Raw genomic sequence first — 114,190 nt, 5'->3', positions numbered from 1 at the left:
CGGCGATCGGCGGCAGCCCGTCCGGCGAGGCGGCGGAGCTGGCCATGGCGTGCGACCTGCGGGTGCTGGCCGCCGACGGTGGTCTCGGGTGGGTGACGGACGGTCGGGTGACCGGCGATCAGGTGTTGGTGGCACGGCGGGTGACCGCCGACGAGGCGTTGCGCACCGGGTTGGTGGACCGGGTCGTGCCGCGGTGCTCGGTGCTGCGGGCGGCGGTGGAACTCGCAAACGAGTGCAAGTCAACGCAAGCGGAACGTAAGTCCTGCCGTATAGTTGCTCCATGACGCAACGGCGGTTGGCGGAAGTGGCCGCGAAGGTCGGCGTGAGCGAGGCGACGGTCAGCCGGGTGCTCAACGGCAAGCCGGGCGTGTCCGACGCGACGCGGTCGGCCGTGCTCACGGCGCTGGACGTGCTCGGGTACGAACGGCCGACGCAGCTGCGCGGGGAACGTGCCCGCCTGGTCGGCCTGGTGCTGCCGGAGCTGCAGAACCCGATCTTCCCCGCGTTCGCCGACGTGGTCGGCAACGCCTTGGCCCAGCGCGGCTTCACGCCGGTGCTGTGCACCCGGACGGCCGGCGGCGTGACGGAGGCGGACTACCTGGAGCTGCTGTTCGAGCAGCACGTGTCCGGGGTGGTGTTCGCCGGCGGGCAGTACGCGCAGGCGGACGCGTCGCACGAGCACTACCGGCAGATGACGCGGCGCAAGCTGCCCGCGGTGCTGGTGAACGCGGCGATAGACGACCTCGGGTTCCCGCGGGTGTCGTGCGACGACGCGGTGGCGGTCGAGCAGGCGTTCGGGCACCTGGTGGCGTTGGGGCACACGCGGATCGGGGCGGTGCTGGGCCCGTCGGACCACATGCCGTCGAGGCGGAAGCTCACCGCGTTGACCTCGTGCGCGGCGGGCGCGGGGGTGGAGCTGTTCGAGGAGCACGCGATGTTCTCGCTGGAGGGCGGGCAGGCGGCCACCACCCGCCTGCTGCACCGGGGCGTCACCGCGATCGTGTGCGCCTCGGACCCGCTGGCGTTGGGCGCCGTGCGCGCCGTGCGCCGGCACGGGCTCAAGGTGCCGCACGACGTGTCCGTCGTCGGCTACGACGACTCGCCGCTCATGACCTGCACCGAGCCGCCGTTGACCACGGTCCGCCAGCCGATCGAGGCCATGGGCCGCGCCGCCGTCGAACTGCTCGCGAATCAGATCGCCGGCACCCCGGTCCCCGACGAGGAGCTGCTCTTCGAGCCGGAGCTGGTGGTCCGCTCCTCCACCGCCCCGGCCGCCCGCTGACCGCGAGCCGAACCTCCGCGTCCCGCGCGTCCTGGAGGTCGACGCGCGGGGTCTGAGGTTCGACCACGTCCGTTGCCGTCTGCCCCGTCAGGGGTGGGCGGCATTTTTTGTGCGTGAGTGCGGGGCGAGGGTTGCTTACGAGTTGATGTCGTGAAGTTGCGAGTTTTCGTAGACATCTTGCGGCGAAGTGGTGGGGCGACTTACCGTGTCCGCCACACCACACCCGAGGAGGGTCCGCCCCCATGAACTCACTCAGCCTCCGCAGAGCGGCGGGGTTGCTGCTGGCAGGCAGCCTGAGCCTGACCGCCGTCGCGTGCTCGCAAGCCGACGAGACCGGCGCCGCCGGCGGCAAGGTCACGATCTCGGTCAACGGCCAGCCGCCGCAGACCCAGCCGTTCGAGCGCAAGATCTTCGACGAGGACGTGGCCGAGTTCGAGGCCGCCAACCCCGACGTCGACATCGAGCCGCACGAGGGGTTCATGGACCCCAAGACGTTCTCCGCGAAGCTCGCCGGCGGCCAGCTCGAGGACGTCTTCTACGCCTACTTCACCGACCCGGCGAACCTCATCGCCCGCAAGCAGGCCGCGGACATCACCGCCTACGTCAAGGACGTCCCGCACTACGACGCCATCCGGCCGGAGCTGCGCGACGTCTTCAGCAAGGACGGCAAGGTCTACGGCGTCCCCACCGCCAACTACTCGATGGGCCTGCTCTACAACCGCGCGCTGTTCACCCAGGCGGGCCTGGACCCCGACCAGCCGCCGAAGACGTGGGACGAGGTCCGCGAGGCCGCCAAGAAGATCACCGCGCTCGGTGACGGCAAGGTCGGCTTCGCCGAGTACAGCAAGAACAACCAGGGTGGCTGGCACTTCACCGCGTGGATGTACTCCGTCGGCGGCCAGGTCGCCCGCCAGGACGGCGACAAGTGGGTCGCGGACTTCAACAACGACAAGGGCCGCGCGGCCCTCCAACACCTCAAGGACATGCGCTGGACCGACAACACGATGGGCGAGAAGCAGCTGCTCGTCATCGAGGACGTCCAGCAGATGATGGGCGCCGGCCAGCTCGGCATGTACCTGGCCGCGCCGGACAACGTGCCCACCCTGGTCAACCAGTTCAAGGGCGACTACGCGAACTACGGCCTGACCGGCATCCCGGACGGCGAGGGCACGCTCATCGGCGGCGAGGGCTACATGATCAACCCGAAGGCGTCGCCGGAGAAGATCAAGGCGGGCCTGAGGTGGATCCAGTGGAAGTACCTCAACCCGGACCGGTTCGAGCGCAACCTCCAGCGGTACAAGGACCAGGGCCAGCCCATCGGCCTGCCCGTGCCGCCGGTCGCCGACGTCTGGACCGGTGACATCGCCGCCAAGCAGGCCGAGCTCAAGGAGCGCCTGGCCACGGTGCCGGTGGCGAACTTCCAGTCCTACGTGGACGCCACGCCGAAGGGGAAGATCGAGCCGCCGAACGCGCAGCAGGTGTACGCGATCCTCGACAACGTCATGCAGGCCGTGCTCACCGACCGCGACGCGGACGTCAGCAAGCTCCTGGCCGACGCGGAAGCCAAGGTGAACCCCGTCCTGGCCCAGGTCAAGTGATGCGCCGCCGCGTCGCGGAGAACCTGACCGCGTACGGGTTCCTGTCCGCCGCGCTGATCTGCTTCGCGGTGTTCTCCTGGTACCCCATCGCGCGTGGGGCGGTGCTCGGCTTCCAGCAGGTCGACTTCGTCACCGAGCCCACGTGGGTCGGCTGGGAGAACTTCGAACGACTCTTCGCCGACCCCCTGTTCGCCACGGCGTGGCGCAACACCCTGCTGTTCACCGCGCTGGCGCTGGTGTTCGGCTTCGTGGTGCCGTTCCTGCTCGCGGTCGTGCTCAACGAGCTGCGGCACTTCAAGGCGTACTTCCGGCTCATCGTGTACTTGCCCGTGATGCTGCCGCCGGTGGTGGCCGCGCTGATCTGGAAGTGGATGTACGACCCCGGCCCGGGCCTGCTCAACTCCGCGTTGCGCGGGCTCGGGCTGGAGGGGGCGGCGTGGCTGGACAGCGCCGACACCTCGATGCTGTCGCTGGTGATCGTGGCGACCTGGGCGAACCTGGGCACCGCCACGCTGATCTACCTGGCCGCGTTGCAGAGCATCCCCGGCGACCTGTACGAGGCGGCGGAGCTCGACGGCGCGAACGTGCTGCGCAGGCTGTGGCACGTCACGGTGCCGCAGACCCGGTTCGTGCTGCTGGTGCTGCTGCTGTTGCAGGTCGTGGCGACGATGCAGGTGTTCACCGAGCCGTACGTGATGACCGGCGGCGGACCGGAGGACTCCACGGTCACCGTGCTGCTCCTGCTGTACCGGTACGCCTTCTACTACAACGACTTCGGCACCGCGAGTGCCCTGAGCCTGTTGCTGCTGCTGGTGCTCGGCGCGTTCACCGCGCTGTACCTGCGCGTGACGCGGAAGGCGGACGCGTGAGGACGTTGATCGCGCCGGGACGCGCCGGCGTCGGCTACAAGGTCGCGCTCGCGATCACGACCGTCGTCCTCACCGCCATCTTCGTGGTGCCGCTGGTGTGGGTCGTGCTCTCGGCCATGAAACCGGCCGTGGAGCTGGCCCGCGTGCCGCCGACGGTCCTGCCCGAGACGTGGACGCCCGGCACCTACGCCGAGGCGTGGGACCTGATGGACCTGGGCCGGTACTTCCTCAACACGATCGTCGTCGCGGTCGGCGTGTGGGCGGTGCAGCTCGCGGTCGACGTGCCTGCGGCGTACGCGCTGTCGCGGCTCAAACCCGTGCTGGGCAAGGGGATCCTCGGCATGATGCTGCTGACCCTGATGATGCCCGCCGCGGTGCTGCTGGTGCCGACCTACCTGACGATCGCCGACCTCGGGCTGCTGAACAACCCGTTGGCGCTGTGGCTGCTGGGCGCGGCCAACGCGTTCACGGTGTTCCTGCTCAAGCGGTTCTTCGACCAGCTGCCCGCGGAGGTGCTGGAGGCGGCCCGGATCGACGGCGCCGGCCAGTTCACCATGCTGTGGCGGATCGTGCTGCCGCTGTCCAGGCCGATCCTGGCGGTCGTGTCCATCTTCGCGGTCGTGGCCGCGTGGAAGGACTTCATCTGGCCGCTGCTGGTGTTCTCCGACCCGGCGCGGCAGACGCTCAGCGTCGCGTTGCAGCGCTTCGCCCCCGACACCCCGGTCAACCTGCTGCTGGCCGGCCTCGTGCTGTCCAGCGTGCCGATGATCGGCCTGTTCCTGGTGTTCCAGCGGCACGTGCTGGCGGGTCTCACCGCCGGCAGCGTGAAGGGCTGAACACATCACCGAGGGAGGAATCCACATGAACTGGTGGCGCGGTGCGGCCATCTACCAGGTGTACCCGCGCAGCTTCGCCGACGGCAACGGCGACGGGATCGGGGATCTGGCGGGTCTGCGCCAGAAGCTCCCGTACCTCGCCGAGTTGGGTGTGGACGCGATCTGGCTCAGCCCCTGGTACCCGTCGCCGCTGGCCGACGGCGGCTACGACGTGGCGGACTACCGCGACATCGAGCCGGTGTTCGGCACGCTCGTCGAGGCGGAGAAGCTGATCGGCGAGGCGCACGCGGTCGGCCTGCGGGTGATCATCGACATCGTGCCCAACCACTGCTCCGACCAGCACCCGTGGTTCCAGGAGGCGTTGCGCGGCACCGGTCGTGACCGGTTCTGGTTCCACGACGGCGACGAGCCGCCGAACGACTGGCGGTCGCGGTTCGGCGGGCCGGCGTGGAGCCAGGCGCCGGACGGCTCGTGGTACCTGCACCTGTACAGCCCGGAGCAGCCGGACCTGAACTGGACCAACCCGGAGGTGCGGGCCGAGTTCGAGTCGATCCTGAGGTTCTGGCTCGACCGCGGCGTGGACGGGTTCCGCATCGACGTCGCCGACGGCCTGGTCAAGGACTTCTCCCGGCCGGACGCCGAGCTGCCGTACTCCGACCAGGACGGCGTGCACGACATCTACCGGTCGTGGCGCGAGGTGCTCGACGAGTACCCGGACGAGCGGGTGTTCGTCGGCGAGATGTGGTTGCCCGACCCGGAGCGGTTCGCCCGCTACCTGCGGGCCGACGAGCTGCACTCGGCGTTCAACTTCGACTTCCTGTGCTGCCCGTGGGAGCCCGACGAGCTGCGGCGGGTCATCGACGGCACGCTGGCCGCGCACGCGCCGGTGGGCGCGCCGCCGACCTGGGTGCTGTCCAACCACGACGTGACGCGGCACGTGTCGCGCATGGGTCGGGCGGACTCGTCGTTCGACTTCGGCCGGCGGCAGCACCTCACGCCGACGGACCTGGAGCTGGGCGCGAAGCGGGCGCGTGCGGCGATCATGCTGACCACCGCGCTGCCCGGCTGCGTCTACGTCTACCAGGGGGAGGAGCTGGGGCTGGAGGAGGTGGACGACCTGCCCGACGAGCTGCGCGAGGACCCGGTGTGGGTGCGTTCCGGGCACACCGACCGCGGTCGTGACGGGTGCCGGGTGCCGATCCCGTGGGGTGACGACGGCCCGTCGTGGCTGCCCCGGCCGGCGCACTGGCGGTCGCTGTCGGTGGCCGCGCAGACCGGCGACCCCGACTCGATGCTCGCGCACTACCGCACCGTGCTGGCGTTGCGGCGCTCGGAGCGGGCGTTGGGCGACGGGCCGATGGAATGGCTCGAGCTCGGGCCGGGCGTGGTCGCGTTCCGCCGCGGTGACGACTTCGCGTGCGTGCTCAACCTGTCCGCCGAACCGGTCGCGCTGCCCGCGCACGACGCCGTGCTGCTGACCAGCGGACCTCTCGTGGACGGCGCCGTGCCGCCGGACACCGCGGCCTGGCTCAGGACGGCTCGCTGAACCGACCGGTCCGCGTCGCCAGGTTGCACTCCAGCAGGCCGAGCACCCTCAGGGTCTCGGCCTGCTGGTCTTCGTCCAGGTCGCCGAGCGTGGCCTCCTCCAGCTCGCGCCACACGCGCTCGACCTCGTGCCGCAGCGCCTGGCTCGCGGCGGTCGGCTCGACCAGCGCGGCGCGGCCGTCGGTCGGGTCGGGGGAGCGGCGCACGAAGCCGGCGCGTTCCAGGCGCTGCACGGTCCGGGTCATGGTCGGCGAGTCCGTGCCCAGTTCCTCGCACAGGTCCGCCTGCCGCATCGGGCCGCAGTCCCACAGGCGCATCATCACCAGCTCCTGGCCGGGGTGCAGGCCTGCCTGCCTGAGCAGCTGACCGGCCAGGAGGCGGTGCAGGCGGGCCACGCGGAAGATCGCATGGCTGATCCGACCGCTCTCGGCGACCTCTGGAATGGGCATTGACGTGGGATTTTGTCCTGTCGCGGCCATGCTTCGATTCTAGCCGCGCGATGGAGTGATGGGGGTCACCACGGCTCACGGGAATCATCCGCGCTCGGATTACTGTTCGAGCAGGTAAAGGCAGCAACCTGGAGGAAGCCATGAGCACCGCGTTCGAGCCCCTGGATCTGGCCGGCACCGAGCTGGCCAACCGGATCGTGATGTCGCCGATGACCCGCAGCCGCGCGCACGACACCGTGCCGACGCCCGCCATGGCCGAGTACTACGCGCAGCGGGCCAGTGCCGGCTTGATCATCACCGAGGGGATCCAGCCGTCCGCGATCGGCCAGGGCTACCCGTTCACGCCCGGCCTGCACAGCGACGAGCAGGTCGAGGGCTGGCGCGGCGTCACGGACGCGGTGCACGCGGCGGGCGGGCGGATCTTCGCGCAGCTCATGCACACCGGCCGGATCAGCCACCCGAGCGTGCTGCCCGGCGACCTGCACCCGGTGGGCGCGTCCGCCGTGCGTCCGGCGGGCCAGCTGTTCACCGGTTCGGGGATGGCGGAGTTCGTCACGCCCAGGGAGCTGACCGGCGCGGAGGTGGAGGCCACCATCGCCGACTTCGCCACCGCCGCGCGCAACGCGGTCGAGGCGGGGTTCGACGGGATCGAGCTGCACGGCGCCAACGGGTACCTGCTGCACCAGTTCCTGGCCGACAACACCAACCGGCGCGCGGACGAGTGGGGCGGCCCGGTGGAGAACCGGATCCGGTTCGTGGTCGAGGTGGTCCGCGCGACGTCCGAGGCGATCGGCGCGCACCGCGTCGGCCTGCGGATCTCCCCGTCCAACCCGTACAACGACATCGCCGAGGAGTCGACCGAGGAGCTGTACCCGGCGCTGGTCGACGCGATCGACCCGTTCGGCCTGGCGTACCTGCACATCGGCGAGACCGGTGAGCGGGCGCTGACGCTGGAGCTGCGCAAGCGCTTCTCCGGCGCCCTGATCCTCAACCCGTTCACGCCGGACGGCGTCACCGGCCCGGACCACCTGCCCCTGCTGGACGACGGCACGGCGGACGCGTTGAGCTTCGGCGCGCTGTTCCTGGCCAACCCGGACCTGCCCGCGCGCCTGGCGAACGGCGGCCCGTTCAACACGCCGGACCCGGCCACGTTCTTCGGCGGCACCGAGAAGGGCTACCTCGACTACCCGGCCCTGACCACCGTCAACGCCTGATCGGCCCGTCCTGGGCGTTCGGCACGAGGCGAGGCCCCCGAGTTGCGCAAACTCGGGGGCCTCGTCGCGTCGGCTGCGGGTGTGAACGGGCAGGAAGTGGGGCCCGTTCGGGCAAGAATTCGCCCGGACGTGTGTGTTCGGTCAGGCGAAGCGGGCGGAACTCGGGCATCGTTCACCCAGGTGTGGTGCTGGCCACACCATTTCGACGGTGTTAAACCTTAGGCGCGGCCCGAACGGGCAGCGACGGTCCGAGCGGGCAAGGGAGGCGACGTGCGGGCGGACGAGCGCAAGCGCCGCATCCTGGCCCGTGCCCGGGCGGACGGCCGGGTCGACGTGGCCGAGATCGCGGCCGAGCTGGAGGTCGCGCAGGAGACCGTGCGGCGTGACCTGCGCCTGCTCGACGAGCACGGCCTGGTCCGCCGCACGCACGGCGGCGCGTTCCCGGTGGAGAGCGCCGGGTACGAGACCGGGCTGAAGTTCCGGTCCGCGTCGATGGTGCCGGAGAAGCGGCGCATCGCCCGGGCCGCCGCGGACCGGCTGGGTGACGCGGAGACGGTGTTCGTCGACGAGGGCTACACACCCCAGCTCGTCGCCGAGGCCCTGCCCACCGGCAGGCCGTTGACGGTGATCACCGCGTCCCTGCCCACCGCCGCCGTGCTGTCGGAGGTGCCGTCCACGACCGTGCTGCTGCTCGGGGGACGGGTGCGCGGCCGGACGCTGGCGACGGTCGACCACTGGGCCACCCGCATGCTCTCGGAGATGGTGATCGACCTCGCCTACATCGGGGCGAACGGCATCTCCCGCGAGCACGGCCTCACCACGCCGGACCCTGCGGTGGGCGCGGTCAAGGCGCAGGCCTTGGCCTCGGCCCGCAGGCGGATCTTCGTCGGCGTGCACACGAAGTTCGGCGTGTCGAGCTTCCACCGGTTCGGCGGCATCGCCGACCTGGAGGCGGTCGTCACCGACTCCGTGCTGCCCGCCGGCGAGGCGCACCGCTACGCCCTGCTCGGACCGAAGGTCGTCCGGGCCTAACCCCCGACCCCACACCCGAACGACCCCGGAGCGCCAGGGGTCTGGTTCCGCTCGCCCTAAGGAAGGCAAGACGATGAAGTCATTGCGGTATGGCGGCCTGCTGGCCGCGGTGCTCCTGGCCACGACCGCGTGCGCCGGCGCGGGCGGCGGGGGCGGCGGCGCCGAGAACTCGATCAACGTCCTGATGGTGAACAACCCGCAGCTGCAGGACCTGCAGAAGCTCACCGCGGACAACTTCACCAAGGACACCGGCATCACGGTCAACTTCACCGTGCTGCCCGAGAACGACGTCCGCGACAAGATCAGCCAGGACTTCTCCAGCCAGGCCGGCCAGTACGACGTGGCCACGATCAGCAACTACGAGACGCCGATCTACGCCAAGAACGGCTGGCTCACCCCGCTGGACGACTACGTCGCCAAGGACACCGGCTTCGACCAGGACGACGTCCTCGAACCGATCCGCCAGTCCCTCACCGCCGCCGACGGCAAGGTGTACGCGCAGCCGTTCTACGGCGAGTCGTCGTTCCTCATGTACCGCAAGGACGTGCTGGACGCCAAAGGCCTGACCATGCCGGAGGAGCCGACGTGGCAGCAGGTCGCCGAGATCGCCGCCCAGGTCGACGGCGCGCAGCCCGGCATGAAGGGCATCTGCCTGCGCGGCCAGCCGGGCTGGGGCCAGCTGATGGCGCCGCTGACGACGGTGGTCAACACGTTCGGCGGCACGTGGTTCACCAAGGACTGGCGGGCCGGGCTGGACTCGCCGGAGTTCAAGGAGGCCACCGAGTTCTACGTCGACCTGGTCCGCGCGCACGGCGAGGCGGGCGCGCCGCAGGCCGGGTTCGCCGAGTGCCTGAACAACATGACCCAGGGCAAGGTCGCCATGTGGTACGACGCCACGGTCGCCGCCGGGCTGCTGGAGGCCGACGACTCGCCGGTGAAGGGCAAGCTCGGCTTCGCCCAGGCCCCCGTGGTCAAGACGGAGAGCTCGGCGTGGCTGTACACGTGGGCGTTCGGCATCCAGAAGGCCAGCAAGAAGGCCGACAACGCGTGGAAGTTCGTGTCCTGGGCGTCCGGCAAGGGCTACGAGGAGCTGGTCGGCAAGACGCTGGGCTGGTCCAAGCTGCCCGACGGCAAGCGGAAGTCGACCTACCAGCGGCCCGAGTACCTGGCCGCGGGCGGCACGTTCGCCAAGCAGGCGGAGGCGGCCATCGCGGGCGCCAGGCCCACCGACCCCGGCGTGCAGGAACGGCCCGCGAGCGGCATCCAGTTCGTCGGCATCCCCGAGTTCACCGACCTGGGCACGCAGGTGTCGCAGAAGATCAGCGCCGCCATCGCGGGCTCGACCACCGTGGACGCCGCGCTGGCGGAGAGCCAGGCGCTGGCCGAGGTCGTCGCCGAGAAGTACCGGGGGAAGTGATGAGCAACCCCACCCCCATCGGGAGGACCCGGTGACCGCCGTCCGGGAAGCCCCCGCGCGCACCGGGCCCAAGCCTCCGGCGCGGACGGGGCAGTTGGCCGCGGCGGCGCGCTGGGCACGGCGCGCCCCGCTCCTGCCCGCCCTGATCTTCACGATCGTGGTCACGCAGCTGCCGTTCGTCGCCACGCTGGTGATCTCGCTGATGCGGTGGAACTCGCTCGACCCCACCAACCGCGGGTTCGCGGGCCTCGACAACTACACCGCCGTGTTCACCGACCCCGACCTGCGCAGCGCCATCGGCGTCACGGCCCTGCTCACCGCGACCGTGGTGCTGGTCAGCCTGGTCCTCGGGCTGGGGCTGGCCCTGCTGCTGGACCGGAGGTTCGCCGGGCGCGGCCTGGTGCGCACGATGCTCATCGCGCCGTTCCTGGTGGTGCCGGTCGCCGCCGCGCTGCTGTGGAAGCACGCGCTCTACAACCCCGAGTACGGCCTGCTCAACGGCGTGCTGACGTGGCTGTCCGGCGCCGATGCGCCGCAGCCGGAGTGGATCAGCGGCATGCCGCTGACCGCGGTCGAGGCGGCGCTGGTGTGGCAGTGGACGCCGTTCATGATGCTGATCCTGCTGGCGGGCCTGCAGAGCCGCCCGCAGGACGCGGTCGAGGCCGCGCGCATCGACGGCGCCTCGGCGTGGCAGGTGTTCCGCTACCTCACGCTGCCGCACCTGCGGCAGTACCTGGAGCTGGGCGCGCTGCTCGGCTCGATCTACATCGTGCAGAACTTCGACGCCGTCTTCACCATCACCTCCGGCGGCCTCGGCACGGCCAACCTGCCGTACACGATCTACCAGACCTTCTACCAGGCGCACGACTACGGCCAGGCGTCCGCCGCGGGCGTGGTCGTGGTCGTCGGCTCGATCGTCATCGCCACGTTCGCGTTGCGGGTGGTGTCGTCGTTGCTGCGCGAGGACGGCGGCCGAGTCGCGAACCGGACGGAGGCACGGGCATGAGCAGGTTGCTCGGCTTGGCCGCGTGGGCCGCGGGCCTGCTGTTCTTCGCGCCGGTGGCGTGGATGGTCCTCACCTCCCTGCACAGCGAGCAGGACGCGGCGACCAACCCGCCGTCGCTGACCGCGCCCCTCACGTTCGACGGCTACGCCGAGTTCTTCGACTCGGAACCGTGGCCGCCCCTGATCAACTCGCTGAGCGCGTCGGTCGGCTCGACCCTGCTCGTGCTGCTGCTGGCGGTCCCGGCGGCGTACGCGCTCTCGATCAAGAAGGTCGACAAGTGGTCGGACGTGCTGTTCTTCTTCCTGTCCACCAAGATGCTGCCGGTCGTGGCCGGGCTGCTGCCGATCTACCTGGTCGCCCAGTACACCGGGATGCTCGACAACATCTCGTTCCTGGTCGTGCTCTACACCTCGATGAACCTGCCGATCGCGGTGTGGCTGATGCGGTCGTTCCTGGCCGAGGTGCCGGGCGAGATCCTGGAGGCCGCCGCGCTGGACGGCGCGGGCCTGGTCACCACGCTGCGCCGGGTCGTCGCGCCGGTCGCCATGCCCGGCATCGCCGCGACCTCGTTGATCTGCTTCATCTTCAGCTGGAACGAGCTGCTGTTCGCCCGCGTGCTGACCGGTGTGGTCGCGGGCACCGCGCCGGTCTACCTCACCGGGTTCGTCACCAGCCAGGGCTTGTTCCTGGCCAAGGTGTGCGCCGCCGCCGTGGTGGTGTCGCTGCCGGTGCTCGTCGCCGGGTTCGCCGCCCAGGACAAGCTGGTCCAGGGCCTTTCTCTGGGAGCCATGAAGTGAAAGCAGCCGTGATCACCGGGGTCGGCGCGGTGGAGGTCGCCGAGGTGCCGGACCCGAGGCCCGGCCCGCGCCAGGTCGTCGTGGACGTCGCGGCGTGCGGGCTGTGCGGCACCGACCTGCACATCCTGCAGGGCGAGTTCGCGCCGACGCTGCCGGTCGTGCCGGGCCACGAGTTCGCGGGCGTGGTCGTCGAGGTCGGGTCGGAGGTGGCGGAGCTCGCGGTCGGCGACCGGGTCGCGGTGGACCCCTCGCTGTACTGCCACGAGTGCCGGATGTGCCGGTCCGGGCGGAGCAACCTGTGCGAGCGGTGGGCCGCGATCGGCGTCACGACCGGCGGCGGCGCGGCCGAGTACGCGCTGGCGCCCGTCGCGAACTGCGTGAAGCTGCCCGACCACGTGCGCACCGAGGACGCCGCGCTGATCGAGCCGCTGTCGTGCGCCGTGCGCGGTTACGACGTGCTGCGGTCGCAGCTGGCCAGCCGGGTGCTGATCTACGGCTCGGGCACGATGGGCCTGATGATGCTCCAGCTCGGCAAGCTCACCGGCGCGTCGTCCATCGAGGTGGTGGACCTCAACCCGGACCGCCTGGCCACGGCCGAGCTGCTCGGCGTCACGGCCACCGCGACGTCGCCCGACGAGCTGGACCGGCCACAGGGGTGGGACGTGGTCATCGACGCCACCGGCAACGAGAAGGCCATCCAGGACGGGCTCGGCCGGGTCGCGAAGGGCGGCACGTTCCTGCAGTTCGGCGTCTCCGACTACGCGGCGCGGGTGACCATCGACCCGTACCGCATCTACAACCAGGAGATCACGATCACCGGCTCGATGGCGGTGCTGCACTCGTTCGAACGGGCGGCGGACCTGTTCGCCACCGGGGTGCTCGACCCGGAGGTGTTCATCAGCGACCGCCTGCCGCTGGCGGACTACGCCCCGGCGCTGGCGCGGTTCCAGGCCGGGCGGGGTCGCAAGATCCAAGTGCTGCCGTGACGCGGCTCGGCCCCGGTCACGCGCACGTGACCGGGGCCGAGGCGGTGGGCGCTAGTTGTTCGCCGCGCGCTTGCGCAGCACGATCAGCAGGGCCGCGCCGCCGCCGAGCAGCACGACGCCGATCACCAGCGGGATCGCGATGCTCGCGCCGGTGTTGGCCAGGCCGTCACCCGTGTCGGCCACCGGCACGACCTCGGGGGTCGTGGTCGTGGTGGTGGGCGCCGAGGACGGGGACTCCGTCGTGGTCGGCGGCACGGTGGTGGTGCTCGGCTCGGTCGTCGTCGTCGGCGGGAGCGTCGTGGTGGTCGGCGACGTGGTGGTGGTCGTCGGGACGACGCACGCCTCGACGGTCTTCTTCTCCGTGAAGGAGTACTGGTTGCCGTCGTGCGCGGTCACCTCGACCACGAACACGCGCTTGACGTCGCCGCTGACGGAGTAGGAGCCCTCGAAGCTGCGGCCGAAGTCCTTGTTCTCCAGCTCTTCGTCACCAACGGTGACCTTGATGCGGTTGGACTTCTGCGAGGTGCTCTCGGCGTACGCCGTGAGCTTCACGCTGAGGGTCGTCGTGCCGTCCTGGCACTTCGCCTCGAGCTTGGGGGTGTGCGCGGAGGCGGGAACGGCGGCGAAGACGGTCGCGGCGAGGGCGGCGACTGCGGCGCCGACGAGGGCGCCGACTCTGGCGAACTGCATGTGAGGGCTCCTGAGGGAAGGGCTGAGGAGAACCGCGCCACCCTATCGGGGGGTTTATAACAACACGATCCGGGGTTCGGTAACTACTTTCCGTGAATCCGTGACCTAGCGCCGGAGCCGTCGCCGGAGGACGAAGAGGACCGCGGTCCCGCCGCTGAGCAGCAGCACGCCGAGTACAAGGGGGACGGTGACGTCCGCGCCGGTGTCCGGCAGGCCGCGGTCGTCGGCGGCGGGCACCACCAGCGCTTTCCGTTGCGTGGTGGGCCAATCGAACGTCAGCGGCGTGGTCGTGGTCGTCGTGGTGGTGGTCGTTTCGACGGGAGTCGTAGTCGTGACGGTCGTGGTCGTGGTGGTGGTGACGGGGACCATGGTCGTGGTGGTCGTCGTCGGCGTCACGCACGGGGGCACGGTCAATCGCTTCGTGAACGACCAGCCACGTTCCCCCCTCGGGTCATCCCACGCCCGCACGGTCACGGTGAAGACGTGCTCGACGGTTCCTGGCTCGCTGTAGGACCTCCGGAACGACTCGCGGAACCGGCCGTCCTCGAGGGACCGCCCGTTATCCTCGACGGTGACCGCATTGGACCGGCGGCCGTCGTACCGGGTGAGACCGACGGTGAGCACGGCGTTGCCGTCGACGCACCCGGACTTGAGCGACGGGGTGTGCGCGGAGGCGGGTGCGGTGGCCAGCAGGCCGGCGGACGCGACGGCCGCCGCGACGCAGAGTGGTGCCCGGACGGCCCGTGCGAACTGCATGGTGGCTCCTGTGGACGGCGGTGGCGCGGCGGGGAACGCACACCCCTATACGGACGCCACGGCCCGAGCGTTCACCCCGGAGCCTGATGGATCCGGGTGACGCCGCCGCACGGCTTCAGCGGTGCCGCTCGACCTCCCACGGGGCGGCGTCGGCCATCAGGCCGATCATCCCCGAGACGAGGCGGAGCTGGTCGACGCCGCGGATGTCGGCCTCGACCAACCTCGGCGAGCACACCACGACCGCCACGGCCTGCGCCCGCGACAGCGCGACGTTCAACCGGTTGCGGGACAACAGGAAGTCCAGCCCGCGCGGCAGGTCGACGGCGGCCGACGAGGTCATGGTGGTGATCACCACGGGCGCTTCCTGGCCCTGGAACCGGTCCACGGTGCCGACCCGCACGTGCTCGTAGCCGTGCTTCTCCAGCTCGCGCCGCACCAGTCGCACCTGGAGGTTGTACGGCGCCACCACCAGGACGTCGGAGTCGTCCAGCGCCCGCGCGTCCGGCCCGTCCGTCCACATGCGACCCATCAGCGACCGCACCACGCCGACCACCGCGTCCGCCTCCTCGGTGGACGACGTGGTGTTGTGGGAGTGGGGCACCGAGTGCACGTACACGCCCGACGGCACGCCGTCGATCCCGCGCGCGGCGGCACTGGGGTGCGCGTGCAGCAGCCCGGCGTAGGACAGGTTGGACACCGGCGCGCACACGGCCGGGTGCATGCGCCGCGTCTGGTCCAGGAAGTAGCCGAGCTCCGGCGGGATCACGTCGGCGTCGCCGATCAGGTGCCCCAGCGCCGACGCCTCCGCGCCCGCCGGGTGCGTGCCCTGCACGACCTGCGGCAGCTGCTGCGGATCGCCCAGCAGCACGAGGTTGCGCGCGCACGTCGACACGGCCAGCGCGTCGGCCAGCGCGAACTGCCCGGCCTCGTCCACGATCAGCACGTCGAACGGCTGCTCGCGCAGCGCCGCGTTGGCGAACGTCCACGCCGTGCCGCCGACCAGGTGTCCGCCGCCCTGGTCGGCGCGCCACCGCACCAACGCCGGGTTGTCGCGCGGCTGCTCCCACGAGCAGTCCTTCGCGGGCGCGCCCTTCGCGCGCTTGGCCGTGGGGATCGGCACGCCCAGCTCCCGGCCCGCCGCCAAGGCCGCGCTCAGCACGTTCTCCACGGCTTTGTGGCTGGTGGACGTCACGCCGACGCTGCGACCGCCGCGGATCAGGTGCGCGATCAGCCGTCCCGCCAGGTACGTCTTGCCCGCGCCGGGCGGGCCCTGCACGGCGAGCGTGGAGCCGTCCAACGCGTCGACGGCCGCGATCACGTCGGCGATCAGGTCGTCGCTGCGGGGCAGCGCGCCGGTCTTCAGGCGCGGCGGCGTGCGGCGGACCAGGTCGACGCCGGGGTGCGGCGGGAGCGCCGGCAGCCCGTCCACCACCGTGCGCGCCAGCTCGTAGACCGCCTCGTCCTTCGGCTTCGGCTGCACCGGGCTGCCGGGCAGGACCGCGAGGGGCTGCTCACCGTGCACGTCGTCGGGCGCGACGCTCTCCAGCACCACCATGTCCTCGGCGGACTCGGCGAGCACCACGGCGTCACGGGTCACGTTCGCGGGCTTGCCGGGGTAGAGCAGGCGGACCTGGTCGCCCTTCGCGAAGGGGTGCGGCCGGTCCGGGTCGCACCACACCCGCACCTCGCGCTTGGCCTTGCGGACCCGGCCGGACGGCATCGCCCAGTCCTGCGCCCGCACCGACACCGGCACCGCGCACGCGCTGTCGGACTCCAGCTCGGACAGCGGCGCAGCCATCTGGCGGAAGAAGTCCCACCAGGCCGGGTTCGTCTCGCGCCGGTGGTAGCCGACGGCGGCGGCGAGCAGCGCGCGCGCCCGTTCGTCGTCGGTCGCCTCGGCCGGGTTGTCCGGCAGGCCCTCCAGCAGCGGGTCGACGACGGCGGCGAGGCGTTCGGCGCGCTCGGCCCGGCGCTGGGCGGCGAGCTCGTCCTCGATCTCCTCGGTGAACGACGGCTCGGCCTCGTGCGGCTCGATGCCCGCCTCCGCGCGCACCTCCAGCAGGAACCGGTAGAGCCGCAGCGTGGAGACGCAGTCGTAGGTGTTGTAGTCGGCGATGCCGGTGAGCACGTCCTCGGCGCGGGCCGGGTCGACGTCGCGCAGGGCCAGGAACTCCTCGTAGGCCTCGATGCTGGAGACGGCCGTGGTGACGTCGCCCGCGCGTGCACCCGGCATGTAGAGCGGCTCGAGGTACTTGATCGAGTACGACCGCTGGGACACGCGCAGGGCCTTGCGCACGACGGCGTAGAGGTCGACCAGCGCGCCGGAGCGCAGCAGGTGGTCGACGGCCTCCTCACGCGTGCCGTGCAGGGCGGCGAGCTTCTTGAGCGCGTTCACCTCGTACGGCGCGTAGTGGTAGACGTGCGCGTCCGGGTGATCTTGCAGCGTCCGGGTGGCGTGGTCGACGAACCGCTCGAACGCCGCCTTCTCCTGCGGGCGGGTGTGCGCCCAGAACGGCGTGAAGCGCTCGTCCGCGTCGACCACGCCGAACAGATACTCCAGGCCCTCGCCGTCGAGGGCGAACGGGTCGCCCTCCATGTCGAAGAACAGGTCGCCGCGGCTGGGCACGGGCAGCGTGGCCAGGGCTTCCGGCCCGACGACCTCGTAGGCGACCTTGCCGATCGGGTCGTCGTCGGTGCGGGAGTCGTCCTGGATGACCTGGAGCGCGGCCTGGGCGCGCAGGCCGGTGAACGTGGCGGCGGACATCGTCGCGGGGCGGTCGGCGCGGGTGGCGTTGGCGAGGGCGTCGATCGTGCCGAGGCCGGCGGCGACGAGCTTGCGGCGCTGGTCGGTGCGGATGCCGGCGACCAGGGAGAGGTCGCGGTCGCGTTCCCGGCCGGTGGCGCAGTGCCTGCCGAAGCGGCAGGTGGCGCACGCCGGGCGTTCGTCGTCCCAGAGGCGTTCGGGCAGGGCAGGTGGTGCGGCGAGGCGTGCTTTCAGGCGGGTCTGGAGGTCGCGGACCAGCGGGAGGAAGTCGGCGACCTGGAACGTCTTGGTGGTGCCGTCGCCGAGCAGGAGGTGCATGGCGGGGCCGGCGTGGTCGCGCAGGGCGTTGGCGTAGGCGGTGAGCTGGACGACGGCGGCCGGGGTGGCGTGCCGGGCGAGCTTGGCGTCGTGCGGCTCGTAGCCCCGGTCGGTGGCGACGAGGAAGTCGGCGCGGCCGTGGAAGCCGTCGGCGTAGAAGACGGCCTGGTAGATCACCGGCGCGCGGTCCGCCATCGCCCGCGCGGTCGCCTCGGCCGCTTCGGTGAGGGCGGCGTGCGTGGGCGCGGGTTGGCCGATCTCGACCACGTCGTGCTCGGCGCGGAACCTCGCGAGCACGGCCTGCTCGTGCGCGTGGCCGTGCCGGGTGGCGAGGGTGTCGGGCTGGGCGTCCGGGACGGGCGCGCCGGGCAGGCCGGTGGCCAGGGCGAGCGAGAGCCGGGCGCGGTGGTCGCACTCCAACAGGTCCACCAGGTCCGCCGGGGAGTGCACCAGGTGGCCGTCGGCGGTGAGCATGGCGGGCAGTATCGCGGCCGGACCGGCGAACCCGGCGGACCGCGCACGGCGAGTCGCCGGACTGCGGCCTCCGCCACCTGGCCCACGTCCTGCGTCCTGCGCGTTCAGGTGCCGGGTGTCGAAGGCCGGTGGGTCCTGCGTTCGGGGGTCAGGTCCGGGGGAGGGGGCCGTTGGTGGCTCGCCAGCGGGCTTGGTGGGCGGCGGCTTCGGCGGCGGCCACGGCCTCGGCGGCCGGGGGGAGGGGTTCGGCGCACCAGGCGCGCAGGACGGTGGCCAGCTCGGTGACGAACCGGGTGCCGGTCGGGGTCAGCTCGTCGCCGGCCAGCAGGGTCTCGGCGGTGATCAGGGCCGCGGAACGCCAGCGCGCGTACTCGACCCGCGCGGCCATGCCGGGGCGGGAGCGCCAGAAGCCCGCCACGCCCAGGTGCGCGTACGTGCCGTGCAGCAGACCGGCCGCCGGCCGCGGGTCTTCCCGCCACGGCGCGTAGAACCGGGCCTCGCTGCCGGGCTTGACCAGCGCGAACAGGTCCATCAACGCCACCAGCTTGCTGTGCTGCGCCTCGTGCGCGAGCGTCACGGCCAACGTCTCCGCGTCCGGCGTCGGCGACAGGAACACGCACCCGAACGCGTCGGCCAGCGTCGCGCTGCTCGTGCCCGTCGGCGACGACGGCATCGGCGTCAGCACCGACACCACCTCGGCGAACTCCGCGGCGAGCGCCGGGTGGTCCCGGGTCAGCAGGTCCCACGCCGAGCCGAGCGCGTCCCGCCACCGCGGCAGGTCGACCGACGCGGCCACCGGCAGCTCGTCGGGCACGCCGCCACCGGCCCACAGGTCCACCTGGAGGGTGTGCGCGCCCAAGCGGATCTCCGGCAACGGCTCGTAGGCCAACCCCGGCCCCACCACCACGCCCAACGACGGCAGCGAGAACACCTCCACCGGCGGGAACTCCAGGTCCACCGCCACCCCCGCGCGCACCGCCGCCGCGGCCGCCGTGAACGCCAGCTCCGCCGGCCGGGCCTCGTCGCCCCGACGCACCGCCAACGCCGTCCGCGTCGCCCAGGCGCCGACCGACGGGTGGTCGAGCACCCGGTCCACCGCCTCCGGCGCCACCCGCGCCACCTCGCGCAGCAACGAGAACGCCTCCCGCGCCGCCGGGTCCGCCGCGATCGACCTGATCAGCAGCAACGTCCGGCTGCGCCGCGCCAGCCGCAACGTGCGCACCGCCGCACCACCACCGCCCCGCGCGAGGGCGGCGAAGTCCGAAGCGGAAACCCGGAAGGGCCCGACCGTCACGCCAGCGCCGCCAGGTCCGCCGCCACGCGCGACCGCACGTGCCCGATCAGCCGCACGAGGTCCGGGCAGTACACCGACGGCCGGTCGAACCCGGCGCCCTCCAGGAACCGGTGCGCCCGCAACCCGCCGCCGCACGCCGACACCACCGGGCACCGCCGGCACTGCTCCGACAACCCGGCCAACCCGGCACGACCGGCGCGCACGTCCGGCAGGTCCAGCGCCGCGTCGAACGGGTCGCGCGCCACGTGCAGCCCGGTCGCCGAGGCCGCCGGCGAGGACGACGCCAGGATGTCGGAGGCCTCGATCGTGCCGTCGGTCTCCACCACCACCTGGGCCGACGGGCTCAACCCGATCCCCTCCACCCCGGACCGCCCGCCGAGCAACACCGCCAGCAGTTCCTCGAACAGCCGCACGCGCGTGCGCGGCCTGCCGTACCAGACGTCGAACACGGCGATCAGCCACTCCGCGTACGGCGTGGAGTCGTCGTCCGCGACCCGTCCCGGCGGCGGCGCGGACCAGTTGCCGTGCGGCAGCAGGAAATCCACCGCGGGCGGCGAGAATTCCAGCAACGACTCGTAGACGCGCACCGGGTCTTCACCGACGTCCACCACGCACAGCAGACCGCCGTACACCTCCGGGAACGAGCGCAAAGCCGTCAACGCCGCCCGCACCGCCGCCCAACTGCCGCCGCCGTCCGGCCGAACGCGGTGCCGGTCGTGCGCTTCCGGCGTGCCGTCCACGCTCACCCCGACCCGAACACCGCGCGCGGAGAACAGCTCCAGGAATTCCCGGTCCAGCAATGTCGCGTTCGTCTGCACGGTGAACCGCACCGGCGCGGGCACGACCGAGCGGAACCGGGTGACGATCGACTCGATCGCGGCACGTCCGGCGAGCAGCGGCTCACCGCCGTGCAACACCACTTCGACTTCGGACAACCGGTGTCCGCGCACGTGTTCGGCCACCCGTTCGGCGGTGTGCGCGACGATCTCCGGCGACATCGCCCGCGGCCGGGAACGCCACCGCTGGTCGGCCAGTTCGTAGACGTAGCAGTAGTCGCACGCCAGGTTGCACCGGCCGTGCACCTTGAGCACGAACTGGCGGAACGGCAACCCATTCCCCGAGTTCACCGCCACCACCCCCGACATTCCCCGCGCCACAAGCAAACCGGAGACCCCACCAGCAATCAAACACAGCGCGCCGCCCGCTACCTCCGCCAATCGGAGGATTCCCGACGGTGACCGTTGTCGTTCACTACGATGGGAAGTGCGCCGTCGGCGTTCGCCGGCAATCAGGCGGCTGCGGTGAAACCCGCAGCATTGCGGTGAGGGGGTAGGTCGGACATGACTTCCGAACCCGTCCTGGAGTCCGAACTCCTGGACGTCACGGGCGTGGACCTGGCCCGGTTGGCGGATCTGCCGGACACCGCGCTGCGCGCCGCGCTGCACCGGATCCTCGCGGAGAACGCCGAGCTGCCCGACCGGTTCGCGGCCTTCGAGAGCTCCTTGTGACCGTGCCTGCTGCCGTTCGGGTGAAACGCGGCTGAGTCGCGGGCGCGCGGCCCGCGCAACCGGTATTCCCAAGTCCCCCCGCCGCTCTGGAGCAGCAGATGAGCACCCCGCGCACCACACCGGGCCCCACCGGGGTCACCGCCTTCCTGTCGGCGACCGGAGGGACCGGCCGCACGAGCGCGGTGGCGAACCTGGCGTGGGCGCTGGCCGCGGCCGGGCAACGGGTCCTGGTCGTGGACTGGGGTTCCGAGGTGCCGCGGGTGCGCGAGTACCTGGAGCCGTTCCTGGTGGCCCGCCTGGGGTTGCCGGACGCGTTGGGCCGCGGCCTGCTGGCCGCGTACCGGGCGGACCCGCTGCGCGAGGACGACCCGGCGCCCGTCGTGGAGCGGTTCGCGCCGCCGGCGGGCGACGTCACGGTCCCCGGCCACATCGACGTGGTGTCGCCGATGCCGGTCGACGCGGCGGGCCGGCCGCAAGCCGAGACCAGGCACGGTGACGCGGGCGCGATCGCCGAGCTGCGCGCGCGACTGGCGGAGTCCGACTACGACCAGGTGCTGATCGACGCGCCGACCGGGGCGGGCGACGAGTCGCTGACGCTGATCGCGACGCTGTGCGAGCTGGCGGTGGTGTGCTTCCGCCCGCGTCCCCGGGCCATCGCCGACGCGGCGGACCTGGCCGCGCGGCTGCGCAAGCGCGCGCCGATCCGGATCGACGTGGTGCCGGTGGCGACGTTGTTCGACGACGCCGACGAGTTGTCGCGGGCGCAGCGCATCCGGTCCGCGATCCGCGCCGCGTTCGCCGAACTGCTGGCCGGGCAGGCGAAACGGGTGCCCGACGGCGGCACGATCGAGATCCCCTACCGCCCGTTCGACGCGTTCGACCCGCTGCTGGCGATCCTGGTGGAGGAGCCCACCAGCGGCGGCGCGCTGGAGGCCCAGTACGGCAGGCTGGCCGCGGCGGTCACCGGCGGCGCGGTCACCGAGGTGGTCCCGGTGTCGCCGGTGCTGCGCGCCCGCTACCGGCGGGTGTTCGGGCTGACGTCGACCACCGCGCCGGACCGCGTGGTCCTGGTGTACGCGCCGCGCGACCGGCCCTGGGCGGACTGGGTGCGCGGCCAGCTGGAACGCGCGGGCGCGCAGGTGGCCCGGCTGTCCGAGGCGCGCGGGTGGTTCGAGGCCGACGTGCCGCCGGGCGTGCTGATCCTGTCGTCGCCGCACCTGGGCCCGGTGGAGCTGCCCGCGCTGCCGCTGACCGTGCTGCGTCTGCGGTTGTCCGACGACGGCCCCGCGGACGGCGGGCTGGCCGTGCACGACCACACCCCGGAGACGTTGAGCGCCCGGCTGCTGGGCCACTTCGGCCTGATCGACCGGCCGGGCACGGTGCACGAGCCGGGCATGCGGGTGCCGGGCAGCGACCCGGCCGTGTTCGAGCTGCCGCCGCGCCACCCCGGCTTCGTCGGCCGGGACGAGGACCTGGAGGCGTTGCGCGACCAGTTCGCGGCGGCCGGCGACGGTCGCGCCGTGGTGACGGTGAACGGCGTGCCCGGCGTCGGCAAGAGCGAGCTGGCGCTGGAGTACGCCTACCGGTTCTCGTCGGACTACGCGGCGGTGTGGTGGCTGTCCGCGCACGACCGGCAGTCGGTGCTCGGCGGCCTGGCCGAGCTGGCGGTCCGGCTGCGCCAGCCGGGCTCGACCGACTACGGCACGCTGTCCGCGCTGGAGCGGCTGTCGGACGACCCGGCGTACGCGCGGTTCCTGCTGGTCTACGACAACGCCGACGACCCGGACGTGCTCGCCGACCTGTTACCCGGCGGCGCCACCGGGCACGTGCTGATCACGTCCGGACCGGGCGCCGGCCAGGCCGTCGAGCTGGTGCCGATGCGCGCCGAGGACAGCGTGCGCCTGCTGCTGGACCGGGTGCCGGGGCTGACCGCGGAGGACGCCGGCCGGGTCGCGGAGGCCGTCGACCACCTGCCGCTGGCGCTGGACCTGGCGTCGTCCTGGCTCGGCGAGACGGCGCGGACCGAGGTCGGCGCGGGCTCCCGGGACTCCGACGCCGCCACCTGGGCCACGCGCACCCTGTTCGAACGCCTCGGCCGGTCCGAAGTGGACGGTGTGGCGCGGGTCGTCGACGTCGCGGTGGACGCGTTGCGGGGCAACGGCACCGGCCGGTTGGCGGTACTGGTCGCGGAGCTGTCGGCGTTCCTCTCGCCGGAGGGCGCGAACCTGGGCCTGGTGCGCTCGCCCGCGTTCCTCGGCCGGGTGATCGCGGCGGGCGGCGTGGACGCCGAGCCGCTGGAGCTGGACGCCGCCGAGATCGACCGGGTGCTCTGGTACGGCGCGCGGTACGGGCTGTTCCGCGTCGACTGGGGCGACCAGTACTCGCTGCGCCTGCACCGCGTGGTGCAGCGCGCGCTGCGCGACCGGATGACCAGGGCCGAGCGCGAGGAACGGCGGGCCGACGTGCTGCGGGCGCTGGCCGCGGTGGCGCCGACCGAGGTGGAGGACAACTCGCCGACCCGGCACGCCCGGTTCGCCGAGCTGCAGAAGCACGTCATCCCGTCCGGCGCGCTGGGCAGCGACGACCCGAAGGTGCGCCGCTGGCTGGTCAACCAGGTGCGGTTCCTGTTCACCGACGGCGGCGCGGGCGTGCGCCGGGCCGCGCTGGGACCGGGCCGCGCCCTGCTGGACGCGTGGACCCTGCGGTTCGGCCCGGCCGACCCGCTGCGCAACCGGCTGGCCACCGAGCTGGCCAACGTGCACCGCGTGCTCGGCGAGCCGACCGAGGCGCTGCGGCTGGACGACCTGGCCCTGGCCCAGCAGCGGCGCGCGCTCGACCTCACCCACCCGCGCCCGCTGATCACGGCCCGCGGCCGCGGCGGCGACCTGCGCGGGCTCGGCCTGTTCGCCGAGGCGCTGGCGGAGGACCAGGCCACCTGGGAGAGCCTGCGCTCGGTGCTCGGCGAGGACCACCCGGACACCCGCCGCGCGGCGAACAACCTGGCGTCCTCGATGTTCCTCTCCGGTGACGCGGCGGGCGCGCTGGCGCTGGAGGAGGACAACTACCGCAGGCGGCGGCGGCTGTTCGGCACGGGCGACTCGCGGACCTGGGCGACCCTCGCCCAGATCGGCCTGTACCAACGGGAACTGGGGCGTTACCCGGAGGCGCTGGACTCGCTGCTGTACGCGTCGCAGCAGTTGCAGGCGCTGCGGCACGAGCTGAACCAGGTGCAGATCGGCGTGCAGTGGAACCGCGCCATCGCGTTGCGCCTGGTCGGGCGGGCCAAGGAGGCCAAGGAACGCACCGGCAAGGCGTTGCGGGACTACCGCGAGGTCCTCGGCCCGCACCACCCCTACACGCTGGGCTGCGCGTTGAGCTTCGCCGCCGACCACCGCCGCGTCGGCGTCGACCCCGAGCTGGCCGTCGAACTCGCCCGCACCGCGCTGAACGGCTTCCAGCAGCACGTCGGGCTGCGCGACGATCACCCGTTCGTGGCGCTGTGCAAGCTCGGCCTCGGGCTGGCGCTGCGCGCGGCGGGCGACCCGGCCGGCGCGGTGAGCCAGGTGGAGGCCGCGACGCGGACGTTGCGCGCGCGGCTCGGCGACACGCACCCGTGGACGTTGGCGTCGGCGATCGACGAGGCACGGGTGCACGCCGCGGCCGGGAACGCGGACCGGGCCGCCGAACTGATCGCCGAGGCGCACACCGACTGCCTGGAGTTCCTGGGGCACGATCACCCGCACACCGCCGCGGCGGCGCACGACCTGCGACTCGCGGCACACCCGACCGACCAGGACTGGCGGGAGTGCGATGTCGACATCCCGCACACCTGAGCGCGCAGGAGGGAGCGGCGTGGAGCTGCACGAGGAGCAGGCCGAGCACGTCGGACCGGAGTTCGACCTGGCCAGGCAGGCGTGCCGGGCGGCGATCGCGGAGACACCCGCGCTGCACTACCTCGCGCACTACAGCAGCGGCGTGTTCGACTTCGGCGTCGACGCCCTCGGCGACCCGCCGCCCGCACCGGACGCGCTGCCCGGCGGCACCCGCCGCGAGGAGCTCAAGCGGCTGGGCAGGCACCTCACGTTCCAGGTCGCCACGCTGGACCGGGCGTTGCAGGAGGTGCGCACGGGCCGGCTGATCCGCACCGTGCTGCACACCGAGGAGGGCGCGCTGTTCTGCGACTCCGTGGTGCCGACCGAGCACGTCGTCGGCCTGGTGCTGGACCACGCGGGCGCCGGGCCGCTGTTCGGCCACCCCGCCGTCGACGAGGCGGACCGGGCGGTGGCCGGGCTCGCCACCCGGCTGCGCGCCCAGCTCAGCCTCGGCTCGCTCAACCCCGGTGGCTGGGAGAGCTCGGCGGACGTCGCGCCGTTGCCGGTGCGCGAAGTCGTGAGCCCGCACGTGACGGCGGGGGAGGGGCCGCTGACCGCGTGCCTGGCGGCGGTGCGGCCGGAGGACCTGCACCTGGTCGCGCACGTCGTCGGCGGCGAGGTGCGGGCGATGGTCGACTGCCTGGGCGACCCGTCGCTGGCGCCGTTCTTCAAGCAGGTCACGGTGGAGGCGCGGCGCCGGTTCTACCACGGGTTCGTGCAGGAGCTCGGCGCGTTGACGACCAAGCTGAACCGGGCGGTGAGCCCCGTCGTGGGCGGGCTCATGGCGCGGCTCGTGCTCGACGTCGAGATGGGCGCGATCTACCACTACCGGTTGCGCGCCGGGGAATACCTGGTCGGCGTGACGATCGACCAGTCACGGGTGCGGGCGGCGGATGATCGAATGTCCGCTTTGGCCGCCGAACTCACTCCAATCGGTCCTTGAACGCTCATCCACCCGTGCCTACCGTGGAATGGTGACGCCCGTGATCCGCTCGGCCGTGCTCCTCTCGGCCCTCGGCGCGGGCTGGCTCTGCGCCTGGCAGTTCGGACTCCGCGAAGTCGACCGCTCGCCGGTGTACGGGTATTTCATCACCGCGTTGCTCGGATTCGGTTTGTACGCGAGCACCAGCGGGATCGTGATCGCGGAATTCCGCAGGCAACTGCGCACCGTGGTGATCGCCGTCACGCTCGGTGTGCTGGCGAAAGTCGCGCTGATCTTCGGCGTGATGTTCTTCGCGTTCCGCGACCCGGCGTACCTGATCCTCGCGGTGGCGGTGGCGCAGATCGACCCGCTGTCGGTGGCCGCGATGCACGCGAAGTCGCGGATGTCGGACTCGGCGAAGGCGCTGCTGTCGGCGTGGGCGTCGTTCGACGACCCGATCACCGTGCTGCTCACGGTGTACATCACCGCGTTCGCGCTGAACGGCGGCGCGGTCGGCGGCGTGGGGACGTTCGCGGTCAACCTGGTGCTGAACCTGGCGCTGGCCGGGGTGGCGTTCGTGCTGTGGGCGCTGGTGCGCGGGCGGGTGCGGCGGGCCGAGGCCGGCGGGCGTGCGGTCCGGTACGCGGTGCGCGCGGTGATGGTGGTGGCGGTGCTGGCCGTCGGGTTCGTCGCGGTGCAGTACTCGCTGCTGCTGGCGTTGGCGCTGCTGGGCTTGTTCTTCCGGCCGAACCTGGGTCGGTGGGTGGACGGGTTGGCGCAGGCGGGCATGGTGCTGGCCCTCGCCGCGGTCGGGTTGGTGCTGGCCGCCGAGTTCAGCTGGGTGCTGGCCGGTGTCGGCGCGGTGCTCGGCGTGGCGGCGTTCGGCGCGCAGGCCGTGGTGGCGTTCGCGCTGACGGTGCCGAAGCGGTGGCGCGGCGACCGGGTGCGGCTGGCGCTGGGCCAGCAGAACGGCCTGACCGCGATCATCCTGGCGCTGCTGCTGGAACCGACGTTCCCGGGCGCCATCGCGGTGGTCGCGCCCGCCGTCGTCGTGGTGAACCTGCTGCACGCCGTCGCGAACGGCGCCTACGACCGCGTGACGGCCCGTCCGGCCCCGGCACCGGCGGCGCCCGCCCGACCGCCGAAGCGCGTGCCGCGCGTGCCGCTCAAGCCCGCGCCCGCACCGCAGGCGACCCCGGCCTACCGGGTGAAGCCGACCCCCTGAGCGTTCACCCCACCCGTTCCGGCGCCCCGAGTCGAACGCTCGGATCACGCCGGGGACGAGCGGAACACCGCGTGGAACGCTCGGGTCACGCCGGGGACGAGCGGAACACCGCGCGGCGCACGCGGGGGCTCAGGTTGCGCAACGCCTCGTGCACGCGGGCCCGGCGCGAGCCCTGGCCCACCTCGGCCACCAGGCCGCCCGCCCGCGCCGACCACGGCGGCAGCTTGAACAGCGGGTCCAGCAGGAACAGCGGCAGGAACTCCACGATCCCGTCGTAGATGCCGCACAGCTCCTCCAGCCGGTCCTGCGCGTCGGTGTCCTCGGCCGACTGGTACCACTGCGACACCGCGGCCCGGAACGCCTGCACGGCCTTGCGCATGAACTCCGCCTGCGCCGCCGCCTGGGTGAACTCCGGCGTCCGCAGCCGCCGGTGCACGGCCTCCTGGGTGGCCGTCGGCGCGTGGTCGAACGCCTCCTCGAACATCACGTCGACCTGCGTCAGGTCCTCCAACGCGTCCACCGCGTCCCGGAACAGCCGCTCCACCTCGCCGGGCAGCCTGCTCGTCGCCGCCTCCGCCGCACGGCCCGGCGTGCCGCCCGCCAGCGCGCCGAGCTGCCGCTGGATCGCGCCGAGCTGCCGGTCCGACGACGCCCGCACCCCGTCCATGTGCTCGGCCAGGTGCTCGATGAACCCGTAGATGCTCGACTGCTGCTTGGCCAGCTGGTCCATCCGCCACCGCAGCGCCGACAACGGGTCCGCGTCGCCGGCCGGCCGCCGTCCCGTCGCGCTGACCAGCGCCTTGAAGTCGTCGGCGAACGTCCGGTCGACGTACACCAGCGGCTCGCGGCCGAGCAGCTCCCGCAGCTGGATCGCCACGCCGTCCGCCACCACGCCGTTGACCAGCAGGATCAGCTCGGCGTCCGGCTCGGCCTCGCGCACCGCCGAGATCCGCCGCCGCACCACGCCGAGGTCCGCGTTCTCCAGCAGCGACCGGGTGATCAGCACGGCGCAGCCGGTCGTGTGCTCGGGGAAGGTGACCCAGAAGTCCGCCAGCGAGTCCTCGGCCGTGCCGAGCAGGTGCCGGTGCAGGTAGTCCAGGCCGTTCGCGTCGAGCAGCCGGCGCACCACGCCGTCGATGTCGTCCGAGCTCAACGACCCGAACAGGTCGCGGGCCGCCTGCCGCACCATGTCCTCGGTGACGGCGAACTCGTGGCCGGGCGTGCGCGACAGGTCGTCGGCCATCCGGAACACCCGGTGACACAACCGGATCACGTTGCGCGCGTTGCCCCGGGCGAGGTCGCGCAGGTACCGCGTGGTGTCCACGGTGAACGGCGCCAGCTGCCGCGTGCCGAACACCTGCTCCTGCGCCAGCTCGACGAACTCGCGCACCTCGCCCTGGCTGAGCCCCGACATCACCACCGTGTACGGGATCCGCTGCCGCACCGCAGGCGGCAGCACGGACTTGAAGTCCGGCAGCCCGCACAGCACCAGGCACGCGCCCGCCTTGGCGAAGACCTGCAACAACGTCTGGAACGCGGCCATGGTCCTGGCCTGCGGCCGGCTGTCGGCGGAGAAGATCTTGTCCAGCTCGTCGACCGCCAGCACGAACCGCCGCTGCCTGCCGCCGAACAGCAGGGCGAACACGCCCATCGCCTCCAGCGCGGCCACCTCGCTGTCGATCGGCGTGTCGATGCCGCGTTCCACGAGCACCTGGTCCGGCGCGCCGCCGAGCAGCCACGACCACACCGAGTGCTCGAACCCCGGCCGCAGCAGCAGGGTGAGCGCGGTGCCGAAGTCCTTGTTGTTCGTCACCTCGCGCAGCGTGTCCTGGACCTTGCGCAGCAGCGCGCTCTCCATCAGGCCCAGCCGTTCCACGACCTCCTGCGGCTCCAGCTGCCTGCTGCCGAGCCACTCCAGCATGTCGCTGGTCAGGCCGCTGCTCTGCAACGAGTCCGCGACGATGTCCGCGTAGTACTCGCTGACCTGCGCGCGCACGCCCTCGCGACCGAGCTTCTGCATGAACCGCCGGTACAGCTCGATGAAGCTCTCCGCGGTCGCGTCGAGGTACAGCGCGTGCGTCGGGTCGGCCAGCACCTGCCGGGCGTGCCGGACCAGCCGCACCGCGAGGTGCGTCTTGCCCGTGCCGTAGTCGCCCAGCACGGCCACCACGGTGCCGGTGCGGTCACGGCCGCCGCGCGCGGGCGGCGCGTCCAGGTAGGAGGTGAGGTGCGCGAGCGCCTGCCGCGTCGCGTCGGTGGTGATCGCCACGTCGACCGCGTCGGGGTCGGCGTCGAAGTCCGTGATCCGGGCGACCGCCATCGGCGAGAAGGGGTTCTTCCGCGAGGGCGGGAGATCGCTGCGGTCGCTCATGGCCCATTCACCGGTCCATTCCGGGACTTCGTGTTCAAGAACGCCCTGATGTCCTCGACGGTCACCAGATCGGCCTCGGTGTAGCCTAGTCCCGCTTCACGTTTGTGTTCGTACGTGCCATGTAAGAATCTCTGCAGCATGGCGACCGATTGGCAGTGCTTCGCCACCAATTCGATCGCGTCATCACTCATCCGTGGATAAGTTCCCGCTTCCGCGTGACGAGACAGCCGGTCTTCGGCGAATCGCTGCGCGTCACCGGTGTCGAGCGGACCGACGTGCAGGGTGATCGGCGGGACCCAGGTTTCCAGTTGCCGCACGACATCGGCCACCTCGTCCGTGCTCAGGTACGCGGATTCGGTCAGGAACAGCACTTTCGCGCTGTTGAGCGTCCGCGCGTAGCGGATCACCTCGTCCACCAGCTCGTTCGGGCTCGGCAGCAGCACGATCAGCGCGACGTCCTCGCGCAGCGCCTGCCCGAGGCGGGGGAACACGCGGCGCGGCACGTCCCGGACGGCGTCGAGCCGGTCCTCGCTCTCCTGGCGCAGCGCGCCGTCGTCAACGAGCAGGTCGAACATCCGGTCGCACACCTCGGCGGTGCGCTGGTCGATGGACAGCTCCTGGTCGGTCGGCAGGCAGCCGGTCAGGTCGAGCACGAGGCCGCGCATGTCCCGCCGCGCGAGCTCGCCGACGACCCAGTCCGCGCACCGGTTGACCAACGCGGTCTTGCCGCACCCGGACTCGCCGGTGACCAGCGCGAGGCGGCCGTACTCCAGCAGCACGCCGAGGTCGCCCATCTCCTGCCGGAACTGGTCGAACGCCTCTTCGGTGCCGTCGACGGGCACGTAGTAGTCGCGGTGCGCCGGCCGGTGCCACGGGCGCAGCGGGCGCATCGGCGTGCTCTCCCAGCCCGGCAGCGGGAACGGGTTGACGCGGGGCTCGGTCACCACGGCGCCACCGGCCCGGTCACGCGCGGCAGTGCGGCGGCTCGACCGGCCCGCCCGCCGTCCATGCCCACCCCCGTCGCCTCGCGGCGGCCTAGCGAAAGCTTCAGCCTACCGACGGAGAGTCGCACACGGACGCGGTTCCGTTAACCGCCGCACCCCGTTCGGCCCAGCCACGTTGGTGCCGGCGGGGAATGCGCGGGGCGGTCGCGGTCGACGCTGAGGTGAACGGTTGCGGCGAACGGCTCACCAGGGCGCGGGCGCGTAGTCCTTCAGGAAGCAGCCGTACAGGTCCTCGCCGAGCTCGCCGCGCACGATCGGGTCGTACACCCTGGCCGCGCCGTCGACCAGGTCCAGCGGCGCGTGGAAACCCTCGGCGGCCAGCCGCATCTTGGTCGGGTGCGGCCGTTCGTCGGTGATCCAGCCGGTGTCGACGGCGGTCATGAGGATGCCGTCCTCGGTCAGCATCTCCTCCGCGCTGGTGCGGGTCAGCATGTTCAGCGCGGCCTTGGCCATGTTCGTGTGCGGGTGGCCCGGTCCCTTGTAGGCGCGGCTGAACTGGCCTTCCATCGCCGAGACGTTCACCACGTACTTGCGGCGCGCGGGCGAGGCGGCCATCGCCGGGCGCAGCCGGGAGATCAGGATGAACGGCGCGGTGCTGTTGCACAGCTGCACTTCCAGCAGCTCCACCGGGTCGACCTCGTCCACCCGCTGCACCCAGCTGTTGACCGGCGCCTCGTCGGGCACCAGGCCGCCCGCGTCGATCTCCTTGGACCCGGCGGTCAGCGCCAGCGCGGTGACCGCGGGGATGGTGTCGGCCAACGTGCCCGCCAGCGCCACCGGGTGCGCGGACGTGGTGTGCCCGAACGTCACCAGCTCGGGCAAGGGTCCCGAGGGCAGCGCGGCGGACTCGGCCGCCACCAGGGGCGCGTAGGCGTTCGACGAGCGGCGCACGGTCTGCGCGGCGTTGTTGATCAGGATGTCGAGCGGCCCGGCGGCGGCCACCGAGTCGGCCAGCTGCACGACCTGGGCCGGGTCGCGCAGGTCGATGCCGACCACGCGCAGCCGGTGCAGCCAGTCGGCGCTGTCGGGCATGGACGCGAAGCGGCGCACCGCGTCGCGCGGGAACCGGGTGGTGATGGTGGTGTGCGCGCCGTCGCGCAGCAGCCGCAGCGCGATGTACATGCCGATCTTGGCCCGGCCGCCGGTGAGCAGGGCCCGCTTGCCGGTCAGGTCCGCGCCCTGGTCGCGCTTGGCCCGGTTCAGCGCCGCGCAGTCCGGGCACAGCTGGTGGTAGAAGGCGTCCACCTCGGTGTACCGCTTCTTGCACGTGTAGCAGGACCGGGCGCGCAGCAGCGTGCCCGCCTTCGCGCCGGGTTCCGGCTCGCGCAGCAGCAGGCCGCGGGTCTCGTCGTCGATGCGGGACGGCGAGCCGGTCGCGGTCGCCTCGATGACGGCGCGGTCGGCGGCCGTGACCGAGGCCCGGCGGTCGGCCTTGCGGCGCTTGCGCAGGCTCTTCCAGATGCCGGCGGTGGCCCGGCGGACGGCTACCGCGTCCGGGTGCTCGGTGTCCAGTTCGTCCACTTGGGCGAGCACCCGTAGGGCGATTTCCAGTTCGGCGGGGTCAATCGACACGTCCAGCACTCTACCTGCGGTGAAATCCGACCTCGGACGGGTGAAATTCACGTGAGCCACCGCTAGGGTGCCCGGCATGCCTACAGCGGGTACCGGCCCACGGGTGCGGCGACTGGCCCATCCCGACGCCGACATCCGGGCGCGTGCCCTCGGCCTGCCGCGCGGGCGCCCGGTCCTGGCGGTGTTCGGCTCGGCCGACGCCCTGAGCACCGAACTCGCCGCCGCCGTGCTCCCGGTGCTGCGCTCGGTGCTCGCGGCGGCGGCCGGAGCGGACGCGGTCGTGGTCACGGCGGGCGCCGACGTCGGCGTGACGCACCTGGTCGGCCTGGCCGCCGAGTCGTTGGACGGCCGGTGGCCGCGGCTGGTCGGCGTCGCGCCGTCCGGGCGGGTGGCCGCGGAGGACGCGGAGCCCGCGGACGGTGAGGTACGGCTCAACGTGAACCACGACACGGCGGTGCTCGTGCCGGGGTCGAAGTGGGGCGAGGAACTGCCCGCGCTGTTCCGCGCGGTGGACGCCGTCACCGGGTCGAAGCGCCCGGCGCTCGCGCTGCTGATCGGCGGCGGCGAGGGCGCGCGGGCCGCGCTGGTCGACCACCTGGGCCACGACCGGCCGCTGCTGGTGCTCGCGGGCACGGGAGGGTTGGCCGACGAGATCGCGGGCGGTGCGCCCCAGCCCGGCGTGGTGGTAGGGGGTGTACCCCAGCCCGGCGTGATCGCGGGCGGCGCGCCTCAGCCTGGCGTGATTGCCGGCGGTGAGCTCCAGACCGGCACGCCCGGCGCGGTCGCGGGCGGTGGGTCCCCGCCGGCCGATGCCGAAGTCGCGCGCGTCACGGGCGCGGCTGCCAAGGTCGCCGCCGCCGGAGCCGCGGGCGTGCAGGCCGCTGCCGCCGAGATCGCGGGTGTGAAGGGCACTGCCGCCGAGATCCCGGGCGTGAAGGGCACTGCCGCCGGGGCCGCGGGTGTGAAGGGCACTGCCGCCGAGGTCGCCGCCGTCGAGACCGGGACCGAGACCGGGACCGGGAGCGGGAGCGCGAAGGGCGCCGCCGGTCCCTTCCCCGCGACCACCTTCCCCGCTGCTTCTGTTCCCGCGGCCTCCGCCGCCACCGCGCCGACCCCGTCCGCGGCCGGGAGCGCGCAGGCCGACCCCGCCGAGCGCGACGACGACCTCGCGGTGCTGGTGCGCAGCGGCCAGGTCGCGCTCGTGCACCTGGACGAAGGCGCGGACAAGGTGGTGGCCGTGGTGCGGCGGGTGCTGGGCAACCGGCCCGGCGCGAAGCTGCACGCCGACGTGCCGCCGCCCGCCGTGTGGCCGCGGGTGCCGTTCCGGGCGCCCGAGCCGCACCCCGTGATCGACCCCGGCTACGTGCTCGACTACCCGCTGCTCGCCGACGCGATCCACGAGGCGAACCAGGTGGTGGCCCCCGTGCTGCACGAGTGCGAGGTCGCCGCCCTCCGGTCGCGCGAACGCGCCCGCCTGCTCGTGGTGCTCGCCATCGCCGCCGGCTTCGGCACCACGGTGTCCGCCGCGCTGCAGGTCTGGCTGCGGGACGAGCCGTGGCCCGGTGTGCTGCTGGCCGTGTCCGGCGCGGCGGCGGCGGTGCTCGCGGTCGTGGCGCGGTCCGGCGAGGACCCCGACGCCAAGGTCCGGGCCGAGCAGCTGCGCGCCTTGTACTTCGACCACCTGGCCGCACCACCGGCCGTCGACGACGCCGAGCGCGACGAGCGCGCCCGCGAGTTGGCGACGGCCGTGGCGCGGCTCCGGCACGAAGCGGTGAGCCGCACATGACCCGTCCCGGATCGTCCGCCCGGCCGACGGTGGTCCACGACCACCGCGAGCAGTTCCTCCGCGCCTACCTGCGCCACCGGGTCGGCGAACGGCTCGCCGGGTTCGAGCAGGCCCAGGCCCGCTACACCGCCGCACGCCGGTGGACCACGAGCCTGTCGGTGCTGCTGTTCACCGCGGCGGCGGCGTTGGGCGCGGTGGCCGTCGCCGATGACGGGCGGCGCGCGCTGTGGGCGTTCCTGGCGACGGCCGCGGCGGCGCTGGCCACGGCGGTCACCGTCTACGAGGCGGCGTTCTCGTTCCGCGCGCTGTCCCGCCGGTCCGCGAGCGGCGTGGCGTTGCTGCACCTGCTGCAAGCGCACGGCGCGCCCGAGGGCGAGGACGGCGTCAACGCGTTCCGCACGGAGGTGGAGAGCGTGCTGCGGCACGCGGACCGCTGATCGGTCGGCACTCCGGGCTTTCGCGTTCCCGAAGGGCGAGCGGGCCGCGCCGGTGGCGACCCGGCCGGCCGGGTCCGGCCTGCCCGCACCCTCCGACCTGCGGCACGACCGGGTCGGACGCGCGCCGGCGGAGGTGGACGGCGACCCGGTGACCGAACTCGTCGGGCACTCGTGGCGAACGTGCGCGCCCCAGCGTGTGGCCGTCGCGCACGGTGGTCGATAGGTTCTGGCGGTAGGCCGTTCGGTGGCAATGGGTTTCCGCCCCGGCGTGCCGTGGCGACAACCTCCGGCGGCCACGCCGAGAGTTCGCCGTCGACAACGTCGGATTCCGGTCGGCGCCTGGGAGAGCACCGTGGGACACGTGGAGCCTGCCGCCGTGGTGGGGCGGTAGCCGTGGAGATGCGCCGACTCGACCCGCGGGAACTGGTCCGGGACAGCGGGCTGGTGGCCCGCAGGCTCATGCCGTGGCCGCTGGTGAACGCGCCGTTCGACGGCTCGTGGTGCGTGGTGCAGCCGGGCGCGGCGTCGAGCACCCACTCCCACCGCGAGCACGAGGTCTGGGTGGCCGTGTCCGGTGAGGCCGAGATCGTCGTCGACGAGGGCAGGCTGCCGTTCGCGGCGGGCGACATCGTGCACTTCCGCCCGTACGAGGAGCACCAGCTGGTCAACGACGGCGAGGCGGACTTCCAGTTCTTCGCCGCCTGGTGGGACGTGGAGATGGCCGAGCGCTTCAGCGCGCGCGACGAGGACGCCCGCTGAGTCGTCCGTCCGGCGGAACCATCGCGCGAAACTGCTCGTCACAGTCGCAGATCTATTCGTTAAAGTTCAACGCGACTGGGGGTCGGAGTGGAACTGCGGATCCTGGGCCCGGTCGAGGTCCGGCGCGACGGCGCGGAGCCGAGGGCGTTGCGGCGCAAGCCGGGCCAGGTCCTGGCGGTGCTCGCGGCGCACTGCGGCAAGCGGGTGCCGGTGGACCGGCTGCTCGACCTGGTGTGGGGCGAGGACCTGCCGCCACGCGCCCGCAAGTCGCTCCAGGTGCACATCTCGGTCCTGCGCGGCGAGGGCGTGCCGGTGACGCACCAGGACGGCGGGTACGTGCTGCGGGCCGAACCGGACCAGGTGGACGCCCTGCGGTTCCGCCGCCTGACCGCGCGAGCCGCCGTCACCGCCGACCTGAGACACCGGCGCGACCTCTACACCACGGCGCTGGCCCTGTGGCGCGGCACGCCCCTGGCCGGCGCGGAGTCCGAACCGCTGCGCGCCTGGCTCTGCGCGCCGCTGGAGGCGCACCACCTGGCCACCCTCGAAGCGGCCATCGGGACCGACCTGGCGCTGGGCAGGCACGCCCAGGCGGTGGAGGCGCTGACGCAGCTGGTCGCCGAGCACCCGTTCTCGGAGACCCTGCGCCAGCAGCTCATGACGGCGCTGCTGTCCTGCGGCCGGCGCACCGAGGCGCTGCGCGTCTTCCAGGACGTCCGCCGCACGCTGGCCGACGAGCTCGGCGTGCCGCCGGGACCGCGGCTGCGCGAGCTGTACCGCGAAGCGCTGCGCGTTTAGGCGCCGCTTTACCGCAGACCGTTAACTTCACCCCGCCGGGACGACCGGTGAGACTCCGGGCCGTGGGCCAGTGCTGGGCGGCACCCAGGCCCACGGCCCGGGACCCCGACGCCGGGAGCGTCCGGTCCGGAACTCAGCTGGCCGCCACGCTCAGCCCGGTGGCGGCGAGCTTCGCCGTGCGCGGACCGTGCGCCCAGATCCGCTCCTGGTAGGCGCGCAACAGCGCCGCGTGCAGCTCGTCGACGTACTCGGCCGCCGGGCAGTCGCGCCGCCACACCACCGTCACCCGCCGGTGCACCGGGTTGCCCACGATCGGCTTCAGCAGCACGCCGGGCAAGTCGTGCCCGGTCGGGAAGAAGCACGCCACGGTGTGGCCCGAGCGCACCAGTTCCGCGGCCGACGCCGGGTCGACCCCGAAGTGCGCGCAGCGCGGCGTGAACCCGGCCGCCTCGCACGCCAGGTGCAGGTTCAACCGCCCGCCGCCGTAGCTCTCGTCGGGCACCGCCCACTCCTCGTCGGCCAGTTCGGACAGCCGAATCTCGTTTCGCGCCGACAACCGGTGCCCCACCGCGAGGCCGACCAGCATCGGTTCCGTCACGACGGTCCGGCAGTCGGCCTGTTCGGGGATCCGCAGTGGACTCTGGGGGAACTCCGTGACCAGCGCGAGGTCCAGCTTCCCGGTCCGCACCAGGTCGAGCACGGCGTCGCTGGTGCGCTCGAGGTGGGTGGTCTGCTGGTGCGTCGGCAGCAGCGAGCGCACCACGCCGACCAGCAACGGCGTCAGCGAACCCGCCACACCGCCGAGCCGGATGCCCGTCACGTCGCTCTCCGCGGCCAGCTTGCGCGCGGTGACGAGCAGGTCGTCGAACCGTTCCACCAGGTCGCGGGATCGCAGCACGACGTGGCGGCCGAGTTCGGTCAGCTCGACGCCGTCGGTGCGCCGCAGGAACAACGGACCACCGAAGCCCCGCTCGATGCGCCGCAACTGCGCGGTCAACCCGGCCTGCGCGATCTTCAGCAGTGAGGCGGCTCGGCTGATGCTGCCCGCTTCCGCCACGGTCAGCACGACGTGGAGATGCCTGAGCTCCATGTTCACTGCGGCAGCCTAGGGCAACGAGACGAACCGGACACCGACCGCGCTTGCGGTCCTCGGGAGGGCTCCGCGTCGGCAAGCACCCCCGCCCGTTGCTCCAACAGGTGCATAACTGGTGAGTTATCGCAACCTCACACCTCCCGCCGCGCTCACCGGTTCGACCACCCTGCTGGGAGGCCGGCACCGAACACCGGGGAGGTGTGAGCGACATGGCGAAAGCGTTGCGACTGCGACGCCTTTCCCGTCCGCGCGACGACAGGTACCTCTTCGTCCCGCTCGACCACAGCGTCTCGGACGGTCCGGTGGTGCCGCGCGACCGGTGGCACGAGCTCATCGACTCGGTCGTCGTCGGCGGCGCCGACGCCATCATCGTCCACAAAGGACGGGTGCGCACGATCGACCCGGACGTGCTCGCCGGCTGCGCGCTGGTCGTGCACCTCAGCGCGGGCACCGCGCACGCCGCCGACACCAACGCCAAGGTCATCGTCGGCGAGGTCGACGAGGCGCTGCGGCTGGGCGCCGACGCGGTGAGCGTGCACGTCAACATCGGCTCGGACACCGAGGAGCGGCAGCTCGCCGACCTCGGCGTGGTCGCCAAGGCGTGCGACGAGTGGAACGTGCCGCTGATCGCCATGGCCTACCCGCGCGGGCCGCGCATCGCCGACCCGAACGACCCCGCGCTGCTCGCGCACGTGGTCAACATCGCGGTCGACCTCGGCGCGGACATCGTCAAGACCAACCTCGCGCGGCCCGCCCAGCGGATGGCCGACGTGATCGCCAGCTGCCCGATCCCGGTGCTCGTCGCGGGCGGTCCCGCCACCGACGGCAGCGTGGTCGAGCACGCCCGCACCGCGATGGCGGTCGGCTGCGCCGGCCTGGCCGTCGGCCGCCGCGTGTTCACCGCGCCCGCGCCCATGTCGCTGGTCGCGGAACTGGCCTCGATCGTCCACGACGACACCGAAGCGGACCTCGTCCGCGCCATGACGGGCGTCGTGGCCACGTCATGAGCTTGTCGCCAACGGCCGCCGCCGGTCCTCCGACCGGCGGCGGCCCGTCCGCACGCCGATCGGGCTCTCACCCCTTGGAGAACCGTTGAAGTTCGCCTGGATCGACCTCCGACCCGTCCCCGAAGCCCACCGCGAAGCCGTCGTGGACGCCGCCGTGCACGCCCGCCTCGCCGGCGTCGTCTCCGACGACCCGGCGCTGCTGGACGCGCTGCCGCCCACGATCACCCGGGTGCTCGTCGCCGACTCGGCGGTCGACGGCCCGCACCTGGTCACCGTGGTCGTCGACGACCAGGACGCGCTGGAGCGGCTCACCACCGACGCCGCGTTCGTGCAGGTCCGCGACGACCGCACGCTCAAGCTCGCGTGCGCCGCGGCCGTGCGGCTCGGGCACACCGTGGTCGCGTTCGCCGATCCGACGAAGATCCCGCTGGAGATCGTCATCGCCGCCGCCGACGGCGCGCCCGGCAAGCTGATCACCGTCGTGGCCGACCTCGAAGAGGCCGCGATCGTGCTCGACGTGCTGGAGCACGGCTCCGACGGCGTGCTCATGGCCCCGCGCGACGCCAACGACGTGTTCAAGCTGGCCAGGCTCCTGGAAGCGACCACGCCGCCGCTGAACCTCACCACGCTCACCGTCGAGGGCATCACCCACAACGGCCTCGGCGACCGCGTCTGCGTCGACACCGCCTCGCACTTCCAGGAGGACGAGGGCATCCTCGTCGGCTCGTTCTCCTCCGGCTTCATCCTCTGCTGCAGCGAGACCCACCCGCTGCCCTACATGCCGACCCGGCCGTTCCGGGTCAACGCCGGCGCCCTGCACTCCTACGTGCTCGGCCCGGACAACCGCACCAACTACCTGTCCGAACTGCGTTCGGGCAGCACGGTGCTCGCCGTCAACTCCGAGGGTCGCACCCGCAAGCTCACCGTCGGCCGGGCCAAGCTCGAATCACGCCCGATCCTGACCATCACCGCGCACTCGCCCGAGGGCGTCGAGGTGAGCCTCACCGTGCAGGACGACTGGCACGTGCGGGTGCTCGGCCCCGGCGGGAAGGTCCGCAACGTCACCGAGCTGCGGCGCGGTGACGAGCTGCTCGGCTACATCGCGACCGAGCAGCGGCACGTGGGCATCCCCATCGGCGAGTTCTGCAAGGAGACCTGAGCCAAGATGCGCGAGTTCGTCACCGACCTGTTGCGCCGCCACGGCGACGACGTGCCGGTGTTCAGCCACGACCACACCGTGACCCACGGCGCCCTGCGCGCCTCGGTCGCCGCCGAGGCGGGCCGGTTCGCCGCCGCCGGGGTGGGTGAGGGCAGCACGGTCGTGGTGCAAGTGCCCCCGAGCTTCACCCAGCCGACCGTGGTGCTGGCGCTGTGGAGCCTCGGCGCCAGGGTGATCTCGATCGACCACCGGCTCACCCCGCCCGAGGTCGAGGTGGTGTTCGGGCTGACCGGGCCGCAGTTCGTCGTGCGCGCCGAGCCCCCGTTCACCGGCGCCTACCGCGAGCGGTACGAGCCGGTCGTCCGACGGCGGCCGGAAGGCGAGCCCGCCGCCACGCGGCACCGGCTGGTGCAGTTCACCTCCGGCTCCACCGGGCGGCCGAAGGTCGTCGGCCGCAGCACCGAGTCGATCATCCGCGAGGTGCTGCGGTTCGGCGCGGCCGAGGGCATGCCGCAACGCGGCGAGCGGCTGCTGATGCTCGGCCCCACAGCGCACAGCTTCGGCCTGATGGGCGGGCTGCTGCACGCGTTGGCCGCGGGCGTGCACCTGGTGTTCGCCCGGACGCCGTCCGCACCGCCGGACGTCCTCGCCACCGCCGCCCGCCACGAGGTCGACTTCATCACCGGCGTGCCGCTGCACTTCGACCTGCTCGCCTCCGCGCCCGACCGCTCGGCGTTGCGCACGGTGCGCGGCGCGTTCGCGGGCGGCGAGCTGATGCGGCCCGACGTGGCCGAGCGGTTCGCCGCCGCCTACGGCTTCCCGGTCGGGGAGTGCTTCGGCACCACCGAGACCGGCGCGCTGACCATGGACGTGACGGGCGCGAGCCGGCCGTCGGTGGGCAAGCCGTTGTCCGACACCACGATCCGGGTGCGCGACGGCCTGGTCGAGGTGGCGCTGGACCAGTCGCCGTACCTGGACGGTGGCCACCCCGACCGTTACCTGGACGGGTGGTTCCGGACGGGTGACCGGGGCGAGTTCGACGCCCGGGGGAACCTGAGGCTGCTGGGCCGGGCCGACTCGGTGGTCATGGTGCACGGCTTCACCGTGGACCTGACCGAGGTGGAGGCGGCGCTGCGGGCGCACCCGCTGGTCGGCGAGGCCATCGCGGTGCACGACGCGGCGGTCGAGGGGTACGTGTCGACCACGTCCGACTCGCTGACCGCGGCCGACGTGGCCGCGTGGTGCGCCGAGCGGTTGGCCGAGTACAAGCTGCCGCGGCGGGTGCACGTGCTGCGGGCCCTGCCGCGCACGCCGAGCGGCAAGCTCGTGCGCGACCCCAGGGTCCTCGCCGACGCGCGATGATCGCGGGTGTGGCAGGGTGGGCGCCGTGGAACAAGTCGTGCTCCTGGACGAGTCCGGTGCCGGGATCGGCGTGGCCGACAAGGCTTCCGTGCACCACGCGTCCACCCCGCTGCACCTGGCGTTCTCGTCGTACCTGTTCGACGCGGAGGGCAGGCTGCTGCTGACCCGTCGCGCGCTGCACAAGAAGACGTGGCCGGGTGTGTGGACCAACTCGTGCTGCGGCCACCCGGCGCCCGACGAGCCGATGGCGTCGGCCGTGTCGCGGCGGCTCGCGGACGAACTGGGCCTGGCCGACGTCACCCTCGACCTGGTGCTGCCCGCGTTCCGCTACCGGGCGGTGATGGAGAACGGCGTCACGGAGAACGAGATGTGCCCGGTGTTCCGGGGCCTGGTCTCCGGCGACCCGGCGCCGAACCCGGACGAGGTCGACTCGTTCGAGTGGGCGCCGTGGGCCGAGTTCGCCCCGGCCGTCCTGGCCGGCGCCCGTCCCGTCTCCCCGTGGTGCGTGCTCCAGGTGGCCGAGCTGTGGGCCCTGGGCCCCGACCCGCTGGCCTGGCCGACCGCCTCCCCGGCCGCCCTCCCACCCGCCGCCCGCCTGTCCTGAACGCCCGACGCACCCGCCGCGAGTTCGACGCTCAGCTCAGAGAGCGCTCTCTGGGTCGGTGTTCCGGGATGACCGGAACCGGCTGCTTTCCTTGACTGACACAGGGGGCCGTCTTACGTTCCGCTGTGAGAGCGCTCTCTGAACCCTCCCTGCAACGCCCTTCGAAAGGGGAGTCGTGATCCCCACCATTCGCCGATGGCGTCGTCTGGTCACCACACTCGCCGTCGCGGCACTCACCGCGTCCGCGCTGACCTTCGTCACCTCTCCCGCCTCGGCGGCGCCGGAACTGCTGTCCCAGGGCAAACCCGTCACCGCCTCCTCCACCGAGAACGGCGGCACGCCCGCCTCCGCCGCCGTCGACGGCAACGCCGGCACCCGCTGGTCGAGCGCCGCGGCCGACCCCCAGTGGATCCGGGTCGACCTCGGCGCGTCCACCGCCATCAGCCAGGTCACGCTGAACTGGGAGACCGCCTACGCGCGCTCGTTCCAGCTCCAGACCTCGGCCGACGGCAACACCTGGACCACCATCGCCACCGCGTCCGGCAACGTCGGCGTGCAGAACCTGACCGTCTCGGCCACCACCCGGTTCGTCCGCGTCTACACCACCGCCCGCGCCACCCAGTACGGCGTGTCGCTGTGGGAGTTCCAGGTGTTCGGCGTCACGAACTCCAGCGGCCCGATCGTGCGGGTCGCCGAGTTCCTCGCGGACTGCCCGTACAGCCACCGCCTGCCGGACGACCCGATCGTCGCGCCGAACCTCCCCGGCGGCTCGCACATGCACAGCTTCTTCGGCAACACCACCACCAACGCCCACTCCACCGTCCAGTCGCTGCTGGCCGGCCGGAGCAACTGCAACCCGGGCGTCGACCTGTCCTCGTACTGGGTGCCCACCCTGTACGCCGACAACCAGCCCGTCGAGCCGACCGGCACCACATTCTACTACCTCGGCGAGGGCGTGCGCGACGACGTGATCGCGCGCATCCAGCCGTTCCCGCTCGGCCTGCGGATCGTGGCGGGCAACGCCAAGGCCACCCAGCCCGACGCGAGCACGATCTCCCGCTGGTCCTGCCTGCACGCCGGGCACGTCGGCGCGTCCAAGGACTTCGTGAACTGCCCGTCGGGCACCATGCTCGAGTCCTACCTGGACTTCCCGCAGTGCTGGAACGGCCGCGACCTGGACTCGGCGGACCACAAGAGCCACATGGCGTACCCGGTCAACGCGGACTGCCCGTCCACCCACCCGGTGCCGGTGCCGAAGCTGCGCCAGGTGCTGCGCTACCCGGTCAGCGGCGACCCGTCGCGGTTCCGGCTCGCCTCGGGACCGGGCTTCACCATGCACGGCGACTTCTTCAACGCGTGGCCGGAGGCCGAACTCGCCCGCCGGGTGCGCGACTGCATCAACCCGATCATCAAGTGCGGCGCGGACGGCCGCCCATGAGGGCCCCGATCCGGCTCGGCGCGGCCTTCGCCCTGCTCACCGCCCTGGTCGTGCCGGTCACCGCAGCACAGGCGGCCGAGTGCGGCACGGCCAACGCGGCCCTGAACGCACCCGTCACCGCGTCGTCGGTGGAGACCGGCAGCCCGTTCACCGCCGCCTCGGCGGTCGACGGCAACGCCGGCACCCGCTGGTCGAGCGCGTTCAGCGACCCCCAGTGGCTGCGGGTCGACCTGGGCACGAGCCGCGAGGTGTGCGGCGCGACGCTGCAGTGGGAGGCCGCGTACGCCACGGCCTTCCAGCTCCAGGTCTCCGACGACGGCTCGGCGTGGACGACCGTGCACCAGACCACCACCGGCACGGGCGGCACGCAGAACGTCACCTTCACCGGCACCGGCCGCTACGTCCGGGTCCACACCACGGCACGCGCCACCCAGTACGGCGTGTCGCTGTGGGAGTTCGCCGTGCGCACCGGGACCACCGGTGGCAACCCGCCCGGCGAGCAGCTGCTGTCCTACAACAAGCCCGCGTTCGCCTCGTCGTTCCAGGACGACGGCCACTGCGCGCAGTGCACGCCCGCCAAGGCGCTGGACTTCAACCCGGCCACCCGCTGGGCCACCAGCCCCACCACCGGCTGGGTCGACCCGGGCTGGATCTACGTCGACCTGGGCGCGACGGCGCAGGTCAGCAAGGTCGTGGTGCAGTGGGACCCGGCGTTCGCCACCGGGTTCGAGATCCAGACCTCGGCCACCGCGTCGAGCTGGACCACGATCCACACCGTCACCAACGGCACCGGGTTCAAGCAGACGTTCACCGTGACCGGTACCGGTCGGTACGTCCGGGTGAACCTGACCAAGCGAAGCGGCCAGTACGGCTACTCGCTGTGGGAGTTCCAGGTCTACGGCACCGGCGGCAGCCCCACGCCGCCACCGCAGGCCCCGGACCCCGGCAACCCGCTGCGGCTGGTGTGGAGCGACGAGTTCAACGCGCCCGCGGGCACGCGGCCGGACGCGGGCAAGTGGCGGCCGGAGACCGGCACCGGGCAGAACGCGGAGCTGCAGTACTACACCGACAACCGCAACGCGTTCACCGACGGCGCCGGGAACATGGTGCTGGAGGCCAGGCGGGAGGTCACGCCGGGTTCGGCGTGCCCGGTCGACCCGGTCAGCGGCAGCGGCACGTGCCAGTACACCTCGGCCCGGATCATCACCGAGGGCAAGGCGTCGTGGACCTACGGCCGGTTCGAGGCCCGCGTCCGGGTGTCGGGCACCAAGGGCCTGTGGCCCGCGTTCTGGATGCTCGGCACGGACATCTTCAAGGGCACGCCGTGGCCCGCGAGCGGTGAGATCGACATCATGGAGCACCTGGGCCGCGAGCCGAACACCGCGTACCAGACGATCCACGGCCCGGCCTACTTCGGCGGGGGCGGGATCGGGGCGATGAGGGACATCGGCCAGGACTACGCCAACGCGTTCCACGTGTTCCGGGTCGACTGGAACAGCAAGGGCATGGTGTTCAGCATCGACGACGTGACCGTCCTCACCATCGACAAGGCGACGGTGGAGGCGACCCGCGGCCCGTGGGTGTTCGACAAGCCGTTCTTCATCCTGCTCAACAACGCGGTGGGCGGTGACTGGCCCGGCCCGCCGGACGCCACCACGGTCTTCCCGCAGCGCATGCTGGTCGACTACGTCCGCGTCTACCAGTGACGGGTGGGTGCGGTCACGCTTCGGCGTGGCCGCACCCCCGGTATAAAGGCTGACGTGGACCGCAGACCAGTCACGTTGGAAGAGGTCGCGCGGATCGCGGGGGTTTCCCGGGCCACGGTGTCCCGGGTCGTCAACGGGGTCGCCACGGTGGACCGTGAGCTGCGCCAAGTCGTGGAGAAGGCGATCTCCACGACCGGGTACACGCCCAACCGCGCGGCGCGTTCGCTCGTCACCCGCAGGGCAGGAGCCATCGGGCTCGTCCTGCCGGAGGAGGGGCGCACCGTGCACGACCCGTACTTCGGCCGGGTGGTCAGCGGCGTGCTGCCGGTGATCCGGCCGCTCGGCGTGCAGCTGGTGCTGACCACGGGCGATCACCGCGAGGTGGTGGACGACATCCGGCAGCACCGGCTGGACGGCGTGATCCTGATCCACACCCACGACGCCGACCCGCTGCCCCGGCAGCTGATCGAGGCGAACCTGCCGGTCGTGCTGGCCGCCCGCCCGGTCCGGCCGATGTCGATCACCTACGTCGACGTCGACCAGGCCGCCGGGGCCGGGCTCGCCGCCGACCACCTGGTCGCCTCGGGGTGCCGCCGGCTGGCCACCATCACCGGCCCGCTGGAGACGCCCGCCGGCCAGGACCGGCTGCGCGGCTTCCGCGACGCGGTCGCCCGGCACGGCCTGCCCGAGGCGGTGGTGGTCGAGGGCGACTTCTCCCGCGAGGGCGGCGCCGAGGCGGCACGGCGCCTGGTGGACGCCGAGGTGGACGGCCTGTTCGTCGCCTCGGACCTGATGGCGACCGGCGCGCTGCCGGTGCTGCGCCACGGCGGACGGCGGGTGCCCGAGGACCTCAAGGTGGTCGGCTTCGACGACAGCAGCCCGGCCGTCGAGTGCGACCCGCCGCTGACCACGGTGCGCCAGCCGGTGGAGGACATGGCCGCCGAGATGGCCCGCCTGCTGGTGCAGCGGGTCGAACGCCCGGACCGCCCGGTCAGCTCCGTCGTGTTCGCGCCGACGCTGGTGGTCCGCCAGTCCAGCTGAGGTCCGGCTGTCGTCCGGCGCCAGTCCGGCTGTCGTCCGGCGCTGTCGTCCGGCGCTGTCGTCCCGCACCTCCCATCGACACCCGCAACTTCCATCGACACCCGCAGCTTCGCACCGACCCGCGTGCCGTGCCTGCCCACCCGTGGTCGCCGCCGGGCCGGCCGTTTTATCCGGCTAACGGGAGACATGCGATTCGGGTTGTCACAGGTTGCACTCTTCGCCCGGTCGAGTGATCGAGTTCCGGGGGTCGCCGAGCCGGTCCGCTGTCGACGAGCTGTCGATCCGCCCGGCCCGGAACAACACGCCGGTCGCCGTCCGTTCTGTCCGTTGTGCTGACCGCCGAACTCGCCCCGACCCGTTCCCCGGCCCGCTTCGTCGCCCTCGCGGGCGCTGTCGCCGTCGTCCTCACCGTCGCCCTCGTCGGCGGGATGGACCTGTACCGGCTGGGCGACTCCACCAGACACCTCCGCCGCACCATCAGCGAGTACGCCCTCGGGCCGCAGCGCTGGGTGTTCGACACCGCCGTCCTGCTGCTGGTGTTCGGCTCCGCGGCGATCCTGGCGGTGCTGGTGCGGCGCGGTGTGGCGAAGTGGAACTCGGTGGGCTCGGCGGCGTTCGCCGCGTGGTCGGTCGGGCTGACCCTGGTGGTGATCTTCCCCAAGAACAACTGGGCGATCGGCCCGAGCATGAGCGGCAGCATCCACCGGTTCGGCAGCCTGCTCGCGTTCGTCGCGCTCCCGATCGCCGCGATGATGCTGGCCCGACCGTGGCGGCGCGACCCGGAGTGGGGCGCGCACGCCCGGTGGACGTTCCGGTTCGGCGTGCTGTCCGCCCTGGCGTTCACGCCGATCCTGTACGCGATCGGCGTGAACGCGGTCGTCGGCACGTCCTGGTGGCGGGTGATCCCGCTCGGGTACGTCGAACGCCTGCTGGTGCTGACCGAGGTGGTGGCCGTGCTGGTGGCGGCGGTGTGGGCCATCGCGGTGGCGCACCGGCCCGCCCGCGCACCCCTGGCTCAGGAGTACAAGCCGTCCAGCACGTCCTTGTAGCGCCCCTCGATCTCCTTGCGCCGCATCTTCAGGCTCGCCGTGAGCGTGCCGTCGTCCACCGAGAAGTCCTTCGGCAGCACGGCGAACTTCTTGATCGTCTCGTGCCGCGCCAGCTTCTCGTTCGCCGCCGACACGGCCCGGCCGACCTCGGCGTCCGCGTCGAGGTCGGCGGGCGCGAGGTCGGCGTCGAGGGTGACCAGCGCGACGCAGTAGTTGCGGCCGTCGCCGTGCACGAGCACGTTGCCGATGTACGGGCTGTTCGCCTTGACCAGGCCCTCCACCGCCTGCGGCGCGACGTACTTGCCGCCGGAGGTCTTGATCAGCTCCTTCTTCCGGTCGGTGATGCGCAGCCGGCCGGCCTCGTCCAGCTCGCCGATGTCGCCGGTGTGCAGCCACCCGTCCCGCAACGTCTCGGCGGTCTCGTCCGGCAGACCGTGGTAACCGCGCATGATGCCGCGCCCGCCGATCAGCACCTCGCCGTCGTCGGCGATGCGGACCTCGGTGCCGACCAGCGGCTTGCCGACCGTGCCGAGCTTGTTCGCGCCGGGCCGGTTCACGAACGACGCCGCCGACGACTCGGTCAGGCCGTAGCCCTCCAGGATCGTGATGCCCGCGCGGTCGAAGAACTCGCCGACCGGGCGCGACAGCGGCGCGGAGCCGGACACGAAGTACTTGATCCGGCCGCCGACCCGCTCGCGCAGCTTGCTGAACACCAGCTTGTCGGCGACCTTGCGGCGGATCGCCCAGTCCGGGTGCTCGGCCACGGTCAGCGCCCAGTCGAACAGCTTCGCCTTCACCCCGCCCGCCTCGCGCATGGAGGCCACCACCCGCTGGTGGATCTTCTCGAAGATCCGCGGCGCGGCGGCCACCACGGTCGGGCGCAGTTCGAGCAGGTTGGCCGCGATCCGGTCCACGTCGCCGTCCACGGCGGTGGGCGCGCCGGTCGCGAGCATCCCGACCTGGAGCACCTTGCCGAACGCGTGGGACATCGGCAGCCACAGGAAGTGCAGGTCCTCCGGGGTCAGCACGCCCAACTCGCGGATCGCCTCGGCGGTGTAGAGCCAGTTGTCGTGGGTCAGCTCGACGCCCTTGGGCGTGCCCGTGGTGCCGGAGGTGTAGATCAGCGTGGCCAGCCGGTCCGGGGTGATCTCGTCGACCATCGCGTCGTAGTCGCCGTCGACCTCGTCGGGCTCCCAGTCGGGCGTGACGACCTTCGCGTCGACCTTGCCCGCCAGGTCGGGGTCGGCGACCACGAGCACGCTCTCCGAGTCGCGGACGATGTGCGCGACGACGTCCGGCGTGCTGCTCGGGTAGATGGTCGTCGTCACGCCGCCCGCCGCGAGCACGGCCAGGTCGGTGAGGATCCAGTCCACGCTGGTGGCCGCCATGATCGCGACCCTGGCCTCGTCGCGCACGCCGAGCCCGCGGAAGCCCAGCGCCCGCCTGCGCACCTGCTCGCCGACCTCGGCCCAGGTCAGCGACGTCCACTCGGTCCCGGTGCGGTGGCGCAGCGCCTCGGCGTCGGGGGTCTCCCGCACGCGTTCACGCAGCAGATCGGGGATGGAACGGGCCACGGCGACCTCCAGGGGAGCGATGCTCTAGAGCGGTACTCTAGCCCGGTGAGATCGACTGGTCAGCGGGCAGTGCTCGACGCGGCCCTCGCGCTGGTCGACGAGGGTGGGCTCGACGCGGTCACGATCAGCGCGCTGACCGCGCGGTCGGGGGTGTCCAACGGCAGCGTGTACCACCACTTCGGCAGCCGGGCGGGCTTGTTCGCCGTGCTGTACGGGGAGAGCTTCGCGCACTGCGTGGCGGCGGTGGCGCCCGCGCTGGACGTCGGCGACGCGGAGAAGGCCGTGCGGGCGGTGGTGGCGCGGTACCTGGGCTGGGTGGCCGAGCACCCCGGCCGGGCGCGGTTCCTCTACGCCGCGCCGGCGACCGCCGACCCCGCGGTGAAAGCGGACGTGTTCGAGCCGGTCGCGCGCTGGTTCGCGGCCCGCATGGCGGCGGGCGAGCTGCGCGAGATCCCGTTGTGGGCGTTGGACGCCGTGGTGATGGGGCCCGCGCACGAGTGCGCCCGGCGGCACCTGATGGGCGTGCTCGACCTGACCGAGGCGGCGGATCTGGTCGGGGATGCGGTGTGGGCGGCCGTCGCGCCCGTAGGGTGATCGCATGGCCACTTGGGGCGACCTCGCCGCATACGTCCACGACACCTACGACGTGATCGCGGAGAACGAGGACGAGATCCGGATCCTGTTCAACTTCGAGCAGTACGACGAGGACGACGAGCGGACCCAGGTGGTCATCCTGGTCCGCGAAGTGCTCGACAAGCTGCACGAGTGGGTGCAGATCGCCTCGCCGATCGGGCTGGCGGCGAACGTCGACTTGCACGCGTTCCTCGCCGAGGTCGGCAACTCGACCATCGCGTGCGGCGCGGCGATCATGGGGGAGCACGTCGTGCTGCGGCACTCGTTGCCGTTGTCGGACCTGGACATCCACGAGTTCACCGAGCCGCTGGCGCTGCTCGCGGGCACGGCGGACCGGCTGGAGGAAACGTTCTTCGGCGGCGACGACTACTAGTGCTAAGTTAGCCTAACCTAACCAAGGGAAGGCGTTGAGTGTCCAGACGGCCTGTCGCGACCGCCGGGTACGAGTCCATGGCCATCCAGGTGCGCGCGGGCCTGGGTGAACGACGGCTGGTCGCCGCCGTGCGGTCCCTGTTCGTGCGGCACGAGGTGCTGCGCGCCGACGGCTTCACCGCCGAGTCGTGCGTCCACCGGGTGGCGCTGCCGTCGTGCCTGGTGGGGCTGGCCACCGTCGAGGACGTGGCGGGCGACGTGCCGCTGCGGGTGGTGTGGTTGGACGGCGGCGCGTCCGGTCGGATCGTGCTGAGCGTGCGCCGCGACGTGCTCGCCCGCCTGCCTTGGCACGTGCTGCTGCCCGGCCTGGTGTCGGCGTGGAGCGCGAGCACCCACCTGCGCGCCCGCCGGGCCGCGAGCCCGGCCCCGGTGTCCTGAGCCCGGCCCGCCGGGTCGCGAGCCCGGTTCCGGTGTCCTGAGCCGGCTCTCCGCACGGCTTGCCGAACCGTTGACAGCGGGTGTGCCGGGGTGCTGTGATCCCACCCGCCGATAGGAAAGTTTCCTAACTGTACCCGCCGCCACCGTGTTCACCCTGCAACCGTGGGAGGCGCCCTGTGGCACCCCGATGGCTCGTAACGACCCTCCTGGCGCCGCTCGTCGCGGCCGCCCTGTCCGTGCCGACGGCCTCGGCGGACGACCTCGGCACGACGGCCGTCACCGAGCACCAGGCGGAGAGCGCGACGATCTCCAACGGCCTGGTCGAGTCCAACCACGCGGGCTACACCGGCAGCGGCTTCGTCAACTACGACAACGAGTCCGGCGCGTACGTCGAGTTCACCGTGACCGCCGCGACCGCCGGCGCCGCGACCCTGTCCTTCCGCTACGCCAACGGCACCACCGCCAACCGGCCGGTGAGCGTCACGGTCAACGGCTCGGCCGGCGTGAGCGTGGCCTTCCCCGGCACCGGCGCGTGGTCCACCTGGGGCACGGGCTCCGCGACCGCGCGGCTGACCGCCGGCGCGAACCGCGTGCGCGTCACCGCGACCACCGCCAACGGCGGGCCGAACCTCGACCGGCTCACCGTCGACACCGGCACGACCGGCGCCGGCCGGCCCGCGGACGTCAACGGGCAGCTGCGAGTGTGCGGCGTGAAGCTGTGCAACCAGCACGGCCACCCGATCCAGCTGCGCGGCATGAGCACGCACGGCATCCAGTGGTACTCGCAGTGCGTCAAGGCCGCCTCGCTGGACGCGTTGGCGAACGACTGGGGCGCGGACGTCCTGCGGATCTCGATGTACGTGCAGGAGGGCGGGTACGAGACGGACCCGCGCAAGTTCACCGACCTGGTGCACGGCTACATCGAGGAGGCCACGCGGCGCGGCCTGTACGCGCTGGTCGACTGGCACCAGCTCGACCCGGGCGACCCGAACGCGAACATCTCGTTGGCGCGCACGTTCTTCACCGAGGTCGCGCAGCGGCACCGGGACAAGACCAACATCATCTACGACATCGCGAACGAGCCGAACAACGTGTCGTGGGCGGGGATCAAGTCCTACGCCGAGCAGATGATCCCGGTGATCCGGGCGCAGGACCCCGACGGCGTGGTGTTCGTCGGCACGCACGGCTGGGGGTCGCTCGGCATCTCCGACGGGCGCAGCGAGCAGGACATCATCGCCAACCCCGTCAACGCCACGAACTTCATGTACACCTTCCACTTCTACGCGGCGTCGCACCAGGACGAGTACTTCGCCGCGCTGCAGCGGGCGGCGGCCCGGCTGCCGATCTTCGTGACCGAGTTCGGCACCCAGACCTACACCGGCGACGGGGACAACGACTTCGCCTACAGCCAGAAGTACCTGGACTTCCTGGCCGCGAACAAGATCGGCTGGACGAACTGGAACTTCTCCGACGACTTCCGCTCCGGCGCGGTGTTCAAGGAGGGCACGTGCGCCGGTTCCACGTTCACCGGCACGGGTGTGCTCAAGCCCGCGGGCGTCTGGATCCGCGACCGCATGAGGACCCCGGACAACTTCCCGACGAGCTGACCGACCCACCGCCGCCGACCCGGGCGTCCCCCGGTTCGGCGGCGATCGGGGGATCTTCGGCGGCGTGGGCCCGCGGTCTGGGAGCATCGGTGGTGGGGCGAGGCCAAGGGGGACACGTGCTCAAGAAGACGGGCAACGACGACACGGCGGCCGTGGTCGGCTTCGGGGTGGCCGCGGCACGCGCCGGCGACGTCGCGGCGGCGGAGGTCTGGTACCGCGCCGCCGCCGATCGCGGAGACGTCGACGGCATGAACCTGCTGGCGCTGATCTGCGAGGAACGCGGCGCGTCCGCGGAAGCCTCGCGCTGGTACGCCCGCGCCGCCGAGCTGGGCGACACGACCGCGATGCACGGCCTGGCCCGGCTCGCCCGGCAGGACGACCGGCTCGACGACGCCGAGCGCTGGTACCGGGACGCCGCCGACCGCGGTGACCAGGAGGCGATGACCGCGCTGGCCGACCTGCTCTCGGCGACGGGCCGCTCCGGCGACGACGACGCGTGGTACCGCCGGGCCGCCGAGTCGGGCGACCCGCGGGCGCTCGCGGTGATCAGCACCCGGCTGCGGGCCAGGGGTGAGACCGACGAGGCGGAGCGGTGGTTGCGCCGGGCCGTGGAGGCGACCGGCGAGCCGTTCTTCCTGGTGGAGCTCGGCGAGCTGCTGGCCGGGCGCGGAGACCTGGACGGCGCGGAGACCTCGCACCGCCGTGCCGCCGAGGCCGGTGACGTCGGCGCGATGGCCCACCTCGGGTCGGTGCTGGTGGCCAGGGGCCGGGTGGAGGAGGCCGAGGGGTGGTACCGGAAAGCGGTCGCCGCCGGTCGTGCGTCCGCCATGGCGGATCTCGCGCTGCTGCTCGTGCACCGGGGCGAGACGGCCGAGGCCGAACGGCTGCTGGACCGGGCGTCCGGCGCGGGCGAGGTGGACCACGACCTGTGGGACGCGCTGCCCCCGCTGGAGCCCTCGGTGCTCGACCGGCGGGAACGGGAGGCCGCGCCGCGGTTGCTCGTCGTGCTCGGCGTCCTGGCCCGACGGCGTGACGACCTCGACGGCGCCGAGCGCTGCTTCCGCCGTGCGGCGGACGCGGGCGACGCCCAGGCCATGTACGAGCTGGGGATGCTGCTGACGCGGTGGGGCACGGCGAGCGCCCGTGCCGCGATGCGCCGTCCGGGCCGCCGGGTCGGGTCGTCGTCGGACGAGGCGGAGACCTGGTTCCGCCGCGCCGCCGAGGGCGGCCACCCGGACGCCATGTTCAGCCTCTCCGCCCTGCACAAGGGGAGCGCGGAGGGCGAGCTGTGGTGGAACCGCGCCGTCGAGGCCCGGCGGGCCGACGCGATGAAGGCTTTGGAGGCGCAGACCCCGAGCTGACCGCGCGCCACAGCACGAGCCTGACCACGCGCCACAGCCCGGACCGACCACGCGTCGCGGGTGCGGACCGCCCACCCAGCCTGGGTCTGACCGCGCGCCCAGCCCGGGCCTGATCGCCCACCCAGCCTGGCCCCGACCGCCCGCCCAGCCTGGGCCTGACCGCGCCCAGCCTGGGCCTGACCGCGCGCCCAGCCTGGGCCTGACCGCGCGCCCAGCCTGGGCCTGACCGCGCGCCTCGGGCGCCGACCACGTGCCGGCGAGGGCAACGACATTGCCCGGGCACTGCCCGTCGGGGCCTGTCCGGCCCCCGCGCGGCCGATGAGCATGTGAACCGTCGCACTCGCCCGCGAGGATGGGGACGGTCATGCACGTGCACGACAAAGCCGAACAGGACGCCCACCCGGCGCGGACACCGCGGCGCGCCGAGGAGTCGGGGGCAACGGCCCGGGCGATCGAGTCGGGCGCCCGGCGCCCGGGACCACCCTCACCGGCCGCGGTGCCGGCACTGCAACGCGCCATCGGCAACGCCGCGGTGGCCAGGATGATGTCCGGCACGCGCGACGACGGCGACCCGGCCGACGCCCACCAGCACCCCGTCCAGCGGTCGGCCGTGCACGAGGTGCTGAGCTCGCCGGGGCGCCCGCTCGACGAGTCGACCCGGACCGAGATGGAGGCGAGGCTGGGCGCGGACTTCTCCGACGTCCGCGTGCACGCCGGCTCGGAGTCGCGGCGGTCCGCGGCCGAGATCGGCGCGCGCGCCTACACCTCGGGCAGCCACGTGGTGATCGGCGAGGGCGGCGGGGACAAGCACACCCTCGCCCACGAGTTGACCCACGTCATCCAGCAGCGCCGGGGAGCGGTGGCGGGCACCGACAACGGCGCGGGGCTGAGCCTGTCCGACCCCGGCGACCGGTTCGAGCGCGAGGCCGAGGCCACCGCCCACGCCGTCCTGCGCGGGCCGGTCCCGGGCACGTCGGCCGCCGGGCCGGCGGAGGCGGAGGCCGTCGACCACGCACCGCACCTCCAGGCGCCCGTGCAGCGGGCCCCGGCGACCGACCAGGCGGAGGAGGAGGTGGCGCAGGACCCGGTCTTCACCTTCGCCGAGGACAGCGACCTGCCCCCGAACCCCACGATGTGGAGCGACGGGATGCCTCCGTTCATGAACTTCTGGATCGGCGGGGAACGCCCGGACTTCGAGATCAAGGTCGAGCAGTTCTGCGCGTACATGTCCGTCCACTGGTTGCTGAACGGCCAGGGCACCGGCGGCCTGCGGTTCACGGACTTCGCCGCCGGTACCCGCCTGCACGCGGCCCGGACGTTGCGGGAGTGGTGGGCGAGCGGGGGCCGGGAGGGCCAGAAGCAGTACGCCGCCGAGCGGATGGGCGGCCACGAGGTGAGCCTCGCCAGCCTCGACAACGACGCCCGCAAGGGCACCCTGCCCGTGGGCAGCACGATCTGGTTCGGCAACGACGACCACGCCGAAGCCGCCGTGAAGACCGGGAAGGACAGCTACCTGATGTACGACCCGAACTCCGGGCTGACGACCAAGCGGAACAGCACGGCGTTCCGCTCCTACATCGCGAGCAAGAACGTCTTCGTGGTCAAGCCCGGGCCGGGCGCGGATCCCGAGTCCTGCATGTGCTGCGCCGTCATGTGACGGAACGGGTTCAGGGCACCGGCCAGGTGTGGACCGGTTCGTTGGTGTGCATCAGGTCCCGGTACGAGCGCAGCATCCGGCGCAGCGCCTCGGGCCGGTCCAGCGCCGTGTGGTCGTACTGCCGGTGGAACGCGCGCGCCTGCCAGGTGGCCCCGTTCACGCCGGTCAGGCACCGCTGCTCGATCACGCCCAGCAGCCGGTCGCGCTCGGCCGGGTCCACCTTCATCCGCACCAGGCCCTCGTGCGCCATCGGCAGCAGGCGGCGCAGCACCAGCTCCACCACCGGCACCGTGCCCAGCCCCGGCCAGTACACCTGCGCGTCGATCCCCGACCGGGCGCCCGAGGTGAAGTTCTCCTCCGCCGCGCTGAACGACATCTGCGACCACAGCGGCCGCTCCTCCTCGGCCAGCACGCGCACCAGGCCGTAGTAGAACGCGCCGTTCGCCAGCATGTCGACCACGGTCGGCCCGGACGGCAGCGTGCGGTTCTCCACGCGCAGGTGCGGCTGGTCGCGCACCACGTCGTACACGGGCCGGTTCCAGCGGTAGATCGTGCCGTTGTGCAGCCGCAGCTCCGCCAGCGACGGCGTGTCGCCGCGCTCCAGCACCTGCAACGGGTCCTCCTCGTCGCAGATGGGCAGCAACGCCGGGAAGTACCGCACGTTCTCCTCGAACAGGTCGAAGATCGACGTGATCCACCGCTCTCCGAACCACACCCGCGGCCGGACGCCCTGTTCCTTCAGCTCGTCGCTGCGCGTGTCCGTGGCCTGCTGGAACAACGCGATCCGCGTCTCCCGCCACAGCTCCTTGCCCAGCAGGAACGGCGAGTTGGCCCCGATCGCGACCTGCACGCCCGCGATGGCCTGCGCCGCGTTCCAGTACGCCGCGAAGTCCTCCGGCGACACCTGCAGGTGGAACTGCGTGCTGGTGCACGCGGCCTCGGGCACGATCGAGTCCGCGGTGAGCTGCAGCCGCTCGATCCCGCTGATCCCGATCTGGAGGTCCTCGCCCCGCGCGGCCAGCACCTGCTCGTTGAGCAGCGTGTACCGGGGGTTGCCCGACAGCGCGTCCACGGCCAGGTGCTTCGGCTGCAACGTCGGCAGGATCCCGATCATCACCATGTGCGCGTCCACGCCGCGCGCCTTGTGCTCGGCCTCGTTCAACGACGCCCGCACGACGTCCTCGAACGCCGTGATCCCGCCGCCGGTCAGCAGCCGGGGCGCGACGTTGATCTCCAGGTTCCACTGGCCGAGCTCGGTGACGAAGTCCGGGTCGGCGATGGCCTCCAGCGCCTCGGCGTTGCGCATCGCCGGGTCGCCCGCGTCGTCGACCAGGTTGAGCTCGATCTCCAACCCGGTCGTCGGCCGGTCGAACTCGAACCGGGACTCGCCGAGCATCCGGGCGAACACGTCCAGGCAGCGACGCACCTTCGTGCGGTACCGCGTCCGGTCGTCTCGGGTGAACTGCTGTCGCCCGACCTCGTCGCCCATACCGCCGCCTTCCCAAGCCCGATCAGCGCGCGGGTACCGCGATCGCGGTCACCACAAACCCCTCCCGCGCCAGCCAGCGACCGGTGAACCCGTCCAGCGCCACGCCGTCCACCACGGGCGGCTCGACGAGGATCCGCGCGGTGAAGGTGCCGTCGTCCGGGTTGAGGGTCACCTCCGCATCCTCGAACCCCAGCCACGTCCGCGCCAGCGGGAACCACGCCTTGTAGACGGTCTCCTTCGCGCTGAACAGCAGCCGGTCCCACGCCACCTTGTCGCCCGACGCCCGCAGCTCACCCATCCGGGCCAGCTCGGCGGGCACCGCGATGGCCTCCAGCACGCCGTCCGGGGTCGGCTCGTTCGGCTCGGCGTCGATCCCGATCGTCCACAGCTCGGACGACCGGCCGACGGCCGCCGCCCGGTAGCCCTTGCAGTGCGTGATGCTGCCGACCACGCCCTCCGGCCACGTCGGCTCGCGCTTCGGCCCCGGCAGCAGCGGCACGGGCGGGAACCCGAGGGCGGCCAACGCCGTGCGCGCGCAGTGCCGGCCCGTGGTGAACTCCTTGCGCCTCTTCTCCACCGCCCGGGCGACGTGCTCCTCCTCTTCGGGGAACAGCACCACCCCGTCGGGGTCGTCGAACGCGTCGAACGCCGACACCGGCGGCGGCAGCAGGTCCGTGATCACCGTGCGTCCCCCTCGCGCAGCACGTCCAGCAGCGGGGCGGCGGTCCAGCCGCGCGGCTGCCACTCCCGCGGGTAACCGAGCGACACCTCGTCGAAGCGGACGCCGTCCTTGCGGATCGTGCGCGGGATGTGCAGGTGCCCGTAGACCATCACCGCCGCGCGGAACCGCAGGTGCCAGTCCGCGGTCCGCTCGCTGCCGCACCACAAGGCGAATTCGGGGTACCGCAGCACGAACGTGGGATCGCGCACGAGCGGCCAGTGGTTGATCAGCACGGTGCGCAACGAGCTGTCCACGGCGCGCAACCGCCGCTCGCTCTCCGCGATCCGCGCCGCGCACCACGCCTCACGGCTCGGGTACGGGTCCGGGTGCAGGAAGTACTCGTCGGTGCAGATCACCCCGGCCTCCTGCGCCGCGGCCAGCGCGGACGCCTTGTCCGTCGTGCCCGCCGGGCGGAAGGTGTAGTCGTAGAGCGTGAACAGCGGCGCCACCGCCACCGGCCCGCCGGCGCCCTCGAACACCTCGAACTCGTCGTCGGGCGTGAGCACGTCGATGCTGCGGCACAGCTCGACCAGCTGCTTGTAGCGCACCTCGCCGCGGGCCTGCGCCGGGTCGTCCTTCGTGGTCCACAGCTCGTGGTTGCCCGGCGACCAGACCACCTTGGCGAACCGGCCGCGCAGCACGCCCAGCGCCCACTCGACGTCGTCGAACTTCTCCGCCACGTCGCCCGCCACGATCAGCCAGTCGTCGGGCGAGTGGGGCTGGATCGCGTCCACGAACGCGCGGTTCTGCTGGTACGTCACGTGCAGGTCGCTGGTGGCGAGGAGTCGCGGCGCAGTGCTCACACCTTCGAGCGTATCCGTGCGCAGCCGGTATCGGGGAGTGACCGCTCATCCGCTCGTCGCTCCTGTGTAGCCGTTCGGCGGAGTGCTGGTGGCCGCGTGACGCTGGACCACTCCCGTTCGTCGCGCGTTCCCTTACCAGGGAGCGCCGGTGTTCCTAGCGTGATGGGCATCACGACGTCCTGGGCGGAGGACCTGATGACCAACTACGTACGACCAGCGCAGCCGTTCGGTCGAACGGTGGGCGCGGAGATCGCCCGCCAGGTGCAACAGCACGCGCACCCCGCGGTCGCCCCCAGGCGCACGGACGACGCCGCCCTGGCCATGTTGCTGCGCGCCCGCCAGCGCGGTGACGCCCAGCGGCAGGAGCCGTGGGTGCGCCGGGCGCCGGAGGCGCCACCCCGACCGCCGCACGCCGACGTGATCGAGCAGCTGGCCGTGCGCCTCGTGCCGCCGTCGCTGTGGGCCGTGGTGGAGCCGCTGCTGCCGCCGGCCAAGGTGCGCCGCCAGGGCGGCGGCCGGGGCCGGGTGTCGGACCGGGCCATCTTCACCGCGATCGTGTTCGTCCTGACCAGCGGTTGCGCGTGGCGGCACCTGCCGCCGACGTTCGGCGTGACCGTGCCGACCGTGCACCGCCGGTTCCAGGAGTGGAGCGAGGCCGGGCTGTGGCTGCGGCTGCGCCGGGTGGCGGTGGAGGGCGCGGCGGGCGACACCGAGTGGCTGCGGCTGGTGCTGGAAGCGGCGGAACGACGCGGCGCGCGCGCAGCGGGCTGAACGGCACGGGGAACGACGGTGGCAACGCGGGCGTCCCAACTGTGAACCGGGACGTCCGCCAGACCGTTCGTCCCAATGGAGGTGTTCGTCATGAAGGAGCTGTCCAGACGTGAGCTCGCGCTGCTGCGGGCGACGGTCGCGAACCGGGTCGACCTGACCCGCAGCGCCGAGCCCGACGTGCGGGTGGACGGTCTGCCGTTCTGCGATCCGACCGCGGCGCGCGCCCTGGTGCACGCCGGTCTGATCGCACCGGCGAGCGCGGTCGCGCCGGGTGACCGCGCGCCCGCCCGCCTCACCGCCGCCGGCGCGGCGGCCCTGGGACTGGCGGTCCTCGCGGCCTGACCCCTCGGCCGGTTGACTGGGGGCGTGACTCCTGTCCACGTGACCGTCGTCGAAGGCCCCGCGGACGTGCCACCTGCCGTGTTCCTGCACGGGGTGCTCAGCTGGGGGAGCGACGACGACTACGGCTTCGGCCACCAGCGCCCGCTCGCCGAACGCCGGCGACTGCTCCTGGTGGACCGCCGCGGCTTCGGCGCGAGCCCCGACCTCGACGGGCCGCACCGCAGCGACTACGAGGTGGACGCCGAGGACGCCGTCGCCCTGCTGGACGGCGGGGCCCACCTGGTCGGCCACTCCTACGGCGCGGTCGCCGCGATGCTCGCCGCCGCGGCCGAGCCGGGGCTGGTGCGCTCGTTGTGCCTGGTCCAGCCGGGTGCGCTGCGGCCGGCGGAGGACCACCCGGCGGTCGCCGAGGCGCTGGCCCGCGCCCGTGCCGCGGTCGGCGGGCTCCCGCCGGACCTGACGCCCGGGGACTACCTGAGGCTGTCCACCGAGGCGGTCGGCATGCCCGCGCCCGAGCCGACGCCCGCCCGGCTGCGCGCCGCCCGCACGACGATGGCCGAACGCCCGTGCTGGGACGCCGACGTGCCGCTGGAGCCGTTGGCCGGGGCGCCGTGGCCCGCGCTCGTGATCCGGGGCGACTGGTCGGGCGCGCCCGAGGAGTACCGCAGGCTCGCGGGCGTCCCGCTCCAGGCCGCCGCCGAGGTGATCGCCGAGCGGATCGGCGCGGACCTGCTCACCGTGCCCGGCTTCTACCCGCACGTCCAGCAGCCGGCCGCGGTCAACGCCGCGCTCGCCGAGCTGTGGGACCGGGCCGACAACCGCTAGCCGGCCTCGTCGTACCGCCGCCGGGCGTCCAGCACGTCCGGGACCCGGTCGCCGACCCACTCCAGCACCGCGCCCAGCCGGGCGGCGAACTGGCTGCCCAGCGGGGTGAGCGCGTAGGTCACCCGGGGCGGGGTCGTCGGTTCCACCTCGCGGGTCAGCAGGCCGTCGCGGACCAGTTCGCGCAGGTTCTGCGAGAGCACCTTCTCGCTGATGCCGCCGACCCGGTCGCGCAGCCGGTGGAAGCGCTGCGGGCCGGGGCGCAACGCGGTCATCAGCACGATCCCCCACCGGCTGGTGGCGTGCCGGAACAGCACGTGCCCCGGGCAGTCGGGGTGAAACCCGTCACCCGGCGCCTCGCCCGCGCCCTGCCCTTCCTGGACTCCTACCCCCACACCCGGAGCTTACCCACGGGTCAGTCCTTACCGGGTCGATCGCCGCGCGCCTACGGTCGCCGCCGACGAGAGGGAGGGATCCGGTGGTGGGGAACAAGGTCCTGGTGACCGGTGCGACGGGGAACGTGGGCGCGCAGGTGGTCGGACTGCTGTCGGCGGCCGGTGTCGCGCCGAGGGCGCTGAGCCGGCGGTCGGACGCGGGGCTGCCGGCCGGGGTCGAGGTCGTGCGGGGTCACCACTTCGACCCGGCGACGCTGGAGGCGGCGCTGGTCGGCGTCGACCGGGTGTTCCTGATGTGGCCCGCGTTCACGGCCGGCGCCGCCGAGGCGGTGGCGGAGCTGATCGGCGCGCGACGGGTGGTCCTGCTGTCCTCCGGCGCGGTGGTGGACGGCGTGGCGGAGCAGCCTCACCCGATCGGGCGGTTCCACGCCGAGGTCGAACGGGCGCTGGCGCTGGCGCGGGCCGGGGCGGAGTGGACGTTCCTGCGCCCGCACGGCTTCGCCACCAACACCCGCGCCTGGGCGCCGGAGATCCGCGCCGGCGACGTGGTGCGCGGCGCGTACGGGAGGGCGGCGTCGACGTTGATCCACGAGGCCGACATCGCGGCGGTGGCGGTGCGGGCGTTGACCACGACCGGGCACGCCGGTGCGCGCTACGAGCTGACCGGGCCCGAGGTGCTGACCAAGGTCGAGCAGGTGCGCGTGATCGGCGAGGCCCTCGGCCGGCCGCTGCGGTGGGAGGAGCTGTCCCGCGCGGAGGAGCGGGAGCGGTCGCTGTCGTGGCTGCCCGAGTCCGTGGTGGACGCGGTGCTCGACGGCCAGGCCGAGCTGGTCCACCGGCCGTCGGCGCCGACGGCCGCGGTCGAGGAGGTGACCGGGACGCCCGCCCGCCCGTTCCGCGAGTGGGTGGCCGACCACGTGCACGAGTTCCGCTGACCGCGGCTCAGCCGGACAGCTTCGCCAGCCTGGCCGCCAGGTCGGCCAGCACGCGTTCGCCGTCGTGCGGCGGCAGTTCGCTCAGCGTCGACTTCGCGGGCACGCCCTGGAACCGGCTCAGCGCGGGCGTCTCGTGGAACAGGCTCGGGCCGACCAGGACCGGGATGATCCGGCAGCCACCCTCCTCGGCGGCGGCCAGCAGGCGGGGCAGCTCCTCGGAGTTGATGTAGTCCGAGGCCAGCGAGTCGGCGCTGACCAGCACCAACGCCGCCTTGGCGCGGGCCAGGGCGGCGGTGATCTCCCGGTGCCACTGGTCGCCGAGCTCGATCCGGCGGTCCGACCAGACGTCCAGGGGCAGCGGCTTGAGGTGCACCTGGAGCCGGGTCAACCAGTGGGCGTCCTGGTGGCTGTAGCAGACGAACACCTGGTCACGCGGCACCGGCAAGCGCTTGCCCGCCAGTTCGACCAGGTCGTCGCGGCGCAGTTGGCCGAGGTAGAACCGGAACTGCGGGTCGTCCGCGACCAACCTGCGCCCGCGCGGGTCGTGGAACAGGTGGTCGCCGCGCAGGCCCTCGAACAGCTCCGCGCGCTGCCCGTCCAGCTTGAGGACCCCGTCCGGCGTGCGGGCCAGCTCCAGCAGCAGGTCGACGCAGACGGCCTCGTCCGGGCGGTCGCGGGTGACGAAGTCGACCACCACGTCGTGGTACTTGAGCTTCAGCCGCTCGGTGACCTTGGCGCGGGCGTGGGCGAGGTCGGTGCGCACCGCCTTGCGGCCGGGCTCGGTCTGCTCGACGCCCGCCGTGACCGCGATCTGCCAGCACAGCATCTGCGCGGTGAGCAGGCTGCCCGCCGACGCGCGGGAGATCTCGGCCTTGCGGTCGAACGCGATGTTCAGCGCGTGCTCGCCCTGCTCGATCATCCTGACGATCAGGCCCTCGACGGCCGCGCCGAGCCGGAACACGCGGATGCGGGTGGCGACGTCCGTGCCGACGGAGACCAGGTGGCGTGCTGTGCCGGGGATGCCCAGCAGCACCAGCCGCCGGCCGGAGGACCCGTTGTCCGCCAACAACTTCAGGTAGTCGGCCAGCTTGTTCTGCAGGTCGGCGGGCAACCGCTGGAAGTCGTCCACCGCCACCAGCCCGGTGTGCTCCTCGGGCAACGCGGTGATGGCGGGCAGGTCGGCGGGGTTGCGGGCGCTCAGCACCGTGACCTCGCCGAGCCGTTCGCGGTCGCGGGCGACCGCGTTGCGCAGCATCGTCGTCTTGCCGATGCCGGACGGCCCTTCGAGCACGATGCCCAAGCCCGGCTGGCGCAGCGACATCCGGAACTCGGCGAAGTCGTCCGGCTCCACGAAGGTCACCGTCGGCACGCCGGCCACGGTGAACACGTCACCGAGGCTGCGGGGTTCCGCCACGGTCTTGGCGTCCACCGGTATCGGCGGCTCGCCGCGCACCTGCCGTGCGGCGAACCGCACCCCTTCGACCACGCTCAGCAGCGCCTCGTCGCGGCTGGGCCAGTCGACCACCGGCCGCCCGCCCGTGGGCAGCGGCGCGAGGGCCCCGAACGGCTGCTCCTCCCACGACGTGGGCCGGGCGATCACGGGCAGCACCACGGCGGCCTGCCGCCGGTGCCGCCGCAGGACCACGCCGAGTTCCCGGCTCGCGCCGTACCCGGTGGCCAGCAGGTAGCGGCTCACGACCAGCAGCACGAGGTCCGCGTCCCGGACCACCGGGACGACCGTGGTGTCGAAGTCGAAGCTCTCGTCCACGAACCGCAGCGCCACCTGCGACAGCGCCCCCTCCGACAGCAGCCCCGCCAGCGCCTCGGTCAACGCCTTGGCGAACCCGTGGTCCGGCTTGGTGACCACCACGACCAGCCTCGGCGCGGGCGGCTCGTCGCGGACCACCGGCACGGTCGTCGGGCCGGGATCGCCGGGAAACCCGGGTCCTTCCACACCGCCGCCCGCGATGCCGAGCGTGCCGAACAGCCGGTCCCGGGCGGCCCGCGAGTCCAGCCCCACGAGGTCGCACCTGCGGCCGAACAGCTTCGCCGAGGTCCTGATGGCCACCTGGACGGCGATGACGTCGTGCGGCAGTCGGCGTGCGGCGGCGATCTCCTCGTGCGACAGGCTCTCCGACAACACCACGAGCACCCGGTCGACGTCACCGAGCACCGGCACGCCACCGCCGCGGGCCAGCGCTCGCGCGTCCAGCTCGGCGGAGTACCCGGCCTGGCGGAGCTGGAAGGCGACCCACTCGGCCCACTCCGCGTCGGCCGGCACGTACACCACCGCGAAGTCCGCGCGACCGGCCTCCACCACGCGGGTCTCACCCGTCCGGATCCAGGCGACCGCGCTGGTGTCCTTCACCTCGACCTGGACCCTTCGGAACGCGGCCGCCTCGTCGGTGTGCCCGACGATGCTGCCGAAGAAGTAGCCGGAGGCGATGACGTTCACCCGGTGAGGCGAAGCCTTGGCGGCGGCCCGCAGCGCCGCCGAGTCCAGGAGCCGGAACGCGAAGGGCACGGCGGCGCCCGCCCCGCCCCGGCCGTCGAACAGCACCTCGCCCGCGTGCAGCACGACGTCGAGCCCCAGCCGGGCGCCGTCCGCCGCACCGGTGTTGCGCAGGTCGAGCAGCCGCGCCAGGGCGACGAGCCACTTCTCCACGACGAGGACCTTCGGCACCTGCGCGGGAATCAGGATCAGCTGACCGCTGCCGTAATCCAGCACCTCCGCGCCGTCCGGGCCCAAGCCGGCTTCCCGCAGCGAGTCCCGGACCACGGCGCGGAGTTGCCGCAGTTCGCGGCCGGTGCGTCGTCCCGTGGTCATGAGGTCGACGGCGACGATGGTGCGGTGCTGCGGGTAGTCCGTCGGTCGCGTCATCCGCACCACCCCGTCGTCGCTAGGCGTGCACGCCCGCCTGGTACTTCGGCACCCGCACGCTGATCTTCGTGCCGAGCCCCTGCGCCGTTTCCACGACCAGACCGTAGTCGTCGCCGTAGCACCGGCGCAGTCGCTCGTCGATGTTCCCCAGCCCTATCCCGGCCGTCTCGCCGACCTGGCCGGCCAACGTCCGGCGCAGCGCGTCGGGGTCCATGCCGATGCCGTCGTCCTCGATGGTGATGTGCGCTTCGGCGCCCGCGTCCGCCGCCAGGATCGAGATGTGCCCCGGCCCGACCTTGCCCTCCATCCCGTGCCGCACCGCGTTCTCCACCAGCGGTTGCAGGCACAGGAACGGCACGGTCACCGGCAGGACCTCCGGCGCGATCTGCAACGTCACCTTGAGCCGCTCGCCGAACCGGGCCCGTTCCAGCGCCAGGTACTGGTCGATCGACTTCAGCTCCTCCGACAACGTGGTGAAGTCGCCCGCCCGGCGGAACGAGTAGCGGGTGAAGTCGGCGAAGTCCAGCAACAGCGTGCGAGCGCGCTCGGGGTCCGTGCGCACGTACGACGCGATGGCGGACAACGAGTTGTAGATGAAGTGCGGCGAGATCTGCGCCCGCAGCGCCCGCACCTCCGCCTCGACCAACCGGGTCCGCGACCGGTCCAGCTCGGCCAGTTCCAGCTGGCCCGACGCCCACCTGGCCACCTCGTTGGTCGCCCGCACGAGCCCGGCCGACGCCTCCCGGCTGTACGCCGCCAGCACGCCGACCACCCGTCCCTCCACGGTCAGCGGCGCGAGCACGGCGGTGTGCACGGGGCAGTCGGGCGCGGAGCACGTGATGTCGAACGCCCTGGTGCGGCCGGTGTCGAACACGTCGGCGGCCAGGCCCATGGCCTCGGCCGCGTGGTGCTCGCCGTCGCCCTCCCACGCCACGACCTCGGTCTCGTCGGTCAACGCGAGCGCGGGCGTGCCGAGCAGCGTCCGCAGGTGCTTGGCCGACTTCTTCGCCGCCTCCGGCACCAGCCCGGCGCGCAGCGGGGGAGCGGCGGACCACGCGGTGTGCAGCGTCTCGAACGTGATCCGCTGCTCGTGGGTCAGGAAGTCGTTGCGGGTCCGGGACGTCCACCACAGCGTGATCACCACGGCGAGGCCGACGAGCAGGATCGCGCCCGCCGTCCACAACGCGGTCACAACCGGTCCTGGCTGCGCAGACCCAGGTTCTCCGGCGCGTGCAAGCGCACCATGACGTGGTTCACCCCCGGAGGCACCTTGCGCGGCGTCAGCAGCGACACCGCGTACATCACGACGAAGCCCAGCGGCACGGTCCACGCGGCGGGCCGGGCCAGGAACACGTGGTACCACGCGCCGCCGCCCCGCGTGCTGATCGTGACCAGACCGGCCACCAGCGCGGGCAGGCCGCCCGCCACCATCCCGGCGACCGCGCCGACCGTGCTGATGCGCGTGCTCCAGATGCCCAGCACGAGCAGCGGGCACAGCGACGACGCCGCCACCGCGAACGCCAGGCCGACCATGTCCGCCACCGGCACCTTGCCCACCAGCCACGTCATGCCCAACGGCACCAGCACGGCCAGCACCGTCGACATGCGGAACCCGCGCACGCCGCGCAGCCGCAGCACGTCCCGGCTCAGCACGCCGGCCAGCGACACCATCAGGCCGGACGACGTGGACAGGAACGCGGCGAACGCCCCGCCGGCCACCAGCGCGCCCAGCAGCTGCCCGCCGAGCCCGTCGATCATCCGGCTCGGCAGCACCAGCACCACCGCGTCCGTGTCGCCGGTCATCAGCAGCTCGGGCGTGTACAGCCGGCCGAGCGCGCCGTAGATCGGAGGCATCAGGTAGAACACGCCCAGCAGGCCCAGCACGATCAACGTGGTGCGCCGCGCCGCCCGGCCGTTCGGGTTGGTGTAGAAGCGCACGATCACGTGCGGCAGGCCCATCGTGCCCAGGAACGTGGCGATGATCAGCGAGTACACCGCGTACAGCGGGAACCGCTCGCCGCCGCGCATCGGCAGCGCCCACACGTCGTTGGTGTTCGACGGGATCGACCGCACGTGCGGCACGGCCGCGCCCTCGGGGAACGTGAGCCGCGTCCCGGCGGACACCACGTGCCGCCCCACGGTCAGCTGCCCGCCGCCGTCGACCCGCTCGCCGTCGACCCGGCCGACGCCGTTGAAGGGCGTGGCGCGGGAGGCGTCGAAGGTCGTGTCGGAGTCGAACGTGACCGTGGTCTGCTTCGGGAACTCGGGGAACTGCGGCCCGGTCAGGTCACGCGCGCCGTGCGCGTGCCAGGCCATCACCAGGAACACCACCGGCACCGCGATCGCGGTCAGCTTGAGCCAGTACTGGAACGCCTGCACGAACGTGATGCTGCGCATCCCGCCGGAGATCACGTTCGTGGTGACGACCACCGCGACCACCAGCGCGCCCACCCAGTCCGGCGCGCCCGTCACCGTGTGCAGGGTCAGCCCGGCGCCCTGCAGCTGCGGCAGCAGGTACAGCCACCCGATGCCCAGCGCGAACACGCTCGCCACCGCGCGCACGGCCGGCGAGGCGAACCGGGCCTCGGCGAAGTCCGGCAGCGTGTACGCGCCGCTGCGGCGCAGGGGAGCGGCGACCAGCGCGAGCAGCACCAGGTAGCCCGCCGTGTAGCCGACCGGGAACCACAGCATGTCCGGCCCGTGCGCGAAGATCAGCCCGGCGATGCCGACGAACGACGCCGCCGACAGGTACTCGCCGCCGATGGCGGAGGCGTTCCACCACGGCGAGACGGTGCGCGAGGCGACGAAGAAGTCCGAGGTCGTGCGCGAGATCCGCAGCCCGTACGTGCCGACCAGCATCGTGCCGACCGCGACCACCAGCACCGCGACGATGCCGTACCCGCTGCTCACCGCAGCCCCCGGAGGAAGCCGTGGTCCCTGGCCGCCGGAGATCCGAGCACGCGGCGGGCGGGTCGGCGATCAACCCACCTGATCACCGGGCGGCGTCCGCTAGGCTGATTTTCGTGCGAACGGCGTACCGCGTCAGGGTCCATCCGGACGCCGATCAGGCCGCGGTGCTCAACCGCACGTTCGGCTGCGTGCGCCTGGTGTGGAACAAGACCCTCGCCGAACGTCGGTGGCGTTACCACGCCGAGGGCAGGCGGACGTCGTACAAGGAGACCGACGCCGCGCTGACGGGCTGGAAGCGCACGGAGGAGTTGGCGTTCCTGTCCGAGGTGTCCTCGGTGCCGCTGCAGCAGACACTGCGCCACCAGCACGCGGCGTTCCAGAGCTTCTTCGCCGGCCACGCGAGGTATCCGAGGTTCAAGTCCCGCACCGGCCGTCAGTCCGCCCACTACACCCGCTCTGCGTTCCGGATGCGGGACGGCAAGCTGTGGCTGGCCAAGACCACCGCCCCACTGGAGTTCGTGTGGTCCTTCGCCGAAGTTGACGTCACCACTCTGAACCCCACGACGGTCGTCGTGTCCCGTGAGCCGGACGGCCGCTGGTACGTGACCTTCGCCGTCGAGACCGAAGAACCCGAACCGAAGGCGGCCACCGGGCACGAGATCGGTGTGGACCTCGGGCTCAAGGACTTCCTCGTGACCAGCGACGGCGACCAGGTCGCCAACCCGCGCCTCATGGAACGCCGGGCGCGGAGCCTGGCCCGCCACCAACGACGCCTCGCCCGCTGCCAACCCGGGTCCAACAACCGGCGAAAGGCCAAAGCCAAGGTCGCCCGTGCACACCGGAAGGTTCGTGACACCCGGCGCGACTTCCTGCACCGCACCAGCACGAACCTGGTGCGGTCGGCCGACCTCATCGCGATCGAGGACCTGGCGGTCGGCCACATGGTGCGCAACCGCCGGCTCGCACGAGCGATCTCCGACGCCGGTTGGGGCGAGTTCCGCCGACAGCTCGAGTACAAGGCGGCTCGCGCCGGACGTACCCTCGTGGTGATCGACCGCTGGCACCCGTCCAGCAAGACCTGCTCCTCGTGCGGACACGTGCTCGCCGAGCTGAAGCTCTCGGTCCGGCACCGGACGTGCCCGCACTGCCGCACCCGACACGATCGGGACCTCAACGCGGCGAAGAACATCCTTGCGGCTGGTCGAGCCGTAGCCCGAAGCGACTCGGGCGATGCCTGTGGAGCTGATGTCAGACGGCAAGGGTCCTCCTTCCGCGATCGGCTGTGAACCAGGAAACCGGCACCGCGAGGTGCAGCGCATAAGCGCAACGCGCCGCGAAGCGCGTCGGACTCCCGTCTTCCGGGACTGGGAGGAAGTCAAGAACGTTCCACCAACTCCGCGAACTCCCGCTCGCTGCGCTCGGCCTGGCGCACGTAGAACCAGCCCGCCAGCACGAACACGGGGAACACCAGCAAGCCCAGCAGCAGCCACGGCAGCGGCAGGCCCAGCAGCCGTTGCGCGCCGACCTGGGGCGCGAACGTGAACACCAGGGGCAGGGCCGCCACGCTCCCGCACACGACCGCGCACAGCAGCAGCCCGAGCCGCCGCTGGGTGCGGATCAGCGACCGCATGTAGACCGCGCCCAGCTCGCTCTGCTCGTCGATCTCCCGTGACGCGGGGTACGGGCGCGGAGCGCGTGGCGCGCGGGTGCGCGGGCTCGTCACCACGACCCGCTGGGTGTGCGGTCGCTGCGGCGAGGTCACGACGGCTGCCGGTTGCGGCGCACCAGCAGCTGCCGGAGGTGCCGGGCGTGCCGCCGGCTGACCGGCAGCACCGCGCCGCCGATGTTGACGCTCAGGTGGCCGTCCTCCAGCCGCAGCTCGTCGATGTGCCCGAGCGAGACGAGGTGGCTGCGGTGGATGCGCACGAACCCCGCCGAGCGCCACCGCTCCTCCAGGCCGTTGAGCGCGGCGCGGACCAGCCCGCTCCCGGTCGCGGTGTGCAGGCGGGCGTAATCGCCGTGCGCCTCCACGTACCGGATGTCGGCCAACCGGATGAACCTGGTGATGCCGCCGAGTTCGACCGGAATGACTTCGTCGCCCACGTCGGGCGTTTTCTCGGCCGGCGCGGCGGCGGCCGGTTCCGGCGTCTTCGAATCGAGCACCTCGTGCACGATCCGGTGCACGGACTCGGCCAGCCGTTCCGCCCGGACGGGCTTGAGCAGGTAATCGAGCGCTTTCAGCTCGAATGCCTCGACGGCCGGTTCCTGGTGCGCGGTGACGAAAACAATGCGCGGCGGTTGGGCGAACCGGGACAGCACGCGGGCCAGGTCGAGCCCGTCGAGGCCGGGCATGCGGATGTCGAGGAACACGGCGTCGACCGGCTGGCCCGCGTCCATGGCGCGGTGCAGCGTCCGCAGCGCCTTGGTCGCGTCCGTGACGCCCTCGACGTGGGCGACGCGCGGGTCGGAGCGCAGCAGGTAGACGAGGTCCTCCAGCGCGGGGGCCTCGTCGTCCACGGCGAGCACCCTCAGTGTTCGCTCGAGCGCCCCACGGCGCTCCGGGCCCTCGCAGAGAGGGCAGGGAAGTCCTGAGGTCATGGAGTTCCAATGCGGTGTGGTCGGCAGCGTCGGCGATTAGACCACCGGACGCCTATCCTCACCCTTCGGGGTGGCCAAGGGCAATGACCGGCGCGCGGCCTGAGCGTCACCCAGAGTCATCTCCAGCTCGAGGAACGCCTCCTCGGCCCGGCGCGCGGCCAGCGACACCGACGCCGCCGCGGCGCTGCCGACCAGCCGCCGGGTCGGCTCGTGCAACCCGCGCACCACGTCGGACCACTCGTTGGCCAGCCGCGCCAACTCCGTCAGGGCGCAGACCAATTCGGCGGAAGTGCGCGGCGCCGGGTCCACGATCCGCGCCAGTCCGACGTGCGGATCGGAATCCATGGCATCCCCCACGAGTGCGCCGAAGTATCGAAACCCGATGCTCTCGTTCACCGACCACGCGGTCAACGACCCGGAGGAGTGGTCTCAATTGGCCGAAATCCGCGTTCCGAACCTTCAGGAGCCCGAGTTCGTCACCCAGGTCGGCCGACCGGGGCACCCGAACGGTGAATTCGGGGGTCGCGAACGTTCGACGCGCGGGCGTTGAACGTTCGACTCACGCGGTCAGGTCAGGTCGGACAGGGCGGCGGAGGCCAGGGACTCGAACTCGCCGAAGCCGCTGCGGGAGGCCAGGTCACGGCCCACGCGGGCGTGGCGGAGGGCGTCCGCGCGGCGGCCGTCGGCGGCCAGGGCGTGGACCAGGTTGACGTGCGAGCGGGCCACGCCGTAGCGGTAGTCCGACGACGTGGCCAGTTCCAGCGCCCGCAGGTGCGCCGCGACGGCACGGGCCGGTTTGCCCAGGTGCCGCAGGACCAAGCCGAGGGCGTTGTGCACCTCCGACTCGATCCGCCTGCTCCCGCCCAGCTCCTGCACCAGCGCCAACGCCCGCTGGGCCGTCCGCATCGCCTCCGCGTGCTCCCCGGCCAGGCACAGCGCCGCCGCGAGGTGGGCCATCGACTCCGCCCGCGGGTGCCGCGCACCACTGCGGTACCACGCCTCCAACGCGTAGCGCTGCAGCTCGGCCGCCCGCGCGTAGTCCCCGGACGCCGTGCTGCACCGCCCGAGCAGCGCCGCGCACGCCGCCTCGATGTTCACCCCGTCGGCCGCCCGCGCCAGCTCCAGCCCTTCGGACAGGAACGACTGCGCCGTCGCCAGGTCGCCGCGCATCAACCACACCGCGCCGAGGCCGGTCAGCGCCGAGATCCCCACGTGCGGCAGCGCGCCCTCGACCTCGCCCAGCTCCGCCATCCGCTCGAACGACGCGAGCGCGGCGGGCAGCTCGCCGAGCTCCAGGTGCACGATCCCGTCCAACCCGACGTGCAGCCACTCCGCCCGCGCGGTCGGCCGCACGGACCGCAGGTACCGCTGCGCGACCCGCAGGTTGCCCAGGTTCCGGTGCTCGGTCGCCAGCCACACCGTCATCAACGTCTCGGCGTCGCGGTCACCGGCCGACCGCGCCGCGCCCAGCGCCGCGCCGACGGCGTTGAGGAACTCCACGTGGTGCCCGTGCGAGCCGAGGTACCCGCTCACCGAGTTGATCAGCTGCCACGCCATCGGCAACGGCCCGTGCGCGGCGCAGTGCTCGGTCGCCGCCAGCACGCTGGCCCGTTCCGCGGCCAGCCACCCCCTGGCCGCGTCCGGGCTCATCCGGGGCGGCCCGGACGAGCCCAGCTCCGGGTACAGCACGTTGCCGACCTCGATCGCCGTGCGCAGGTACCAGTCGAACAGCCGCAGCCGCGCCGCCGCCATGTCCTCGCCCGACGCCTCGGCGCGGTCGGCCGCGTAGTCGTGCAGCAGGTCGTGCAGAGCGAACCGGTCGGGCCCGACCCGCTGCAGGAGGTGCGCCGACGCCAGGTCCTCCAGCAGCCCGCGCGCCACGTCCTCCGGCGCGTCCAGCAACGCCGCCGCGCCGATCACGCAGAAGTCCGGCCCCGGCAGCAGCCCGGCCAACCGGAACAGCCGCGCCGCGTCCGGGCGCAGCGCCGCGTACGACAGGTCGAACGCCCGCCGCACCGCCGCCGTGTCGTCGTTGTCCACCGCCAGCGCGGCCAGCCGGTCGCCACCGCGCAGCTCCTCCACGTACGACGCCACGTCCACGTGCGAGGAGCCGACCAGGTTCCCCAGCGCGATCCGCAGCGCCAGCGGCAGGTACCCGCACAGCCGGGCCAGCTCGCCGAGCGCGTCGAAGTGCGTCACGGCCGCGTCCGAGCCCAGCGACCGGGCCAGCAGCTTCCACGCCTCGTCGCCCCGCAGCACGTCCAGCCGCACGGTCGTGGCGCGCAGCCGCAGCTCGTTGCGGCTGGTGATCAGCACCGAGGAGCCGGGGTCGGCGGGCAGCAGCGGCCGCACCTGGTCGGCCGACGCGGCGTTGTCCAGCGTGATCAGCACCCGTCGGCCGCGCAGCCGGGCCCGGTAGCCGGCGACCAGCTCCTCCTCGTCCACCGGGATGTGGTCGGCCCGCACGCCCATCGCCCGCAGGAACCGGGCCAGCACCGCGGACGTCGACAGCGGCGGCGACGTGGAGTGCCCGCGCAGGTTCACGTACAGCTGGCCGTCGGGGTACCGGTCGCGCACCGCGTGCCCCACCGAGATGGCGAACGCCGTCTTGCCGACGCCCGGCGGCCCGCACACCACCACGGTCGCCGAGCCGCGCGTCAGCAGACCGGTCACCCGGGCCAGCTCGGCGGCGCGGCCGACGAAGTTGCCCACCGGCGCGGGCAGCTGCGACACCGGCGCCCACGTGCTCGCGACCGGCTGGTGCAGCGCGGGGTCGCCGGTGAGGATCGCGTGGTGCACGGCGCGCAGCGAGTCGCTCGGGTCCACGCCCAGCTCCCGCGCCAACGTGGTGGACGCCTGCCGGTAGGCGTCCAGCGCGTCGGCCTGCCGGTCCACCCGGTACAGCGCCACCATCAGCTGCGACCAGAACCGCTCGCGCAACGGGTGCTGCGCGGTCAGCCGGCGCAGGTCCGCGACCACCTCGTCGGAGCGGCCCAGCCGCAGCTTCACGTCCACCAGCTCGGAGATCACCCGCAGCCGGTGCTCGGCGAGGGTCGGCGCCTCGGTCTCGTGCAGCGACTCCGACGGCACGTCGGCCAGCGGCGGCCCGTGCCAGCACGCCAGCGCCCGCTCGTAGGCGTCGGCGGCGGCGGTGAAGTCCTCGGCGGCGGCCAGCTTCGCGCCCTGCTCGGCCGCCGCCTCGAACCGGTGCAGGTCCAGCGCGTCGGGCGGCAGGTCGATCCGGTAGCCGGTCGGCGTGGTGCGGATCAGCGGCGGGTCGCCGAGCGCGCGCCGCAACCGCATCACGTACACCGGCAACGTCTGCGCGGCGCGGTCCGGCGGCGTCTCGCCCCACACCCGGCGGATGAGGTCGCTCGCGGGCACCGAGCGGTTCGCGTCCAGCAGCAGGGTCGCCAGGACGATGCGGTGCTTGGCGGCGGTGACGGCGACCGAGCGGCCGTTCCGGCGGACCACGAGAGACCCCAGCACGCCGAACTCGTCCTGCGACAGGGTCAACCGCCTCCGTTCTCTCCCGACGTTGACATGCTCGTACCCCGGTCCCCACCGCAGTACCACCGGATGGACTCCACGCGGGCTAGAGCCTGCCGACTTCGGTGATCCGCAGGGCCGCCGTGCCGGTTTCGTCGGACTCGGCCAGGTCGACCTCGGCGGTGAATCCCCAGTCGTGGTCCTTGGCCGGGTCGTCCAGGACCTGCCGCACCCGCCACAGCCCCGGCTCCTCGGTGATCAGCAGCAGCGCCGGGCCGCGGGCGTCCGGGCCCATGCCGATCTCGTCGTGCTCCTCGAAGTACGGCTCGAGGGCGTCCTGCCAGTCCTCGGCGGTCCAGCCCGCGTCGCCGTCCAGCCGGCCCAGCTCGTAGTAGTTGCGCCGCGCGGCCAGCTCCACGCGCCGGAACAGCGCGTTGCGCACCAGCACCCGGAACGCCCGCACGTTCCCGGTCACGGCGGGGGGCGTGTCGCTCAGCGACGTCTCGGCGGCTTCCTCGCCGGGGTTGCGCAGCTTCTCCCACTCGTCGAGCAGGCTGGAGTCGACCTGGCGGACCAGCTCGCCCAGCCACTCCTGCAGGTCGCTGAGCTCCTCGGTCTTGGCGTCCTCGGGCACGGTCTGGCGCAACGCCTTGTACGCGTCGGCCAGGTACCGCAGCACGAGGCCCTCCGAGCGCGCCAGCTGGTACTGGGAGACGTACTCGGCGAACGTCATCGCCCGCTCGAACATGTCCCGCACCACCGACTTCGGCGACAGGTGGTGGTCGGCGACCCACGGGTGCCCGCGCCGGTAGGTGGTGAACGCGGCCTCCAGCAGCTCGGCGAGCGGTTTCGGGTACGTCACCTCGTCCAGCAGCTCCATCCGCTGGTCGTACTCGATGCCCTCGGACTTCATCGCGCCGATGGCCTCGCCGCGCGCCTTGTGCTCCTGCGCGGACAGCACCTGGCGCGGGTCGTCCAGCGTGGACTCGATCACCGACAGCACGTCCAGCGCGTACGAGGGCGACTCGCGGTCCAGCAGCTCGATCGCGGCCAGCGCGAACGGCGACAGCGGCTGGTTGAGCGCGAAGTTCACCTGGAGGTCCACGGTGAGCCGGATCTCGCCGCCCTGCCGCTCCACCACGCCCGCGGCCAGCAGGCCCCGGTACATCTGGATGGCGCGCAGGATGTGCCTGCGCTGCGCGGGCCGGTCCTCGTGGTTGTCCTCCAGCAGGTGCCGCATCGCGGCGAACGCGTCGCCCGGCCTGCCGATCACGTTGAGCAGCATCGCGTGGCTGACCTGGAAGCTCGACGTGAGCGGTTCCGGGTCGGCCTTCGTGAGCCGCTCGAAGGTCTGGTCGCTCCACGACACGAAGCCCTCGGGCGCCTTCTTGCGCACGACCTTGCGCCGCTTCTTCGGGTCGTCGCCCGCCTTGGCCAGGGCCTTCTCGTTCTCCACCACGTGGTCCGGCGCCTGGACGACGACCGTGCCGACGGTGTCGTAGCCCGCGCGGCCCGCCCGGCCCGCGATCTGGTGGAACTCGCGCGCCTTGAGGTGGCGGGTGCGCTGGCCGTCGTACTTCGACAGGGCGGTGAAGACCACCGTGCGGATGGGCACGTTGATGCCCACGCCGAGGGTGTCCGTGCCGCAGATGACCTTCAGCAGGCCGGCCTGCGCCAACTGCTCCACCAGCCGCCGGTACTTGGGCAGCATGCCCGCGTGGTGCACGCCGATGCCGTGCCGGACCAGGCGGGACAGCGTCTTGCCGAACCCCGAGGTGAACCGGAACCGGCCGATCATGGCCGCGATGGCGTCCTTCTCGGCGCGCGTGGCGACGTTCACGCTCATCAGGGACTGCGCGCGTTCCAGCGCCGAGGCCTGGGTGAAGTGCACCACGTAGACCGGCGACTCGCGGCCGTGCAGGAGCTCTTCGATCGTCTCGTGCAGCGGGGTGGTGACGTACTGGAAGTTCAGCGGCACCGGGCGTTCGGCGGAGCGGACCACGCTCGTCGTGCGGCCGGTGCGGCGGGTCAGGTCCTTCTCGAAGAACGTGACGTCGCCCAGGGTGGCCGACATGAGCAGGAACTGGGCCTGCGGCAGCTCGATCAGCGGCACCTGCCACGCCCAGCCCCGGTCGGGCTCGGAGTAGAAGTGGAACTCGTCCATGACGACCTGGCCGACGTCGGCGCCCGTGCCGTCGCGCAGGGCGATGTTGGCCAGGATCTCGGCGGTGCAGCAGATGATCGGCGCGGTCTCGTTGACGCTGGCGTCGCCGGTCACCATGCCGACGTTCTCCGCGCCGAACGTCTCGATCAGCGCGAAGAACTTCTCCGACACCAGGGCCTTGATGGGCGCGGTGTAGTAGGTCCTGCGGCCCTCGGCCATCGCGGCGAAGTGCGCGCCGATGGCGACCAGCGACTTGCCCGAGCCGGTCGGCGTGCTGAGGATGACGTTCGAGCCGGAGACTATCTCGATCAGCGCCTCCTGCTGCGCCGGGTACAAGGACAGCCCCCGCTCCTGCGCCCAGTCGGCGAAGGTGTCGTAGAGGACGTCGGGGTCGGGGGTGGCCGGCAGGCGGTCGGTGAGAGTCATCGCAGGCAGAGCATAGTGGCAACCGCGACCCCGACGACCGCCGCCGAGATCACCCGGCCGTCGACGGGCGTTCCCGCGATACCGCGCGGCGGGCGGCGCATTTCCCCGATGCGCCGCTTTCCACCCTCCCGGTCGACGGAGTCGAACGCGCCGGGTGACGGCGGCGACAACCCGCGCTCGCACCCGGTGGGAAAAGCGGTGGCGAAAACTCCGCAACCTGGAAGATGTGCACGGAGAGTGACCAGTCGTACGCTTGCCGCACGAAAAGATCGCCGGTAGGCGGCTACCACCCCGCGCATTCAGCGGCGCTATCGCCACACCCCGGTGGCCGCATACCGGAAGGTGCTCGGCCACCAATTCTCCAGGGGTAATCAATGACGAAGCCGCAAGTGCTCCAGCGATCCGCGCTCGTGGACCGTGCCGCGGAGCTCGTGCCCCTCCTCCGGTCGCACGCGCTCTGGACGGAGGAGAACAGGCGCCTGCACGAGGAGTCGATCGGGGCGTTGGCCGACGCGGGGATCCTGCGGATGCGGGTGCCCACCCGGTACGGCGGTCACGAGAGCGACGCGCGGACGGTGGTCGACGTGCTGACCCAGGTCGGCCAGGGCGACGGCTCGACCGCGTGGAACGTGTCGGTCTGGTCGATGGCCGCGTGGCTGGCGTGTATGTTCCCCGACCACGTCCAGGACGAGGTGTTCGCCGACCCGGACTCGCTGGTGTGCGCCGTGCTGAGCCCGACCGCGCTGGCCGTCCCGGCCGACGGCGGCCTGGTCGTGAACGGCCAGTGGCACTTCATGAGCGGCGCGCTGCACAGCCGGTGGCAGGTGGTGATCGCCATGGCGCCCACCCCGGACGGCGCGGGCCAGTGGCCGATCATGGCGCTGGTGCCCCTGTCCGACCTGATGATCGTCGACGACTGGCGCACGTCGGGGCTCAGGGGCACCGGCAGCGTGACGACCGTCGCGGAGAACGTCTTCGTCCCCGGCGACCGGGTGCTCCCGATGCCCGCGGTGCTCCAGGAGCAGTACGCCTCCGAGCTGAACGCCGCCTCGCCCGTCTACCGGTCGCCCCTGATGCCGACCGGCTGCACGACGTTCACCGGCACGGCGGTCGGGATGGCGAAGGCCGCGTTCGACGGGTTCCTCCAGCGGCTGCCCGACCGGAAGATCACCTACACCGACTACGGCAGCCAGAGCACCGCGCCGATCACCCACTTCCAGGTCGCCGAGGCGTCGTTGCTGATCGACGAGGCCGAGTCGCACGCCTACCGGCTGGCCGACCTGGTGGACTCGAAGGCCGTCGACGGCGACCAGTGGACCGTGCGCGAGCGGGTCTACGCCCGTGCCGCCCTCGGCCGGGTCTTCCAGCTCTCCAAGCAGGCCGTGGACGTGCTGCAGACCGGCAGCGGCGGGTCGTCGGTCTACGAGACGGTCCCGATCCAGCGGATCGCGCGCGACCTGCAGACGCTCAACCTGCACGCGCTCATGCACCCGAACACGAACTTCGAGCTCTACGGCCGCGTCCTGTGCGACGTGGAACCGAACACGATGTACATCTAGCGGGCCAGGCGGCAGGAGGATTCGGGATGGACACCCTGTTGACCGATCGCGTGGTCGTCGTCACCGGAGCGGGTTCCGGTATCGGACTGGCCACCGCGCGCAAGTTCGCCGAGGAAGGCGCCCGCGTCGTCGGGGCCGACCTCGACCCCCGACCGTTGAAGGACGTCCCCGGAGCGGTCCTCCCCGTCACGGTCGACATGGGCGAGGAGTCCGCCGGGGACCGGGTGGTCGAAGCGGCCGTCGCCGAGTTCGGCGCGGTGGACGTCCTGGTCAACAACGTCGGCGTCTACCCGTACCGGGAGAACGGCTTCCTCTCGGTCGACGACGCCGAGTGGAACCGGGTGCTCAACCTGAACTTCCTGTCCGCGGTGCGGATGACCAGGGCCGTGCTGCCGCACATGATCGCGGCGGGCCGCGGTGCCCTGGTGCACATCGCCAGCGAGGGCAGCCGCCAGCCGGTCCCGTTCTTCGTGGACTACTGCGTGAGCAAGGCGGCGGTCCTCAACCTCTCCAAGGCGCTGGCCAACGAGTTCGGCCCGCAGGGCGTCCGCAGCAACGTCGTCTCGCCCGGCGCGACCCGCACCCCCGCGTGGGACGCGCCGGGCGGGCTGGCCGACAGCCTGGCCGCCGAGTTCGAGATGGAGAAGGAGGCGGCGCTGACGCACTTCGTCCGCGAGGTGCGCAAGCTGCCCACCGGCCGGCTGGGCACCCCGGACGAGGTGGCCTCGGTGATCGTGTTCCTGGGGTCGGACCTGTCGGCCCAGGTGACCGGGGCCGAGTACACCATCAACGGCGGGAGCTACGCCGCCGCTTGACGGGGAGCCCGCGACGGGCGCCGCGGCTGCCGCCGGGGCGTCCGTCGCAACCACAGGGCGACCAGCGCGACGTTGATGATCCAGCCCAGCCAGAACGCCCCGATCTGGCCGATCAGCACCAGGTCCTCGAACTCGAGGCCGGGCACCAGCAGGACCGGGTAGAACAGCGCCCGCCCGGTGATCGGGGTCATGGCGAAGGCGAAGCTGTAGAGCATCCACCGGCGGTGGTCGGCGTACCGGCGCCTGCGGGCCATCAGGAAGCCCGTGATCGTGGTGACCAGGCCCAGGCCCGCCCAGGCCACCGCGCCCGCCTTGCCGATGAGCGTGAGCGAGGTGACCGGGGTGATCGCCAGCGCCAGCACGGCGGAGGGCCCCATCCCGGCGAAGACGTAGAGCCGTCCGCTCGTGCGGTGCACCGCGGGGTGGCGCTGCCGCAGCCACGGCCACAGCTGCAGGCACACGGTCACGATCGCCACCGTGCCGAACGCGATGTGCAGTTCCAGCATCGGGTAGTGCGGCGGGAACGCCGCGTTCAGCCGCGACCGCGACTGGGCCGGGTCGAGCGTCAGGTACGGCGGCAGCGCGTAGACGAGGAACGCCACGACGAGCACCGTGAGCGGGACGACCCAGGGACGACGCCACCACGATCGGGTGTCAGTGGCCATGGTCGGTCTCCGATCGGTCGGCGCCCGCTCAGGTCCGGAACGGGCGGAAGAAGTCCCGGACGTCCTCGACGAACAGGTCCGGCTGCTCCAGCGCGGCGAAGTGGCTGCCGCGGTCGAACTCGGTCCAGTGGGTGATCGTCGGGTAGGCGCGCTCGGCGATGCTCCGCACCGGGGGCGTGACGTCGGCCCCGAACACGGCCACCCCCATCGGTTTCCCGACCGGGGGCGGCGGGGCGCCGGTGAACAGCGCGCCCAGGTCGGCCGCCGCCTCGTAGTGCAGCTCGGCGGACGACCCGGCGGTCGCGGTCAACCAGTAGATCGTCACGTTGGTCAGCAGCACGTCGCGGTCGACCGCGTCCTCCGGCGAGTCCTTGGAGTCGGTCCACTCGAAGAACTTCTCGACGATCCAGGCGAGCTGTCCCACGGGCGAGTCGGTGAGGCCGTAGGACAGCGTCTGCGGGCGGGTGGACTGCAACCGCATGTAGCCGGACAGCTCGGCGTCGTAGCGGGCGAGCTTGCCCAGGCGGGCCTGGTCGGCCTCCGTCAGCGCGGCCAGTTCCGCCGGGTCGCCGGACGGCACCGTGAGCAGCAGGTTGACGTGCACCGCGACGACGTGCTCCGGGTCGACCCGGGCCAGCTCCAGCGAGACGAACGAGCCCCAGTCACCGCCCTGCGCGCCGAAGGAGCCGTAGCCCAGCCGGCTCATCAGCTCGGCCCACGCCCTGGCGATCCGGTCGAGGCCCCACCCGGTCTCGCCGGTGGGACCGGAGAACCCGAAGCCGGGCAGGCTGGGAATCACGAGGTGGAACGCGTCGGCCGGGTCGCCGCCGTGCGCGGCCGGGTCGGTGAGCGGCCCGATGACGTCGAGGAACTCGACGATCGACCCGGGCCAGCCGTGGGTGAGCAGCAGCGGCGTGGCGTCCGGTTCCGGCGAGCGGACGTGCAGGAAGTGGACGTGCGCGCCGTCGATCTCGGTGGTGAAGTTCGGGTGCTGGTTCAGCCGCGCCTCGGCGGCCCGCCAGTCGTAGTCGGTCCGCCAGTACTCCACGAGCTCCCGGAGGTAGCCGAGCGGGACGCCGCGCGACCAGCCGACGTCGGGTAACTCCCGCGGCCAGCGGACGTTCGACAGCCGGCGGCGCAGGTCGTCGAGCTCGGCTTCGGGGACCCGCACGCGGAACGGCTTCATCGTCGACGCCCTTCAGACCGTGTCTCACCCGATCGTGGCGCAGTCGGGCGGCTGAGTTGTCGAGATCCTCACGCACAGTGTCCGGCATGTGGCCGGTCGAGGTCTTCTCCGTTCGTGCGGAGTAGGCGCGCTCTGTCGCCCCGAACCGCTCGCCCACCGGGTCCGCTCGCCGTGATCGAGTGGGGAAGGCCTCGGTTGTTGCACAGTGCTGGCCATTGCTCTCTTCTTGCAACTAGCGTGTGGTGCGTGTCCGAACCGGTAGCAATGCACATGAGCGACGGCCTGCTCAACGCGCCGACCTCACTGCTGTTCGTGGCGGTCGCGGTGGCGGGCGTCGGCGTGGCGCTGGCCAAGGCGCGCGGCGACCTCGACGACCGGACCGCGCCGCTGGCCGGTCTGGTGGCGGCGTTCGTGTTCGCCACCCAGATGCTGAACTTCCCGGTGCTGCCCGGCGTCAGCGGGCACCTGCTCGGCGGCGCGCTCGCCGCCATCCTGGTCGGACCGTGGGTCGGCGCGCTGTGCGTGACGATCGTGCTGGTGGTCCAGTCCCTCTTCTTCGCCGACGGCGGCGTCACCGCGCTCGGCGCGAACGTCACCAACATGGCCCTGATCGGCACGGCGGTCGGCTACCTGACCGCGGTGGCGCTGCGCCGGCTCGCCACCCGCGGCAAGGGTGGCCTGGCCGCGGTCGCGTTCGTGTCCGCCCTGGTCAACACGGTGCTGGCGTCGTTCGGCTTCGTGCTGGAGTACGCCATCGGTGGCCAGGGCGGTGTCGCGTTCGGCACGGTCGCCGCCGCGGTGCTCGGCGTGCACGTGCTGATCGGCATCGGCGAGGGCGTGATCACCGCGGTCACCGTGACCGCGGTCGCGGCCGCCCGGCCCGACCTGGTGTACCTGCTGCGCGGCGTGCCGCAGAAGCTGGAGTTGAGGGCGTGAAGCGCTTCTTCCTGGGGTTCGCCGTGGTCAGCCTGCTGCTGGCGGGCGTGGTGTCCTACTTCGCCGACTCCGACCCGGACGGGCTCGACCACGTGACCGAGCAGCACGGCATCGCCGAGCACGCGCAGGACCACCCGCTGGCCGGGTGGCCGCTGGCCGACTACGCGCTGGGCGGCGACGACCGGTTCACCGGCCTCGCGGGCGTCCTCGGCGTGGTGGTCACGCTGGCTCTCGCCGGTGGGCTGTTCTGGGTGCTGCGCAAGCGTTCCGGCGTCGACACCGACACGAAGTCAGGGTGAGCGCGGGCCACGGTTTCCTGCACCGGCCGGGCGACTCGCCGGTGCACCGCCTCGCGCCGCAGGTGAAGATCGCCGCCGCGGTGGTGGCGGTGCTGTGCGTGGTGGCCACGCCGCGTGAGGCGTTCTGGGCGTTCGGCGCCTACCTGCTCGCGCTCGCGGCGGTCTGGGCGGTGGCCGGCGTGCCGGTGCGGTGGTTCGCCGCGCGGTCGGTGATCGAGGTGCCGTTCGTGCTGCTGGCCGTGCTGCTGCCGTTCACCGGCGGTGGCGAGCGGGTGGACGTGCTGGGCCTGTCCGTGTCGGCGGAGGGCGCGTTGGCCGGGTGGAACATCCTGGTCAAGGGCACGCTCGGGCTGCTGACGTCGTTGACGCTCGCCGCCACGACCGCGCCGCAGGACCTGCTGCTCGGCCTGCAACGGCTGCGGATGCCGTCGGTGCTGATCACCATCGCGACGCTGATGCTGCGGTACGCCGAGGTGATCGTGGGCGAGGCCAAGCGGATGCGGGTGGCCCGGATCTCCCGCGGCGACGACCCGAGGTTCCTCTGGCAGCTCGGCGCGACCGCGCGCGGCATCGGCAGCCTGTTCATCCGGTCCTACGAACGCGGCGAGAGGGTGCACCTGGCGATGGTGTCGCGCGGCTGGACGGGCCGGATGCCCGATGGGGGCGGCGGAGAAGTGGTGGCGGCCGTCGAGCCGCGGCGGTCCGCGCCCGCGCTCGTGGTGGAGAAGCTGGCGTACGCCTACCCGGACGGCCACCAGGCGCTCTTCGGGGTGAACCTGCGGGTCGAACGCGGTGAGCGGGTGGCCGTGCTCGGCCCGAACGGCGCGGGCAAGACGACGTTCGTCCTGCACCTCAACGGCGTGCTGGGCGGTGGGTCCGGCCGGGTCGAGGTGGCCGGGCTGCCGGTGGAGAAGGCGAACCTCAAGGAGATCCGCCGCCGGGTCGGCGTGGTCTTCCAGGACCCCGACGACCAGCTGTTCCTGCCGACCGCGCGCCAGGACGTGGCGTTCGGCCCGGCGAACTTCGGGCTGCGCGGCGCGGAACTCGACGAACGGGTGGAGCGCGCGCTGGCCGCCGTCGGCATGGAGTCGTTCGCCGACCGGTCGCCGCTGCACCTGTCCGGCGGGCAGCGCCGCCGGGTCGCGCTGGCCACCGTGCTGGCCTGCGACCCCGAGCTCCTGGTGCTCGACGAGCCCTCGGCGAACCTGGAACCGGTGGCCCGCCGAGAGCTGGCCGAGGTGTTGCTGGGGTTGGACCGCACGATGCTCATGGTCACCCACGACCTGCCCTACGCCTTGCAGCTGTGCCCGCGCAGCGTGTTGATCGACGGCGGCGTCGTGGTGGCCGACGGACCGACGCGGGAGCTCCTGGCCGACACCGGGCTGCTCGCCCGGCACCGGCTGGAGCTCCCGTTCGGGTTCCGCCTGGAATGACCCCTGGTTCAGCCCGACCGGGGGATCAGGGGCTGGTGCAGGTCACCGTGGGCAGCGAGTTGGAACCGGAGTAGTTGGCGGTGAAGCCGAACTTCACCGACGCCTCCGGCGCCACCGTGCCGTTCCACGCCGCGTTCTTGACGATCACCTGCGAGCCGGAGCCGGACTTGACGCCGCTCCACAGGCTGTTGATGGCCTGGTTGCCGCCCCACGTCCAGGTGGCGGTCCAGCCGTTGTACGCGCTCTTGCTGTGGTTCATGACCTCGACCTCGGCCTGGAAGCCGCCGGACCACGCGCTGGTGATCTTGTAGATCGCCATGCAGTTCGGGTCGCCCGGGTTGTTCGGCGTCGTGGTGGTGGTCGACGTCGGGGTCGTCGTGGTGGTGCTGGTCGACGTGGTGGTGGTCGTCGTCGTGGTGGTCGTGCCACCGCCGTTGCCGACACCGGTCTCCTGGCCGTTGCCGCCGTCGAACACGACGTCCGAGCAGTTGTAGAACGTCTCGGCGCTGTCCGAGCGGGTCCACACCGAGTAGACGATGTGGCGGCCGGACTTGCCCGAGGGCAGCTTCGCGTTCCAGTAGTACTTGCCGTCGACGGTGCCCACCGCGCCGCTGTCCGGCGGGTTCGTCACGCTGTCGAACGGCGTGCTCTCCAGGTCGCTCCACGCCAGCGGCCGGGTCGGGCTCCAGCTGTCCTTGGTGATGTACAGGTCGAACCTGCCGGGGTGCGCGGCCCACTTGTTGTAGGTGACGTTGAACGTCGCACCGGCGGTGAGGTGGGTCACCGGGTAGTCGTTGCGGGCGATGTCGAACCCGGAGAACGTCGGGTTGCCGCCGCTGCACAGCTTGCCGTCGGGGATGAAGCCGCTCATGCGGCCGGCGCCGTCGGACCGCAGCACGCCGAACCAGTTGTAGAGCGCGTTCGTGCCGCCGGCGGACACCGCCGCCGCGCAGGCCGGGTTCTGCGGCCGGATGTCGCCCTGCGGTGACAGGCCGTCCTTCCAGCACATGAAGGTCCGGCTGCCGGGCGTCATCATGGCGCCGTGCGCGGACGCCGCGGTCGGGCCGACCACGTTCACGAGCGTCGCGATCAGCAGGCCTGCCACACCGGCCGAGGCCAGAGCGATCCATCGTCGGGCCGTCACGTCGTTCACCTCCTCGTTGAGGTTCTGGGAGCGCTCCCAGGAACAGGACATGACTGTAACCGTGCGTACCTCATCTGTGAATGGGCGATCACGCAGTGCATCTCAGCGGCGCAGCGCGTGCCGCCCTACGGTCGTGTCGGGCTACACCCGGACGCCCGCACGCCGCCTCGGACGTTTCGCCGGGCGCACTGGGCCGTGCGGGTGACCCGGGTGGCCCGCGGGCGGCGCGGGGTGGTGCGGCCTGCGCAGCACGCGGTGCGCCAGCGCGGTCCGGCGGTGCGGCGGCGCGGCCAGCACGGAGGCCGCGAACACCGTGGCCATCAGGGTCAGCACGCCCGCGAGCACCAGGGTCTCCGGCGCGCCGATCCGTTCACACAACCAGCCGAGCAGCGGCGCGCCCACCGCGCCGGCCGCGGCGCCCACGGCCGAGTTGACCGCCAGCAGCCTGCCGCGCATCCCGTCCGCCGTGTCCAGCTGGATGCGGGTGCTCATGGTCGTGTCGATGACGACCGCGCCCGCCGCGATGGGCAGCAGCACGATCGCGAAGCCGAACGTGCCCGGCACCAGCCCGCTGGTCACCTGGAGCAGGCTCGTCGCGCAGGCGACCACCAGCAGCAGCCGCACGGTCAGCGTCCGGCGCGCCGCCGCGGCCAGCCCGCCCACCACGGTGCCGATCGCGAACACCGTCGACAGCAGCCCGTAAACGGTCGCGTCCGTGCTCATCGCGGCCATCGTGACCTGGTAGTTGCGGCCGAGGCTGGACAGCGTGAACCCGAGCGCGAACAGCAGGAGCAGCCGGCCGCTGGCCGCGACGTACCGCAGGCCGGCGGCCACGCCGACGCCGTCGGGCGCACTGGCCGCCAGGGGGTGCAGCTCGGCGCGGCGGATGGTCAGCACCGCGCCCATGACGGCCAGGAAGCTCACCGAGTTGATCAGGAACAGGGCGGGCGAGCCGAGCGCGGCGGCCAGCACCGCAGCGCTGCTCATGCCCAGGATCCGGCCGGTGGAGCTGAGCACCGAGCCGAGCGCGACCGCGTTGCCCAGGTCTTCCCGGGGCACCACCTGCGCGCCGAACCGGCCGAGCGCGGGCAGGTCGAACACCGACACCAGGCCCGCGGCGAACGTCAGCGCGAAGACCACCGTGATCGCGGCGCCCTGCCACACCACGAGCGCGAGCACGGCGGCCAGCACGGCGTGCAGGGCCTGGCAGGCGAGGATGATCCGGCGCACCGGCAGCCGGTCCGCCAGGGAGCCGGCCCACGGGCCGAGCAGCACCGACGGCAGGGTGCCCAGCAGCACCGAGAGGCCGACCGAGGTAGCCGAGCCCGTGCGGTCGAGCACGACCCAGTTCAGACCGATCAACTGCATCCACGAGCCGGTCACCGAGATCAGGTCGGCGAACGCCCAACGACGGTAGTTGCGGCTCCGCAAAGCGCGGAACATCGAAGCTCCCTTGACTGTGATCCGGGGCCTCGACGTGCGGACGTGCCCAGGTGAACGGCGTTCACACTAGGTGTCGCTTTTCCGCGTTCAAACACGATGATCAGTGAAAACAGTCACGTAACGCTCTGTGTGGCAAGCGCTGCGAGCCGGCTCAGCGCCTGGACGAGGTGCTCGTCGGTGATCTCGTGGGCCTCGCCGCCGAGCGCCGCCTGGTGCTCGCCGCCGACGTCCAGGTGCAGCACCACGCGGCTGCGGCCCGGGCCCTCGTCGTCCACCTGGAGCCACCCCGAGTAGCCGCCGCCCTCCAGGTCGCCCCACTCCAGCCGGCGCTGCTCGGCGTCCGCGGCCAGGTAGCCCTCGGCCTCGTCGATCTCGTCGCCCATCGACACGTGCCCGGTGACCCGCTCCGGGCCGCTCGGCTCCACCTGCAGCCCGTCGGGCAGCCACGCCTCCATCGCGGACACGTCCCGGGCCAGGTCGAACACCACCCGCGCGTCGACCGGGATCGTCTGCTCGTGCTCGTACTCAGCCATGCCGGCAGCAGTACCCCCGACGCGCCGGGGCTACACCGACGCGGGCGCCATGCCCCCGATCGTGGCGAGCCGCACGTGGTGCGGGCGGACCGGGCGCATGCCCGCGTCCACGCAGCGGCGCACCACGGCGGGGTGCTCGCGCAGCAGGCGCAGGCCGCGGCGGGCCAGCAGCGGCACCGGCTTGCGCGCCTCGGCCACGTCGCGGGCGAACCGGCGGGCGAACGTCACCACGGCGTTCGGCGCGAGCACGATGGCGTCGGCCAGCACGCCGGCCTCGCGGCAGCCCGCCACCAGCCGGTCGGCGAACAGGCCCTCGGCGAGGAACAGGCCGGGTGCGGTCACCGTGCGGCAGCCGACGCGCCGGTCCTCGCCGAGCGCGTAGACGGGCGCCTCGACCGTGCCGGTGGTGGCGAGTTCGACGACGGCGGCCAGGGCGTCGGCGGTGTTCCAGGAGCCCTCGGCGTCCCAGTCCGCGCGGCCGGCCTCGTCCCGGGGCAGCAGCGGGTCGTCGCCCTCGCGGTAGTAGTCGTCGAGCCGCAGCACGGGGAGGCCGAGGTGGTCGGCGAGGGTGGACTTGCCCGAACCGGAGGGGCCGGCGAGCAACACGGCGCGCGCGTGAACGGCAGGTGACGGCACGGGGGACGATTTTCGCACACCCGAACCCGAATCCCGCACCGCCGGCGGAGTCGGATCGCACCGCCGCCGTGCCGGCTCGCGCACGGCGGCCGGAGATCGGCTCGGAGGTCGCCTTGCCCGACTGCGCAGGGCCGACTGTGCAGGCCCGTCTGTGCAGGCCCGAAGGTGCGGGGTTGGGCGGTGATCGGCCGGCGAGGTCGCACTGTCGGATCGTGGAAGGACTTTCCGTGACCGGTTCGCTGGCTGGCCCTGCTCGACGGTGCGAGTCGCGCGGTGACCGGTTCGCGGGCCGGTCGGGCGCCGCCGGCGGGCCCGGCTGACGTGGCGGGCTTGTCCGATCGTGCACCGCCGCTGCTCCCGCTGTGCACCCGCTCTGGTCACCCGCGCGCGGGCACACCACGATGTTGGCCATGGTGGTCAGGGTGCGCGGCGTCGAGGACGCCAGGCGGATGCGCGAAGAGCTGCGCGACGAGCAGCGCGGGTCGGGCGCGGTCGCGGTGCCGGTGGTGGCCGGGCCGAACGGCGCGGGCGCGGCGGGCGTGGTGGCCGAGGGCGGCGACGTCATCGAGCTGGACCTGGCCTCCTTCACCACGGCGGTGTCCGACTTGGAAAGGCTGCACGGCGTGCTCACCGAGCTGCTGGCCCGCGCGGACCGCGAGATGGACCAGCCGCTCGGCGACGGCAAGGGCCCGGTCGCGCTGAACATGCGCCGGGCGTTCGGCCTGCGCGGCGGCGACGTCGGCGGCGGCGTGCGCACGGCGCTGCGGTCCTACGTGCGGGAGCTGACGCTGCTGCGCGAGGCGCTGGAACAGGTCGGCCAGACCCAGCGGGCGCAGGACGACCAGGTGCGGCAGGACTTGGAGCGGCTGCGGTGAACGAGCGCGAGCGCAAGGGCGGGTACTGGTCGGACTTCCACGACCACTCGGCGGCCACGCGCCGGCGGAACGGGAAGCGGGTGCGGCAGCGCCAGGCCAACCGGCAGCCGGAGAACTTCGGCAAGATCAACTGGCGGGCGTACACGCACCGGCAGCTCTGGGACATGGTGAAGTCGGCCGACGCCGCGCAGATGGCCACGCGCACCTACGAGTGGCAGCGGCTGGCGGCCGACATCGACCAGGCGACCGCGGACGTGCAGAAGATCGTGCAGGGCCTCGCGCTGTCGTGGCGCGGGCCCTCCGCGGTGGCGGCGGCGTCGTCGGTGTCGGAACTGACGAAGTGGGCCGCGCGGTCCTCGGAACGCGCGGCCCTGGTCGGCGAGGGCCTCGACGGCTACACCTCGGCGGTGCAGGAGGCGGCCCGCGCGATCCCCGAGCCGGTGCACCCCGACGCCGAGAAGTGGTTCCGCGCCGGGTACGACGTGACCACGCTCGACGGGCCGCAGGGCGCCTACATGCTCAAGCAGCTGCTGGACGACCACCTGCCGGACAAGCGCGAGCAGCAGGAGGCCATGGACCGGGCGGTCCGGGTGATGGAGCAGTACGAGGAGGCCAGCCACGGCATCGGGCGCGAGCTGCCGGTGTTCGACGAGGCGCCGGTGGTGACCCAGCCGACCGGGACGCAGCCGAGCCCGCCCCAGCCGCTGCCGGAGCACCGGCCGGCGCCGTCGCCGCCGCCGTGGATCGCGCCGCCCCCGGTCCAGGAGAGGCCCGCCGAGGACGCACCGCTACGGCCCGGCGAGGGCACGACGTCCGTCGCCGCCGCGGGTGCGCCGAGCGCGGCCACCGGTTACGGCGGCCCCGGTGGCTTCGGCTCGCAGTCCGGCTTCGGCCCGGGCGGCTCGTTCGGCACGGGCCACGGCCTCGGTCCCGGCGGCGGCGCGGGCGTCGCCGGCGGTCAGGGCGGCTTCGGTCCGGGCGGCGCGTCCGGCGTGCTCGGCGCGGTGCCGGGCGGTGCGGCGGCACGTGGCGGCGTCGGACCGGTCGTCGGCGCGGGCGGGCCGCAGGGCTTCGGCATGTACCCGCCGATGGCGCCGGGCAACCGCGAGGAGGACGGCGAGCACCGCAACCGCTACGACACCGGCCTCGACCTGCTCGACGACCTGCCGCCCGCGTTCCCGCCGGTGCTCGGCGAATGAGCGGCGGCTACCAGGTCGAGCCGGACGCGTTGGCCGCGTTCGCGGGCCGGTTGGACGAGGTGGCCGACGAGGTGCGGGCCGCCGCCGCCGCGCTGGAGCAGCCGTCGGGCGACCTCGGGCCGGAAGGCGTCACGGAGGCCGTCGACCGGCTGGCGGCCGAGTGGGCGGGCGTGCTGCGCGGCGTGGAGCTGGACGTCGTGGCGGACGCGTTGCGCGCGGCGGGTGAGACCTATCGGCAGGCCGACGAGCTGCGCCATGACTGACTACCGGGGTCTGGGTTTCGATCCCGCGCCGGGCCACGCGGGCGCGGTGGCGGCGGCGAGCGAGCGGTTGTCGGTTGCCCTTACAGTCCCCGGCGCGCCACCGGAACCGTGGACGGGCGCGGCGGCGGACGGGTTCAGGACGCGGTTGGAGGCGGTGGTGTCGGAGCTGACGGCGGTGCGGCGCGCGATGCGGGCGGCGGCCGAGGTGCTCGACGGCTGGGCCACCACGCTGCTGGGCAACCAGCGGCGGGCCGAGGAGCTGGACCGGCGCGCGCTCGGGTTGCGGCGCGCGCTCGCCGAGGCGTCCGACGAGCTCGACCGGACCGGCGCGATGGCGTCCTTCACCGCCGCCGACGGGCAGGCGCACGACCGGGCCGTGGCGCGGCACGACGAGCTGCGCCGTCAGCTGGACGACGTGCTGGAGGAGGCCCGGCTGCTGGAGCGCGACCACCGCGCGGAGGCCAGGCGGGTCGCCGAACGGCTGCGCGCCGAGGAGCCCTCGACGGTCATCGCGGACACGTTGACGAGCTTCTCGTCCCTGACCGCCGAGCTGGCGTCCGTGTTGCTCGGTCCACCTCGACCCGCGTCCACCAGGGGCGCGGCGGCGGCGTTCCGGGCGGGCCTGGGGTGAGACTCGCTCCCGTGCCGGGGGTGACCCCGGTGGCACTCGGCACCCCCGAACGCACCGCGGCGGAGCTGTTAGCCGTGCTGCGCAGGCTCAAAGGCAGTCGTGACCCCGGGCTGGAGGTGTCCGCCACGCAGGCCGCGGAGCTGGCGCACCAGCACGGCGCCGGCCTGCTGGCCGTGGTCGAGCACCGCGACGCGGACCCCGCGCTGCTGATGGCGGGCGTGGTGCCGGTCGACCGGCCGACCGATGCAGGCGAGCTCGGCTTCCACCTCGACGGCCCGTCGATCCGCGAGGTCACCCGCGGCGAGACGGCGACCGGCTACCCGGTGGTGATCGTCGAGCGCATCCCGGTGGCCGGGCCGGGCGCGCAGCTGCAGGTCGTCGTGAGCGACCCGGACCACCCGCGGATCGCGGTGTTCACGCTGCACTCGCCGACCGGGCGCGGCTGGCTGGAGGTCGCGGGCATCGCGGGCCGGTTCGTCTCGGGCGTGGAGTTCAGCGGTTACGGAACTCGCTCGGCGTCCGGCCGACCACCTGGCGGAACGTCCGGGAGAAGTGCGCGGCGCTGACGAACCCGCAGTCCTTGGCGATCTCGCCGATGCCGCGCGCCGCCTTCGCCGGATCGGCGAGCAACGCCTTGGCCCGGTCGATCCGCAGGCCGCGGATGCGCTCGGACACGCCCTGCCCGTCGTCGAAGAGCTGGTAGAGGCGGCGGCGGGAGATGAACAGCGCCTCGGCCACCCGGTCCGCGCTCAGGGCCGGGTCCGACAGGTGTTCGCGCATGTACTCCAACGCTTCGCGCCGCCGTGCGACCAGGGAGTCCACGCGCTCCAGCTCGGCCCGAAGCGCGCTGCGCAGCACGAGTTCGGCCAGGCCGAGCAGGTGGTGCGACAGGCCGTGCGGGTCGAGGGCGTGGGCGGCGGCGAGCACCTGGGCCACCGCGCCGGAGAACACCGCGTGCAGCGCGGCGTCGACCGGGACCGGCTGGAACATCAGCGGTTTGAGCTCGCCGAAGCCGACGGTGAGCCGCGCCTCGGCCACGGTCAGCATCACCACGTCCGGCAGGACGTGCAACGCGCAATCGGGAAACCGAAGTGCGGCGCCGTTGCCGGGCACGCCCGCCGAGACCGTGCAGCCGACCAGCAGCTGGATGTGCTCCGGGGTGGCCGCACCCCCGCTGAGCGCGGCTTTGGCCGCCGCCGCGCCGGAAGCCCGCACAGTCAGGAACCCGCCGGCGACGTCCACGTCGAGCAGCGTAGCCACCGGTGTTGCCCAACCGGCCGCGAAAGCCGCCGCCGACCGCTACCTTCTGGCCCCATGGCGCGACGTTCGGCGACCGCGGTCGTCCTGTCCCACCTGGAGTTCGACCTCCTGTGGGAGGACCTGGGCACGGGTGAGCCGCCCTACCCGCTCGAGGTGCCGTCGCACGGCGAGACGATGGACGACCGGGACGCCCTGGGCGCCGAGGTCCTGCGCACGTTGACGGAGGCGGGGCTGGCCGACGGCGCGGACGTCTCACCGGAGCTGGAGGACCTGTTCACCCTGCTCGCGCACGGCGAGGTCTCGGTGGACGCGCTGGTGTTCCGCCCGTACCCGTGGCGGGTGCTGGCCACGGCCCGCGGCAGGCGCGGCGTGCTGGCCGTGCTGAACGACCGCGAGGTGGCGCTGGAGCCGATCACCGACCTGGCGTCCGCGATCACGCGCGTCATCGGCGACGCGCCGGCGGGACCCGGCGAGCAGCTGCGGATGCCGAGGTCGGTGTTCGCCGCCGCGATGGACGCCTACGCCAAGGCGGGCCACACCGCGCTGGAACGCACCCTGGCCCAGGCGGACATCACCGGCCGCGCCACCCGGTCGATCACCACGCTGGTCGACTCGCCGCGCAAGTCGACCGGTCAACTGGCCGCCACCGGCCCGCGCGGCCGTTCCCGCGTCCTGAGCTGGACCGACACCGCCGCCGGCCGCTACGCCCTGACCACCGAGGAGTCCCACCAGACCGAGTGGGTCCACCTCTCGCCCGCCGACACGCCGTGGCTGACCCGCCACCTGACCGCCCTGCTTGCCGCCACCTGAGCGTTCGCCACCCGCGCGTGTCGAACGCTCAGGTGCCCCGGAGTTCGACGCTCAGGACGTCAGCAGGTCCGGCGGCACGACGTCGGCGACGATCGCCATGCCCTCGGCCACGGCCGCCGCGGCGGCTTCGTCGGCCAGTCGACGGATCAAGCCGGCCAACTCGGCGGGGCGCAGGGCCAACGCCTCCCGTGCGAACGACAGGTCCACCGGCTTCCCGTGCAGGTCGACCACCACCGTCACGCCCGACGCCGAAGCCTCCCGCCGCACGGCGTCCAACCGCTCACCGAGCCCCATCACACCCGCCACGTCTCGGGAGTCGTGTCCTCGACCGACTCCACCAGCCTCGCCCGCACGTCCAGGCCCAACACCGACACCTCGTCGCCGACCACGTGCCGGGCCCGCGCGTTCGCCCGCGCCGTCGCCGTGTCGACCAGCGCCAGGATCGCCCGCGCCAACCCCGACTGCCCCAGCCGCAACGACCGCGAGTCCAGCGCCAGGTCGAGCAACCCGCCGCCGGGACCGACCTCCACCGCGATGCCCGTGTCCGGGTCGTGCGCGTTGCCCGTGATCACGGGTGCACCCCTCCGTAGAACGTCGCCGAGCTCAGCCGGTGGGTGTTGCGCCGCACGCTGTCGCCCGAGTTGCCCTCGATCAGCGTCACCGTCCCGCCCGAGACCTTCTCCACGATCCCGATGTGCTTGCTGGTCGCCGGGCTGCTCGGGCCCGTCCCGAACAGCAGCACGTCACCCGGCTTCACCGCGCTCAACGACGTGTACGCCTTGCCGTGCCGCTGACCCCACCGGAACACGTCGCCGGTGAACGGCAGGATCGGGATGTCCACCCCGGCCTTGCGCCACATCGCCGTGGTGAACGACGCGCACCACGGCGCCGTCGGCCCGTACGGGTTGCGGTTGCTGCCGGGCGGGTTCTCCCGCGTGCCCAGCTCACGCCGTGCGGCCGAGATGATCGTCCGCGAACGGCCGCGGGCACGGGCGCCGGACGGCTTCGTCGAGCCGCGGGTGCGCTCGGCCCGACCGTCCGCGACGCCGTCGTGCTCGACCTCCTTCTCCAACGCGCGCAGCTTGCGAGCGGCGTCCTCCAACTCGCCCCGCACGTGCCGGACGGTCCCGGCGGTCTCCTTGGTGTACTTGGGTTCCAGGTCCGCCGCCTGCGCCACGGCCTTGAGCAGCGCGGCCTGCGTGCCGACGGCCTTGCCCGCGTCCAGCAGCCGGACCGCCTGGTCGAGGTACTCGTCCACGGCCCGCCGCGCCCGCGCGTGCCCGGTCGTCAACGCGCTCGTGACCCCGGCGACGATCTTCTCCGCGTCACGGGCGGCGTCGGCGGTGACCCGCAGCTGCCTGCCCAGCCGGTTCGAGCGCTTCTCGAAGCCCTCGGAGTTGTCGCCCTTCCAGTGCTCCAGCACCGTCTTCGAGGCCTTGCGCTGGTCCTCGTGCCGCTCGGTGAGGCCGGACGCGGTCTGGTGCAGCGCGTACTGGACCTTCACCGCGTCCTCGGCCTTGCCCGCCAACGAGTTCCGGTGGCCGATCATGCTCTCGGCGAAGTGCCGGGCCATCTCCCGGGTGTCCACTACCCTTCCCCTCCACCGCTGACGACCTTGCCGCGCAGCGAACCTGCGATGTCGTCCTCCTGGTCCTGGTACGCGCGGGCGGCACGACCGGCGGACGTGGCCAGCGCGTCGGTGTTGTGCGCGACCGCCTTGACCTGCTTGCGCAGCGCCGCGCCGAAGTTGTCCAGCGCGTCGGCGAACCCGGACTGCTTGCCGATGCGCCCGAAGCTGTCCTCGGCGATCTCCCGAACCTCGCGCACGTGCCGCCGGCCGAGCGCGGTGAGGTCGTCGGCCGAGTCCCGCGTCCGCCGCGCGTAGTCGCGCAGCACGCCCAGGTCGACCGAGAAGCCGCCGCCACCGCGTGAGCCGCCTCGGGACCCGCCACCGCCACCGCCGCCGGACCCACCGCGCTTCATGGCCTCGACACCCCGCCGCGCCTCGTCCAGGTGACGCTTGTACGCGCCGCTGGTGTACGTGGTCCACGGCGTCCACGACCGACCGTCCCCGGAGATCTTGTTCGCCGCACGGGCGTTCTCCGCCGGGTCGAACAGCTCCCGGTTGGACTCCAGCCCGAACTCGCGCCGCCGCGCCGGCCCCAGGGCGCCCAGCATGTTGATCTGCCACAGCCCGTAGGAGTTGTCGGGCGGCGTGGAGTTGTGCGCCCGCGGGTCGCCGCCGGACTCGGCCAGCGCGACCGCCACCGCGATCGTCAGGTCCTGCCCGCGGAACCCCGCGTCGTGCGCGTGCCGGGCGATCCGCTCCGGACTCAGCGTGCTCATGCGGTCACCCTGCACGGCCCGCGACCTGCGGCGGAACCTCCGTTGCACGCTCGGACAGCGGCTGTGCACGGGGAAGCTACAGTCGAACACGTGAACGAGGGGCTGTTCGACGACGGGCTGTTCGGCGTGGACCCGGAGGAGAAGGCCGCGCGCATCGCGGCCAACGCGCCGCTGGCCGTGCGGATGCGCCCGCGCACCCTGGACGAGGTGGTCGGGCAGGACCACCTGCTCGGGCCGGGCGCGCCGCTGCGCAGGCTGGTGGAGGGCTCGTCGCCCGCCTCGATCATGCTCTACGGCCCGCCGGGCACGGGCAAGACCACGCTGGCCACGCTCGTCTCCCAGGCCACCGGCCGGCGGTTCGCCGCGCTGTCGGCGCTGTCGGCGGGCGTGAAGGAGGTGCGCGCGGTCATCGAGGAGGCACGCCGCCGCCTGGTCCGCGCGGGCGAGTCGACCGTGCTGTTCATCGACGAGGTGCACCGGTTCTCCAAGACCCAGCAGGACGCGCTGCTCGGCGCGGTCGAGGACCGGATCGTGCTGCTGGTCGCGGCGACCACGGAGAACCCGTTCTTCTCCGTCGTGTCGCCCCTGCTGTCCCGCTCGCTGGTGCTGCAGCTGCGGCCGTTGACCGACGACGCGGTGCGCGTGCTGGTCCGGCGCGCGGTCGAGGACGAACGCGGCCTCGGCGGCACGGTCACCGTCGAGCAGGACGCCGAGGACCACCTGGTCCGGCTGGCCGGCGGTGACGCCCGGCGCGCGCTCACGGCGCTCGAAGCCGCCGCCGACTCGGTCGGTCCGGGCGGCGTGCTCGACCTGGCGACGTTGGAGGCGACGGTCGACAAGGCGGCCGTGCGCTACGACCGGCAGGGCGACCAGCACTACGACGTGACCAGCGCGTTCATCAAGTCGATCCGCGGTTCGGACGTCGACGCGGCGCTGCACTACCTGGCCCGGATGATCGAGGCGGGCGAGGACCCGAGGTTCATCGCGCGGCGGCTGGTCATCCACGCCAGCGAGGACGTGGGCATGGCCGACCCGACCGCGTTGCAGACGTGCGTGGCGGCGGCGCAGGCCGTGCAGCTGATCGGGCTGCCCGAGTGCGCGCTGAACCTCGCCCAGGCCACCATCCACCTGGCGACCGCGCCCAAGTCGAACGCCGTCACGACCGCGATCGGCGAGGCCATGTCCGACGTGCGCAAGGGCGCGATCGGGTCGGTGCCCGCGCACCTGCGCGACGGCCACTACGCGGGCGCGGCGAAGCTCGGCAACGCCCAGGGCTACCGGTACCCGCACGACGTGCCGGAGGGCGTGCTGACCCAGCAGTACGCGCCGGACGACCTGGTCGGGCGCGACTACTACCAGCCGACCGGCCGGGGAGCGGAGCGCGTGCTCGCCGAACGCCTGCCGAAGCTGCGCAAGGTCGTCCGCGGCCAGGAGTAGGGCTGCCAGGGGTGTCCGGTTCGCCCGGATACCCCGTTGTGATCAATCCGGCAACCACGCCGAACGCCCGACACGCACCGTCGCCACCTCACTACCTTCGGCCATGACCCTGGGGGAAGGGACGAGCGGGGGCGACATGACCGATCCAGAGCACTTACTCAGGCAGTACGAGGGCAAGCTCGCCGAGGCGCGGCGCAAGGGCGAGGCCATCCGGGAGACCATGGCCGGCCTGCGCGTGACCGAGCGGAGCGACGACGGTCAGATCACGGTGACCGTCAACGACGCGGGCAACCTGGTCGACCTGCACCTCGGCGAGGCGTTGCGGCGCAAGGACGGCCAAGCCGTCGCGCGGGAGGTGCTGCGCGTCGTGCAGGCCGCGCAGAGCCGCGTGGCGACGACCGTGCAGGAGGCGATGACCCCGCTGCTCGGGGGCGACTCGCAGGCGATGGGCTTCATGGTGGACCGGCTGCGCAGCGCCCAGCCACCACCTCCACCCCCGGCCGGCGGCTACGGCGCGGAACTGCGGTTCGGCCCGGTCGAGGACGACGCTCCACCGCCACCTCCGCCACCGCCACCCGCGCCTTCGCCGCCGCGCCAACCGCGCCCGCGGCACCAGCGGCCGGACGACGACGACTTCAGCCAGGGCGGGTTCCTGCGATGACCTACGACATCGACCTCGCCGAGATGGCGTCCCACGCCGCCAAGCTGCGCGACGTGGCCGAACGGGTCGGGATCGCCGCGGACGCGGGCAAGACCACCTCGCACCCGGAGGCGTTCGGCCTGCTCGGCACCCCTCTCGCGGCCATCTGCGCGACGGCTCAGGACAGCGCCATGACGACCCTGCGCCAAGCCGTCGACGCCGCTGCGGACCACGTGACCCGGTTCGACGGCTGGCGCGAGCACGTGCGCGCCAACGACCAGACCCAGTCCGAGATCTTCGACAGGACGTACCGCCGATGAACGCGCCGAACCCACTCGTCCGCAAGGGCGACGAGACCGCGGCCACCGAAGGCGCGGGACTGTTCCACGACGCCGCCGAGGCGTACGCGAAGATCAAGGACGACCATTGGGCCGAGGGCCTGGCCAACGCCGCCGGAGCGCTGGGCGGCGTGGCCCAGTTCCTCGTGGACCCGATGGCCGGCCTGCTCAGCGCCGGGTTCGGCTGGCTGATCGAGCACGTGGACTTCCTGCGCGAGCCGCTGGACTGGCTGGTCGGCGACCAGCAGACGCTCGACGGCATGGCGCTGACCTGGGCGTCCGTCGCCGACCACCTCGCCGAGACCGCGACGCAGCTCGGTGACGCGGTGAAGAACGACTCCGCCGGGTGGCAGGGCGAGGACTCCGACCGCTACCGCGAGTTCGGAGCCGATCGCGCGGCGGTCTACGCGGCGGTCGGCGAGTCGGCCCGGGGCATGTCGCTGCTGGTCACGACGTGCAAGGTCGTGCTCAAGGTGGTGCGCGACATCGTGCGCGACCTGATCAGCGAGGCGATCGGCAAGCTGATCAGCATCTGCCTGCGGTGGGTGCCCGCCGTGGCGGCCTTCGGGGCCGGTGTCGCGGGAGCGATCGCCGAGTGCGTGCCGGTGGCGGTCAAGTGGGCCACCAAGGCGATCGAGATGTGTCAGAAGCTCACGCGGGTGCTCAACAAGGCCGGCGGCCTGTTCAACTGGTTGGCGCGCCTCCTGGAGAAGGCGCAGCAAGCGCTGGCGCGTCGTGGCGACGCCTTCGTCGACACCCTCAAGGCGAGCCAGGCGGCGGACCTGAAGCGCATCGACGACTTCGTCAACCGGGGCACGACCGGCATCCCGGTCGGGACGATCGCGCGCGACGCGTTCGACGGGGCGAAGCGGGCCGTCGTGGACGGGCTGACCGGGCTGCCCCGGGACTTCCCGCGCAAGCTCGGCTTCGAGGTCGTCAAGGAAGCGACCAAGATCGCGGACAACGGCCTGGAGTGGTTCACCTGGAAGGACTTGGCGAAGGAGGAGAAGGAGGGCGACGCGGAGAAGGCGGTGGACGCCAGGCGGGATGAAGCGCAGCGCCGTGCGGCCGCGAAGCGGGAAGAGGAGCGTGGCCGGTGAAGGAGGCCCTCAAGGAGGCACTGCCGGTCTTCTTCACGTTGATCGTCATGCCGGTGCTGGGCTTCCTGCTCTGCGCGACGTTCGCCTACCAGTTCGCCGGCCAGTACGGTCCCGACCACCGGGTGGGTGGCAACTACGCGGTGGCCACGGAGTGCAAGCGGCACGGGCCGGTCAGCACCCACGGGTTCGGGTTCTGGTACCGGTGCTTGGCGGAGTTCCACTACTACGACCACTCCGACCCCGGCTCGACCTCGCCCGACACCGTCAAGCCGGTGAACTTCCTGACCCTTGCCGACCTCGGCCGCCCGGTGCCGATCAAGCTGACGAATCCCAGGAGGGGGCCGGGCGAGTGGGTGCGGGGCGCCGACCAGCCGATGCGGAACTGGGGCTGGCTCGTCGTGCCGTTCGGCCTGCTGTGGCTGGTGCTGACCGGTTTCCTGTCGTGGAAAGCGCTGCGCAACGTCAAGCCGACACCCGACGACGACAGCGGTGAGGTCCTCGTCTGGGGCAAGCGCAAGCAGTGGGTGGGCTGGAGGTTCCGGGCCACGGTGCTGCTCATCGCGATCGTGGTGGCCGTCAGGAGCACCGAATGGGCATTCCAGGGCCACAGCTCCCAGACCACCATGGCGTTGGTGTCGTATGGCCTGATCCTGCTGATCGTCGGCAACGCGTTGCGCCGGGGGATCTTCGCGCCTTCGGTCACCGTCACGCCGCACGGGCTGAAGTTCGGCAAGGACAGGACCCTCGCGTGGCACGAGATCCGGCACGTGGGGTTGTCGAAGCGTGGCGTGCTGGAGATTCACCCGCAGGTGGGAGAGGTGGTGCGGATCGGCCGGTTCGGTGACGAGCAGGTCGAGAGCATCGACGCCGCGCTGCGCGGGGTCGGGCGCGGCAAAATCAGTTACGCCCGCGAAGGCGGAGGGGCGATCATGGCCGGATGAACGCCCCGCTCAACGGCCACGCCCTGCTCGACTTCAACACCCCGCTGTCGGACGCGAAGGCGTACGACCTGATCACCACCTTGCAGCCGCTGTCCGGAGCGACGGTGGTGGACTACGGCTGCGGCTGGGCGGAACTGCTGCTCAGGGCGGTGGAGCAGGAGCCGACCGCCCGCGGGTTCGGCGTGGACAGCGACGACTACGCCATCACCCGCGGCCGGGCGAACGTCGACGCCCGCGGGCTGGCCCCCCGCGTCCGGCTGGAGCTGGCGGACGTCACCACGTGGGAGGCGGAGCCCGCGGACGTGGCGATCTCGATCGGCGCGTCGCACGCGTGGGGCGGCACCAAGCAGACCCTGGAGGCCATGCGCGACCGCCTCCGCCCCGGCGGCCGGTTGCTGCTGGGCGACGGCTTCTGGGAGAGCGCGCCCGGCCTGAAGGCGCTGGAGATCTTCGGCGAGGACGAGTTCGGCACCCTGGCCGAGCTGGTCGACCTGGCGATGGCCTGCGGTTACCGGCTGCTGTCGGTCACCACGGCCAGCCTGGACGAGTGGGACAGCTTCGAGTCCCGCTGGTGCGCCGCGCGGGAGCGCTGGCTGCTGGAGAACCCGGACGACCCGCAGGCGGCCGAGGTCCGCGCGATCGTCGACGACCACCGCGACGGCTGGCTCAAGGGCTACCGGGGCCAGTTCGGCCTGGCCTACCTGACCCTGGCCCGCCTCTAGTACCCCGGCCGCCTCGCCCGGCCGGGGATACCGGACGAGGCGGCCGAACCTTCACCAGCCGTCCGCTCGACGGGGCCCGGACCGTTCTGCGCCCCCAAGCCGGCCAACCTCAAGAACACGGGCACGTGGTGGAGGGCGACCCGCCGTTCTTCGAGGTTCAACCCGCGAAGCAGGGCCAGCGCCTCGGTCAGCAGTTGGTCGTGCGTGTCGATGCCGTTGTCCGGTGAGTCCCAGGCGCTGCCGCTCCCTTCGACACCCGGGTTGTCGGTCATCGGAGGGAGCGTGCCATCCGCTTCCGCAGCGCGTCGTGCCTCCAGGTAGTGCTGGAGGAGCGACTGGTGTGTCGCTTTCATGCCCAAGCGCACGTCGAGCAGCCGGTACCGGAAACCTCGGCCGGGATCGGGTTGTTGGGTGGGCATCAACCGTTGTCGGATCAAGTCGGCGATGTGCCCGATGTCAGTGGGAACGCACCGACGCGTGATCGACGCCGATATCCGCCACACACCGACCCGCACCGTGACCGCTGGGGGAACCTCCGGTCGCAGGGAGGGCGGGACACCAGGCACGTGCTCCGTCACGTTGTCGAGAGGCGGTTGTGACCAGGCGACTTTGAGCCGCGCTTTCAGGTGCACACCCGACACCGCTGTCGGAAGGGCGCAGGTCCAACTCACGATCCGCTCGCCTTGCGACCGTCGTCTCCGGTCGCGCAGGTCCCCCCATTTCATGCGTCGGCGTGCGTCGGCGTATCCCCGTCCTGGGACGGTGAGGAAACCCGGCCCTTGGCGTAGGTCCACGCCCGGTCGAGGATCTCCTCGAACAGCGGGTGCGCCTCATCCGGGATGCCCATGCTGATCCTGCTCAGCGCGTTGACCGGACCACCTTCGCCGAGGACCTTGTGCGCCGCCTCGTGCAACAACGACAAGGCCGCCTGCCGGTCGATCCGGTCCTCGGTCACCGCCGTCAACCAAGACCGGAACGCTCGTGCGCCCTCTTCGCGGTTGGTGTCGAGCAGGGCGCGCTGCCAGCTGACCACGAGCAGGCTGCGGAGGTCGGCGCGTTCCCCCGCCGCATCCCGGCATAGCTCGTCGATCAGGTGCTGCGTCTCCGCCGTCACGGTGACCAGTTCCACGAACGCGGTGACACCGGCTCCTGCGGTGCGGTCGCCGCCGGGCTTCCGAACCCACGTGCTGATGGCGTCGAGCAAGTCCGCGCGGAGGTGGGGATAGTCGGTCACGATCTTCCGCAGGGCCTGCCCTGCCATTGCCACGCTGTTCGGGTTCGGCGAGGAGAAGAGGTGCTTGAGGCGGACCAGCGCGCGCTCGGTGAACTCGGTCACGAACGGTCCCGAGCACACCTCTGCCACCACAGGGTGCAGGGGTGAGTCGTCCTTCTTCGCCCAGGCCAGCAGTCGAGCCCTCGCACCCGGGCCGATCAAGCGGTCTCCGGCTGCCTCGCGGATGAACCCGGTGAGCAGCGGATGCCTGCCTGGTGACGTGGCCCAGGACTCCACGACCGTCAGCACCTTGCCCTTGTCGACCGGCCCGCCCGCGCCATCGCCGACCCGCGCCATGGCCAGCAGGTGGCCGGCGATCCGGTCGCGGCACGCGCGTGAGACGGCGGGCAGTTCGGACACCTCGCCCAACCACTCCAGGAAAACCTCCTGGAGGTCCGGGTACTCGACCCAGACGCGCATCAGCACGGCGTGATCGAAATTCGGTCGGGTGGCGGAGATGCTGACACTGTGTTCTTCGGTCGTCGCCCCGATGCCGTCCAACTGCGATGACAGATCCGGGGCGACGAGCAGGTCCGCGGGCGTCATCACGACGCCGAGTCGCCTCAGCAGCATGTGGGCGATGTGGATCACCACCGCCTTGGGCTCGCCATCGCCTACCGCGACGGCCCACAGCATCGCCCTTCCCCAGTGCGTGGTCTGCTTGGAGAACACGTTGCCGAGTTCTCCAGGCCAACTGCGCAGTTGTTCGACGGCTTCGGTGCGTTCAGTCCGCCCCTTGTCGTCCCGACCGTCGTGCTGGACCAGGAGCTTGGCGAACGCGGCGGCGTACCGGGGTTCGCTCCGCGGTTGGATGTGCCGTAGCCGCCGCTCTTCCTCCAGCAGTCCGAGGAGATCCGGGCGGTTGTGGGAATGGGTCAGGTGCTTGTGGGCCACCTCGATCGCGTCCGGAGCGGTGAGGTCGACGCTCACGTCGTGCCAGGCGGCCATCCGCCGGCACGAGGCCCACTGGCGTGGTGTCACGGTGACGACCACGTGCGAGTTCCGGGCGTGCAGCGACTCGACGCGCTGGAGCAGCGAAGCGCCGAACGCGATGGACAGCTCCTCCTCGTCTTCCTGCGAGAGGTCCAGCAGGTAACCTTGGTCGTCCTGGATCGGAATCCGGTCTGCCGCCGGGTGCTCCCAGTCCACCTGGACCACCGTCGGGGTGCACGTTCTGCCCGCCTTGGCGCGTTCCAGTTCCAAGCGGTGGAGCAGGTGCAGCGCCGCGGTGCGCTTTCCGGTGCCCGCCACCCCCACCAGGACCACGACACCGCGTTCGTCCAGCAGGCGGAACGCGCCGCCGAACTGTTCACCGGGTGGGGTGAACGCCAGGTCCGGGACCTCGGTGAGTTCCAGCCTGGAGATCACGACGGTCTCCAGCTGTGATCGGCCGTAGTTGTGGTTCTTGACCACGTCACGTCCTGCGACGTACTGGTCGCGGCCGAGGTTGACCGTCATCTGAGTGATTGTGGTCGGATCAGGCGTGCTCGGGATTGGCGCGAGCGGGCCGTCGGTGTGCGCTCGTGTTTCGGGTGTGGTGCTCACGAATCTTCCGTAGAGTTCTCGATCTATTTCCTGCCGACGTGCAGGTCGCCGCCGGATTGGTAAATCCTGCTGTTGTCGAAGGCGAATCCGACCTGGCTCACCTGATGGCCTTTGGGTCGGGCTTCTCCGTTCAGGCCGAGGAGCGCCACGAGTTCGGCCGCGGCCTTCGGGTCTGAGGCGAAGCGCCTGGTCAGCACCGGTGCCCATCGACGCGCGGCAGTTCGGGCCAATGCTTGTTTGTCCTCAGGCTCGGCCTCTTCGACCATGAGTGCGGGCTGCTCGAACACCGGCAGCAGTTCCGGCGACGCTGCGGACAGCCACATCGACATCGGATCGCGCAACGAGCGCCACCCGCCGGTCCGAACGGCTTCGGCGAGGGCGGTTGCCACTTGTTCACCGGTTGCGGCGGGATTCGCGGTGATGTCCACGCGCACAGTAGAGCACAGGTCGCCGGACAACTCACGCTTGGTCACCACTGCGGCGCAATTCGGCGGTGAATACGATTATTGCGGACACTGGTCGGCGAAATTGTGCTCAGCGGTTCACCAGCCGTCCGCCGGCGGGATCGGCACGGCGGCGTGCAGCGGGTTCGGCAGGGTGCCCGTCCGCGGGACCGGGGGACGCGCGGTCAGGTCCTGGTAGCCCAGGGTGATCCGGTAGCCGTTGAGGGGGTAGCGGAGGAACTCCGGGGTGGTCAGGGAGCCGTCGTCCATCCGGCCGGCCAGGGTGGGGAAGCGGTCGCGGTAGGCGTCGACCTCGCCGCGGACCAGGCCCCAGAAGCGGTCCTCGGGCAGGGGGAACAGGGCGGACAGCGGGCGGAAGACGCCGACCAGCAGGGCGTCCACGATGTACTGGCGCAGCACCGGCCACGGCTTGCGCGGCAGCACGGGGTCGTGCGCGTCCGGTTCCAGGCCACGCGCCGGCACCCGGTCGACGGACACGTTCACGTCGTCCACCAGGTCGAGCAGCGCGACCCGCACCGGCACGTGGTCGCCGTCCGTGATCACCACGACGTTCTCGCCGTGCGGGTTGAACGTGACGCCGTAGGTGTAGAGCACGTGCAGCAGCGGCCGGAGCAGGGCGCGGAGCAGCGCGGCGAACCACACCGCCGGGTCGGTGCCGCCGACGTACTCCAGCACCAGCGGCCGACCGGCGCGGTCCACGTGCAGCAGTGCCGCCAACGACCACGACCGCTCACCGGGCCGCAACGCCACCGGCGCCCGCCAGATGCACCCCATCGTCTCCAGCCACTGGTACGGCACGGCGCCCGCGTTCGACAGCCGCGGGTGCCGCACGGTCACCGAAGCGACCTCGCCCAACAGCTCCGTGCCCCACTCGCCGAGGAGCTTGTCGGCCGCCCACAGCCCCGACAGCCACTGCGTGACGACCGGCGCGGCGAGCGTGCAGTGCGGCGGGATGCCCCGGTACACCGACGTGTTCAGCACCCGCAGCGGCAGCTTGACCTGGTACCGCGCCGGCGAGTCCACGTTGGACATGGTGCGGATCGCCTGGGTCGGCAGGTACCAGTCCGGCGACTCGCCGAGCTCCACGATCCGGCCGGTGGCCAGCTCCGGCGCCCACAGCGTCCGCACGACGTGGTCGAGCTGCCACGGGTGCACGGGCAACCACACGTAGGCCGCCGGGTCGACCCCCGCCTCCTGCAACGACTCGGTGAACCGCTCCACCGTCATCGGGTCGAGCTCCCGCGCCCGCACCGCCTCCTCCGACAGCGACGACGTGCCGCGGAACTCCGCCAGCCCCCGGTGCACGGCCAGCCACGGCAGCCGCACGGGCGTGCGCGCCTCCGGGCTGTGCCGCGCCAGGTCCTCCGCCGAGAACCCGACCCGCCCCTTGTTCGCGATCAGCCACGGGTGCCCGGTCAGGTGCCCGTCCAGCTCCGCCTGCGGCAGCGGCAGCAGCTCCGCCACGGGCCACGCGGTCGACGCCAGCGCCACGTCAGCGGCCAGGGTCGCGGTCACCTCGGCGAGGAAACCGGCGGTCGTCGCCGGGTCGACCCCCAGGTGCCGGAACGCGTCCACCACGAACAGCTGCACGTCGTCGCACGGCTCGACCACGTCGTCGCCGAGGATCCCGGACGCCGCGCGGCGCACCGACCCCGGCCGCACCACCCACCCGCCGAACGCCGACCGCGTCGCCGAGAACGCGTAGACCGCGTCGTCGAACCGCAGCTCGTAGCCGTCCGGGTCGCCGGCCGCGGTCGGCGACAGCAGCCCTTCGAAGCACAGCTCGCCGATCGCCTTCGCCAGCAACGCCGCCGAGCACTCGTGCCACAGATCAGTCAACGTCGTCTCCCGGTTGCCCCGCGTCGCTCGGGGCGCTGAAGCTGGTGTAGGCGGTGTGCTTGGGCAGCGGGTAGACCTCGCGGCCGGTCACCGCGTTGACGATGGTCGCGTTGCGCACCGCCCCGATGCCGAGGTCGGGCGCGGCCACGCCGTGGCTGTGCAGGTCGGCGTTCGCCACGAACACCCGGCCGGTGACGGGCGGGTCCAGCGCGATCGAGTGGTCCAGCGCCACGACGTACCGGCCGTGCGCGTCCCGCCGCACGAACGGCTCCAAGGGCTCCAGGAACGGCGTCGGGGCCTGCGCGTACCCGGTGGCGGCCACGACGAGGTCGGTGCGGTGCCGGAACGTGCGCTCGGTGTCCCGGTGCGCGCACTCCAGCACCACCTCGGAACCGGCCACCGAGGACGACACCACCGTCACGCCCGGCCGCAGCTCGACCGGCGCGAGCCCGTGCTCCCACTCCCGCCTGTACAGCAGGTCGTGCAGCTCCTCCAGCGTCTCCGCCGAGATCGCCCGGTAGTGCCGCCAGTGCTCGGCGCGCAACGCGTCCCGCCGGTCCTGCGGCAACGAGTGGAAGTGCCGCACGTAGGACGGCGTGGTCATCTCCAGCACCAGCTTGGTGTAGTCCAGCGGCGCGAACACCGGCGTGCGGGTCAGCCACGTCACCGCCGGCCCGCCGTCCAGGTTGCGCCGCAACAGGTCGAGCACGATCTCCGCGCCCGACTGCCCGGACCCCACCACGGTCACCCGCTCGGCGGACGGCGGCCGGTGCAGGTAGTCCGAGCTGTGCACCAGCCGATCGCCGAGCCCGGCCAACGCGGGCGGCACCGACGGCGTGGTGCCCACCCCGAGCACCAGGTGCCGCGCGTCCACCGAGAACCCCGGCCCCGACACCGCGAACCGGCCGTCCTCCCACCGCACGGACGTCACGGCGTGCGAGAACCGCACCGGCAGCCGGGACGCCGCCCACCTCAGGTAGTCCTCGTACTCGCGCCGGGTCGGGTGGAACCTCTCCCGCACGTAGAACGGGTACAGCCGGTCCGCGTCACGCAGGTAGGCCAGGAACGACAGGGGGTGCGTCGGGTCGACCAACGTCACCAGGTCGGCCAGGAAGCTCACCTGCAGCACCGCGTCGCCGAACATCACCCCGCTGTGCCAGCGCAGCTCCGGCCGCGCTTCCAGCACCACCACGTCCAGCTCGTCCACAGTGGACGCAAGGGCGGCCAGCCCCAGGTTGAACGGGCCGCACCCGATCGCCACCACGTCGGCCTTCATCGCGTGCGCACCATCAACAGTGCCACCTTGTCCGGCAGCAGCACCTCGCCCACCGGCGCGAACCCGCCCGCGGTGAACGACGCGATCGCCCGCCGGTTGCGCACGTCCGGCTCCAGCAGCACCCTGGTGCACCGCGGGTCGGCGTCGAACAGGGCCGCGGTCACCTCCGGCAGCAGCTTGCGCACCAGCCCCTGGTCGGTCATCGCCAGCTCGCCCACGGCGAGGTGCAGCCCGAGGTCGTGCGGCCGGGCCTGGTACACCTGCGCGACCACGTCCCGCGCCGCCCGGTACACCTCCAGGTAGATCACCGGGTCCTCGCCCCGGCTCACCAGCACCGGCAACGAGTGCCGCCCGGACAGCTGCCGCCGCAGCTCCTCCTCCCACCGCTCGCGCGGCCACGCCTGGTGCCAGAACGCCACCACGTGCGGCGCCTGCATCCAGCGGTGCACCAGGTCGAGGTCGCGGGTGTCCGGGTCGACCGCGCGGGCCCGCCAGCCACCCGCGAGCACCGGCAGCGGGGGACCGGGCACGGCCGACAGGTCGTCGGTCTGCCGGTAGGCGTCGAGGTGGGTCACCGGGCGCACCTGCCCTCCCGCAACGGGTTGGGCGCGTCGAAGTACACCGACTGCGCGTCCAGCGGCGCGAGCACCTCGTCGATGCCCTCCAGCCTGGTCAGCAGGTTCGCCTTGCACGGCAGCGCGTCCGCCTCCAGCCACCGCCGGGCCAGCCGGTCGCCGTCCGGGCCCGCCTCGGCCAGCGCGGGCAGCGCCGCCTCCAGCCGTGCCGCCATCACGCCGAGCAGGTCGCGTTCGTCGGCCAGCCCCTCCACCCCGATGCAGCCGATCACCGCCAACGCCTGGTTGCGCAGCAGGTAGTAGGTGAGCCGGTCGTCCACGACCGCGTCGTCCACCACGGCCAGCGTCGACTCCTCGACGCCCAGCCGCTCCAGCACCCGCGGCAGGTGCGAGGACGCCAGGTAGTAGCCCTGGTTGTCGCGGTACCGCCCGCCGACCACCCGGCCCGCCGGGTCCAGCCGCACCAGCGTGTTCTGCTGGTGCGCCTCCAGCCCGATGCCGGTCTCCGCGTACAGCCGCAGCATCGGCACCAGCACGCGGTCGGTGTAGTCGGCGACCCACTCGGCCGCGTTCAGCCGCAGCACGAGCTCGCCCAGCAGGGAACGCCCGATGCCCGGCCGCGGCGCGACCATGCCGGCCAGGCACCGCGAGTCGCCCAGGTCGTGCGGCACGTCGCGCACGGCCACGTCCAGCCCGGTGACCTCGCCGCCCTCGTCCACCGCGAGCCACGACGGGTCGCGCACCACGCTGAACTCCGGGTGCGCCTTCTCCGTGCCGGCCGCGTAGCCGGACTCCAGCAGCAGGTGCACCTCCGAGCCGCGGCGCAGCTCGGTGGAGGTGGACTCGCGCCGCGAGTTCGTGATCCGCAGGCCGAGCGACAGCTTCAGCATCACCGGCGCGCCGGTCCGGTACACCGTGCGCAGGCTGGAGGTCGGCGACCACGCGGGCCCGAACTCGCCCAGCGGCTCCAGCAGCCCGCGCGAGACCAACGACGCGATCCGCGGCCTGCCCAGCAGGTCGTGCGCCTGCCACGGGTGCGCGGGCACCAGCACCCGGCCGGGCCCGGGGTTGCGCCCGGCCAGCGTCGACATCAGCGTCACCGCGTCCGGGCCCGCCACGGAGCCGTGCGACACGACCTCCCGCGCCGCCGAGAACCAGAACAGCGGGAACGACCCGCGCAGCTCCGGCGCGTACCGGGCGTTGTCGGCGTCGGACAGGCCGTCGCGGCTCTTGGGCGCGGGGTGGTGCAGGTGCCCGAGCATCAACCGCTGCTCGCTGTCCAGGAACCGGTCCGCCGGCCCGACCGGCTCGCGACGCCGGTGCGCGACGAACTCCGCGACCCGGCGCACCGACTCGGCCGTGCGCTCCACCAGGTCGGCGGTGTGGCGGCCGGCCGCGCCGGTGGCTCCGTCGGCGGTGGTCCGACTTCCGGCTCCGCCGGCGGCGAGCTCGGCGCTCACCAGCGCCACGGCCACCACCGGGTCGGCCGGCCTGCCCGCCAACATCACCGGCCCGAACCGGTGCCGCCCGGTCGGCGACGCGTACCGCACGTCCGCCTCCAACGGCAGGCCGAGCACGTCGATCCGCACCCGGTCGGTCACCGGCACGTTCCGCTCCCGCACCCAACAGCGCAATAACGCCTCCAAGTGCGCGTGCTCCGCGGTCGACCTGGGGTCGCCCTCCAGCGGATCGGGTGTCATGCCGCTCCTTCCAGGAGTCGTTCGGCGGCGGAACCGGCTTCGCGGACCAGGGTCAGCAGGGCGACCAGGTCCGCCTCCCGGGCGTTCGGGTTGAGCAGGGTCAACTTCAGGCACGTCACCTTGTCCACCTCGGTGCGGCCGATCAGCGCCGCGCCGGCCCGCAGCAACGCCCGCCGCAGCCGTGCGTTCACCTCGTCGGCCAGCGCCTCGTCGGCCGGCCGGTACCGGAACACCACCGTGGTCAACGTCGCGCCGCCGACCAGCTCGAACGACGGGTCGGCGGCGATCAGCGCGGCGGCGTGCCCGGCCAGCTCGTGGCACCGGTCCACCAGCGCGCCCAGCCCCGCGCGGCCCAGCGCGAGCAGCGTCGCGGCCACCTTCACCGCGTCCGGCCGGCGCGTGGTCTGCAACGACCGGCCCAGCGCGCCGTCGAAGCCCTCGACCCGGTCGTCCTCCGGGTTCAGGTAGGCCACCGAGCGCTCCAACGGCCCGAACAACGACGCCGAGCGCACCAGCAGCACGCTCGCCGCGGCGGGCTGCCAGCCGATCTTGTGCAGGTCCGCGGTCACCGAGTCGGCGAGCGCCAGCCCGTCCACCAGCCCGGCCAGCTTCGCCGAGAACAGCGCGCCGAAGCCGTAGGCGGCGTCCACGTGCAGCCACGCGCCGTGCTCGCGGGCGATCGCCGCCAGCTCCGGCAACGGGTCCACCGAGCCGAAGTCCGTGGTGCCCGCGGTCGCCACGACGGCCACCGGCGTGCCGCCCGCGCGCAGCGCCGCCGCCAGCGCGTCCGGCCGCATCCGCCGGCGCGAGTCCACCGGCACCGTGCGCACCGCGTCCTCGCCGAGGCCCAGCGCCGCGCACGCCCGCGCCACCGAGAAGTGCGCGAGCTCCGAGCAGAACACCACCGGGTCGGGCAGCCCGGCCACCCCGTCGGCCCGCACGTCCAGGCCGAGCCGGGCCGCCGCCGCGTCCCGGGCCAGCAGCAGCGCGGTCAGGTTCGACAGCGTGCCGCCGGGGGTGAACACGCCGTCCGCGTCGGCGTCGAACCCGGCCAGCCGGGCGAGTGCCGCCACGACCCAGCGCTCCACGGCGAGGGCGGCGGGGCCGGAGTCGTAGGTGTCCAGGGAGGCGTTGCCCGCGCCGGCCAGCGCGTCCGCCGTGACGGCGACGGCCAGCGGCGGCGGTTGGAGGTGGGCGGCGGCGAACGGGCTGGTCAGGTCGATGCCGCCTTCGGTGAGCACGGTCGTGACGCGGGCCAGCGCGGCGTCCGCGCCGATGCCGTGCTCGGGCACCTCGCCGAGCACCCGGCGGGCCCTGGCCAGCACGTCGGCGGGCCGGCCCGGCGGGATCGGTCGTCCGGAGGGACTGACGGCGAACACGGCACCTCCGACGATCGACTAAGGTTAGGCTTACCTCATCTACTCGGGTGGTGTGTGTCAAGCCCCGCGGTGACCATCCGTGGTGTGACGATCACTCGCGCCACCACGCTAGCCGCCGCGACCACGATCGAATCGACGCCAAATGGGGGGTCTTGGCGACCGCGTCCCACCACGTGGCACAGCCGTGCCCTGATCTCGTTCAGAGGCCCCGACGCGGTCGCGGTAACCTTGGCCACCACCTTGAGCCGTGCAATCCACCAGGAGGATCCGTGTCGCCAGGGCAGATCGCCGCGCTGGTCGCCGCCGGCGCGTTCGTGCTGCTTGTGCTCCTGCTGGCGATCCCGTTGATCAAGCTCGGCCGGACGCTGGACGAGGCCACGATCGCCATCCGCAAGGCGCACCAGAACAGCGACCCGATCTTCACCGGCGCGAACACGACGATCACGCACGTGAACACGCAGTTGGAGCGGGTGGACGGGATCACCGCCAACGCCCGCGCGGTCACCGGCAACGTCTCCGCGCTCACCTCGCTGTTCACCGCCACGCTGGGCGGGCCGCTGGTCAAGGCCGCCGCGCTGTCCTACGGCGTGAGCAAGGCCATCCGCGCCCGCCGCGCGGCCAAGGAGGCTCCCAGCAAGCACACTCGACGCAGGGGCAGGCGATGAGGCGGCTGTTCTGGTTCGGGCTCGGCATCGCCGCCGGCGTCTTCGCCGCCCGCAAGGCGGGTCAGGCCGCGCACGCCGCCACGCCCGCGGGCATCGGCGAGAACGTCGGCCAGGGCCTGCGCGAGCTGGCGGGCGCCCTCGGCTCGTTCGGCGCCGAGGTGCGCGCCGGAATGTCCGAGCGCGAACAGGAGTTGCAAGACAGCGTGGAACGTCAGACGGGCTTCACGCCGGGTCGGCGAGCGCGTGGGGCGAACGACGCCAAGTAGGTCGTTCGTTCGCCTCGCCGCGCCCTGACTTTCCACACTTCCGAAGGACTTCACCCGTGCAGACCCACGAGATCATCAAGCGCTTCCGCGAGCACTTCGAGAACGCCGGCCACAAGTACGTGCCCAGCGCCTCGCTCCTGCTCGACGACCCGAACCTGCTGTTCGTCAACGCCGGCATGGTGCCGTTCAAGCCGTACTTCCTCGGCGAGGCCCCGCCGCCCGCCCCGCGGATGACGAGCATCCAGAAGTGCGTGCGCACGCCGGACATCGACGAGGTCGGCAAGACCACCCGGCACAACACGTTCTTCCAGATGGCCGGCAACTTCTCCTTCGGCGACTACTTCAAGGAAGACGCCATCCGGCTGGCCTGGGACCTGGTCACCAAGCCCCAGTCCGACGGCGGCTACGGCCTGGACCCCGAGCGCATCTGGGTGACGGTCTACCTGGACGACGACGAGGCCGCCGACCTGTGGCAGAAGGTCGCCGGGCTGCCGCCCGAGCGCATCCAGCGCCGCGACATCGAGGACAACTACTGGTCGATGGGCGTGCCCGGCCCGTGCGGCCCGTGCTCGGAGATCTACTACGACCGCGGCCCCGCCTTCGGCGAGGAGGGCGGCCCGGTCGTCGACGAGGACCGGTACCTGGAGATCTGGAACCTGGTCTTCATGCAGAACGTCCGCGGCGAGGGCGGCGCCAAGAAGGACTACCCGATCCTGGGCGAGCTGCCGGACAAGAACATCGACACCGGCATGGGCGTCGAGCGCGTCGCCATGCTGCTCCAGGACGTCGAGAACGTCTACGAGACCGACCTCGTCCGCACCGTCATCACCAAGGCCGAGCAGCTCTCCGGTCGCAAGTACGGCGCCGACGAGACCGACGACGTGCGGTTCCGCGTCATCGCCGACCACGCCCGCAGCGGCGTGCTGCTGGTCGGCGACGGCGTCACGCCCGGCAACGAGGCCCGCGGCTACGTGCTGCGCCGCCTGCTGCGCCGCATCGTCCGCTCCGCCCGCCTGCTGGGCGTCACCGAGCCGGTGCTGACCCAGTTCGCCGCCGTCGTGCGCGACGCCATGGGCCCGTCCTACCCCGAGCTGGTGTCGGGCTTCGCCCGGATCGAGCAGGTGCTCAAGGCCGAGGAGGACACGTTCCTTCGCACGCTGGACGCCGGGTCGCGGATCTTCGAGAACGCCGCCGCCGAGGTCAAGTCCGACGGCCGCGCCACGCTGCCCGGTGACAAGGCCTTCCAGCTGCACGACACCTACGGCTTCCCGCTCGACCTCACCCTGGAGATGGCCGCCGAGGCCGGCCTGACCGTGGACGAGGACGGGTTCCGCAAGCTGATGGCCGAGCAGCGCGCCCGCGCCAAGGCCGACGCCGCCGGCAAGAAGACCGGCCACGGCGACCAGACCGTGTACCGGGAGCTGCTCGAGCTCGGCGCCACCGAGTTCACCGGCTACACCGAGCTGGCCAGCGAGGCCACCCTGCGCGGCATCGTCAGCGGCGGCAAGCGCGTCCGCTCCGCCAAGGAAGGCGACATCGTCGAGGTCGTGCTCGACCGCACGCCGCTCTACGCCGAGTCCGGCGGCCAGGAGAGCGACGCCGGCACGATCGTCACGGCCAACGCCGAGCTGGAGGTCGTGGACGTCCAGAAGGTCGCCCGCAAGCTGTGGGTGCACCAGGTGCGCGTGGTCAGCGGCGAGGTCGCCGAGGGCGAGCACGTCGAGGCCAGGGTGGACCCGGAGTGGCGCGTGGGCGCCCGCCAGGGCCACTCGGGCACGCACGTCGTGCACGCCGCCCTGCGGCAGGTGCTCGGCCCGTCGGCCCTGCAGAGCGGCTCGTACAACAAGCCGGGCTACCTGCGGCTGGACTTCGCCTGGACCGGCGGCCTGTCCGAGGAGGCCCGCAGCGAGATCGAAGAGGTCTCCAACCTGGCCGTCCGCAAGGACCTCCCGGTGAAGGTCGTCTACACCGACATGGGTGGCGCCCAGGAGATGGGCGCCGTGGCCCTGTTCGGCGAGACCTACGACGAGACCGTGCGCGTGGTCGAGATCGGCGGGCCGTGGTCGCGCGAGCTGTGCGGTGGCACGCACGTGGAGCACTCGTCCCAGATCGGGCCCATCACGGTGATCGGCGAGTCGTCCGTCGGCTCCGGCGTGCGCCGCCTGGAGGCCTACGTCGGCATCGAGGCCTTCAAGTACCTGGCCCAGGAGCGGGCTCTGGTGCAGAACGTCGCCGCCATGCTGAAGGTGCCCGACGCCGAGGTGCCCGCCCGGGTCGAGGCCCTGGTGGAGCGGCTGCGGGTGGCCGAGAAGGAGCTGGAGAAGGTCAAGGCCGCCCAGCTCGTGGCCAACGCCGGGTCCCTGGCCGAGCAGGCCCTGGACGTGCGCGGGGTGTCCCTGGTGGCCCTTCAGCTGCCGGAGGGCACGTCGGGCGCCGACGTGCGGACCATCGCCGGCGAGGTGCGCAACCGGCTCGGCGACAAGCCGGGCGTGGTCGGCCTGTTCGCCCCGGACGGCGACAAGGTCAGCTTCGTGGTCGCCACCACGTCCGCCGCCCGTGACCTGGGGCTGGCCGCCGGCAAGCTGGTGCCGGCCTTCGCCCCGGCCGTGGGCGGACGAGGCGGCGGCAAGCCGGACCTCGCCCAGGGCGGCGGCACGAACCCGGGCGGTGTCGGCGACGCCATCACCGCCCTGCGCACCGAGGTGGACCGCGCCGTTGAGCAGCGCTGACCGCCCCGGCGTCGACGATCCCGGCCCCGGTCGGAGGCTGGGCGTCGACGTCGGCGCGGTGCGCGTCGGGGTGGCGTTGAGCGACCCGAGCGCCTTCCTCGCGACGCCGCTGGTCACCCTGTCGCGTGACGTGAAGGCCGGCCAGGACCTGCGTGACCTGGCCGGCCTGGTCACCGAGCACGAGGTGGTGGAGGTCGTGGTCGGCCTGCCGCGCACGCTGGCCGGCAGGCACGGGCCGGCGGCGGAGGCCGCGGCGGCGTACGCTGCGGCGTTGGCCGAGCGCGTCGCACCGGTTCCGGTGCGGCTCACCGATGAGCGGCTGACCACCGTCACGGCGAGCCGGGTGCTCGCCGAACGCGGGGTGCGAGGCAAGAAGCAACGCGCCGTCGTCGACCAGGCTGCCGCGGTCGAGATCCTGCAGTCCTGGCTGGACGCACGGGCGCGACAAGTGGCTCGATCCGATGCGGAGCGGGCCCCCGGAGCTAAGGACGGCTCGTGAACGACGACCTCGGGTTGTTCACCGATCCAGAGACCCGCCACGACGAGCGGGCCGCACGCGGCAGGAGCGACGCCGCGGCCCGCCGCGCCAAGCGCAGGCGCAAGCGGACGATCCTGTGGGTCGTCGTGGCGCTGGTGCTGACCGGCGGGGGTGTCGGCGCGTACTACGGGTACCGCACGTTGAGCGGGATCGGCTCGTACGACGACTTCGCGGGCGCGGGCGAGGCGGACGTGGTGGTCGAGGTCAAGGACGGCGACCTCGTCACCACCATCGCCACCACGCTCAAGGAGCAGGGCGTGGTGGCCAGCGCGCGCGCGTTCACCGAGGCGGGCGCGGACGACTCGCGGGTCACCGCGATCCAGCCCGGGTTCTACCTGATGAAGACCAAGATGTCCGGCGAGGCCGCGGTGGCGCGGATGGTGGACGAGGCGTCCAAGATCGTGCCGCTGGAGGTCAGGGGCGGCAACGTGATGCACGACCTCACCGCGCAGGACGGCAGCGTCACCAAGGGCATCCTCTCCAGGCTCTCCGACGCCTCGTGCGTGGAGCTGGACGGCGTCAAGCAGTGCGTGCCGGTCGACCAGCTGCGCGACGCGGCGGAGAACGCCGACCCGGCCGCCCTCGGCATCCCCGAGTGGGCGCTGCCCGACGTCACCGCCGCGCCGAAGGAGAACCGGCTCGAAGGCCTCGTCGCGCCGGGCCTGTACCACGTCAAGCCGGGCGCGAGCGCGGCCGAGCTGCTCAAGGGCGTGATCGGCACGTCCCTGGGCCGGCTTCAGGGCTACGGCATCCCCAGCGGCTCGGGCAAGACGGGTTTCCGCCCGTACGAGGTGCTGGTCATCGCCTCCCTGATCGAGAAGGAAGGCGTGACCAAGGACTTCGGCAAGATCTCGCGGGTCGTCTACAGCCGGCTCGCGCTGCCGCAGAAGCTGGAGCTGGACTCCACGGTCAACTACAAGCTGGACCGGCCGCACATCACCACCAGCGACGCGGACCGCGAGAAGGCCGGTCCGTACAACACCTACAAGGTGCACGGGTTGCCGCCGACGCCGATCGGCTCGCCGGGCCGTGAGGCGATCACCGCCGCGATCACCCCCGAAGACGGGCCGTGGATGTACTTCGTGAAGTGCCAGAAGGACGGCACTTCGTGCTTCAACGTCACGTTCGACGAGCACGACGCCGCGTCGAAGAAGGCCCAGAGGGAAGGCGTCTTCTGACCGTGGTCCGCCGTGCGGCGGTCATCGGCTCGCCGGTGGCCCACTCGTTGTCACCGGTGCTGCACAACGCCGCGTTCGCGGCACTGGGTCTGGCCGACTGGGAGTACACGCGCGTCGAGTGCGTGGCCGAGGAGGTGTCGTCCCTGGTCACGGGCCTGGACTCGGCGTGGGTGGGCTTGTCGGTGACCATGCCGGACAAGCGTGCCGCGCTGGCCGTGGCCACGTCCGCGACGCCCCGGGCCACCCAGGTCGGCGCCGCGAACACCCTGGTGCCGGTCGACGGCGGGTGGCGTGCGGACAACACCGACGTGGACGGCGTCCTCGGCGCGCTGCGCGCCTCGTGCGGCTTCACGTCCGGCTCGCGCGCGGTGCTGCTGGGTGCGGGCGGCACGGCCACCGCGGCCCTGGTGGCGCTGGCCTCCGTCGGCGTCCGCGCGGTCACGCTGGTGGTCCGTTCGGCGAGCCGGGCGGCGGAGGCGGAGTCGTGCGCGTCCCGCCTCGGCCTGGCCCTGGACGTCGTGACCTGGGACGCCGCCGACTTCGCCGCCCTGGCGTCGGCCTCGGACGTCCTGATCAGCACCGTGCCGCCGGAGGCCACCGAGCCGATCGCGGGGGCGCTGGCCGAGGCGCCGTGCGTCCTGGACGTCATCTACCACCCCTGGCCCACCCCGCTGGCCCACGCCGTGGAGAAGCGGGGCCGCACCCTCGCCACCGGCCTCGACATGCTCCTGCACCAGGCCTTCGGCCAGTCGGAGCAGTTCACCGGCCACCCCGCCCCGCGCGAGGCGATGCGCGCCGCCCTCCGCGCCGCCACCGACAACCTCCTCCCGCTGCCGATCTAGCCGACGCGTCCCTCCTCCAAGCGGCCCGAACCGCCCGCGTGACGAACCTTCAGGACCCGCGTGTCCAACGCTTAGGTCCGGCGTGTCTGACCTTCAGGACCCCTGGGTTCCACGCTCGGAACGCCGCCGGGCCCTGCTCACGCGAGGGTGCGAGCAGGGCCCAGCCGGTCGTGCCGAGGGGATCAGCCCTCCATAAGCTCTTGATCGTCCGGGACACGATGTTCCGGACGCCCGGGTTGGTGGGGTGTGGCAATCAGTCCTCTGCCGTTGGATGGCTCTCGA

The 114,190-nt window shown here is 72.6% G+C and carries 104 protein-coding genes and 3 pseudogenes (1 of these 107 cut by a window edge); 65 read left to right on the top strand and 42 right to left on the bottom strand.

Going from position 1 to position 114,190, the window contains the following annotated elements:
* From AB0I91_RS19885 to AB0I91_RS19860, 6 genes are all read left to right on the top strand, one after another.
* Positions 1–284, top strand: partial view of an enoyl-CoA hydratase/isomerase family protein gene (locus AB0I91_RS19885; protein WP_498777005.1) — the 3' portion only. The gene continues 259 nt to the left of window position 1, outside the view; 284 of the gene's 543 nt are visible here — the last part of the coding sequence; the start codon falls outside the window, past its left edge; it ends in the stop codon at positions 282–284.
* Positions 281–1,282, top strand: coding sequence for a LacI family DNA-binding transcriptional regulator (locus AB0I91_RS19880; protein ID WP_499638087.1), 1,002 nt, complete (start codon positions 281–283; stop codon positions 1,280–1,282). Before AB0I91_RS19885 ends, AB0I91_RS19880 begins: the two co-directional genes overlap by 4 nt.
* 242 nt (positions 1,283–1,524) lie before the next feature.
* Entirely contained in the window at positions 1,525–2,880 is a 1,356-nt protein-coding gene (locus AB0I91_RS19875) for an ABC transporter substrate-binding protein (RefSeq protein WP_499612203.1), read from the top strand.
* Positions 2,880–3,749, top strand: coding sequence for a carbohydrate ABC transporter permease (locus AB0I91_RS19870; RefSeq protein ID WP_499638084.1), 870 nt, complete (start codon positions 2,880–2,882; stop codon positions 3,747–3,749). Before AB0I91_RS19875 ends, AB0I91_RS19870 begins: the two co-directional genes overlap by 1 nt.
* Positions 3,746–4,585, top strand: coding sequence for a carbohydrate ABC transporter permease (locus tag AB0I91_RS19865; protein WP_498777011.1), 840 nt, complete (start codon positions 3,746–3,748; stop codon positions 4,583–4,585). The genes AB0I91_RS19870 and AB0I91_RS19865 overlap by 4 nt, the downstream gene beginning before the upstream one ends.
* A 25-nt stretch (positions 4,586–4,610) precedes the next feature.
* Entirely contained in the window at positions 4,611–6,131 is a 1,521-nt protein-coding gene (locus AB0I91_RS19860; RefSeq protein WP_499638081.1) for a glycoside hydrolase family 13 protein, read from the top strand.
* Here AB0I91_RS19860 and AB0I91_RS19855 read toward each other — a convergent pair.
* Positions 6,115–6,579: a MarR family winged helix-turn-helix transcriptional regulator gene (locus AB0I91_RS19855; protein ID WP_499612206.1), complete on the bottom strand. Its 465-nt coding sequence runs from the start codon at positions 6,577–6,579 to the stop codon at positions 6,115–6,117. The two genes, AB0I91_RS19860 and AB0I91_RS19855, sit on opposite strands and share 17 nt — an antisense overlap.
* Before the next feature lie 140 nt (positions 6,580–6,719).
* Here AB0I91_RS19855 and AB0I91_RS19850 point away from each other — a divergent pair, with 140 nt between their 5' ends.
* The 6 genes from AB0I91_RS19850 (at position 6,720) to AB0I91_RS19825 (ending at position 13,031) form a co-directional block, all read left to right on the top strand.
* Entirely contained in the window at positions 6,720–7,793 is a 1,074-nt protein-coding gene (locus tag AB0I91_RS19850) for an alkene reductase (protein WP_499638078.1), read from the top strand.
* 270 nt (positions 7,794–8,063) lie between these two features.
* Positions 8,064–8,825 (top strand): DeoR/GlpR family DNA-binding transcription regulator, encoded by a 762-nt coding sequence (locus tag AB0I91_RS19845; RefSeq protein WP_498777019.1) that lies wholly within the window; start codon positions 8,064–8,066, stop codon positions 8,823–8,825.
* Between the two features lie 73 nt (positions 8,826–8,898).
* Positions 8,899–10,242 carry an ABC transporter substrate-binding protein gene (locus tag AB0I91_RS19840; RefSeq protein WP_499638075.1) on the top strand — a complete coding sequence of 448 codons (1,344 nt, stop codon included), beginning with the start codon at positions 8,899–8,901 and terminating at the stop codon, positions 10,240–10,242.
* 31 nt (positions 10,243–10,273) lie between these two features.
* Positions 10,274–11,248 carry a carbohydrate ABC transporter permease gene (locus AB0I91_RS19835; protein WP_499638072.1) on the top strand — a complete coding sequence of 325 codons (975 nt, stop codon included), beginning with the start codon at positions 10,274–10,276 and terminating at the stop codon, positions 11,246–11,248.
* The gene (locus AB0I91_RS19830; protein ID WP_499638069.1) at positions 11,245–12,045 is read left to right on the top strand and encodes a carbohydrate ABC transporter permease; all 801 of its coding nucleotides are present in this window, start codon (positions 11,245–11,247) and stop codon (positions 12,043–12,045) included. The genes AB0I91_RS19835 and AB0I91_RS19830 overlap by 4 nt, the downstream gene beginning before the upstream one ends.
* Entirely contained in the window at positions 12,042–13,031 is a 990-nt protein-coding gene (locus tag AB0I91_RS19825) for a zinc-dependent alcohol dehydrogenase family protein (RefSeq protein WP_498777027.1), read from the top strand. Before AB0I91_RS19830 ends, AB0I91_RS19825 begins: the two co-directional genes overlap by 4 nt.
* A 51-nt stretch (positions 13,032–13,082) precedes the next feature.
* On the opposite strand, the gene AB0I91_RS19820 is transcribed toward AB0I91_RS19825, so the two are convergent.
* From AB0I91_RS19820 to AB0I91_RS19800, 5 genes are all read right to left on the bottom strand, one after another.
* Positions 13,083–13,721, bottom strand: coding sequence for a hypothetical protein (locus AB0I91_RS19820; protein WP_499611071.1), 639 nt, complete (start codon positions 13,719–13,721; stop codon positions 13,083–13,085).
* A gap of 105 nt (positions 13,722–13,826) precedes the next feature.
* Positions 13,827–14,477, bottom strand: a complete 651-nt coding sequence (locus tag AB0I91_RS19815; protein WP_499638066.1) for an LPXTG cell wall anchor domain-containing protein — start codon at positions 14,475–14,477, stop codon at positions 13,827–13,829.
* 115 nt (positions 14,478–14,592) lie between these two features.
* Positions 14,593–18,033 (bottom strand): TM0106 family RecB-like putative nuclease, encoded by a 3,441-nt coding sequence (locus AB0I91_RS19810; protein ID WP_499638064.1) that lies wholly within the window; start codon positions 18,031–18,033, stop codon positions 14,593–14,595.
* Positions 18,034–18,181: 148 nt separating this feature from the next.
* Entirely contained in the window at positions 18,182–19,327 is a 1,146-nt protein-coding gene (locus AB0I91_RS19805; protein WP_498777035.1) for an aKG-HExxH-type peptide beta-hydroxylase, read from the bottom strand.
* Positions 19,324–20,454, bottom strand: a complete 1,131-nt coding sequence (locus tag AB0I91_RS19800) for an FxsB family cyclophane-forming radical SAM/SPASM peptide maturase (RefSeq protein ID WP_499611077.1) — start codon at positions 20,452–20,454, stop codon at positions 19,324–19,326. Before AB0I91_RS19800 ends, AB0I91_RS19805 begins: the two co-directional genes overlap by 4 nt.
* A 213-nt stretch (positions 20,455–20,667) precedes the next feature.
* On the opposite strand from AB0I91_RS19800, the gene fxsA reads away from it, so the two are divergent.
* From fxsA to AB0I91_RS19775, 5 genes and pseudogenes are all read left to right on the top strand, one after another.
* Positions 20,668–20,835, top strand: a complete 168-nt coding sequence (gene fxsA, locus AB0I91_RS19795; RefSeq protein ID WP_498777039.1) for an FxSxx-COOH cyclophane-containing RiPP peptide — start codon at positions 20,668–20,670, stop codon at positions 20,833–20,835.
* 98 nt (positions 20,836–20,933) lie between these two features.
* Positions 20,934–21,068 (top strand): annotated as a pseudogene (locus AB0I91_RS19790) (cellulose synthase operon protein YhjQ/BcsQ); the annotation flags it as partial.
* A 213-nt stretch (positions 21,069–21,281) separates the two neighbouring features.
* Positions 21,282–24,668, top strand: a complete 3,387-nt coding sequence (gene fxsT / locus AB0I91_RS19785) for an FxSxx-COOH system tetratricopeptide repeat protein (protein WP_499638136.1) — start codon at positions 21,282–21,284, stop codon at positions 24,666–24,668.
* Positions 24,669–24,687: 19 nt separating this feature from the next.
* Entirely contained in the window at positions 24,688–25,650 is a 963-nt protein-coding gene (locus tag AB0I91_RS19780; RefSeq protein ID WP_499638061.1) for a hypothetical protein, read from the top strand.
* Between the two features lie 31 nt (positions 25,651–25,681).
* Positions 25,682–26,854: a hypothetical protein gene (locus tag AB0I91_RS19775; protein WP_499638058.1), complete on the top strand. Its 1,173-nt coding sequence runs from the start codon at positions 25,682–25,684 to the stop codon at positions 26,852–26,854.
* Positions 26,855–26,939: 85 nt separating this feature from the next.
* Here the strand turns inward: AB0I91_RS19775 and AB0I91_RS19770 are convergent, their stop codons facing one another.
* The 3 genes from AB0I91_RS19770 to AB0I91_RS19760 all read right to left on the bottom strand — a co-directional run bounded on the left by AB0I91_RS19770 (position 26,940) and on the right by AB0I91_RS19760 (position 31,801).
* Entirely contained in the window at positions 26,940–29,225 is a 2,286-nt protein-coding gene (locus AB0I91_RS19770; RefSeq protein ID WP_498777045.1) for a hypothetical protein, read from the bottom strand.
* Entirely contained in the window at positions 29,222–30,169 is a 948-nt protein-coding gene (locus AB0I91_RS19765) for a hypothetical protein (protein WP_498777047.1), read from the bottom strand. The genes AB0I91_RS19770 and AB0I91_RS19765 overlap by 4 nt, the downstream gene beginning before the upstream one ends.
* 243 nt (positions 30,170–30,412) lie before the next feature.
* Positions 30,413–31,801, bottom strand: coding sequence for an SDR family NAD(P)-dependent oxidoreductase (locus AB0I91_RS19760; protein WP_498777049.1), 1,389 nt, complete (start codon positions 31,799–31,801; stop codon positions 30,413–30,415).
* A 76-nt stretch (positions 31,802–31,877) separates the two neighbouring features.
* Between AB0I91_RS19760 and AB0I91_RS19755 the strand changes: the two genes are divergently transcribed.
* The 4 genes from AB0I91_RS19755 (at position 31,878) to AB0I91_RS19740 (ending at position 35,581) form a co-directional block, all read left to right on the top strand.
* Positions 31,878–33,587 (top strand): hypothetical protein, encoded by a 1,710-nt coding sequence (locus AB0I91_RS19755; protein ID WP_499638055.1) that lies wholly within the window; start codon positions 31,878–31,880, stop codon positions 33,585–33,587.
* Positions 33,584–34,024 carry a hypothetical protein gene (locus AB0I91_RS19750; RefSeq protein WP_498777053.1) on the top strand — a complete coding sequence of 147 codons (441 nt, stop codon included), beginning with the start codon at positions 33,584–33,586 and terminating at the stop codon, positions 34,022–34,024. Before AB0I91_RS19755 ends, AB0I91_RS19750 begins: the two co-directional genes overlap by 4 nt.
* Before the next feature lie 399 nt (positions 34,025–34,423).
* Complete coding sequence (locus AB0I91_RS19745; RefSeq protein ID WP_498777206.1) at positions 34,424–34,783, top strand: cupin domain-containing protein; 360 nt, start codon at positions 34,424–34,426, stop codon at positions 34,781–34,783.
* A gap of 87 nt (positions 34,784–34,870) precedes the next feature.
* Positions 34,871–35,581, top strand: coding sequence for an AfsR/SARP family transcriptional regulator (locus AB0I91_RS19740; protein ID WP_498777055.1), 711 nt, complete (start codon positions 34,871–34,873; stop codon positions 35,579–35,581).
* A gap of 133 nt (positions 35,582–35,714) precedes the next feature.
* On the opposite strand, the gene AB0I91_RS19735 is transcribed toward AB0I91_RS19740, so the two are convergent.
* Positions 35,715–36,671, bottom strand: a complete 957-nt coding sequence (locus AB0I91_RS19735; RefSeq protein ID WP_498777208.1) for a LysR family transcriptional regulator — start codon at positions 36,669–36,671, stop codon at positions 35,715–35,717.
* A 212-nt stretch (positions 36,672–36,883) separates the two neighbouring features.
* Between AB0I91_RS19735 and AB0I91_RS19730 the strand changes: the two genes are divergently transcribed.
* From AB0I91_RS19730 to AB0I91_RS19695, 8 genes are all read left to right on the top strand, one after another.
* The gene (locus tag AB0I91_RS19730) at positions 36,884–37,681 is read left to right on the top strand and encodes a 2-amino-3,7-dideoxy-D-threo-hept-6-ulosonate synthase (protein ID WP_498777057.1); all 798 of its coding nucleotides are present in this window, start codon (positions 36,884–36,886) and stop codon (positions 37,679–37,681) included.
* Positions 37,682–37,766: 85 nt separating this feature from the next.
* Positions 37,767–38,840, top strand: coding sequence for a 3-dehydroquinate synthase II family protein (locus AB0I91_RS19725; RefSeq protein ID WP_498777059.1), 1,074 nt, complete (start codon positions 37,767–37,769; stop codon positions 38,838–38,840).
* A 6-nt stretch (positions 38,841–38,846) separates the two neighbouring features.
* Positions 38,847–40,202 (top strand): class I adenylate-forming enzyme family protein, encoded by a 1,356-nt coding sequence (locus AB0I91_RS19720; RefSeq protein WP_498777061.1) that lies wholly within the window; start codon positions 38,847–38,849, stop codon positions 40,200–40,202.
* A gap of 25 nt (positions 40,203–40,227) precedes the next feature.
* Positions 40,228–40,806, top strand: coding sequence for an isopentenyl-diphosphate Delta-isomerase (gene idi / locus AB0I91_RS19715; RefSeq protein ID WP_498777063.1), 579 nt, complete (start codon positions 40,228–40,230; stop codon positions 40,804–40,806).
* 175 nt (positions 40,807–40,981) lie between these two features.
* The gene (locus AB0I91_RS19710) at positions 40,982–42,244 is read left to right on the top strand and encodes a DUF1996 domain-containing protein (protein WP_499611096.1); all 1,263 of its coding nucleotides are present in this window, start codon (positions 40,982–40,984) and stop codon (positions 42,242–42,244) included.
* Entirely contained in the window at positions 42,241–43,950 is a 1,710-nt protein-coding gene (locus AB0I91_RS19705; RefSeq protein ID WP_498777067.1) for a discoidin domain-containing protein, read from the top strand. The genes AB0I91_RS19710 and AB0I91_RS19705 overlap by 4 nt, the downstream gene beginning before the upstream one ends.
* Before the next feature lie 54 nt (positions 43,951–44,004).
* Positions 44,005–44,991: a LacI family DNA-binding transcriptional regulator gene (locus AB0I91_RS19700; protein WP_499611101.1), complete on the top strand. Its 987-nt coding sequence runs from the start codon at positions 44,005–44,007 to the stop codon at positions 44,989–44,991.
* Between the two features lie 329 nt (positions 44,992–45,320).
* Positions 45,321–46,040 (top strand): DUF998 domain-containing protein, encoded by a 720-nt coding sequence (locus AB0I91_RS19695; RefSeq protein WP_498777071.1) that lies wholly within the window; start codon positions 45,321–45,323, stop codon positions 46,038–46,040.
* Here the strand turns inward: AB0I91_RS19695 and AB0I91_RS19690 are convergent.
* A complete protein-coding gene (locus AB0I91_RS19690) occupies positions 46,007–47,614 on the bottom strand; it encodes an AMP-dependent synthetase/ligase (RefSeq protein ID WP_499638050.1) in 1,608 nt (535 codons plus the stop codon). The genes AB0I91_RS19695 and AB0I91_RS19690 overlap by 34 nt on opposite strands.
* Positions 47,615–47,659: 45 nt before the next feature.
* Here AB0I91_RS19690 and AB0I91_RS19685 point away from each other — a divergent pair, with 45 nt between their 5' ends.
* The 6 genes from AB0I91_RS19685 (at position 47,660) to AB0I91_RS19660 (ending at position 53,682) form a co-directional block, all read left to right on the top strand.
* Positions 47,660–48,208 carry a TetR/AcrR family transcriptional regulator gene (locus AB0I91_RS19685; RefSeq protein WP_498777075.1) on the top strand — a complete coding sequence of 183 codons (549 nt, stop codon included), beginning with the start codon at positions 47,660–47,662 and terminating at the stop codon, positions 48,206–48,208.
* Positions 48,209–48,212: 4 nt separating this feature from the next.
* Positions 48,213–48,620, top strand: coding sequence for a hypothetical protein (locus AB0I91_RS19680; protein WP_498777077.1), 408 nt, complete (start codon positions 48,213–48,215; stop codon positions 48,618–48,620).
* Between the two features lie 38 nt (positions 48,621–48,658).
* Positions 48,659–49,057, top strand: a complete 399-nt coding sequence (locus AB0I91_RS19675) for a hypothetical protein (RefSeq protein ID WP_499638047.1) — start codon at positions 48,659–48,661, stop codon at positions 49,055–49,057.
* A 176-nt stretch (positions 49,058–49,233) separates the two neighbouring features.
* Complete coding sequence (locus AB0I91_RS19670; RefSeq protein ID WP_499638044.1) at positions 49,234–50,664, top strand: cellulase family glycosylhydrolase; 1,431 nt, start codon at positions 49,234–49,236, stop codon at positions 50,662–50,664.
* Between the two features lie 116 nt (positions 50,665–50,780).
* Positions 50,781–52,025: an SEL1-like repeat protein gene (locus tag AB0I91_RS19665; RefSeq protein WP_499638041.1), complete on the top strand. Its 1,245-nt coding sequence runs from the start codon at positions 50,781–50,783 to the stop codon at positions 52,023–52,025.
* Positions 52,026–52,389: 364 nt separating this feature from the next.
* Entirely contained in the window at positions 52,390–53,682 is a 1,293-nt protein-coding gene (locus AB0I91_RS19660) for an eCIS core domain-containing protein (protein WP_499638038.1), read from the top strand.
* A 10-nt stretch (positions 53,683–53,692) separates the two neighbouring features.
* On the opposite strand, the gene AB0I91_RS19655 is transcribed toward AB0I91_RS19660, so the two are convergent.
* The 3 genes from AB0I91_RS19655 to AB0I91_RS19645 are packed head-to-tail and all read right to left on the bottom strand — an operon-like array spanning position 53,693 to position 56,695.
* On the bottom strand, positions 53,693–55,171 hold the full coding sequence (locus tag AB0I91_RS19655) for a glutamate-cysteine ligase family protein (protein ID WP_498777088.1): 1,479 nt from the start codon (positions 55,169–55,171) through the stop codon (positions 53,693–53,695).
* A gap of 22 nt (positions 55,172–55,193) precedes the next feature.
* Positions 55,194–55,853 (bottom strand): 4'-phosphopantetheinyl transferase family protein, encoded by a 660-nt coding sequence (locus AB0I91_RS19650; protein ID WP_498777090.1) that lies wholly within the window; start codon positions 55,851–55,853, stop codon positions 55,194–55,196.
* Positions 55,850–56,695 (bottom strand): metallophosphoesterase family protein, encoded by an 846-nt coding sequence (locus AB0I91_RS19645; protein WP_499611114.1) that lies wholly within the window; start codon positions 56,693–56,695, stop codon positions 55,850–55,852. Before AB0I91_RS19645 ends, AB0I91_RS19650 begins: the two co-directional genes overlap by 4 nt.
* Positions 56,696–57,112: 417 nt before the next feature.
* On the opposite strand from AB0I91_RS19645, the pseudogene AB0I91_RS19640 reads away from it, so the two are divergent.
* The 3 genes and pseudogenes from AB0I91_RS19640 to AB0I91_RS19630 form a co-directional block, all read left to right on the top strand.
* Positions 57,113–57,454 (top strand): annotated as a pseudogene (locus tag AB0I91_RS19640) (transposase); the annotation flags it as partial.
* A gap of 102 nt (positions 57,455–57,556) precedes the next feature.
* Positions 57,557–57,808 (top strand): hypothetical protein, encoded by a 252-nt coding sequence (locus AB0I91_RS19635; protein WP_498777094.1) that lies wholly within the window; start codon positions 57,557–57,559, stop codon positions 57,806–57,808.
* A 24-nt stretch (positions 57,809–57,832) separates the two neighbouring features.
* Complete coding sequence (locus AB0I91_RS19630; RefSeq protein ID WP_499611117.1) at positions 57,833–58,633, top strand: alpha/beta fold hydrolase; 801 nt, start codon at positions 57,833–57,835, stop codon at positions 58,631–58,633.
* On the opposite strand, the gene AB0I91_RS19625 is transcribed toward AB0I91_RS19630, so the two are convergent.
* Complete coding sequence (locus AB0I91_RS19625; protein ID WP_499611119.1) at positions 58,630–59,025, bottom strand: winged helix-turn-helix transcriptional regulator; 396 nt, start codon at positions 59,023–59,025, stop codon at positions 58,630–58,632. The two genes, AB0I91_RS19630 and AB0I91_RS19625, sit on opposite strands and share 4 nt — an antisense overlap.
* 86 nt (positions 59,026–59,111) lie before the next feature.
* On the opposite strand from AB0I91_RS19625, the gene AB0I91_RS19620 reads away from it, so the two are divergent.
* A complete protein-coding gene (locus tag AB0I91_RS19620; protein ID WP_499638035.1) occupies positions 59,112–59,960 on the top strand; it encodes an NAD(P)H-binding protein in 849 nt (282 codons plus the stop codon).
* Between the two features lie 7 nt (positions 59,961–59,967).
* Here the strand turns inward: AB0I91_RS19620 and AB0I91_RS19615 are convergent, their stop codons facing one another.
* Genes AB0I91_RS19615 through AB0I91_RS19605 form a run of 3 tightly spaced genes read right to left on the bottom strand, consistent with a single transcriptional unit; the run spans position 59,968 to position 65,751 of the window.
* Positions 59,968–62,841: a TIR domain-containing protein gene (locus tag AB0I91_RS19615; protein ID WP_499611121.1), complete on the bottom strand. Its 2,874-nt coding sequence runs from the start codon at positions 62,839–62,841 to the stop codon at positions 59,968–59,970.
* Between the two features lie 19 nt (positions 62,842–62,860).
* Entirely contained in the window at positions 62,861–64,033 is a 1,173-nt protein-coding gene (locus tag AB0I91_RS19610; RefSeq protein ID WP_498777106.1) for a GAF domain-containing sensor histidine kinase, read from the bottom strand.
* Positions 64,030–65,751 (bottom strand): sodium/solute symporter, encoded by a 1,722-nt coding sequence (locus AB0I91_RS19605; RefSeq protein ID WP_498777108.1) that lies wholly within the window; start codon positions 65,749–65,751, stop codon positions 64,030–64,032. Before AB0I91_RS19605 ends, AB0I91_RS19610 begins: the two co-directional genes overlap by 4 nt.
* A gap of 113 nt (positions 65,752–65,864) precedes the next feature.
* On the opposite strand from AB0I91_RS19605, the gene AB0I91_RS19600 reads away from it, so the two are divergent.
* Complete coding sequence (locus tag AB0I91_RS19600; RefSeq protein WP_499638032.1) at positions 65,865–67,037, top strand: RNA-guided endonuclease InsQ/TnpB family protein; 1,173 nt, start codon at positions 65,865–65,867, stop codon at positions 67,035–67,037.
* An 89-nt stretch (positions 67,038–67,126) separates the two neighbouring features.
* Here the strand turns inward: AB0I91_RS19600 and AB0I91_RS19595 are convergent, their stop codons facing one another.
* The 3 genes from AB0I91_RS19595 to AB0I91_RS19585 are packed head-to-tail and all read right to left on the bottom strand — an operon-like array spanning position 67,127 to position 68,694.
* Entirely contained in the window at positions 67,127–67,513 is a 387-nt protein-coding gene (locus AB0I91_RS19595) for a DUF485 domain-containing protein (protein WP_498777112.1), read from the bottom strand.
* Positions 67,510–68,349, bottom strand: coding sequence for a LytR/AlgR family response regulator transcription factor (locus tag AB0I91_RS19590; RefSeq protein ID WP_230569251.1), 840 nt, complete (start codon positions 68,347–68,349; stop codon positions 67,510–67,512). Before AB0I91_RS19590 ends, AB0I91_RS19595 begins: the two co-directional genes overlap by 4 nt.
* 36 nt (positions 68,350–68,385) lie before the next feature.
* Positions 68,386–68,694, bottom strand: coding sequence for a hypothetical protein (locus AB0I91_RS19585; RefSeq protein WP_053721693.1), 309 nt, complete (start codon positions 68,692–68,694; stop codon positions 68,386–68,388).
* Positions 68,695–68,731: 37 nt separating this feature from the next.
* Here AB0I91_RS19585 and AB0I91_RS19580 point away from each other — a divergent pair, with 37 nt between their 5' ends.
* Complete coding sequence (locus AB0I91_RS19580; protein ID WP_499638029.1) at positions 68,732–68,899, top strand: hypothetical protein; 168 nt, start codon at positions 68,732–68,734, stop codon at positions 68,897–68,899.
* A gap of 17 nt (positions 68,900–68,916) precedes the next feature.
* Here the strand turns inward: AB0I91_RS19580 and AB0I91_RS19575 are convergent, their stop codons facing one another.
* Together AB0I91_RS19575 and AB0I91_RS19570 are read right to left on the bottom strand one after the other, a co-directional pair.
* A complete protein-coding gene (locus AB0I91_RS19575) occupies positions 68,917–71,865 on the bottom strand; it encodes an AfsR/SARP family transcriptional regulator (protein ID WP_499638026.1) in 2,949 nt (982 codons plus the stop codon).
* A gap of 79 nt (positions 71,866–71,944) precedes the next feature.
* On the bottom strand, positions 71,945–74,428 hold the full coding sequence (locus AB0I91_RS19570; protein ID WP_498777119.1) for a DEAD/DEAH box helicase: 2,484 nt from the start codon (positions 74,426–74,428) through the stop codon (positions 71,945–71,947).
* A 374-nt stretch (positions 74,429–74,802) separates the two neighbouring features.
* Here AB0I91_RS19570 and AB0I91_RS19565 point away from each other — a divergent pair, with 374 nt between their 5' ends.
* Positions 74,803–75,987, top strand: a complete 1,185-nt coding sequence (locus AB0I91_RS19565) for an acyl-CoA dehydrogenase family protein (RefSeq protein ID WP_498777121.1) — start codon at positions 74,803–74,805, stop codon at positions 75,985–75,987.
* A 26-nt stretch (positions 75,988–76,013) separates the two neighbouring features.
* Positions 76,014–76,802, top strand: a complete 789-nt coding sequence (locus AB0I91_RS19560; protein ID WP_498777123.1) for an SDR family NAD(P)-dependent oxidoreductase — start codon at positions 76,014–76,016, stop codon at positions 76,800–76,802.
* Here the strand turns inward: AB0I91_RS19560 and AB0I91_RS19555 are convergent.
* Complete coding sequence (locus AB0I91_RS19555; protein WP_498777125.1) at positions 76,787–77,467, bottom strand: DUF2306 domain-containing protein; 681 nt, start codon at positions 77,465–77,467, stop codon at positions 76,787–76,789. The two genes, AB0I91_RS19560 and AB0I91_RS19555, sit on opposite strands and share 16 nt — an antisense overlap.
* A 28-nt stretch (positions 77,468–77,495) precedes the next feature.
* Positions 77,496–78,653: an epoxide hydrolase family protein gene (locus tag AB0I91_RS19550; RefSeq protein ID WP_499638021.1), complete on the bottom strand. Its 1,158-nt coding sequence runs from the start codon at positions 78,651–78,653 to the stop codon at positions 77,496–77,498.
* Between the two features lie 246 nt (positions 78,654–78,899).
* Here AB0I91_RS19550 and AB0I91_RS19545 point away from each other — a divergent pair, with 246 nt between their 5' ends.
* The 4 genes and pseudogenes from AB0I91_RS19545 (at position 78,900) to AB0I91_RS19530 (ending at position 81,321) form a co-directional block, all read left to right on the top strand.
* Positions 78,900–79,589 (top strand): energy-coupling factor ABC transporter permease, encoded by a 690-nt coding sequence (locus tag AB0I91_RS19545; RefSeq protein WP_498777129.1) that lies wholly within the window; start codon positions 78,900–78,902, stop codon positions 79,587–79,589.
* Positions 79,586–79,888 carry a PDGLE domain-containing protein gene (locus AB0I91_RS19540; RefSeq protein ID WP_498777131.1) on the top strand — a complete coding sequence of 101 codons (303 nt, stop codon included), beginning with the start codon at positions 79,586–79,588 and terminating at the stop codon, positions 79,886–79,888. The genes AB0I91_RS19545 and AB0I91_RS19540 overlap by 4 nt, the downstream gene beginning before the upstream one ends.
* Positions 79,885–80,475, top strand: a pseudogene (locus AB0I91_RS19535) (energy-coupling factor transporter transmembrane component T family protein); the annotation flags it as partial. The gene AB0I91_RS19540 and the pseudogene AB0I91_RS19535, both read left to right, overlap by 4 nt.
* 63 nt (positions 80,476–80,538) lie before the next feature.
* Entirely contained in the window at positions 80,539–81,321 is a 783-nt protein-coding gene (locus AB0I91_RS19530) for an energy-coupling factor ABC transporter ATP-binding protein (protein WP_499611295.1), read from the top strand.
* A 25-nt stretch (positions 81,322–81,346) separates the two neighbouring features.
* Here AB0I91_RS19530 and AB0I91_RS19525 read toward each other — a convergent pair whose 3' ends face one another.
* From AB0I91_RS19525 to AB0I91_RS19510, 4 genes are all read right to left on the bottom strand, one after another.
* Positions 81,347–82,516 carry a lytic polysaccharide monooxygenase auxiliary activity family 9 protein gene (locus AB0I91_RS19525; protein ID WP_499638018.1) on the bottom strand — a complete coding sequence of 390 codons (1,170 nt, stop codon included), beginning with the start codon at positions 82,514–82,516 and terminating at the stop codon, positions 81,347–81,349.
* Positions 82,517–82,606: 90 nt separating this feature from the next.
* Positions 82,607–83,908 (bottom strand): MFS transporter, encoded by a 1,302-nt coding sequence (locus AB0I91_RS19520; protein WP_499638015.1) that lies wholly within the window; start codon positions 83,906–83,908, stop codon positions 82,607–82,609.
* A gap of 113 nt (positions 83,909–84,021) precedes the next feature.
* Positions 84,022–84,441, bottom strand: coding sequence for an SRPBCC family protein (locus AB0I91_RS19515; protein ID WP_498777137.1), 420 nt, complete (start codon positions 84,439–84,441; stop codon positions 84,022–84,024).
* A gap of 30 nt (positions 84,442–84,471) precedes the next feature.
* Positions 84,472–85,047, bottom strand: coding sequence for a uridine kinase family protein (locus tag AB0I91_RS19510; RefSeq protein ID WP_498777139.1), 576 nt, complete (start codon positions 85,045–85,047; stop codon positions 84,472–84,474).
* A 440-nt stretch (positions 85,048–85,487) separates the two neighbouring features.
* On the opposite strand from AB0I91_RS19510, the gene AB0I91_RS19505 reads away from it, so the two are divergent.
* Genes AB0I91_RS19505 through AB0I91_RS19485 form a run of 5 tightly spaced genes read left to right on the top strand, consistent with a single transcriptional unit; the run spans position 85,488 to position 88,611 of the window.
* Positions 85,488–85,952 (top strand): hypothetical protein, encoded by a 465-nt coding sequence (locus AB0I91_RS19505; protein ID WP_498777141.1) that lies wholly within the window; start codon positions 85,488–85,490, stop codon positions 85,950–85,952.
* On the top strand, positions 85,949–87,151 hold the full coding sequence (locus AB0I91_RS19500) for a PPE domain-containing protein (protein WP_499638012.1): 1,203 nt from the start codon (positions 85,949–85,951) through the stop codon (positions 87,149–87,151). Before AB0I91_RS19505 ends, AB0I91_RS19500 begins: the two co-directional genes overlap by 4 nt.
* Positions 87,148–87,414 carry a WXG100 family type VII secretion target gene (locus AB0I91_RS19495; protein WP_498777145.1) on the top strand — a complete coding sequence of 89 codons (267 nt, stop codon included), beginning with the start codon at positions 87,148–87,150 and terminating at the stop codon, positions 87,412–87,414. Before AB0I91_RS19500 ends, AB0I91_RS19495 begins: the two co-directional genes overlap by 4 nt.
* Complete coding sequence (locus AB0I91_RS19490) at positions 87,407–88,045, top strand: hypothetical protein (protein WP_498777147.1); 639 nt, start codon at positions 87,407–87,409, stop codon at positions 88,043–88,045. Before AB0I91_RS19495 ends, AB0I91_RS19490 begins: the two co-directional genes overlap by 8 nt.
* Positions 88,046–88,074: 29 nt before the next feature.
* Complete coding sequence (locus tag AB0I91_RS19485; protein ID WP_499638009.1) at positions 88,075–88,611, top strand: hypothetical protein; 537 nt, start codon at positions 88,075–88,077, stop codon at positions 88,609–88,611.
* Here the strand turns inward: AB0I91_RS19485 and AB0I91_RS19480 are convergent.
* Complete coding sequence (locus AB0I91_RS19480; RefSeq protein ID WP_498777151.1) at positions 88,538–89,305, bottom strand: helix-turn-helix transcriptional regulator; 768 nt, start codon at positions 89,303–89,305, stop codon at positions 88,538–88,540. The two genes, AB0I91_RS19485 and AB0I91_RS19480, sit on opposite strands and share 74 nt — an antisense overlap.
* A gap of 54 nt (positions 89,306–89,359) precedes the next feature.
* Between AB0I91_RS19480 and AB0I91_RS19475 the strand changes: the two genes are divergently transcribed.
* A complete protein-coding gene (locus tag AB0I91_RS19475) occupies positions 89,360–90,115 on the top strand; it encodes an ESX secretion-associated protein EspG (RefSeq protein WP_498777153.1) in 756 nt (251 codons plus the stop codon).
* 51 nt (positions 90,116–90,166) lie between these two features.
* Here AB0I91_RS19475 and AB0I91_RS19470 read toward each other — a convergent pair whose 3' ends face one another.
* The 4 genes from AB0I91_RS19470 to AB0I91_RS19455 are packed head-to-tail and all read right to left on the bottom strand — an operon-like array spanning position 90,167 to position 92,461.
* A complete protein-coding gene (locus AB0I91_RS19470; protein WP_499611146.1) occupies positions 90,167–90,421 on the bottom strand; it encodes a hypothetical protein in 255 nt (84 codons plus the stop codon).
* Positions 90,409–90,687, bottom strand: coding sequence for a YbaB/EbfC family DNA-binding protein (locus AB0I91_RS19465; protein WP_498777157.1), 279 nt, complete (start codon positions 90,685–90,687; stop codon positions 90,409–90,411). The genes AB0I91_RS19470 and AB0I91_RS19465 overlap by 13 nt, the downstream gene beginning before the upstream one ends.
* On the bottom strand, positions 90,684–91,703 hold the full coding sequence (locus tag AB0I91_RS19460; protein ID WP_498777159.1) for a CHAP domain-containing protein: 1,020 nt from the start codon (positions 91,701–91,703) through the stop codon (positions 90,684–90,686). Before AB0I91_RS19460 ends, AB0I91_RS19465 begins: the two co-directional genes overlap by 4 nt.
* Positions 91,703–92,461 carry a transglycosylase SLT domain-containing protein gene (locus AB0I91_RS19455; RefSeq protein ID WP_499611151.1) on the bottom strand — a complete coding sequence of 253 codons (759 nt, stop codon included), beginning with the start codon at positions 92,459–92,461 and terminating at the stop codon, positions 91,703–91,705. Before AB0I91_RS19455 ends, AB0I91_RS19460 begins: the two co-directional genes overlap by 1 nt.
* 90 nt (positions 92,462–92,551) lie before the next feature.
* On the opposite strand from AB0I91_RS19455, the gene AB0I91_RS19450 reads away from it, so the two are divergent.
* The 6 genes from AB0I91_RS19450 to AB0I91_RS19425 all read left to right on the top strand — a co-directional run bounded on the left by AB0I91_RS19450 (position 92,552) and on the right by AB0I91_RS19425 (position 97,639).
* Positions 92,552–93,898: a replication-associated recombination protein A gene (locus AB0I91_RS19450; protein ID WP_498777163.1), complete on the top strand. Its 1,347-nt coding sequence runs from the start codon at positions 92,552–92,554 to the stop codon at positions 93,896–93,898.
* A 136-nt stretch (positions 93,899–94,034) separates the two neighbouring features.
* Complete coding sequence (locus AB0I91_RS19445; RefSeq protein ID WP_499638006.1) at positions 94,035–94,559, top strand: YbaB/EbfC family nucleoid-associated protein; 525 nt, start codon at positions 94,035–94,037, stop codon at positions 94,557–94,559.
* Complete coding sequence (locus AB0I91_RS19440; protein WP_499638003.1) at positions 94,556–94,858, top strand: hypothetical protein; 303 nt, start codon at positions 94,556–94,558, stop codon at positions 94,856–94,858. The genes AB0I91_RS19445 and AB0I91_RS19440 overlap by 4 nt, the downstream gene beginning before the upstream one ends.
* Positions 94,855–95,976, top strand: coding sequence for a hypothetical protein (locus tag AB0I91_RS19435; protein ID WP_499638000.1), 1,122 nt, complete (start codon positions 94,855–94,857; stop codon positions 95,974–95,976). The genes AB0I91_RS19440 and AB0I91_RS19435 overlap by 4 nt, the downstream gene beginning before the upstream one ends.
* A complete protein-coding gene (locus AB0I91_RS19430) occupies positions 95,973–96,917 on the top strand; it encodes a DUF6346 domain-containing protein (RefSeq protein WP_499637997.1) in 945 nt (314 codons plus the stop codon). The genes AB0I91_RS19435 and AB0I91_RS19430 overlap by 4 nt, the downstream gene beginning before the upstream one ends.
* Positions 96,914–97,639 carry an SAM-dependent methyltransferase gene (locus tag AB0I91_RS19425; protein ID WP_499637994.1) on the top strand — a complete coding sequence of 242 codons (726 nt, stop codon included), beginning with the start codon at positions 96,914–96,916 and terminating at the stop codon, positions 97,637–97,639. Before AB0I91_RS19430 ends, AB0I91_RS19425 begins: the two co-directional genes overlap by 4 nt.
* Here AB0I91_RS19425 and AB0I91_RS19420 read toward each other — a convergent pair.
* The 8 genes from AB0I91_RS19420 to AB0I91_RS19385 all read right to left on the bottom strand — a co-directional run bounded on the left by AB0I91_RS19420 (position 97,636) and on the right by AB0I91_RS19385 (position 107,690).
* Positions 97,636–97,911 (bottom strand): hypothetical protein, encoded by a 276-nt coding sequence (locus AB0I91_RS19420; RefSeq protein WP_499611164.1) that lies wholly within the window; start codon positions 97,909–97,911, stop codon positions 97,636–97,638. The two genes, AB0I91_RS19425 and AB0I91_RS19420, sit on opposite strands and share 4 nt — an antisense overlap.
* Positions 97,912–98,360: 449 nt before the next feature.
* Positions 98,361–100,370, bottom strand: a complete 2,010-nt coding sequence (locus tag AB0I91_RS19415) for a hypothetical protein (protein WP_499637992.1) — start codon at positions 100,368–100,370, stop codon at positions 98,361–98,363.
* Positions 100,371–100,480: 110 nt separating this feature from the next.
* Positions 100,481–100,885 carry a hypothetical protein gene (locus AB0I91_RS19410; protein WP_499611170.1) on the bottom strand — a complete coding sequence of 135 codons (405 nt, stop codon included), beginning with the start codon at positions 100,883–100,885 and terminating at the stop codon, positions 100,481–100,483.
* A 114-nt stretch (positions 100,886–100,999) separates the two neighbouring features.
* On the bottom strand, positions 101,000–102,760 hold the full coding sequence (locus AB0I91_RS19405; protein WP_499637989.1) for an IucA/IucC family protein: 1,761 nt from the start codon (positions 102,758–102,760) through the stop codon (positions 101,000–101,002).
* Entirely contained in the window at positions 102,753–104,036 is a 1,284-nt protein-coding gene (locus AB0I91_RS19400) for a lysine N(6)-hydroxylase/L-ornithine N(5)-oxygenase family protein (RefSeq protein ID WP_499637986.1), read from the bottom strand. The genes AB0I91_RS19405 and AB0I91_RS19400 overlap by 8 nt, the downstream gene beginning before the upstream one ends.
* Complete coding sequence (locus AB0I91_RS19395; RefSeq protein ID WP_498777179.1) at positions 104,033–104,611, bottom strand: GNAT family N-acetyltransferase; 579 nt, start codon at positions 104,609–104,611, stop codon at positions 104,033–104,035. The genes AB0I91_RS19400 and AB0I91_RS19395 overlap by 4 nt, the downstream gene beginning before the upstream one ends.
* Complete coding sequence (locus AB0I91_RS19390) at positions 104,608–106,311, bottom strand: IucA/IucC family protein (RefSeq protein WP_499637983.1); 1,704 nt, start codon at positions 106,309–106,311, stop codon at positions 104,608–104,610. Before AB0I91_RS19390 ends, AB0I91_RS19395 begins: the two co-directional genes overlap by 4 nt.
* Positions 106,308–107,690, bottom strand: coding sequence for a pyridoxal phosphate-dependent decarboxylase family protein (locus AB0I91_RS19385; protein ID WP_499637980.1), 1,383 nt, complete (start codon positions 107,688–107,690; stop codon positions 106,308–106,310). The genes AB0I91_RS19390 and AB0I91_RS19385 overlap by 4 nt, the downstream gene beginning before the upstream one ends.
* A gap of 269 nt (positions 107,691–107,959) precedes the next feature.
* Here AB0I91_RS19385 and AB0I91_RS19380 point away from each other — a divergent pair, with 269 nt between their 5' ends.
* Genes AB0I91_RS19380 through AB0I91_RS19355 form a run of 6 tightly spaced genes read left to right on the top strand, consistent with a single transcriptional unit; the run spans position 107,960 to position 113,908 of the window.
* Positions 107,960–108,355 (top strand): DUF948 domain-containing protein, encoded by a 396-nt coding sequence (locus AB0I91_RS19380; RefSeq protein WP_053721663.1) that lies wholly within the window; start codon positions 107,960–107,962, stop codon positions 108,353–108,355.
* Positions 108,352–108,621: a hypothetical protein gene (locus AB0I91_RS19375; protein ID WP_498777186.1), complete on the top strand. Its 270-nt coding sequence runs from the start codon at positions 108,352–108,354 to the stop codon at positions 108,619–108,621. The genes AB0I91_RS19380 and AB0I91_RS19375 overlap by 4 nt, the downstream gene beginning before the upstream one ends.
* 56 nt (positions 108,622–108,677) lie before the next feature.
* Entirely contained in the window at positions 108,678–111,350 is a 2,673-nt protein-coding gene (gene alaS, locus AB0I91_RS19370; RefSeq protein WP_499637968.1) for an alanine--tRNA ligase, read from the top strand.
* On the top strand, positions 111,337–111,849 hold the full coding sequence (gene ruvX / locus AB0I91_RS19365) for a Holliday junction resolvase RuvX (protein WP_498777190.1): 513 nt from the start codon (positions 111,337–111,339) through the stop codon (positions 111,847–111,849). Before alaS ends, ruvX begins: the two co-directional genes overlap by 14 nt.
* Complete coding sequence (mltG, locus tag AB0I91_RS19360; RefSeq protein ID WP_499637965.1) at positions 111,846–113,066, top strand: endolytic transglycosylase MltG; 1,221 nt, start codon at positions 111,846–111,848, stop codon at positions 113,064–113,066. Before ruvX ends, mltG begins: the two co-directional genes overlap by 4 nt.
* Positions 113,067–113,068: 2 nt before the next feature.
* Positions 113,069–113,908, top strand: a complete 840-nt coding sequence (locus tag AB0I91_RS19355) for a shikimate dehydrogenase (protein WP_498777194.1) — start codon at positions 113,069–113,071, stop codon at positions 113,906–113,908.
* The last annotated feature ends 282 nt before the right edge of the window (positions 113,909–114,190 follow it).

The sequence above is a fragment of the Actinosynnema sp. NPDC049800 genome (genome assembly GCF_040656635.1).
In the GTDB taxonomy this organism is placed as follows: domain Bacteria; phylum Actinomycetota; class Actinomycetes; order Mycobacteriales; family Pseudonocardiaceae; genus Actinosynnema.
The sequence above is the reverse complement of the archived record's forward strand: the minus strand, read 5'-3'. Positions and strand labels throughout refer to the sequence as shown.

Excerpts from the sequence above, each read along its gene's own strand:
- AB0I91_RS19880 (WP_499638087.1), top strand. The coding sequence starts at position 281 with ATGACGCAACGGCGGTTGGCGGAAGTGGCCGCGAAGGTCGGCGTGAGC.
- AB0I91_RS19875 (WP_499612203.1), top strand. The coding sequence starts at position 1,525 with ATGAACTCACTCAGCCTCCGCAGAGCGGCGGGGTTGCTGCTGGCAGGC.
- AB0I91_RS19870 (WP_499638084.1), top strand. The coding sequence starts at position 2,880 with ATGCGCCGCCGCGTCGCGGAGAACCTGACCGCGTACGGGTTCCTGTCC.
- AB0I91_RS19860 (WP_499638081.1), top strand. The coding sequence starts at position 4,611 with ATGAACTGGTGGCGCGGTGCGGCCATCTACCAGGTGTACCCGCGCAGC.
- AB0I91_RS19855 (WP_499612206.1), bottom strand. The coding sequence starts at position 6,579 with ATGCCCATTCCAGAGGTCGCCGAGAGCGGTCGGATCAGCCATGCGATC.
- AB0I91_RS19850 (WP_499638078.1), top strand. The coding sequence starts at position 6,720 with ATGAGCACCGCGTTCGAGCCCCTGGATCTGGCCGGCACCGAGCTGGCC.
- AB0I91_RS19840 (WP_499638075.1), top strand. The coding sequence starts at position 8,899 with ATGAAGTCATTGCGGTATGGCGGCCTGCTGGCCGCGGTGCTCCTGGCC.
- AB0I91_RS19830 (WP_499638069.1), top strand. The coding sequence starts at position 11,245 with ATGAGCAGGTTGCTCGGCTTGGCCGCGTGGGCCGCGGGCCTGCTGTTC.
- AB0I91_RS19820 (WP_499611071.1), bottom strand. The coding sequence starts at position 13,721 with ATGCAGTTCGCCAGAGTCGGCGCCCTCGTCGGCGCCGCAGTCGCCGCC.
- AB0I91_RS19815 (WP_499638066.1), bottom strand. The coding sequence starts at position 14,477 with ATGCAGTTCGCACGGGCCGTCCGGGCACCACTCTGCGTCGCGGCGGCC.
- AB0I91_RS19810 (WP_499638064.1), bottom strand. The coding sequence starts at position 18,033 with ATGCTCACCGCCGACGGCCACCTGGTGCACTCCCCGGCGGACCTGGTG.
- fxsA (WP_498777039.1), top strand. The coding sequence starts at position 20,668 with ATGACTTCCGAACCCGTCCTGGAGTCCGAACTCCTGGACGTCACGGGC.
- fxsT (WP_499638136.1), top strand. The coding sequence starts at position 21,282 with ATGCCGGTCGACGCGGCGGGCCGGCCGCAAGCCGAGACCAGGCACGGT.
- AB0I91_RS19770 (WP_498777045.1), bottom strand. The coding sequence starts at position 29,225 with ATGAGCGACCGCAGCGATCTCCCGCCCTCGCGGAAGAACCCCTTCTCG.
- AB0I91_RS19755 (WP_499638055.1), top strand. The coding sequence starts at position 31,878 with ATGCCTACAGCGGGTACCGGCCCACGGGTGCGGCGACTGGCCCATCCC.
- AB0I91_RS19750 (WP_498777053.1), top strand. The coding sequence starts at position 33,584 with ATGACCCGTCCCGGATCGTCCGCCCGGCCGACGGTGGTCCACGACCAC.
- AB0I91_RS19745 (WP_498777206.1), top strand. The coding sequence starts at position 34,424 with ATGCGCCGACTCGACCCGCGGGAACTGGTCCGGGACAGCGGGCTGGTG.
- AB0I91_RS19735 (WP_498777208.1), bottom strand. The coding sequence starts at position 36,671 with ATGGAGCTCAGGCATCTCCACGTCGTGCTGACCGTGGCGGAAGCGGGC.
- AB0I91_RS19730 (WP_498777057.1), top strand. The coding sequence starts at position 36,884 with ATGGCGAAAGCGTTGCGACTGCGACGCCTTTCCCGTCCGCGCGACGAC.
- AB0I91_RS19720 (WP_498777061.1), top strand. The coding sequence starts at position 38,847 with ATGCGCGAGTTCGTCACCGACCTGTTGCGCCGCCACGGCGACGACGTG.
- AB0I91_RS19705 (WP_498777067.1), top strand. The coding sequence starts at position 42,241 with ATGAGGGCCCCGATCCGGCTCGGCGCGGCCTTCGCCCTGCTCACCGCC.
- AB0I91_RS19680 (WP_498777077.1), top strand. The coding sequence starts at position 48,213 with ATGGCCACTTGGGGCGACCTCGCCGCATACGTCCACGACACCTACGAC.
- AB0I91_RS19660 (WP_499638038.1), top strand. The coding sequence starts at position 52,390 with ATGCACGTGCACGACAAAGCCGAACAGGACGCCCACCCGGCGCGGACA.
- AB0I91_RS19655 (WP_498777088.1), bottom strand. The coding sequence starts at position 55,171 with ATGGGCGACGAGGTCGGGCGACAGCAGTTCACCCGAGACGACCGGACG.
- AB0I91_RS19635 (WP_498777094.1), top strand. The coding sequence starts at position 57,557 with ATGAAGGAGCTGTCCAGACGTGAGCTCGCGCTGCTGCGGGCGACGGTC.
- AB0I91_RS19615 (WP_499611121.1), bottom strand. The coding sequence starts at position 62,841 with ATGACGCGACCGACGGACTACCCGCAGCACCGCACCATCGTCGCCGTC.
- AB0I91_RS19590 (WP_230569251.1), bottom strand. The coding sequence starts at position 68,349 with ATGACCTCAGGACTTCCCTGCCCTCTCTGCGAGGGCCCGGAGCGCCGT.
- AB0I91_RS19585 (WP_053721693.1), bottom strand. The coding sequence starts at position 68,694 with ATGGATTCCGATCCGCACGTCGGACTGGCGCGGATCGTGGACCCGGCG.
- AB0I91_RS19580 (WP_499638029.1), top strand. The coding sequence starts at position 68,732 with ATGCTCTCGTTCACCGACCACGCGGTCAACGACCCGGAGGAGTGGTCT.
- AB0I91_RS19570 (WP_498777119.1), bottom strand. The coding sequence starts at position 74,428 with ATGACTCTCACCGACCGCCTGCCGGCCACCCCCGACCCCGACGTCCTC.
- AB0I91_RS19565 (WP_498777121.1), top strand. The coding sequence starts at position 74,803 with ATGACGAAGCCGCAAGTGCTCCAGCGATCCGCGCTCGTGGACCGTGCC.
- AB0I91_RS19560 (WP_498777123.1), top strand. The coding sequence starts at position 76,014 with ATGGACACCCTGTTGACCGATCGCGTGGTCGTCGTCACCGGAGCGGGT.
- AB0I91_RS19555 (WP_498777125.1), bottom strand. The coding sequence starts at position 77,467 with ATGGCCACTGACACCCGATCGTGGTGGCGTCGTCCCTGGGTCGTCCCG.
- AB0I91_RS19550 (WP_499638021.1), bottom strand. The coding sequence starts at position 78,653 with ATGAAGCCGTTCCGCGTGCGGGTCCCCGAAGCCGAGCTCGACGACCTG.
- AB0I91_RS19530 (WP_499611295.1), top strand. The coding sequence starts at position 80,539 with ATGCCCGATGGGGGCGGCGGAGAAGTGGTGGCGGCCGTCGAGCCGCGG.
- AB0I91_RS19525 (WP_499638018.1), bottom strand. The coding sequence starts at position 82,516 with ATGTCCTGTTCCTGGGAGCGCTCCCAGAACCTCAACGAGGAGGTGAAC.
- AB0I91_RS19520 (WP_499638015.1), bottom strand. The coding sequence starts at position 83,908 with ATGTTCCGCGCTTTGCGGAGCCGCAACTACCGTCGTTGGGCGTTCGCC.
- AB0I91_RS19515 (WP_498777137.1), bottom strand. The coding sequence starts at position 84,441 with ATGGCTGAGTACGAGCACGAGCAGACGATCCCGGTCGACGCGCGGGTG.
- AB0I91_RS19505 (WP_498777141.1), top strand. The coding sequence starts at position 85,488 with ATGGTGGTCAGGGTGCGCGGCGTCGAGGACGCCAGGCGGATGCGCGAA.
- AB0I91_RS19495 (WP_498777145.1), top strand. The coding sequence starts at position 87,148 with ATGAGCGGCGGCTACCAGGTCGAGCCGGACGCGTTGGCCGCGTTCGCG.
- AB0I91_RS19490 (WP_498777147.1), top strand. The coding sequence starts at position 87,407 with ATGACTGACTACCGGGGTCTGGGTTTCGATCCCGCGCCGGGCCACGCG.
- AB0I91_RS19475 (WP_498777153.1), top strand. The coding sequence starts at position 89,360 with ATGGCGCGACGTTCGGCGACCGCGGTCGTCCTGTCCCACCTGGAGTTC.
- AB0I91_RS19455 (WP_499611151.1), bottom strand. The coding sequence starts at position 92,461 with ATGAGCACGCTGAGTCCGGAGCGGATCGCCCGGCACGCGCACGACGCG.
- AB0I91_RS19445 (WP_499638006.1), top strand. The coding sequence starts at position 94,035 with ATGACCGATCCAGAGCACTTACTCAGGCAGTACGAGGGCAAGCTCGCC.
- AB0I91_RS19440 (WP_499638003.1), top strand. The coding sequence starts at position 94,556 with ATGACCTACGACATCGACCTCGCCGAGATGGCGTCCCACGCCGCCAAG.
- AB0I91_RS19435 (WP_499638000.1), top strand. The coding sequence starts at position 94,855 with ATGAACGCGCCGAACCCACTCGTCCGCAAGGGCGACGAGACCGCGGCC.
- AB0I91_RS19425 (WP_499637994.1), top strand. The coding sequence starts at position 96,914 with ATGAACGCCCCGCTCAACGGCCACGCCCTGCTCGACTTCAACACCCCG.
- AB0I91_RS19420 (WP_499611164.1), bottom strand. The coding sequence starts at position 97,911 with ATGACCGACAACCCGGGTGTCGAAGGGAGCGGCAGCGCCTGGGACTCA.
- AB0I91_RS19415 (WP_499637992.1), bottom strand. The coding sequence starts at position 100,370 with ATGACGGTCAACCTCGGCCGCGACCAGTACGTCGCAGGACGTGACGTG.
- AB0I91_RS19400 (WP_499637986.1), bottom strand. The coding sequence starts at position 104,036 with ATGAAGGCCGACGTGGTGGCGATCGGGTGCGGCCCGTTCAACCTGGGG.
- AB0I91_RS19390 (WP_499637983.1), bottom strand. The coding sequence starts at position 106,311 with ATGACACCCGATCCGCTGGAGGGCGACCCCAGGTCGACCGCGGAGCAC.
- AB0I91_RS19375 (WP_498777186.1), top strand. The coding sequence starts at position 108,352 with ATGAGGCGGCTGTTCTGGTTCGGGCTCGGCATCGCCGCCGGCGTCTTC.